The sequence below is a fragment of the Pseudomonas bubulae genome, from assembly GCF_900618535.1.
In the GTDB taxonomy this organism is placed as follows: domain Bacteria; phylum Pseudomonadota; class Gammaproteobacteria; order Pseudomonadales; family Pseudomonadaceae; genus Aquipseudomonas; species Aquipseudomonas bubulae.
On the sequence record NZ_UYJA01000002.1, the window covers coordinates 1 to 111,985 of the forward strand.

General features: G+C 57.4%; 112 protein-coding genes, 4 tRNA genes, 2 rRNA genes and 1 pseudogene. 76 read left to right on the forward strand and 43 right to left on the reverse strand.

Going from position 1 to position 111,985, the window contains the following annotated elements; genetic code table 11:
- The 51 genes from PPTH39_RS06560 to bfr all read left to right on the forward strand — a co-directional run.
- Positions 1-107, forward strand: a 23S ribosomal RNA gene (locus tag PPTH39_RS06560); the annotation flags it as partial.
- Positions 108-255: 148 nt separating this feature from the next.
- Positions 256-371, forward strand: a 5S ribosomal RNA gene (rrf, locus tag PPTH39_RS06565).
- Between the two features lie 190 nt (positions 372-561).
- Positions 562-1,509, forward strand: coding sequence for a bifunctional biotin--[acetyl-CoA-carboxylase] ligase/biotin operon repressor BirA (gene birA, locus PPTH39_RS06570; protein WP_095019088.1), 948 nt, complete (start codon positions 562-564; stop codon positions 1,507-1,509).
- Positions 1,499-2,242 carry a pantothenate kinase gene (locus PPTH39_RS06575; RefSeq protein WP_130871804.1) on the forward strand — a complete coding sequence of 248 codons (744 nt, stop codon included), beginning with the start codon at positions 1,499-1,501 and terminating at the stop codon, positions 2,240-2,242. Before birA ends, PPTH39_RS06575 begins: the two co-directional genes overlap by 11 nt.
- Positions 2,243-2,249: 7 nt before the next feature.
- The gene (locus tag PPTH39_RS06580) at positions 2,250-2,726 is read left to right on the forward strand and encodes a hypothetical protein (protein ID WP_130871805.1); all 477 of its coding nucleotides are present in this window, start codon (positions 2,250-2,252) and stop codon (positions 2,724-2,726) included.
- Positions 2,727-2,836: 110 nt separating this feature from the next.
- Positions 2,837-2,921: transfer RNA gene (locus PPTH39_RS06585), tRNA-Tyr, on the forward strand.
- Positions 2,922-2,946: 25 nt separating this feature from the next.
- A tRNA-Gly gene (locus PPTH39_RS06590) sits at positions 2,947-3,020 on the forward strand.
- A 26-nt stretch (positions 3,021-3,046) separates the two neighbouring features.
- Positions 3,047-3,122, forward strand: a tRNA-Thr gene (locus tag PPTH39_RS06595).
- Positions 3,123-3,367: 245 nt separating this feature from the next.
- Positions 3,368-3,443: transfer RNA gene (locus PPTH39_RS06600), tRNA-Trp, on the forward strand.
- A 45-nt stretch (positions 3,444-3,488) separates the two neighbouring features.
- Positions 3,489-3,857 (forward strand): preprotein translocase subunit SecE, encoded by a 369-nt coding sequence (gene secE / locus PPTH39_RS06605; protein ID WP_016779165.1) that lies wholly within the window; start codon positions 3,489-3,491, stop codon positions 3,855-3,857.
- 9 nt (positions 3,858-3,866) lie between these two features.
- A complete protein-coding gene (gene nusG, locus PPTH39_RS06610) occupies positions 3,867-4,400 on the forward strand; it encodes a transcription termination/antitermination protein NusG (RefSeq protein WP_026014126.1) in 534 nt (177 codons plus the stop codon).
- 116 nt (positions 4,401-4,516) lie between these two features.
- Positions 4,517-4,948 carry a 50S ribosomal protein L11 gene (gene rplK / locus PPTH39_RS06615; protein WP_008008888.1) on the forward strand — a complete coding sequence of 144 codons (432 nt, stop codon included), beginning with the start codon at positions 4,517-4,519 and terminating at the stop codon, positions 4,946-4,948.
- Positions 4,948-5,643 (forward strand): 50S ribosomal protein L1, encoded by a 696-nt coding sequence (gene rplA, locus PPTH39_RS06620; protein ID WP_016779167.1) that lies wholly within the window; start codon positions 4,948-4,950, stop codon positions 5,641-5,643. Before rplK ends, rplA begins: the two co-directional genes overlap by 1 nt.
- 197 nt (positions 5,644-5,840) lie before the next feature.
- Entirely contained in the window at positions 5,841-6,341 is a 501-nt protein-coding gene (rplJ, locus tag PPTH39_RS06625; protein ID WP_016779168.1) for a 50S ribosomal protein L10, read from the forward strand.
- Positions 6,342-6,421: 80 nt separating this feature from the next.
- Positions 6,422-6,787: a 50S ribosomal protein L7/L12 gene (rplL, locus tag PPTH39_RS06630; RefSeq protein WP_016779169.1), complete on the forward strand. Its 366-nt coding sequence runs from the start codon at positions 6,422-6,424 to the stop codon at positions 6,785-6,787.
- A gap of 219 nt (positions 6,788-7,006) precedes the next feature.
- Positions 7,007-11,080: a DNA-directed RNA polymerase subunit beta gene (gene rpoB, locus PPTH39_RS06635; protein WP_016779170.1), complete on the forward strand. Its 4,074-nt coding sequence runs from the start codon at positions 7,007-7,009 to the stop codon at positions 11,078-11,080.
- A 64-nt stretch (positions 11,081-11,144) separates the two neighbouring features.
- Positions 11,145-15,344, forward strand: a complete 4,200-nt coding sequence (gene rpoC, locus PPTH39_RS06640) for a DNA-directed RNA polymerase subunit beta' (RefSeq protein WP_094999501.1) — start codon at positions 11,145-11,147, stop codon at positions 15,342-15,344.
- Positions 15,345-15,560: 216 nt separating this feature from the next.
- Complete coding sequence (gene rpsL / locus PPTH39_RS06645; protein WP_002555494.1) at positions 15,561-15,932, forward strand: 30S ribosomal protein S12; 372 nt, start codon at positions 15,561-15,563, stop codon at positions 15,930-15,932.
- 123 nt (positions 15,933-16,055) lie between these two features.
- Positions 16,056-16,526: a 30S ribosomal protein S7 gene (rpsG, locus tag PPTH39_RS06650; RefSeq protein WP_016779172.1), complete on the forward strand. Its 471-nt coding sequence runs from the start codon at positions 16,056-16,058 to the stop codon at positions 16,524-16,526.
- Between the two features lie 30 nt (positions 16,527-16,556).
- Positions 16,557-18,662 carry an elongation factor G gene (gene fusA / locus PPTH39_RS06655; RefSeq protein WP_094999500.1) on the forward strand — a complete coding sequence of 702 codons (2,106 nt, stop codon included), beginning with the start codon at positions 16,557-16,559 and terminating at the stop codon, positions 18,660-18,662.
- A gap of 35 nt (positions 18,663-18,697) precedes the next feature.
- Complete coding sequence (tuf, locus tag PPTH39_RS06660) at positions 18,698-19,891, forward strand: elongation factor Tu (protein WP_016779174.1); 1,194 nt, start codon at positions 18,698-18,700, stop codon at positions 19,889-19,891.
- 144 nt (positions 19,892-20,035) lie between these two features.
- On the forward strand, positions 20,036-20,347 hold the full coding sequence (gene rpsJ / locus PPTH39_RS06665; RefSeq protein WP_003186070.1) for a 30S ribosomal protein S10: 312 nt from the start codon (positions 20,036-20,038) through the stop codon (positions 20,345-20,347).
- An 81-nt stretch (positions 20,348-20,428) separates the two neighbouring features.
- On the forward strand, positions 20,429-21,064 hold the full coding sequence (gene rplC / locus PPTH39_RS06670; RefSeq protein ID WP_016779175.1) for a 50S ribosomal protein L3: 636 nt from the start codon (positions 20,429-20,431) through the stop codon (positions 21,062-21,064).
- Between the two features lie 12 nt (positions 21,065-21,076).
- Positions 21,077-21,679, forward strand: coding sequence for a 50S ribosomal protein L4 (rplD, locus tag PPTH39_RS06675; RefSeq protein ID WP_130871806.1), 603 nt, complete (start codon positions 21,077-21,079; stop codon positions 21,677-21,679).
- A complete protein-coding gene (rplW, locus tag PPTH39_RS06680; RefSeq protein ID WP_003444375.1) occupies positions 21,676-21,975 on the forward strand; it encodes a 50S ribosomal protein L23 in 300 nt (99 codons plus the stop codon). Before rplD ends, rplW begins: the two co-directional genes overlap by 4 nt.
- Before the next feature lie 14 nt (positions 21,976-21,989).
- On the forward strand, positions 21,990-22,814 hold the full coding sequence (gene rplB / locus PPTH39_RS06685) for a 50S ribosomal protein L2 (RefSeq protein ID WP_016779177.1): 825 nt from the start codon (positions 21,990-21,992) through the stop codon (positions 22,812-22,814).
- Between the two features lie 16 nt (positions 22,815-22,830).
- On the forward strand, positions 22,831-23,106 hold the full coding sequence (rpsS, locus tag PPTH39_RS06690) for a 30S ribosomal protein S19 (RefSeq protein WP_003232420.1): 276 nt from the start codon (positions 22,831-22,833) through the stop codon (positions 23,104-23,106).
- A gap of 13 nt (positions 23,107-23,119) precedes the next feature.
- Positions 23,120-23,452, forward strand: coding sequence for a 50S ribosomal protein L22 (gene rplV / locus PPTH39_RS06695; protein WP_003444373.1), 333 nt, complete (start codon positions 23,120-23,122; stop codon positions 23,450-23,452).
- 13 nt (positions 23,453-23,465) lie between these two features.
- Positions 23,466-24,152, forward strand: coding sequence for a 30S ribosomal protein S3 (rpsC, locus tag PPTH39_RS06700; protein ID WP_003176422.1), 687 nt, complete (start codon positions 23,466-23,468; stop codon positions 24,150-24,152).
- A 12-nt stretch (positions 24,153-24,164) separates the two neighbouring features.
- On the forward strand, positions 24,165-24,578 hold the full coding sequence (gene rplP, locus PPTH39_RS06705) for a 50S ribosomal protein L16 (RefSeq protein WP_016779178.1): 414 nt from the start codon (positions 24,165-24,167) through the stop codon (positions 24,576-24,578).
- Positions 24,578-24,769, forward strand: coding sequence for a 50S ribosomal protein L29 (gene rpmC, locus PPTH39_RS06710; RefSeq protein WP_003444371.1), 192 nt, complete (start codon positions 24,578-24,580; stop codon positions 24,767-24,769). Before rplP ends, rpmC begins: the two co-directional genes overlap by 1 nt.
- A gap of 2 nt (positions 24,770-24,771) precedes the next feature.
- Positions 24,772-25,038 carry a 30S ribosomal protein S17 gene (gene rpsQ, locus PPTH39_RS06715; RefSeq protein ID WP_003194644.1) on the forward strand — a complete coding sequence of 89 codons (267 nt, stop codon included), beginning with the start codon at positions 24,772-24,774 and terminating at the stop codon, positions 25,036-25,038.
- Between the two features lie 23 nt (positions 25,039-25,061).
- Positions 25,062-25,430, forward strand: a complete 369-nt coding sequence (gene rplN, locus PPTH39_RS06720; RefSeq protein WP_002555479.1) for a 50S ribosomal protein L14 — start codon at positions 25,062-25,064, stop codon at positions 25,428-25,430.
- A gap of 11 nt (positions 25,431-25,441) precedes the next feature.
- Positions 25,442-25,756, forward strand: coding sequence for a 50S ribosomal protein L24 (rplX, locus tag PPTH39_RS06725; protein ID WP_016779179.1), 315 nt, complete (start codon positions 25,442-25,444; stop codon positions 25,754-25,756).
- 22 nt (positions 25,757-25,778) lie between these two features.
- Positions 25,779-26,318, forward strand: coding sequence for a 50S ribosomal protein L5 (gene rplE, locus PPTH39_RS06730; protein WP_003444368.1), 540 nt, complete (start codon positions 25,779-25,781; stop codon positions 26,316-26,318).
- A gap of 13 nt (positions 26,319-26,331) precedes the next feature.
- A complete protein-coding gene (gene rpsN / locus PPTH39_RS06735) occupies positions 26,332-26,637 on the forward strand; it encodes a 30S ribosomal protein S14 (protein ID WP_003444367.1) in 306 nt (101 codons plus the stop codon).
- Positions 26,638-26,848: 211 nt separating this feature from the next.
- Positions 26,849-27,241 (forward strand): 30S ribosomal protein S8, encoded by a 393-nt coding sequence (gene rpsH / locus PPTH39_RS06740; protein WP_003444366.1) that lies wholly within the window; start codon positions 26,849-26,851, stop codon positions 27,239-27,241.
- 12 nt (positions 27,242-27,253) lie between these two features.
- Positions 27,254-27,787, forward strand: a complete 534-nt coding sequence (rplF, locus tag PPTH39_RS06745) for a 50S ribosomal protein L6 (protein ID WP_016779180.1) — start codon at positions 27,254-27,256, stop codon at positions 27,785-27,787.
- A gap of 10 nt (positions 27,788-27,797) precedes the next feature.
- Complete coding sequence (gene rplR / locus PPTH39_RS06750; RefSeq protein WP_016779181.1) at positions 27,798-28,148, forward strand: 50S ribosomal protein L18; 351 nt, start codon at positions 27,798-27,800, stop codon at positions 28,146-28,148.
- Positions 28,149-28,151: 3 nt separating this feature from the next.
- Positions 28,152-28,652 (forward strand): 30S ribosomal protein S5, encoded by a 501-nt coding sequence (rpsE, locus tag PPTH39_RS06755; protein ID WP_003186035.1) that lies wholly within the window; start codon positions 28,152-28,154, stop codon positions 28,650-28,652.
- 2 nt (positions 28,653-28,654) lie between these two features.
- Positions 28,655-28,831 carry a 50S ribosomal protein L30 gene (rpmD, locus tag PPTH39_RS06760; RefSeq protein ID WP_003186033.1) on the forward strand — a complete coding sequence of 59 codons (177 nt, stop codon included), beginning with the start codon at positions 28,655-28,657 and terminating at the stop codon, positions 28,829-28,831.
- Positions 28,832-28,834: 3 nt separating this feature from the next.
- Positions 28,835-29,272, forward strand: a complete 438-nt coding sequence (rplO, locus tag PPTH39_RS06765) for a 50S ribosomal protein L15 (protein WP_016779182.1) — start codon at positions 28,835-28,837, stop codon at positions 29,270-29,272.
- Positions 29,273-30,601, forward strand: coding sequence for a preprotein translocase subunit SecY (gene secY, locus PPTH39_RS06770; RefSeq protein WP_003444361.1), 1,329 nt, complete (start codon positions 29,273-29,275; stop codon positions 30,599-30,601).
- Between the two features lie 32 nt (positions 30,602-30,633).
- A complete protein-coding gene (rpmJ, locus tag PPTH39_RS06775; protein ID WP_002555468.1) occupies positions 30,634-30,750 on the forward strand; it encodes a 50S ribosomal protein L36 in 117 nt (38 codons plus the stop codon).
- Positions 30,751-30,879: 129 nt separating this feature from the next.
- Positions 30,880-31,236 (forward strand): 30S ribosomal protein S13, encoded by a 357-nt coding sequence (gene rpsM / locus PPTH39_RS06780; protein WP_016779184.1) that lies wholly within the window; start codon positions 30,880-30,882, stop codon positions 31,234-31,236.
- Positions 31,237-31,266: 30 nt separating this feature from the next.
- On the forward strand, positions 31,267-31,656 hold the full coding sequence (gene rpsK / locus PPTH39_RS06785) for a 30S ribosomal protein S11 (RefSeq protein ID WP_007924177.1): 390 nt from the start codon (positions 31,267-31,269) through the stop codon (positions 31,654-31,656).
- A 17-nt stretch (positions 31,657-31,673) separates the two neighbouring features.
- On the forward strand, positions 31,674-32,294 hold the full coding sequence (rpsD, locus tag PPTH39_RS06790; RefSeq protein WP_003444359.1) for a 30S ribosomal protein S4: 621 nt from the start codon (positions 31,674-31,676) through the stop codon (positions 32,292-32,294).
- Between the two features lie 22 nt (positions 32,295-32,316).
- Positions 32,317-33,318, forward strand: coding sequence for a DNA-directed RNA polymerase subunit alpha (locus tag PPTH39_RS06795; protein WP_003176403.1), 1,002 nt, complete (start codon positions 32,317-32,319; stop codon positions 33,316-33,318).
- Between the two features lie 42 nt (positions 33,319-33,360).
- Positions 33,361-33,747, forward strand: coding sequence for a 50S ribosomal protein L17 (gene rplQ, locus PPTH39_RS06800; protein WP_016779185.1), 387 nt, complete (start codon positions 33,361-33,363; stop codon positions 33,745-33,747).
- 173 nt (positions 33,748-33,920) lie between these two features.
- Entirely contained in the window at positions 33,921-35,369 is a 1,449-nt protein-coding gene (locus PPTH39_RS06805) for a catalase (protein WP_130871807.1), read from the forward strand.
- A gap of 155 nt (positions 35,370-35,524) precedes the next feature.
- Positions 35,525-35,989, forward strand: coding sequence for a bacterioferritin (gene bfr, locus PPTH39_RS06810; protein ID WP_016779187.1), 465 nt, complete (start codon positions 35,525-35,527; stop codon positions 35,987-35,989).
- A 181-nt stretch (positions 35,990-36,170) separates the two neighbouring features.
- Here bfr and uvrA read toward each other — a convergent pair whose 3' ends face one another.
- Complete coding sequence (gene uvrA / locus PPTH39_RS06815) at positions 36,171-39,005, reverse strand: excinuclease ABC subunit UvrA (RefSeq protein WP_094999498.1); 2,835 nt, start codon at positions 39,003-39,005, stop codon at positions 36,171-36,173.
- 198 nt (positions 39,006-39,203) lie between these two features.
- Here uvrA and PPTH39_RS06820 point away from each other — a divergent pair, with 198 nt between their 5' ends.
- The gene (locus PPTH39_RS06820; protein ID WP_095019084.1) at positions 39,204-40,595 is read left to right on the forward strand and encodes an MFS transporter; all 1,392 of its coding nucleotides are present in this window, start codon (positions 39,204-39,206) and stop codon (positions 40,593-40,595) included.
- A gap of 9 nt (positions 40,596-40,604) precedes the next feature.
- A complete protein-coding gene (locus tag PPTH39_RS06825) occupies positions 40,605-41,129 on the forward strand; it encodes a single-stranded DNA-binding protein (protein ID WP_016779190.1) in 525 nt (174 codons plus the stop codon).
- 132 nt (positions 41,130-41,261) lie between these two features.
- Here PPTH39_RS06825 and PPTH39_RS06830 read toward each other — a convergent pair whose 3' ends face one another.
- Positions 41,262-43,700 (reverse strand): membrane-bound PQQ-dependent dehydrogenase, glucose/quinate/shikimate family, encoded by a 2,439-nt coding sequence (locus tag PPTH39_RS06830; protein WP_130871957.1) that lies wholly within the window; start codon positions 43,698-43,700, stop codon positions 41,262-41,264.
- A 689-nt stretch (positions 43,701-44,389) separates the two neighbouring features.
- On the opposite strand from PPTH39_RS06830, the gene PPTH39_RS06835 reads away from it, so the two are divergent.
- A complete protein-coding gene (locus PPTH39_RS06835) occupies positions 44,390-45,682 on the forward strand; it encodes a carbohydrate porin (RefSeq protein WP_094999496.1) in 1,293 nt (430 codons plus the stop codon).
- Positions 45,683-45,747: 65 nt separating this feature from the next.
- Here PPTH39_RS06835 and PPTH39_RS06840 read toward each other — a convergent pair whose 3' ends face one another.
- The 18 genes from PPTH39_RS06840 to PPTH39_RS06930 all read right to left on the reverse strand — a co-directional run bounded on the left by PPTH39_RS06840 (position 45,748) and on the right by PPTH39_RS06930 (position 66,764).
- The gene (locus PPTH39_RS06840) at positions 45,748-47,325 is read right to left on the reverse strand and encodes an aldehyde dehydrogenase (NADP(+)) (protein ID WP_130871808.1); all 1,578 of its coding nucleotides are present in this window, start codon (positions 47,323-47,325) and stop codon (positions 45,748-45,750) included.
- Positions 47,326-47,396: 71 nt separating this feature from the next.
- Positions 47,397-48,836 carry an FAD-binding oxidoreductase gene (locus tag PPTH39_RS06845; RefSeq protein ID WP_130871809.1) on the reverse strand — a complete coding sequence of 480 codons (1,440 nt, stop codon included), beginning with the start codon at positions 48,834-48,836 and terminating at the stop codon, positions 47,397-47,399.
- Positions 48,833-49,375, reverse strand: coding sequence for a permease (locus PPTH39_RS06850; protein ID WP_130871810.1), 543 nt, complete (start codon positions 49,373-49,375; stop codon positions 48,833-48,835). The genes PPTH39_RS06845 and PPTH39_RS06850 overlap by 4 nt, the downstream gene beginning before the upstream one ends.
- Positions 49,376-49,422: 47 nt before the next feature.
- The gene (locus PPTH39_RS06855) at positions 49,423-50,514 is read right to left on the reverse strand and encodes an ABC transporter permease (RefSeq protein ID WP_094999492.1); all 1,092 of its coding nucleotides are present in this window, start codon (positions 50,512-50,514) and stop codon (positions 49,423-49,425) included.
- Positions 50,507-51,511, reverse strand: coding sequence for an ATP-binding cassette domain-containing protein (locus PPTH39_RS06860; protein ID WP_130871811.1), 1,005 nt, complete (start codon positions 51,509-51,511; stop codon positions 50,507-50,509). Before PPTH39_RS06860 ends, PPTH39_RS06855 begins: the two co-directional genes overlap by 8 nt.
- A gap of 2 nt (positions 51,512-51,513) precedes the next feature.
- On the reverse strand, positions 51,514-52,575 hold the full coding sequence (locus PPTH39_RS06865) for a TauD/TfdA family dioxygenase (protein WP_095021270.1): 1,062 nt from the start codon (positions 52,573-52,575) through the stop codon (positions 51,514-51,516).
- A gap of 25 nt (positions 52,576-52,600) precedes the next feature.
- A complete protein-coding gene (locus PPTH39_RS06870) occupies positions 52,601-53,263 on the reverse strand; it encodes a class I SAM-dependent methyltransferase (RefSeq protein WP_094999489.1) in 663 nt (220 codons plus the stop codon).
- A 78-nt stretch (positions 53,264-53,341) separates the two neighbouring features.
- Positions 53,342-56,344: a citrate/2-methylcitrate synthase gene (locus PPTH39_RS23605; protein ID WP_198417403.1), complete on the reverse strand. Its 3,003-nt coding sequence runs from the start codon at positions 56,342-56,344 to the stop codon at positions 53,342-53,344.
- Between the two features lie 36 nt (positions 56,345-56,380).
- A complete protein-coding gene (locus tag PPTH39_RS06885; RefSeq protein WP_095019078.1) occupies positions 56,381-57,376 on the reverse strand; it encodes a beta-ketoacyl-[acyl-carrier-protein] synthase family protein in 996 nt (331 codons plus the stop codon).
- Between the two features lie 4 nt (positions 57,377-57,380).
- Positions 57,381-58,955 (reverse strand): acyl-CoA ligase (AMP-forming), exosortase A system-associated, encoded by a 1,575-nt coding sequence (locus tag PPTH39_RS06890; RefSeq protein WP_130871812.1) that lies wholly within the window; start codon positions 58,953-58,955, stop codon positions 57,381-57,383.
- A gap of 10 nt (positions 58,956-58,965) precedes the next feature.
- Entirely contained in the window at positions 58,966-60,141 is a 1,176-nt protein-coding gene (locus tag PPTH39_RS06895; protein WP_095023475.1) for a type III PLP-dependent enzyme domain-containing protein, read from the reverse strand.
- 1 nt (position 60,142) lies between these two features.
- Complete coding sequence (locus PPTH39_RS06900; RefSeq protein WP_165446499.1) at positions 60,143-61,120, reverse strand: beta-ketoacyl-[acyl-carrier-protein] synthase family protein; 978 nt, start codon at positions 61,118-61,120, stop codon at positions 60,143-60,145.
- A gap of 13 nt (positions 61,121-61,133) precedes the next feature.
- Positions 61,134-62,123: a ferritin-like domain-containing protein gene (locus PPTH39_RS06905; protein ID WP_094999484.1), complete on the reverse strand. Its 990-nt coding sequence runs from the start codon at positions 62,121-62,123 to the stop codon at positions 61,134-61,136.
- Between the two features lie 2 nt (positions 62,124-62,125).
- Positions 62,126-62,698, reverse strand: coding sequence for a hypothetical protein (locus PPTH39_RS06910; RefSeq protein ID WP_094999483.1), 573 nt, complete (start codon positions 62,696-62,698; stop codon positions 62,126-62,128).
- On the reverse strand, positions 62,695-63,573 hold the full coding sequence (locus tag PPTH39_RS06915; RefSeq protein ID WP_095019073.1) for a hypothetical protein: 879 nt from the start codon (positions 63,571-63,573) through the stop codon (positions 62,695-62,697). The genes PPTH39_RS06910 and PPTH39_RS06915 overlap by 4 nt, the downstream gene beginning before the upstream one ends.
- A gap of 31 nt (positions 63,574-63,604) precedes the next feature.
- Positions 63,605-63,850, reverse strand: a complete 246-nt coding sequence (locus PPTH39_RS06920) for an acyl carrier protein (protein WP_094999482.1) — start codon at positions 63,848-63,850, stop codon at positions 63,605-63,607.
- A gap of 27 nt (positions 63,851-63,877) precedes the next feature.
- Positions 63,878-64,807: a hypothetical protein gene (locus PPTH39_RS06925; protein WP_094999481.1), complete on the reverse strand. Its 930-nt coding sequence runs from the start codon at positions 64,805-64,807 to the stop codon at positions 63,878-63,880.
- Between the two features lie 229 nt (positions 64,808-65,036).
- A complete protein-coding gene (locus PPTH39_RS06930; protein ID WP_094999480.1) occupies positions 65,037-66,764 on the reverse strand; it encodes an AMP-binding protein in 1,728 nt (575 codons plus the stop codon).
- A gap of 671 nt (positions 66,765-67,435) precedes the next feature.
- Here PPTH39_RS06930 and PPTH39_RS06935 point away from each other — a divergent pair.
- The 3 genes from PPTH39_RS06935 (at position 67,436) to PPTH39_RS06945 (ending at position 71,501) form a co-directional block, all read left to right on the forward strand.
- Positions 67,436-69,550, forward strand: a complete 2,115-nt coding sequence (locus PPTH39_RS06935; RefSeq protein WP_130871813.1) for a mechanosensitive ion channel family protein — start codon at positions 67,436-67,438, stop codon at positions 69,548-69,550.
- Between the two features lie 144 nt (positions 69,551-69,694).
- Positions 69,695-70,579 (forward strand): sugar nucleotide-binding protein, encoded by an 885-nt coding sequence (locus tag PPTH39_RS06940; RefSeq protein WP_094999478.1) that lies wholly within the window; start codon positions 69,695-69,697, stop codon positions 70,577-70,579.
- The gene (locus PPTH39_RS06945; protein WP_094999477.1) at positions 70,572-71,501 is read left to right on the forward strand and encodes an NAD-dependent epimerase/dehydratase family protein; all 930 of its coding nucleotides are present in this window, start codon (positions 70,572-70,574) and stop codon (positions 71,499-71,501) included. Before PPTH39_RS06940 ends, PPTH39_RS06945 begins: the two co-directional genes overlap by 8 nt.
- Positions 71,502-71,560: 59 nt before the next feature.
- Here the strand turns inward: PPTH39_RS06945 and PPTH39_RS06950 are convergent, their stop codons facing one another.
- The 5 genes from PPTH39_RS06950 to PPTH39_RS06970 all read right to left on the reverse strand — a co-directional run bounded on the left by PPTH39_RS06950 (position 71,561) and on the right by PPTH39_RS06970 (position 75,627).
- Positions 71,561-72,259 (reverse strand): OmpW/AlkL family protein, encoded by a 699-nt coding sequence (locus tag PPTH39_RS06950; protein ID WP_094999476.1) that lies wholly within the window; start codon positions 72,257-72,259, stop codon positions 71,561-71,563.
- 240 nt (positions 72,260-72,499) lie between these two features.
- The gene (locus PPTH39_RS06955) at positions 72,500-73,009 is read right to left on the reverse strand and encodes a DUF3299 domain-containing protein (protein ID WP_371926176.1); all 510 of its coding nucleotides are present in this window, start codon (positions 73,007-73,009) and stop codon (positions 72,500-72,502) included.
- A 25-nt stretch (positions 73,010-73,034) separates the two neighbouring features.
- Complete coding sequence (locus tag PPTH39_RS06960) at positions 73,035-74,300, reverse strand: ABC transporter permease (RefSeq protein ID WP_095019069.1); 1,266 nt, start codon at positions 74,298-74,300, stop codon at positions 73,035-73,037.
- 1 nt (position 74,301) lies between these two features.
- The gene (locus PPTH39_RS06965; protein WP_094999473.1) at positions 74,302-75,012 is read right to left on the reverse strand and encodes an ABC transporter ATP-binding protein; all 711 of its coding nucleotides are present in this window, start codon (positions 75,010-75,012) and stop codon (positions 74,302-74,304) included.
- A 51-nt stretch (positions 75,013-75,063) separates the two neighbouring features.
- Positions 75,064-75,627: a DUF2796 domain-containing protein gene (locus PPTH39_RS06970; protein WP_095020966.1), complete on the reverse strand. Its 564-nt coding sequence runs from the start codon at positions 75,625-75,627 to the stop codon at positions 75,064-75,066.
- Positions 75,628-75,760: 133 nt separating this feature from the next.
- On the opposite strand from PPTH39_RS06970, the gene PPTH39_RS06975 reads away from it, so the two are divergent.
- On the forward strand, positions 75,761-76,108 hold the full coding sequence (locus PPTH39_RS06975) for a hypothetical protein (protein WP_094999471.1): 348 nt from the start codon (positions 75,761-75,763) through the stop codon (positions 76,106-76,108).
- Positions 76,109-76,272: 164 nt separating this feature from the next.
- Here PPTH39_RS06975 and trxA read toward each other — a convergent pair whose 3' ends face one another.
- Genes trxA through PPTH39_RS06990 form a run of 3 tightly spaced genes read right to left on the reverse strand, consistent with a single transcriptional unit; the run spans position 76,273 to position 78,315 of the window.
- Positions 76,273-77,148, reverse strand: coding sequence for a thioredoxin (gene trxA / locus PPTH39_RS06980; RefSeq protein ID WP_094999470.1), 876 nt, complete (start codon positions 77,146-77,148; stop codon positions 76,273-76,275).
- 31 nt (positions 77,149-77,179) lie between these two features.
- Positions 77,180-77,869, reverse strand: coding sequence for a class I SAM-dependent methyltransferase (locus tag PPTH39_RS06985; protein WP_094999469.1), 690 nt, complete (start codon positions 77,867-77,869; stop codon positions 77,180-77,182).
- On the reverse strand, positions 77,866-78,315 hold the full coding sequence (locus tag PPTH39_RS06990; protein ID WP_094999468.1) for a hypothetical protein: 450 nt from the start codon (positions 78,313-78,315) through the stop codon (positions 77,866-77,868). Before PPTH39_RS06990 ends, PPTH39_RS06985 begins: the two co-directional genes overlap by 4 nt.
- Before the next feature lie 139 nt (positions 78,316-78,454).
- On the opposite strand from PPTH39_RS06990, the gene nrdR reads away from it, so the two are divergent.
- The 10 genes from nrdR to PPTH39_RS07045 all read left to right on the forward strand — a co-directional run bounded on the left by nrdR (position 78,455) and on the right by PPTH39_RS07045 (position 85,953).
- Positions 78,455-78,919, forward strand: a complete 465-nt coding sequence (gene nrdR, locus PPTH39_RS06995) for a transcriptional regulator NrdR (protein WP_029611200.1) — start codon at positions 78,455-78,457, stop codon at positions 78,917-78,919.
- Positions 78,916-80,049 carry a bifunctional diaminohydroxyphosphoribosylaminopyrimidine deaminase/5-amino-6-(5-phosphoribosylamino)uracil reductase RibD gene (gene ribD, locus PPTH39_RS07000; protein ID WP_165446500.1) on the forward strand — a complete coding sequence of 378 codons (1,134 nt, stop codon included), beginning with the start codon at positions 78,916-78,918 and terminating at the stop codon, positions 80,047-80,049. Before nrdR ends, ribD begins: the two co-directional genes overlap by 4 nt.
- A 46-nt stretch (positions 80,050-80,095) precedes the next feature.
- Positions 80,096-80,758 carry a riboflavin synthase gene (locus tag PPTH39_RS07005; RefSeq protein ID WP_086795767.1) on the forward strand — a complete coding sequence of 221 codons (663 nt, stop codon included), beginning with the start codon at positions 80,096-80,098 and terminating at the stop codon, positions 80,756-80,758.
- A gap of 16 nt (positions 80,759-80,774) precedes the next feature.
- A complete protein-coding gene (gene ribBA, locus PPTH39_RS07010) occupies positions 80,775-81,866 on the forward strand; it encodes a bifunctional 3,4-dihydroxy-2-butanone-4-phosphate synthase/GTP cyclohydrolase II (RefSeq protein WP_094999467.1) in 1,092 nt (363 codons plus the stop codon).
- 90 nt (positions 81,867-81,956) lie between these two features.
- Positions 81,957-82,433 carry a 6,7-dimethyl-8-ribityllumazine synthase gene (gene ribH / locus PPTH39_RS07015; protein WP_003444275.1) on the forward strand — a complete coding sequence of 159 codons (477 nt, stop codon included), beginning with the start codon at positions 81,957-81,959 and terminating at the stop codon, positions 82,431-82,433.
- On the forward strand, positions 82,430-82,930 hold the full coding sequence (nusB, locus tag PPTH39_RS07020; protein ID WP_095019065.1) for a transcription antitermination factor NusB: 501 nt from the start codon (positions 82,430-82,432) through the stop codon (positions 82,928-82,930). Before ribH ends, nusB begins: the two co-directional genes overlap by 4 nt.
- 15 nt (positions 82,931-82,945) lie before the next feature.
- Complete coding sequence (thiL, locus tag PPTH39_RS07025; RefSeq protein ID WP_095019064.1) at positions 82,946-83,905, forward strand: thiamine-phosphate kinase; 960 nt, start codon at positions 82,946-82,948, stop codon at positions 83,903-83,905.
- Positions 83,906-84,128: 223 nt separating this feature from the next.
- Positions 84,129-84,746: a GTP cyclohydrolase II gene (ribA, locus tag PPTH39_RS07035; protein ID WP_165446501.1), complete on the forward strand. Its 618-nt coding sequence runs from the start codon at positions 84,129-84,131 to the stop codon at positions 84,744-84,746.
- The gene (locus tag PPTH39_RS07040; protein ID WP_094999463.1) at positions 84,743-85,162 is read left to right on the forward strand and encodes an MFS transporter; all 420 of its coding nucleotides are present in this window, start codon (positions 84,743-84,745) and stop codon (positions 85,160-85,162) included. The genes ribA and PPTH39_RS07040 overlap by 4 nt, the downstream gene beginning before the upstream one ends.
- Positions 85,162-85,953, forward strand: coding sequence for a cobalamin-binding protein (locus PPTH39_RS07045; RefSeq protein WP_095039123.1), 792 nt, complete (start codon positions 85,162-85,164; stop codon positions 85,951-85,953). The genes PPTH39_RS07040 and PPTH39_RS07045 overlap by 1 nt, the downstream gene beginning before the upstream one ends.
- Positions 85,954-86,051: 98 nt before the next feature.
- On the opposite strand, the gene PPTH39_RS07055 is transcribed toward PPTH39_RS07045, so the two are convergent.
- The 4 genes from PPTH39_RS07055 to PPTH39_RS07070 all read right to left on the reverse strand — a co-directional run bounded on the left by PPTH39_RS07055 (position 86,052) and on the right by PPTH39_RS07070 (position 91,280).
- Positions 86,052-87,935, reverse strand: a complete 1,884-nt coding sequence (locus PPTH39_RS07055) for a TonB-dependent receptor domain-containing protein (protein WP_095039124.1) — start codon at positions 87,933-87,935, stop codon at positions 86,052-86,054.
- 187 nt (positions 87,936-88,122) lie between these two features.
- A complete protein-coding gene (gene dxs, locus PPTH39_RS07060) occupies positions 88,123-90,021 on the reverse strand; it encodes a 1-deoxy-D-xylulose-5-phosphate synthase (RefSeq protein ID WP_094999460.1) in 1,899 nt (632 codons plus the stop codon).
- 132 nt (positions 90,022-90,153) lie between these two features.
- Positions 90,154-91,041: a (2E,6E)-farnesyl diphosphate synthase gene (gene ispA / locus PPTH39_RS07065; protein WP_095019061.1), complete on the reverse strand. Its 888-nt coding sequence runs from the start codon at positions 91,039-91,041 to the stop codon at positions 90,154-90,156.
- Positions 91,038-91,280 (reverse strand): exodeoxyribonuclease VII small subunit, encoded by a 243-nt coding sequence (locus PPTH39_RS07070; RefSeq protein ID WP_019824297.1) that lies wholly within the window; start codon positions 91,278-91,280, stop codon positions 91,038-91,040. Before PPTH39_RS07070 ends, ispA begins: the two co-directional genes overlap by 4 nt.
- A 379-nt stretch (positions 91,281-91,659) precedes the next feature.
- On the opposite strand from PPTH39_RS07070, the gene PPTH39_RS07075 reads away from it, so the two are divergent.
- Entirely contained in the window at positions 91,660-92,742 is a 1,083-nt protein-coding gene (locus tag PPTH39_RS07075) for a PDDEXK nuclease domain-containing protein (protein ID WP_094999458.1), read from the forward strand.
- Positions 92,743-92,952: 210 nt separating this feature from the next.
- On the opposite strand, the gene PPTH39_RS07080 is transcribed toward PPTH39_RS07075, so the two are convergent.
- The 8 genes and pseudogenes from PPTH39_RS07080 to exaC form a co-directional block, all read right to left on the reverse strand.
- Positions 92,953-93,693, reverse strand: a complete 741-nt coding sequence (locus PPTH39_RS07080; RefSeq protein ID WP_094999457.1) for a LexA family transcriptional regulator — start codon at positions 93,691-93,693, stop codon at positions 92,953-92,955.
- 207 nt (positions 93,694-93,900) lie between these two features.
- Entirely contained in the window at positions 93,901-94,428 is a 528-nt protein-coding gene (gene ppa, locus PPTH39_RS07085) for an inorganic diphosphatase (protein WP_016779241.1), read from the reverse strand.
- A gap of 101 nt (positions 94,429-94,529) precedes the next feature.
- Positions 94,530-95,342 carry a M90 family metallopeptidase gene (locus PPTH39_RS07090; protein WP_130871815.1) on the reverse strand — a complete coding sequence of 271 codons (813 nt, stop codon included), beginning with the start codon at positions 95,340-95,342 and terminating at the stop codon, positions 94,530-94,532.
- 15 nt (positions 95,343-95,357) lie between these two features.
- On the reverse strand, positions 95,358-96,011 hold the full coding sequence (locus tag PPTH39_RS07095) for a DedA family protein (protein ID WP_094999455.1): 654 nt from the start codon (positions 96,009-96,011) through the stop codon (positions 95,358-95,360).
- A gap of 212 nt (positions 96,012-96,223) precedes the next feature.
- Positions 96,224-97,021 carry an ethanolamine ammonia-lyase subunit EutC gene (gene eutC, locus PPTH39_RS07100; RefSeq protein ID WP_094999454.1) on the reverse strand — a complete coding sequence of 266 codons (798 nt, stop codon included), beginning with the start codon at positions 97,019-97,021 and terminating at the stop codon, positions 96,224-96,226.
- A 2-nt stretch (positions 97,022-97,023) separates the two neighbouring features.
- A complete protein-coding gene (locus PPTH39_RS07105) occupies positions 97,024-98,424 on the reverse strand; it encodes an ethanolamine ammonia-lyase subunit EutB (protein ID WP_095020960.1) in 1,401 nt (466 codons plus the stop codon).
- Between the two features lie 52 nt (positions 98,425-98,476).
- A pseudogene (eat, locus tag PPTH39_RS07110) lies at positions 98,477-99,922 on the reverse strand (ethanolamine permease).
- A gap of 193 nt (positions 99,923-100,115) precedes the next feature.
- A complete protein-coding gene (gene exaC / locus PPTH39_RS07115) occupies positions 100,116-101,636 on the reverse strand; it encodes an acetaldehyde dehydrogenase ExaC (protein ID WP_095020958.1) in 1,521 nt (506 codons plus the stop codon).
- A gap of 346 nt (positions 101,637-101,982) precedes the next feature.
- Here exaC and PPTH39_RS07120 point away from each other — a divergent pair, with 346 nt between their 5' ends.
- The 4 genes from PPTH39_RS07120 to PPTH39_RS07135 all read left to right on the forward strand — a co-directional run bounded on the left by PPTH39_RS07120 (position 101,983) and on the right by PPTH39_RS07135 (position 106,308).
- Complete coding sequence (locus tag PPTH39_RS07120) at positions 101,983-103,863, forward strand: sigma-54-dependent Fis family transcriptional regulator (RefSeq protein ID WP_130871816.1); 1,881 nt, start codon at positions 101,983-101,985, stop codon at positions 103,861-103,863.
- A 189-nt stretch (positions 103,864-104,052) separates the two neighbouring features.
- Positions 104,053-105,402, forward strand: coding sequence for a UDP-N-acetylmuramate:L-alanyl-gamma-D-glutamyl-meso-diaminopimelate ligase (gene mpl / locus PPTH39_RS07125; protein WP_094999449.1), 1,350 nt, complete (start codon positions 104,053-104,055; stop codon positions 105,400-105,402).
- Complete coding sequence (gene ubiX / locus PPTH39_RS07130) at positions 105,399-106,028, forward strand: flavin prenyltransferase UbiX (RefSeq protein ID WP_094999448.1); 630 nt, start codon at positions 105,399-105,401, stop codon at positions 106,026-106,028. The genes mpl and ubiX overlap by 4 nt, the downstream gene beginning before the upstream one ends.
- Entirely contained in the window at positions 106,021-106,308 is a 288-nt protein-coding gene (locus tag PPTH39_RS07135) for a YceK/YidQ family lipoprotein (RefSeq protein ID WP_094999447.1), read from the forward strand. The genes ubiX and PPTH39_RS07135 overlap by 8 nt, the downstream gene beginning before the upstream one ends.
- Before the next feature lie 16 nt (positions 106,309-106,324).
- Here the strand turns inward: PPTH39_RS07135 and PPTH39_RS07140 are convergent, their stop codons facing one another.
- Both PPTH39_RS07140 and PPTH39_RS07145 read right to left on the reverse strand, forming a co-directional pair.
- Positions 106,325-106,966 carry an oxidoreductase gene (locus PPTH39_RS07140; RefSeq protein ID WP_094999446.1) on the reverse strand — a complete coding sequence of 214 codons (642 nt, stop codon included), beginning with the start codon at positions 106,964-106,966 and terminating at the stop codon, positions 106,325-106,327.
- Positions 106,967-107,015: 49 nt separating this feature from the next.
- Positions 107,016-108,698, reverse strand: coding sequence for a C13 family peptidase (locus tag PPTH39_RS07145; RefSeq protein WP_094999445.1), 1,683 nt, complete (start codon positions 108,696-108,698; stop codon positions 107,016-107,018).
- Between the two features lie 166 nt (positions 108,699-108,864).
- On the opposite strand from PPTH39_RS07145, the gene PPTH39_RS07150 reads away from it, so the two are divergent.
- From PPTH39_RS07150 to PPTH39_RS07160, 3 genes are read left to right on the forward strand one after another with little or no spacing between them, the layout of a single operon-like run.
- Positions 108,865-109,227, forward strand: coding sequence for a CidA/LrgA family protein (locus PPTH39_RS07150; protein ID WP_094999444.1), 363 nt, complete (start codon positions 108,865-108,867; stop codon positions 109,225-109,227).
- The gene (locus PPTH39_RS07155; protein WP_094999443.1) at positions 109,224-109,940 is read left to right on the forward strand and encodes an LrgB family protein; all 717 of its coding nucleotides are present in this window, start codon (positions 109,224-109,226) and stop codon (positions 109,938-109,940) included. Before PPTH39_RS07150 ends, PPTH39_RS07155 begins: the two co-directional genes overlap by 4 nt.
- Before the next feature lie 10 nt (positions 109,941-109,950).
- Complete coding sequence (locus PPTH39_RS07160; RefSeq protein ID WP_094999442.1) at positions 109,951-110,541, forward strand: LON peptidase substrate-binding domain-containing protein; 591 nt, start codon at positions 109,951-109,953, stop codon at positions 110,539-110,541.
- Between the two features lie 2 nt (positions 110,542-110,543).
- On the opposite strand, the gene PPTH39_RS07165 is transcribed toward PPTH39_RS07160, so the two are convergent.
- Positions 110,544-111,860 (reverse strand): bifunctional DedA family/phosphatase PAP2 family protein, encoded by a 1,317-nt coding sequence (locus PPTH39_RS07165; RefSeq protein ID WP_094999441.1) that lies wholly within the window; start codon positions 111,858-111,860, stop codon positions 110,544-110,546.
- Between the last annotated feature and the right edge of the window lie 125 nt (positions 111,861-111,985).

Sequence of the window (111,985 nt, forward strand, 5' to 3'; positions counted from 1 at the left end):
TGAGTTCCCTAAAGGGCCGTCGAAGACTACGACGTTGATAGGTTGGGTGTGTAAGCGCTGTGAGGCGTTGAGCTAACCAATACTAATTGCCCGTGAGGCTTGACCATATAACACCCAAGCAATTTGCTTAGAAGCGAATTGCGGTGTGTGAAGACGATACAAACCGAAAGTTTGCGGTTCACAAAACACCACATCTATTACATACCCATTCGCTGGAGCGTAAACCGAAAGGTAAACGACCTGGCTACCGAATTTCTTGACGACCATAGAGCATTGGAACCACCTGATCCCATCCCGAACTCAGTAGTGAAACGATGCATCGCCGATGGTAGTGTGGGGTTTCCCCATGTGAGAGTAGGTCATCGTCAAGATTAAATTCCAAACCCCCTGTCTGCTCACGCAGACAGGGGGTTTGTTTTTGTGCGCGAAAAAGCGGTCGCAAGCTTCAAACTGTGTGCTCTCGGCTTGCCCCAAGCTGTTAGCTTGCTGTGTGCGCGGGGTTTCTATGCAATGGCGCCGCTCATGGCTATCATGCGTGCCTCATTGTGAGGCGATACATGCATGCTGACGTTGTTGAAACTCCTCAAAGATGGTCGATTCCACTCAGGGCAAGCGCTTGGTGCTGCACTTGGCGTTAGCCGCAGTGCAGTCTGGAAGCAGCTCCAGCTTTTGGAATCAAACCTGAACCTGTCGATTCATAAAGTTCGTGGTCGTGGCTATCAGTTAGCTGCACCGCTTGAGCTCCTTGAGCAGGACCAGTTGACTGCCAGCCCATGGCCTGTCTCTATTCATGATTCATTAGACTCCACTAATGCCGAGGCCTTGCGCGCGATCGACAGTGGCACTGCGGCGCCGTTTGTTGTTACGGCTGAGCGGCAAACTGCTGGTCGTGGACGAAGAGGCCGCAAATGGGTCAGTCCTTTCGCAGAAAATATCTACTACAGCCTTGTTCTTCGCATGGATGGCGGGATGCGCCAGCTTGAAGGGCTTAGCCTTGTGGTTGGTCTGGCAGTACTGAGTGCGCTTCGCGGGGTGGGGATATCTGACGCCGGCCTCAAATGGCCAAATGATGTGCTCGTAGGCAACAAGAAAATTGCCGGCATTTTGCTTGAGTTGGTCGGCGATCCGGCTGATGTGTGTCATGTGGTTCTGGGGATCGGCATTAACGTCAATATGCGGGTGGCCAGCGAGGTAGATCAGGCCTGGACCTCGGTATTTCTCGAGTCAGGTCATTCGGTAAACCGCAATGCGCTGATTTCGAAACTCAACGATAGCCTGCTTGTGTATCTGAATCGCCATGCTACCGAGGGCTTTTCGGCATTGCAGGCGCAGTGGGAGCAAAACCACTTGTGGCAGGGTCGTGAAGTCTCTCTGATAGCTGGAGTGCATCAGGTGGATGGCACTGTCATGGGTATTGATCAGCAGGGCGCGCTGCGCATGAGTGTCAATGGCGAAGAGAAAGTGTACAGCGGCGGTGAGCTTAGCTTGAGGTTGCGCCATGATTCTTGAGATGGACTGTGGCAACAGTTTTATAAAGTGGCGTGCCCTTGACGCGGGGGTGGCGGTGGGTGGGGGCGTAGTTGACTCTGATGCTGCGCTGCTGGCCGCGGTGTTGGCCGTTCCGGGGTTGAACATCACCCACTGCCGGTTGGTCAGTGTGCGCAGTGATGATGAGACATCGAGCCTAGTGGCCTCCATCGTGACGACCTTTGGTGTGGCTGCACAGTGCGCGCAGCCTGCAAGGAGTGCCGCAGGTGTCAGTAACGGTTATGAGGAGTTTGCCCGTTTGGGGCTCGATCGCTGGCTTGCCGTGGTTGGTGCTTTTGAGTTGGCGAAGAGCGCGTGCCTGGTACTGGATTTCGGTACGGCGGTAACGGCGGACTTCGTGGCTGCTGACGGTCAGCACCTGGGCGGGTTTATTTGTCCCGGGATGCCCTTGATGCGCGATCAGTTGCGCACTCATACACGCCGTATCCGGTATGACGACCTCTCTGCGGAGCAGGCCTTGCTCCAGCGTACGCCCGGGCGTACGACGGTTGAGGCTGTTGAGCGTGGGTGTTTGTTGATGCTGCGGGGCTTTGTGATGACCCAGCTGGAATTGGCGCGCGAGTACTGGGGAGAAGACTTTGAAGTTTTTCTTACCGGCGGTGACGCAAGCCTGGTAAAGGATATGGTTCCAGAAGCGCACTTGGTGCAAGACCTGGTATTTGTCGGTTTGGCGGTGGTTTGTCCCCTTCCTTGAGGTTTCTATGCGTTGGCTGTTTCTGCTGCTGGTTGTACTGAATGTCTTTTATTACATATGGCACCAGCAAGAGGCTCCGTTGAGGGCCAAAGAAGTTGTTTCCTTGTCTTTGTACAAGGGCAGTCATCAGGGCATACGCCTGCTTGGCGAGGTGCCGCCGGCAGGTGGGGGAGGTGCAGTCGCCATTGACCAGGCGCTGAGTGCGCAATGCATGTTTTTAGGCAATTTACCTGTGCAAGAACAGCTGCACGGCCTGCAGCGCAGGTTGTCTGAGATGGGGATAGCATCTACCCAAGTCGAAGGTGAGCAGGCTGAAATGCCTGGCTATGCCCTCAAGATCAGCCCGCAAGGCATTGCTGCGGCCAGTGAAATGGTTTTGCAGAACCTTGTTAATGAATTCAATGGGTTAAAATACAAAAAAATGCGCTGTGAGGGCTTGCAGGTACCCGATAGTTTGCATAGAATGGCGCCCGCTCCACAGTGAACGCCAAACAGGCTACTAGGTGTGAAGCGAGTCAAGTTGCTAACTTCCTGATTTAATTGAAGAAAGTGGTTGACATAAGGTTGGAATGATGTAGAATTCTAACCAGCTCAGGAGGGGTTCCCGAGCGGCCAAAGGGATCAGACTGTAAATCTGACGTCTACGACTTCGAAGGTTCGAATCCTTCCCCCTCCACCATATTTAAGCTAGAGCAGCAAGATTTGCGGGTGTAGTTTAGTGGTAGAACCTTAGCCTTCCAAGCTAATGATGCGGGTTCGATTCCCGCCACCCGCTCCAGTCTAGCTGTTTTCGCGACATGTTTTGCTCTTGTAGCTCAGTTGGTAGAGCACACCCTTGGTAAGGGTGAGGTCAGCGGTTCAAATCCGCTCAAGAGCTCCATATAACAAGGCAGATATGAAAATATCTGCCTTTGTTTTAACAGGTGCATAGCCTGTCTGGGGTGTTTGCTGGTGGCGCTGTTTTTAGGTGTCGCTGCCCTGGTTGGTTGTTACGGTTGTGAGTAGCTCGCATTCTGCTATTCGCTGGCAATTCTCTGCTTGGACAGGGTTGATTGCAAAAGTAATTGCGCTTGTTGTTGAAAAGTCTCTCTCGTGTCGGCATAATCCGCGGCTCGATAATGTTTTAGGTCAGTAGCTCAATTGGCAGAGCGACGGTCTCCAAAACCGTAGGTTGGGGGTTCGATTCCCTCCTGACCTGCCAGATTCGCTCATTGCGTCTGGCTTTCTTTTCACAGGATCCTCTTTGATGACTCCCAAGGCTGAAGTTCAAGGCTCTCGCTTCGATCTCCTCAAGTGGCTTGTAGTGGTAGCTCTTGTGGTGGTTGGCGTTGTTGGGAATCAGTATTATTCTGGTTCGCCGATCCTGTATCGCGTCATTGCACTTCTTGTGATTGCTGCTGTTGCTGCCTATGTGGGCTTGCAGACGGCAAAAGGCAAGTCGTTCGCTGTCCTGGTAAAGGAAGCTCGTACTGAGATTCGTAAAGTCGTATGGCCAACTCGCCAAGAAACTACGCAGACCACGTTGATCGTGGTGGCTGTTGTTCTTGTTATGGCGTTGCTGTTGTGGGGTTTGGATTCCCTGCTCGGCTGGCTCGTTTCCTTGATTGTTGGCTAAGGGTGTCCCGTGGCTAAGCGTTGGTACGTAGTGCATGCTTATTCGGGTTACGAAAAGCATGTTATGCGCTCTCTGATAGAGCGTATTAAGCTGGCAGGCATGGAAGATGGCTTCGGCGAAATTCTGGTTCCCACTGAAGAAGTGGTTGAAATGCGTAATGGCCAGAAGCGCAAAAGCGAACGCAAGTTCTTCCCTGGTTATGTGCTGGTTCAGATGGACATGAGCGAAGGGACTTGGCACTTGGTCAAGGACACTCCGCGTGTCATGGGCTTCATTGGTGGTACTGCTGATAAACCGGCACCTATCACTGATAAAGAAGCAGAAGCAATTCTGCGTCGCGTAGCTGATGGCAGCGACAAGCCCAAGCCGAAAACACTGTTCGAGCCGGGCGAAGTTGTCCGTGTTACCGACGGTCCGTTTGCCGATTTCAATGGCACGGTCGAAGAAGTTAACTACGAAAAGAGCCGCATTCAAGTGGCGGTGCTCATTTTCGGTCGCTCTACTCCGGTAGAGCTAGAGTTTAGCCAGGTCGAAAAGGTCTAGTTAAACACGAATCCCAACCCCATGGCCTAGGCTGTGGGGTTTTGTCGTCACTGGGATAAACGCGCAAGTAACCGGGGAGCCTCTTTAGGCGATTGAACCCGTAATTGGAGTGCCTCATGGCTAAGAAGATTACCGCTTACATCAAGCTGCAAGTGAAGGCCGCTCAGGCTAACCCAAGCCCACCTGTTGGTCCGGCTCTGGGTCAGCACGGCGTGAACATCATGGAATTCTGCAAGGCTTTCAACGCCCGTACTCAGGGTATTGAGCCAGGCCTGCCGACTCCAGTGATCATCACTGTATACAGCGACCGTAGCTTCACGTTCGAAACCAAGTCGACCCCTGCTTCGGTTCTGCTGAAGAAGGCTGCCGGTCTGACTAGCGGTTCCGCTCGTCCAAACACCGTTAAGGTTGGCACTGTAACTCGTGCTCAGCTGGAAGAAATCGCGAAAACCAAAAACGCGGATCTGACTGCAGCTGATATGGAAGCAGCCGTGCGTACTATCGCCGGTTCTGCTCGTAGCATGGGCCTTAACGTGGAGGGTGTGTAATGGCTAAGCTGACCAAGCGTCAAAAGGCAATCGCCGGTAAAATCGAAGCTGGCAAGTCTTACAATTTTGTAGACGCTGCTGCTTTGCTGGCTGAGCTGTCGACTGTAAAATTCAGCGAGTCTTTCGACATCGCCGTTAACCTGGGCGTAGACCCACGTAAATCTGACCAGGTTGTTCGTAGCGCTACTGTGCTGCCACACGGCACTGGCAAGACTGTACGTGTTGCTGTGTTCACTCAGGGTCCAGCTGCTGAAGCTGCTCTGGCTGCCGGCGCTGATCGCGTTGGTATGGACGACCTGGCTGCCGAAATGAAAGGCGGCGACCTGAACTACGACGTAGTTATTGCATCCCCGGACGCAATGCGTGTTGTTGGTCAGTTGGGTCAGATCCTGGGCCCACGTGGTCTGATGCCTAACCCTAAGGTTGGTACTGTAACTCCAGACGTAGCCACCGCTGTTAAGAACGCGAAGGCTGGTCAGGTTCGTTATCGCACCGACAAAAACGGTATCATTCACACTTCCGTTGGCAAGATCGGCTTCGACGCCGTTCAGCTGAAGGAAAACGTTGAAGCCCTGATCGCTGATCTGAAGCGTATCAAACCAGCTTCCTCGAAAGGTATTTATGTTAAGCGCGTAACCCTGAGCACCACTATGGGCCCGGGCCTGGTCATCGACCAGGGTTCCCTGGACGCGTAAGACAAAATTGGCGCAGTCAAATGCGCCAATTGAAAGATTGGGGTCCCTGCCTGGCGGGGGCTATCCAAGACCGTAGGCGGCGAAAGCCTTAAACCTCAAGCCTACGCAGATGGTGCTCCCGGTTCCTTACCGAATCAGACACCAAAACGACATCAGGCCTCGGCCAGATGAAACGGTAACAAGCAGGAGTTAAACCCGTGGCAATTAAACTCGAAGACAAGAAGGCCATCGTCGCTGAAGTCAACGAGGCTGCCAAAGTTGCCCTGTCCGCTGTTGTGGCTGATGCCCGCGGTGTGACAGTAGGCGCTATGACCGGACTCCGTAAAGAGGCTCGTGAAGCTGGCGTTTACGTACGTGTTGTACGTAACACCCTGCTCAAGCGCGCTGTTGCTGACACTGAATACAGTGTTCTCAACGACGTGTTCACTGGCCCGACCTTGATTGCATTCTCGCAAGAACATCCGGGCGCTGCTGCTCGTATCTTCAAAGAGTTCGCAAAAGGTCAGGATAAGTTCGAGATCAAGGCAGCTGCGTTCGAGGGCAAGTTCCTCGCAGCTAATCAGATCGACGTACTGGCAAGTCTGCCGACCCGTGACGAAGCAATTTCTCAGCTGATGAGCGTGATTCAAGGCGCTACCAGCAAATTGGCTCGTACTCTGGCGGCCCTTCGCGACCAGAAAGAAGCTGCTGCAGCCTAAGGCTGAGCGACTCCTTTCAGCGTTTATTGTTTATTTCGATGGCCGCGTAGGCTGTCACCCCAATACAGGAATTTATAGTCATGTCTCTGACTAACGACCAAATCATCGAAGCAATCGGCGAAAAATCCGTTCTGGAAATCGTTGAACTGATCAAAGCAATGGAAGAGAAGTTCGGCGTTTCCGCTGCTGCTGCTTCTGCTGGTCCTGCTGCTGCCGCTGCTGTTGTTGAAGAGCAAACTGAATTCAACGTTATGCTGCTGGAAGCTGGCGAGAAGAAAGTTAACGTGATCAAGGCTGTTCGTGAGCTGACTGGTCTGGGCTTGAAAGAAGCCAAGGCAGTAGTTGACGGCGCTCCAGCTATGGTACTGGAAGCTGTTGCTAAAGAAGCAGCTGACAAAGCCAAGGCTACCTTGGAAGAAGCAGGCGCTAAAGTCGAGCTGAAGTAAGCATCGACCTTGCGTTTCCAGCCCAGGCGTTAAGCTGAGGCTGATGGCTGGTGGCTCTTGCCACCGGCCTTTTTCCGTTATTGGCAGCCGACTAGGTTGGTGCCTTTAACGTGCTGTAACCACCCTGTGCGGTGGAGCAAACCAAGGGGTTTGCACGATTTTCTGGCTGCTCCCGTCGGGAGAGGCCAAACAAGCAGGTGACCAAGCTGGGGAACGCTGATGGCTTACTCATATACTGAGAAAAAACGTATCCGCAAGGACTTTAGCAAGTTGCCGGACGTCATGGATGTGCCGTATCTCTTGGCAATCCAGCTGGATTCGTATCGTGAATTCTTGCAGGCGGGAGCGACTAAAGATCAGTTCCGCGACGTGGGCCTGCATGCGGCCTTCAAATCCGTTTTCCCGATCATCAGCTACTCCGGCAATGCTGCGCTGGAGTACGTCGGTTATCGCTTGGGCGAACCGGCATTTGATGTCAAAGAATGCGTGTTGCGTGGCGTAACGTACGCCGTACCTTTGCGGGTAAAAGTTCGTTTGATCATTTTCGACAAAGAATCGTCGAACAAAGCGATCAAGGACATCAAAGAGCAAGAAGTCTACATGGGTGAAATCCCCCTGATGACTGAAAACGGTACCTTCGTAATCAACGGTACCGAGCGTGTAATTGTTTCCCAGCTGCACCGTTCCCCGGGCGTGTTCTTTGACCACGACCGCGGCAAGACGCACAGCTCCGGTAAGCTGCTTTATTCCGCGCGTATCATTCCTTACCGTGGTTCGTGGCTCGACTTCGAGTTCGACCCGAAAGACTGCGTGTTCGTGCGTATTGACCGTCGTCGCAAGCTGCCTGCATCGGTATTGCTGCGCGCGCTGGGTTATACCACTGAGCAAGTGCTGGACGCGTTCTACACCACCAACGTGTTCCACGTTCAGGGTGAGAGCATCAGCCTGGAGCTGGTTCCACAGCGTCTGCGCGGTGAAATCGCGGCCATCGACATTACCGATGACAAAGGCAAGGTGATTGTTGAGCAGGGTCGTCGTATCACTGCTCGTCATATCAACCAGCTGGAAAAAGCCGGTGTCAAAGAGCTCGTTATGCCTCTGGACTATGTCCTGGGTCGCACAACGGCCAAGGCTATCGTGCATCCGGCTACTGGCGAAATCATTGCTGAGTGCAACACCGAGCTGACCACTGAAATCCTGGCAAAAGTTGCCAAGGGCCAGGTTGTTCGCATCGAAACGTTGTACACCAACGATATCGACTGCGGTCCGTTCGTCTCCGACACGCTGAAGATCGACTCCACCAGCAACCAACTGGAAGCGCTGGTCGAAATCTATCGCATGATGCGTCCAGGCGAGCCGCCAACCAAAGACGCTGCCGAGACTCTGTTCAACAACCTGTTCTTCAGCCCTGAGCGCTATGACCTGTCTGCGGTCGGCCGGATGAAGTTCAACCGTCGTATCGGTCGTACCGAGATCGAAGGTTCGGGCGTGTTGTGCAAAGAAGACATCGTTGCCGTGCTGAAGACCCTGGTCGACATCCGTAACGGTAAAGGCATCGTCGATGACATCGACCACCTGGGTAACCGTCGTGTTCGCTGTGTAGGCGAAATGGCCGAGAACCAGTTCCGCGTTGGCCTGGTACGTGTTGAGCGTGCGGTCAAAGAGCGTCTGTCGATGGCTGAAAGCGAAGGCCTGATGCCGCAAGACCTGATCAACGCCAAGCCTGTGGCTGCGGCGGTGAAAGAGTTCTTCGGTTCCAGCCAGCTGTCCCAGTTCATGGACCAGAACAACCCTCTGTCCGAGATCACCCACAAGCGCCGTGTTTCTGCACTGGGCCCGGGCGGTCTGACGCGTGAGCGTGCGGGCTTTGAAGTTCGTGACGTACACCCGACTCACTACGGCCGTGTTTGCCCTATTGAGACGCCGGAAGGTCCGAACATCGGTCTGATCAACTCCCTGGCTGCCTATGCGCGCACCAACCAGTACGGCTTCCTCGAGAGCCCGTACCGTGTAGTGAAAGACGCACTGGTAACCGACGAGATCGTTTTCCTGTCCGCCATCGAAGAAGCTGATCACGTGATCGCTCAGGCCTCGGCCACGATGAACGACAAGAAAGTGCTGATCGACGAGCTGGTTGCTGTTCGTCACTTGAACGAATTCACCGTCAAGGCGCCGGAAGACGTCACCTTGATGGACGTTTCGCCGAAGCAGGTTGTTTCGGTTGCAGCGTCGCTGATCCCGTTCCTGGAACACGATGACGCCAACCGTGCGTTGATGGGTTCCAACATGCAGCGTCAAGCTGTACCAACCCTGCGCGCTGACAAGCCGCTGGTAGGTACCGGCATGGAGCGTAACGTAGCTCGTGACTCCGGCGTTTGCGTCGTGGCTCGTCGTGGCGGCGTGATCGACTCTGTTGATGCCAGCCGTATCGTGGTTCGTGTTGCTGATGACGAAGTTGAAACTGGCGAAGCCGGTGTCGACATCTACAACCTGACCAAATACACCCGTTCCAACCAGAACACTTGCATCAACCAGCGTCCGCTGGTGCGCAAGGGTGACCGTGTACAGCGTAGCGACATCATGGCTGACGGCCCGTCCACCGATATGGGTGAACTGGCGCTGGGTCAAAACATGCGCATCGCGTTCATGGCCTGGAACGGTTACAACTTCGAAGACTCCATCTGCTTGTCGGAACGAGTTGTTCAAGAAGATCGCTTTACCACGATCCATATTCAGGAACTGACCTGTGTGGCACGTGACACCAAGCTTGGGCCTGAAGAGATCACTGCAGACATCCCTAACGTGGGTGAAGCTGCACTGAACAAACTGGACGAAGCCGGTATCGTTTACGTAGGTGCTGAAGTTGGCGCCGGCGACATTCTGGTAGGTAAGGTCACTCCGAAAGGCGAGACCCAGCTGACTCCGGAAGAGAAGCTGTTGCGTGCCATCTTCGGTGAAAAAGCCAGCGACGTTAAAGACACCTCCCTGCGCGTACCTACCGGTACCAAAGGTACTGTTATCGACGTGCAGGTCTTCACCCGTGACGGCGTTGAGCGTGATGCTCGTGCACTGTCGATCGAGAAGACCCAGCTGGACGAGATCCGCAAGGATCTGAACGAAGAGTTCCGTATCGTTGAAGGCGCTACCTTCGAACGTCTGCGCTCTGCTCTGGTTGGCCGCATTGCCGAAGGTGGTGCCGGTCTGAAGAAAGGTCAGGAAATCACCAATGAAATCCTGGACGGTCTTGAGCATGGTCAGTGGTTCAAACTGCGCATGGCTGAAGATGCTCTGAACGAGCAGCTTGAAAAGGCTCAGGCTTACATCATCGATCGCCGTCGTCTGCTGGACGACAAGTTCGAAGACAAGAAGCGCAAACTGCAGCAGGGCGATGACCTGGCTCCAGGCGTGCTGAAAATCGTCAAGGTTTACCTGGCAATCCGCCGTCGCATCCAGCCGGGTGACAAGATGGCCGGTCGTCACGGTAACAAGGGTGTGGTCTCCGTGATCATGCCGGTTGAAGACATGCCGTACGATGCCAATGGCACCCCGGTTGATGTGGTCCTCAACCCGTTGGGCGTACCTTCGCGTATGAACGTTGGTCAGATTCTCGAAACTCACCTGGGCCTCGCGGCCAAAGGTCTGGGCGAGAAGATCAACCTCATGATTGAAGAACAACGCAAGGTCGCTGACCTGCGTAAGTTCCTGCATGAGATCTACAACGAAATTGGCGGTCGTCAAGAAAGCCTGGATGACTTCTCCGATCAGGAAATCCTGGATCTGGCGAAGAACCTTCGCGGCGGTGTGCCAATGGCTACCCCGGTGTTCGACGGTGCCAAGGAAAGCGAAATCAAGGCAATGCTTCGTTTGGCAGACCTGCCAGACAGCGGCCAGATGGTGCTGACTGATGGTCGTACCGGCAACAAGTTCGAGCGTCCGGTTACCGTTGGCTACATGTACATGCTGAAGCTGAACCACTTGGTAGACGACAAGATGCACGCTCGTTCTACCGGTTCTTACAGCCTGGTTACCCAGCAGCCGCTGGGTGGTAAGGCACAGTTCGGTGGTCAGCGTTTCGGGGAGATGGAGGTCTGGGCGCTGGAAGCCTACGGCGCGGCATACACTCTGCAAGAAATGCTCACAGTGAAGTCGGACGATGTGAACGGCCGTACCAAGATGTACAAAAACATCGTGGACGGCGATCACCGTATGGAGCCGGGCATGCCCGAGTCCTTCAACGTGTTGATCAAAGAAATTCGTTCCCTCGGCATCGATATCGATCTGGAAACCGAATAACACGTGACGCGAATCGAGAGCGGGGCTGTATGGCCCGCTCTCTGCTCCGCCAGGAGGAAAGGCCTTGAAAGACCTACTGAATTTGCTGAAAAACCAGGGTCAAGTCGAAGAGTTCGACGCCATCCGTATTGGATTGGCATCGCCTGAGATGATCCGTTCGTGGTCGTTCGGTGAAGTTAAAAAGCCGGAAACCATCAACTACCGTACGTTCAAGCCTGAGCGTGACGGCCTGTTCTGCGCCAAGATCTTTGGCCCGGTAAAGGATTACGAGTGCCTGTGCGGTAAGTACAAGCGCTTGAAGCACCGCGGTGTGATCTGTGAGAAGTGTGGCGTTGAAGTCGCACTGGCCAAGGTCCGTCGCGAGCGCATGGCTCACATCGAACTGGCTTCGCCGGTTGCTCACATCTGGTTCCTGAAATCGCTGCCGTCCCGTATCGGCTTGCTGATGGACATGACCCTGCGTGATATCGAACGCGTTCTCTACTTCGAGAGCTATGTCGTTATCGATCCGGGCATGACCACTCTGGAAAAAGGTCAGCTGCTGAACGATGAGCAGTACTTCGAAGCGCTGGAAGAGTTCGGCGACGACTTTGATGCCCGCATGGGTGCTGAAGCTGTCCGTGAACTGCTGCACGCTATCGACCTGGAGCACGAGATTGGCCGTCTGCGTGAAGAAATTCCGCAAACCAACTCTGAAACCAAAATCAAGAAGCTGTCCAAGCGCCTGAAGTTGATGGAAGCCTTCCTGGGCTCCGGCAACCTTCCGGAGTGGATGGTTCTGACCGTTCTGCCGGTTCTGCCGCCAGATCTGCGTCCTCTGGTACCGTTGGATGGCGGTCGTTTCGCGACTTCCGACCTCAACGACCTGTACCGTCGAGTGATCAACCGTAACAACCGCTTGAAGCGCCTGCTTGATCTGTCCGCTCCGGACATCATCGTGCGCAACGAAAAGCGTATGTTGCAAGAAGCGGTCGACGCACTGCTCGACAACGGCCGTCGTGGTCGCGCTATCACCGGTTCGAACAAGCGTCCTCTGAAATCCCTGGCTGACATGATCAAGGGTAAGCAAGGTCGTTTCCGTCAGAACTTGCTCGGTAAGCGTGTTGACTACTCGGGTCGTTCGGTAATTACCGTAGGTCCGACCCTGCGTCTGCACCAGTGCGGTCTGCCGAAGAAAATGGCTCTCGAGCTGTTCAAGCCGTTCATTTTCGGCAAGCTGGAAATGCGTGGTCTTGCTACCACCATCAAAGCCGCCAAGAAGATGGTTGAGCGCGAGTTGCCGGAAGTGTGGGACGTTCTCGCTGAAGTTATCCGCGAACACCCGGTTCTTCTCAACCGTGCACCGACCCTTCACCGTCTGGGTATCCAGGCGTTTGAACCGGTACTGATCGAAGGTAAAGCTATCCAGCTGCACCCTCTGGTCTGTGCTGCGTACAACGCCGACTTCGACGGCGACCAAATGGCCGTGCACGTACCGCTGACACTGGAAGCCCAGTTGGAAGCGCGCGCGTTGATGATGTCGACCAACAACATTCTGTCGCCAGCCAACGGTGAGCCAATCATCGTTCCGTCGCAGGACGTTGTATTGGGTCTGTACTACATGACGCGTGAAGCGATCAACGCCAAAGGCGAAGGTCGTGTATTCGCTGACTTGCAGGAAGTTGACCGTGTATTCCGTGCCGGCGAAGCCGCACTGCACGCCAAGGTCAAGGTTCGTATCAACGAAACCGTCAACGACCGTGATGGCGGCAGCGTGACCAACACCCGTATCGTCGACACCACTGTCGGCCGTGCGCTGTTGTTCCAGGTTGTGCCAAAAGGTTTGTCGTACGACGTCGTCAACCTGCCGATGAAGAAAAAAGCGATCTCCAAGCTGATCAACCAGTGCTACCGCGTGGTTGGTTTGAAAGAGACCGTGATCTTCGCTGACCAGTTGATGTACACCGGTTTTGCTTACTCGACCATCTCCGGCGTTTCCATCGGTGTTAACGACTTCGTTATCCCGGATGAAAAAGCTCGCATCATCGCTGCTGCAACCGATGAAGTGAAAGAGATCGAAAGTCAGTACGCCTCCGGCCTGGTAACCCAGGGCGAGAAGTACAACAAGGTAATCGACCTTTGGTCGAAAGCTAACGATGAAGTTTCCAAGGCGATGATGTCCAACCTCTCGAAAGAGAAGGTAATCGACCGCCACGGCAACGAAGTCGAGCAAGAATCGTTCAACTCGATGTACATGATGGCCGACTCTGGCGCACGGGGTTCTGCTGCGCAGATCCGTCAGCTGGCCGGTATGCGTGGTCTGATGGCCAAGCCGGACGGTTCCATCATCGAAACGCCGATTACTGCGAACTTCCGTGAAGGTTTGAGCGTACTTCAGTACTTCATCTCGACTCACGGTGCTCGTAAGGGTCTGGCGGATACCGCCTTGAAAACAGCTAACTCCGGTTACCTGACACGTCGTCTGGTAGACGTTGCACAAGATCTGGTTGTGACTGAAGTTGACTGCGGTACCGAACACGGTCTGCTGATGACTCCGCACATCGAAGGCGGCGACGTTGTTGAGCCATTGGGTGAGCGCGTACTGGGTCGAGTAATCGCCCGTGACGTATTCAAGCCGGGCACCGAGGAAGTTATCGTTCCTGCAGGCACCCTGGTTGACGAGAAGTGGGTTGAATTCATCGAGCTGAACAGCATCGACGAAGTGATCGTGCGCTCGCCAATCAGCTGCGAAACCCGTTTCGGTATCTGCGCCAAGTGCTACGGCCGTGATCTGGCTCGTGGTCACCAGGTGAACATCGGTGAAGCTGTCGGCGTTATCGCTGCCCAGTCGATCGGTGAGCCGGGTACACAGCTGACCATGCGTACGTTCCACATCGGTGGTGCGGCAAGCCGGACCTCCGCTGCTGACAGCGTTCAGGTGAAGAATGGCGGTACTGTCCGTCTGCACAACCTGAAGCACGTTGAGCGTGTAGATGGCTGCCTGGTTGCAGTATCCCGTTCCGGTGAGCTGGCCATTGCTGATGACTTCGGTCGTGAGCGTGAGCGTTACAAGCTGCCGTACGGCGCCGTGATTTCGGTTAAAGAAGGTGACAAGGTTGACGCTGGCTCTATCGTAGCCAAGTGGGATCCTCACACTCACCCAATCGTTACCGAAATGAAAGGTACCGTGACCTACGTGGGCATGGAAGAAGGCATCACGATCAAGCGTCAGACTGACGAATTGACCGGTATGACCAACATTGAAGTGCTTGATGCCAAAGACCGTCCAGCTGCCGGCAAGGACATTCGTCCAGCCGTCAAGATGGTGGGTGTTGATGGCAAGGATCTGCTGTTGCCAGGTACCGACGTACCGGCTCAGTACTTCCTGCCAGCGAACGCCTTGGTCGGTGTAGCGGATGGTGCGGAAATCGCGATCGGTGACGTTATCGCTCGTATTCCGCAAGAAACTTCGAAAACTCGAGACATCACCGGTGGTCTGCCACGGGTTGCTGACTTGTTCGAAGCCCGTCGTCCGAAAGAAGCCTCGATTCTGGCTGAAGTCAGCGGCACCATCGCGTTCGGTAAAGAAACCAAAGGCAAGCGCCGTCTGGTTATTACCCCGAACGACGGTACTGATCCGTACGAAGAGCTGATTCCAAAGTGGCGCCACCTGAACGTCTTCGAAGGCGAACAAGTGAACCGCGGCGAAGTTATCTCCGACGGTCCAAGCGATCCACACGACATCCTGCGTCTGCTGGGTGTGAGTGCGCTGGCCAAGTACATCGTTAACGAGATCCAGGACGTTTACCGTCTGCAAGGCGTAAAAATCAACGATAAGCACATCGAGACCATTCTGCGTCAGATGCTGCGTAAAGTTGAGATTGCCGAGTCTGGCGATTCCACCTTCATCAAGGGCGACCAGATGGAGTTGACGCAGGTATTGACCGAGAACGAGCGTCTGGGCAACGAAGACAAGTTCGTGTCCAAGTTCACTCGCGTCCTGCTGGGTATCACCAAGGCGTCGTTGTCGACTGAATCGTTCATCTCGGCGGCCTCTTTCCAGGAGACCACTCGAGTACTGACCGAAGCGGCGGTAACCGGCAAGCGCGATTACCTGCGCGGCCTGAAAGAAAACGTTGTCGTGGGTCGTCTGATCCCGGCAGGTACCGGTTTGGCATACCACAGCGAGCGTAAGCGCCGCCGTGAGGCTGACAAGCCGTTGCGCGTAAGCGCCAGTGAAGTGGAAGCTGCACTGACCGAAGCGCTGAACTCGAGCGGTAACTGAGTTCTGCGGTAAATGATGGGCGGGCCCCGGCAGTTCCGTTCATCGAATCGAGACAATTTGTCTGGGTTTGATGAGTGGAAGTGTCGGGGCCTTGCCTTGACTGGGGGCAAGATCCTCTTTAGACTCTTGTACCCCTAAATTTGGCGGGAATTCGTTCCTGCCATTTTGCTTTTCTTGCAAGACAATAGCGTCGCAAGACAACAGTGGAGCTAGTAGATGGCAACTATCAACCAGCTGGTACGTCAGCCGCGTAAGCGTATCGTCGAGAAATCCGACGTACCTGCGCTGCAAAACTGCCCGCAACGTCGTGGCGTATGCACCCGTGTGTATACAACTACGCCGAAAAAACCTAACTCGGCACTGCGTAAAGTATGCCGTGTGCGCCTGACCAACGGTTTCGAGGTTTCCTCGTACATCGGTGGTGAAGGTCACAACCTGCAAGAACACAGCGTGGTACTGATTCGTGGCGGTCGTGTAAAAGACTTGCCAGGTGTTCGTTACCACACCGTTCGCGGCTCTTTGGATACTTCCGGCGTTAAAGGTCGTAACCAAGGTCGTTCGAAGTACGGTACCAAGAAGCCGAAGTAGTCTTCGGTTTCCGGTAAATAATGCAGATTTCTTTTTTTCTGAGTCGATAAGAGTAAGGTCGGACCTGCATCCCTGGGGTGTAATGGTTCCGAGCTAACCTGAAGACCGTTTGAGGGCTTATCCATGCCAAGAAGACGCGTAGCAGCCAAGCGCGAAGTGCTTGACGATCCAAAATACGGAAGCCAAATTCTGGCCAAGTTCATGAACCACGTGATGGAAAGCGGCAAAAAAGCCGTTGCCGAGCGTATCGTTTATGGCGCGCTGGAAAAGGTTAAAGAACGCAAGAACAGCGATCCCCTGGAACTCTTCGAGAAAGCTCTCGACGCCATCGCTCCGCTGGTCGAAGTGAAGTCGCGCCGTGTAGGCGGTGCTACTTACCAGGTTCCGGTCGAAGTTCGCCCGTCCCGTCGTAACGCCCTGGCAATGCGCTGGTTGGTAGACTTCGCCCGCAAGCGCGGCGAGAAGTCTATGGCTCTGCGTTTGGCTGGCGAACTGTTGGACGCTGCCGAAGGTAAAGGTGCTGCTGTTAAGAAGCGTGAAGACGTGCACCGTATGGCCGAAGCTAACAAAGCTTTCTCGCACTACCGCTTCTAATTTCAGCTTCACTAATTTTGCGAGGGCTTTATGGCTCGTACTACTCCGATTAGTCGCTACCGTAACATCGGTATCGTCGCTCACGTGGATGCTGGTAAAACCACCACCACCGAGCGCGTACTGTTTTACACTGGCAAAAGTCACAAAATGGGCGAGGTGCATGATGGCGCCGCGACCACAGACTGGATGGTTCAGGAGCAGGAGCGTGGTATTACCATTACTTCTGCTGCCATTACCGCCTTCTGGAAAGGTTCTGCCAAGCAGTACAAGGACGAACACCGCTTCAACGTAATCGATACCCCGGGCCACGTTGACTTCACTATTGAAGTTGAGCGTTCCCTGCGTGTACTCGACGGCGCTGTCGTTGTGTTCTGTGGTACCTCGGGCGTTGAGCCTCAGTCGGAAACCGTATGGCGTCAAGCCAACAAATACGGCGTTCCACGTCTTGTTTACGTAAACAAGATGGACCGTGCTGGTGCCAACTTCCTGCGCGTTATCGAGCAGATCAAGAAGCGTCTGGGCCACACTCCAGTTCCAATCCAGTTGGCTATCGGTTCCGAAGACAACTTCCAGGGTCAGATCGATCTGATCAACATGGAAGCTGTGTACTGGAACGATGCTGACAAAGGTATGGTTCCTGTTCGCAAAGAAATTCCAGCTGAGCTGAAAGATCTTGCTGACGAGTGGCGCGACAACATGGTTCAGGCTGCGGCCGAAGCCAATGAAGAGCTGATGAACAAGTACCTCGAAGGTGAAGAATTCACCATCGCGGAAATCAAGGCGGCTCTGCGTCAGCGTACTATCGCTGGTGAGATCGTCCTGGCTGTTTGCGGTTCTTCCTTCAAGAACAAGGGTGTTCCCCTGGTTCTCGACGCCGTTATCGACTTCCTGCCTGCTCCGACTGATATTCCTGCCATCAAGGGTACTGACCCGGATGACGAGACTATCGAACTGGAGCGTCATGCAGACGACAACGAGCCGTTCTCGGCTCTGGCGTTCAAGATCGCTACCGACCCATTCGTGGGTACCTTGACCTTCGTCCGTGTTTACTCGGGCGTGTTGAACTCCGGCGACGGCGTAATCAACTCGGTTAAGGGCAAGAAAGAGCGCGTGGGTCGTATGGTGCAAATGCACGCAAACGCCCGTGAAGAAATCAAGGAAGTACGCGCTGGTGACATCGCGGCCTTGATCGGCATGAAGGACGTCACCACTGGTGAGACTTTGTGCAACGCTGACAAGCCAATCATTCTGGTTCGTATGGACTTCCCGGAGCCGGTTATTTCGGTTGCCGTAGAGCCTAAGACCAAGGATGACCAGGAAAAAATGGGTGTTGCACTGGGCAAGCTTGCTCAGGAAGATCCATCTTTCCGCGTTAAAACTGATGAAGAGACTGGTCAAACGATCATCTCTGGCATGGGCGAGCTGCACCTGGACATCCTGGTTGACCGGATGCGCCGTGAGTTCAACGTCGAAGCCAACATCGGTAAGCCTCAGGTTTCCTATCGTGAGCGCATCACGAAGAACTGTGAGATCGAAGGCAAGTTCGTTCGTCAGTCCGGCGGTCGTGGCCAGTTTGGTCACTGCTGGATTCGTTTTGCACCTGCTGACGAAGGTCAGGAAGGTCTGCAGTTCGTGAACGAAGTGGTAGGTGGTGTGGTTCCTAAGGAATACATCCCGGCTATCCAGAAGGGTATCGAAGAGCAGATGAAGAACGGTGTTGTTGCCGGCTATCCGCTGATCGGCCTGAAGGCTACCGTGTTTGATGGTTCTTACCACGACGTCGACTCGAACGAGATGGCGTTTAAGGTGGCTGCTTCCATGGCGACCAAGCAACTGGCTACCAAAGGTGGTGGTGAGCTGCTTGAGCCGATCATGGCGGTAGAGGTTGTTACACCTGAAGACTATATGGGTGACGTGATGGGCGACTTGAACCGTCGTCGCGGCATGATCCAGGGTATGGAAGATACGGTCTCCGGCAAAGTAATTCGTGCTGAAGTACCGTTGGGTGAAATGTTCGGTTATGCGACCGACGTTCGTTCCATGTCCCAGGGTCGCGCAAGCTACTCTATGGAATTCAAAAAATACGATACAGCTCCGGCGCACATCGTCGAAACTGTTACTAAAAAACAAGGCTGATTTAGTTCAGTCCTTTAGGCAAGGAGTTAATTGTCGTGGCTAAAGAAAAATTTGATCGTTCCCTACCGCACGTCAACGTTGGCACTATCGGTCACGTTGACCATGGTAAAACCACGCTGACTGCAGCTCTGACCCGTGTTTGCTCCGAAGTTTTCGGTTCGGCAATCGTTGACTTCGATAAAATCGACAGCGCGCCAGAAGAAAAAGCTCGTGGTATCACGATCAACACTGCGCACGTTGAATACAACTCGCATATTCGTCACTACGCTCACGTTGACTGCCCAGGTCACGCTGACTATGTGAAGAACATGATCACCGGTGCTGCTCAGATGGACGGCGCTATCCTGGTTTGTTCGGCCGCTGATGGTCCGATGCCACAAACCCGTGAGCACATCCTGCTGTCCCGTCAGGTTGGCGTTCCGTACATCGTGGTTTTCCTGAACAAGGCTGACCTGGTAGACGACGCTGAGCTGCTGGAACTGGTTGAGATGGAAGTTCGTGACCTGCTGTCGACTTACGACTTCCCAGGCGACGACACTCCGATCATCATCGGTTCGGCTCGTATGGCGCTGGAAGGCAAAGACGACAACGAAATGGGCACCACTGCCGTTCGTAAACTGGTTGAAACTCTGGATACCTACATTCCAGATCCAGTACGTGTTATCGACAAGCCGTTCCTGATGCCAATCGAAGACGTATTCTCGATCTCCGGTCGCGGTACTGTTGTAACTGGCCGTATCGAGCGCGGTATCGTTCGCGTTCAAGATCCGCTGGAAATCGTTGGTCTGCGTGACACTACTGTTACCACCTGCACCGGCGTTGAAATGTTCCGTAAGCTGCTCGACGAAGGTCGTGCGGGCGAGAACTGCGGCGTGCTGCTGCGCGGCACCAAGCGTGACGACGTTGAGCGTGGCCAGGTTCTGGTTAAGCCAGGCTCGGTTAAGCCACACACTACCTTCGAAGCTGAAGTGTACGTGTTGAGCAAAGAAGAAGGCGGCCGTCACACTCCGTTCTTCAAAGGCTACCGTCCTCAGTTCTACTTCCGTACAACTGACGTAACTGGTAACTGCGAACTGCCGGAAGGCGTTGAGATGGTAATGCCGGGCGACAACATCAAAATGGTTGTTACCCTGATCAAAACCATCGCAATGGAAGACGGTCTGCGTTTCGCAATCCGTGAAGGCGGTCGTACCGTTGGCGCTGGCGTTGTAGCCAAAATCATCGCGTAAGTGATGATTGCCTGAAAAAAGCCCCCGCTCAGCGGGGGCTTTTTTTATTGAGTTGACACCTACTGGGGTCGTCTATAGAATTGCGCCTCCTTTTAACGGGCGTATTGCGCTCGGTGGGAACAGCAATCTGGAGTCTGAAATCCAATGCAAAATCAGCAAATCCGTATCAGGTTGAAGGCTTTTGACCATCGCCTGATCGACCAATCAACCCAGGAAATCGTGGAAACCGCGAAACGTACTGGTGCTCAAGTGCGTGGTCCAATTCCACTGCCTACCCGTAAAGAGCGGTTCACCGTTCTGGTCTCCCCGCACGTCAACAAAGACGCGCGTGACCAGTACGAGATCCGTACTCATAAGCGCGTACTGGACATCGTCCAGCCAACGGATAAAACCGTTGATGCACTTATGAAGCTTGATCTTGCGGCCGGTGTGGAAGTGCAGATCAGCCTCGGCTAAGACTTGGGTCTTAGTCGTGTAACGCTCTGAAATGGGCGGCCATAGCGGGTGAAAGCCCCGTACACTCATGAGGTTTACAACATGACTATTGGTGTAGTCGGTCGTAAATGCGGTATGACCCGTATTTTCACCGAAGAAGGTGTCTCCATTCCGGTCACGGTCATTGAGATCGAGCCGAATCGCGTCACCCAGTTCAAAACTGAAGAAACCGATGGCTATCGTGCAGTGCAAGTCACTGTCGGCGAGCGTCGCGCTTCGCGTGTAACAGCTGCTCAAGCGGGTCACTTCGCTAAAGCAAACGTTGCCGCCGGTCGTACCGTAATGGAATTCCGTCTTGAAGAAGGCGAGTACCAGGCTGGCGATCTGATCAACACTGAAATCTTCACCGCTGGCCAACTGGTTGATGTAACCGGTCAGTCCAAGGGTAAAGGCTTCCAGGGTACGATCAAGCGTTGGAATTTCCGTGGCCAAGACAACACTCACGGTAACTCCGTTTCCCACCGCGTCCCGGGCTCTATTGGCCAGTGCCAGACTCCTGGTCGTGTATTCAAGGGCAAAAAAATGTCCGGTCATATGGGCGCTGAGCGCGTGACCGTGCAGTCCCTGGAAGTAGTGCGCGTCGACGCTGAACGCAATCTGTTGTTGGTCAAGGGTGCTGTTCCTGGCGCTACTGGCGGCAACCTGGTTGTACGTCCAGCGGCCAAGGCTCGCGGTTAAGGGGAAGCTGACATGCAATTAAATGTAAATGACGCTCAAGCGATCGAAGTTTCCGAACTGACTTTCGGCGGCGAATTCAACGAGACGCTGGTTCACCAAGCAGTCGTGGCCTACATGGCCGGCGGCCGTCAAGGTAGCAAGCAGCAAAAGACCCGTTCCGACGTTCGTGGTGGCGGTAAGCGCCCTTGGCGTCAGAAAGGTACTGGCCGTGCTCGTGCCGGTACTATCCGTAGCCCAATCTGGCGTGGCGGCGGTACCACTTTCGCAGCTCGTCCACAGGATCACTCCCAGAAGCTGAACAAGAAGATGTATCGCGCAGCAATGCGTTCCATCCTTGCTGAGCTGGTGCGTACTGATCGTCTGGTCGTGGTTCAGGACTTCGCTGTTGAAGCGCCGAAAACCAAAGATCTGCTCAGCAAGCTGAATGGCATGGGTCTGACTGATGTCCTGATCGTGTCTGAAGGTGTTGATCAGAACCTGTACCTGGCTGCTCGTAACCTGCCACACGTTGATGTACGTGACGTGCAAGGTTCCGATCCAGTTAGTCTGATCGCATACGACAAGGTGTTGATCACCGTGTCGGCCGTGAAGAAATTCGAGGAGCTGCTGGGATGAACCAGGAACGCGTATTTAAAGTTCTGCTTGGCCCGCACGTTTCCGAGAAGGCTACGGTTCTGGCAGACAAGAAAGGCCAGTTCGTTTTCAAGGTTGCTACCGATGCAACCAAGCTGGAAATCAAGAAGGCCGTCGAAAGCCTGTTCAGCGTGAAAGTTGAGCGTGTTACTACCCTGAACGTTCTGGGTAAGAGCAAGCGCACCGCTCGCGGCGTGGGCAAGCGTAATGACTGGAAGAAGGCAGTAATCTCCCTTCAGCCAGGCCAAGATCTCGATTTCAGCAGCAGTGCTGAGTAAGGAAGGGGTGCATCATGGCAATCGTTAAATGCAAACCGACTTCCCCTGGCCGCCGTCATGTGGTCAAGGTGGTCAACCAGGAGCTGCATAAAGGCGCTCCTCACGCACCGCTGCTCGAGAAGAAATCGAAGTCTGGTGGTCGTAACAACAATGGCCGTATTACCACTCGTCACATCGGTGGTGGTCATAAGCAGCATTACCGTATGGTCGACTTCCGTCGCAACGACAAAGATGGCATTCCAGCCACTGTTGAGCGTATCGAATACGATCCAAACCGTACTGCTCACATCGCTCTGATGCTGTACGCAGACGGCGAGCGCCGCTACATCATTGCCCCTAAAGGCGTGAGTGCTGGCGACCAGCTGATTTCGGGTGCTTTGGCCCCAATCAAGCCGGGTAACTCGTTGCAACTGCGCAGCATTCCAGTTGGTAGCACCGTACACGGCATCGAATTGAAGCCGGGTAAAGGCGCGCAAATCGCACGTTCCGCTGGTGCTTCGGCTCAGCTGGTCGCTCGTGATGGTGTCTATGTGACCCTGCGTCTGCGCTCTGGTGAAATGCGTAAAGTACTGGCTGAATGCCGTGCGACCCTGGGTGAAGTCTCGAACTCCGAGCACAGCCTGCGTTCGCTGGGTAAAGCTGGTGCCAAACGCTGGCGTGGCGTTCGCCCAACCGTTCGTGGTGTTGCCATGAACCCGGTTGACCACCCACATGGTGGTGGTGAAGGTCGTACCTCTGGTGGTCGTCATCCGGTATCGCCATGGGGCTTCCCGACTAAGGGCGCGAAGACTCGTGGTAATAAGCGTACCGACAAAATGATCGTCCGTCGTCGCAAGTAAATAGAGGGATACGACAGTGCCACGTTCTCTGAAAAAAGGTCCTTTTATTGATCTTCACCTACTGAAGAAGATCGAAGTGGCGGCGGAAAAGAACGATCGCAAACCGGTGAAAACCTGGTCGCGTCGTTCGATGATCCTGCCACAAATGGTCGGTCTGACCATCGCTGTGCATAACGGTCGTCTTCATGTCCCAGTTCTCGTGAACGAAGACATGGTTGGCCATAAACTAGGCGAGTTTGCCGGTACCCGCACTTATCGTGGGCACGTGGCAGACAAGAAAGCCAAGCGTTAAGGGGTAAGGAACGATGGAAGTAGCCGCTAAGTTGTCGGGCGCTCGAATCTCCGCCCAGAAAGCCCGCTTGGTCGCCGACCAGATCCGCGGGAAGAAGGTGGGCGAAGCGCTCAACCTGTTGGCTTTCAGCAACAAGAAAGCCGCCGAGATCATCAAGAAAGTGCTGGAGTCGGCCGTAGCCAACGCCGAGCATAACGAAGGCGCAGACGTTGACGACTTGAAAGTCGCCACCGTTTTCGTCAACGAAGGGCGTTCGCTGAAGCGCATCATGCCGCGTGCCAAAGGCCGCGCTGATCGCATCGTCAAGCGGTCTTGCCATATCACTGTCAAGGTTGCTGACAAGTAACGGAGTCGAAGAGATGGGTCAGAAAGTACATCCCATTGGCATTCGCCTGGGAATCGTCAAGGAGCACACCTCCGTCTGGTACGCAGACGGCCGGACTTATGCGGACTACTTGTTCGCTGATCTGAAGGTGCGTGAATACCTCCAAGACAAACTAAAAAGCGCGTCCGTAAGCCGTATCGATATCCATCGTCCGGCCCAAACTGCACGTATCACCATCCACACCGCTCGTCCAGGTATCGTTATCGGGAAGAAAGGTGAAGATGTTGAGAAACTGCGTCAGGACCTGACCAAGCAAATGGGTGTGCCTGTGCACATCAATATCGAAGAGATCCGCAAGCCGGAACTCGACGGTATGCTGGTTGCGCAGAGCGTAGCTCAGCAGCTGGAGCGTCGTGTAATGTTCCGTCGCGCGATGAAACGCGCTGTACAGAACGCTATGCGCATTGGTGCCAAAGGCATCAAAATCCAAGTGAGCGGTCGTCTCGGCGGTGCTGAAATCGCACGTACTGAATGGTATCGCGAAGGTCGTGTGCCATTGCACACCCTGCGTGCCGACATCGACTATGCCAACTACGAAGCTCACACCACTTACGGTGTGATCGGTGTAAAGGTTTGGATCTTCAAAGGCGAAGTAATTGGTGGTCGCCAAGAAGAACTGAAGCCACAAGCACCAGCGCCTCGTAAAAAAGCTGCTAAGTAAGGGGTACGCCAAATGTTACAACCTAAGCGTACGAAGTTCCGCAAGCAAATGACTGGCCACAACCGTGGCTTGGCATTGCGCGGTAGCAAAGTCAGCTTCGGCGAATACGCGCTGAAGTCTGTTGCTCGTGGTCGTCTCACCGCTCGTCAGATCGAATCAGCGCGTCGTGCACTGACCCGTCACGTTAAGCGTGGCGGCAAGATCTGGATCCGTGTATTCCCGGACAAGCCTATTTCCAAAAAGCCCCTAGAAGTTCGTATGGGTAAAGGTAAGGGTAACGTGGAATATTGGGTTGCCCAGATTCAGCCAGGCAAAGTCCTGTATGAAATCGAGGGTGTTACTGAAGAGCTGGCGCGTGAGGCTTTCGCCCTGGCTGCTGCAAAGCTGCCGCTCGCCACCTCCTTTGTTAAACGGACGGTGATGTGATGAAAGCGAATGAACTTCGTGAAAAATCCGCACAGCAGCTGAACGAGCAACTGCTCGGCTTGCTGCGCGACCAGTTCAATCTGCGTATGCAGAAAGCAACTGGCCAGTTGGGGCAGTCGCATCTGCTCTCGCAAGTTAAGCGTGACATCGCTCGCGTGAAGACTGTGCTCAAACAGCAGGCAGGTAAGTAATCATGGCTGAAGCCGAAAAGACTGTCCGTACGCTGACTGGCCGTGTTGTCAGCGACAAGATGGACAAAACCATCACCGTTCTGATCGAGCGTCGCGTTAAGCACCCGATCTACGGTAAATACGTTAAGCGTTCGACTAAGCTGCACGCGCACGACGAAACCAATCAGTGCCACATCGGCGACAAAGTCACTATTCGTGAAACTCGTCCGATGGCCAAGACCAAGTCTTGGGCACTGGTTGATGTTCTCGAACGCGCTGTGGAAGTCTAAGGACTAGGGGTCGGAGAAATTATATGATTCAGACTCAATCCATGCTCGATGTGGCCGATAACAGCGGCGCACGCCGCGTTATGTGCATCAAGGTGCTGGGTGGCTCCCATCGTCGTTACGCTGGTATCGGTGACATCATCAAAGTTACCGTGAAGGAAGCAATTCCTCGCGGTAAAGTGAAAAAAGGCCAAGTGATGACTGCTGTTGTAGTCCGCACTCGTCACGGCGTACGTCGTGCTGATGGCTCCATTATCCGCTTTGATGGCAACGCTGCTGTTCTTCTGAACAACAAGCAAGAGCCGATCGGCACCCGTATCTTTGGGCCAGTGACCCGTGAACTTCGTACTGAGAAGTTCATGAAGATCGTCTCGCTCGCCCCAGAAGTGCTGTAAGGAGATCCGACATGCAAAAGATTCGTCGTGACGACGAGATCATCGTGATCGCCGGCAAAGACAAAGGTAAGCGCGGTAAGGTGCTTAAGGTTCTCGCTAACAACCGTTTGGTTATTGGCGGTCTGAACCTGGTTAAGCGTCATACCAAGCCTAACCCGATGTCGGGCGTACAAGGCGGTATCGTCGAGAAAGAAGCTCCACTGGACGCTTCTAACGTGGCCATCTTCAACAGCGAAACCAGCAAAGCAGATCGCGTTGGTTTCAAAGTAGAAGAAGGCAAAAAAATTCGTGTCTTCAAGTCGACCCAAAAAGCGGTTGATGCTTGAACACTGCTAGGTAGATGAGACCATGGCACGACTAAAAGAGATTTACCGGAAGGAAATCGCTCCGAAACTTAAGGAAGAACTTAAGCTTTCGAACGTGATGGAAGTTCCGCGCGTTACCAAAATCACCCTGAACATGGGTTTGGGCGAAGCGATCGGTGATAAGAAAATCATCGAGCACGCTGTAGCTGATTTGGAAAAAATCACGGGTCAAAAATGTGTAGTGACCTACGCTCGCAAGTCCATCGCAGGCTTCAAAGTTCGCGAAGGCTGGCCGATCGGCGTTAAGGTTACTCTGCGCCGTGAGCGTATGTACGAATTCCTGGATCGTCTGCTGTCGATCTCCCTGCCTCGGGTACGCGACTTCCGCGGCCTGAATGCCAAGTCCTTCGATGGTCGTGGTAACTACAGCATGGGCGTAAAAGAGCAGATCATCTTCCCGGAAATCGACTACGACAAAATCGATGCTCTCCGCGGTCTGGACATTACCCTGACCACCACTGCTCGGACAGATGATGAAGGTCGCGCCTTGCTGCGTGCTTTCAAATTCCCGTTCCGCAACTGATTGGAGTAGGACCATGGCTAAGATGAGCATGAAAAACCGCGAGCTGAAACGTCAGCTCACGGTTGCCAAGTTCGCCAAGAAGCGTGCAGCACTGAAAGCTATCATCGTGGATCTGAACGCAAGTCCAGAAGCACGTTGGGAAGCTCAAGTTGCTCTGCAGAAGCAGCCACGTGACGCAAGCGCTGCGCGCATGCGTAACCGCTGCCGCCTGACTGGCCGTCCGCATGGTGTTTACCGCAAGTTCGGCCTTGGCCGTAACAAATTGCGTGAAGCAGCAATGCGTGGCGACGTACCAGGTCTGGTTAAAGCCAGCTGGTAAGGCGCACAGGCAAAGTTACCCCTGTCAGGGTTGCAAGATCCTGACAGCCGGTGACCTTGAATATGAATCAAGCCCCTATTGGGGCTTGATTCATTTCTGGCGTGTGTCTAGAATGACCGGCTCGCCTGAGCCCGTGCTTTTTAAGCATTGAGTACTCGGCGACAGTTGTAGCCGCAAGGCTAATTCTTTTTGTATCAGGAGCGTCTAGCCCATGAGTATGCAGGACCCGTTAGCGGACATGCTAACTCGAATCCGTAATGCCCAGATGGCTGAAAAGTCCGTCGTAAGCATGCCATCTTCCACGTTGAAGGTAGCTGTAGCCAAAGTTCTCAAAGACGAAGGTTACATCGCGGATTATCAGATCAGCAGCGAAATCAAGCCACTGCTGTCTATCGAGCTGAAGTACTTCGAAGGCCGTTCGGTTATCGAAGAAGTTAAGCGCGTTAGCCGTCCAGGCCTGCGTCAGTACAAGTCCTCCGAAGATCTGCCGAAAGTTCGTGGCGGTCTGGGTGTGTCTATCGTCTCCACCAGCAAAGGTGTGATGACGGATCGTGCTGCGCGCGCTGCCGGTGTCGGCGGCGAAGTTCTTTGCACTGTGTTCTAAGGGGGGATAAGCATGTCACGCGTCGCTAAGAACCCCGTTAAGCTGCCAGCTGGTGTCGAAGTAAAATTCGCCGGCCAACAGCTTTCGGTGAAGGGTGCCAAGGGTACTCTAGAACTGAACATCCATTCGTCCGTTGAGATTGTTGAAGAAGCTGGTGAGCTGCGTTTCGCTGCTCGCAATGGCGATCAACAAACTCGCGCAATGGCTGGTACCACTCGTGCGTTGGTAAACAACATGGTCCAAGGCGTAAGCCAAGGCTTCGAGCGCAAGCTCCAGCTGGTCGGTGTTGGTTACAAAGCGCAAGCAAAAGGCACAGTGCTGAACCTGGCTCTTGGCTTCTCGCACCCAGTGGATTACGAGTTGCCGGAAGGCATCACCGCTGAGACTCCTAGCCAAACCGATATCCTGATCAAGGGTATTGATAAGCAGCTGGTAGGTCAGGTGGCCGCTGAGATCCGCGGTTTCCGTCCGCCAGAGCCTTATAAAGGCAAGGGTGTACGTTACGCGGACGAAGTCGTCCGTCGTAAAGAAGCCAAGAAGAAGTAGGGCATAGCAAATGACCGACAAAAAAGTTACTCGCCTGCGCCGCGCTCGCAAAGCACGTCTGAAAATGCACGAACTCGAAGTCGTGCGTCTCTGCGTGTTCCGCTCGGCACAGCACATATACGCCCAGGTCATCTCGGCCGACGGCAGCAAAGTCCTGGCAAGCGCCTCGACTTTGGACAAAGAACTGCGTGATGGTGCCACTGGCAACATCGACGCGGCCACAAAGGTTGGCCAGCTGGTCGCTACGCGTGCAAAAGCCGCTGGCGTCTCGCAGGTGGCTTTCGACCGCTCTGGCTTCAAGTACCACGGCCGCGTGAAAGCGCTGGCTGAGGCTGCTCGTGAAGCTGGGCTGGAGTTCTAAGTTATGTCAAATAACGACCAAAAGCGCGACGAAGGCTACATTGAGAAGCTGGTTCAAGTTAACCGCGTAGCCAAAACCGTTAAAGGCGGCCGTATCTTCACTTTCACCGCGTTGACCGTGGTTGGTGATGGTAAAGGGCGCGTTGGCTTCGGCCGTGGCAAGTCACGTGAAGTGCCTGCTGCGATCCAGAAGGCAATGGAAGCTGCTCGCCGCAACATGATTCAAGTGGACCTTAACGGCACCACTCTGCAGTACGCCATGAAATCCGCCCACGGCGCTTCCAAGGTTTACATGCAGCCTGCTTCTGAAGGTACCGGTATCATCGCTGGCGGCGCTATGCGTGCTGTCCTCGAAGTTGCTGGCGTTCAGAACGTACTGGCCAAGTGCTACGGCTCGACTAACCCGGTAAACGTGGTTCACGCCACTTTCAAAGGTTTGAAAGCTATGCAATCTCCTGAATCTATTGCCGCCAAGCGTGGCAAAAGCGTCAAGGAGATCTTCTGATCATGGCTACCGTTAAAGTAACGCTGATCAAAAGCATGACCGGCCGTATCCCTAACCACAAACTGTGCGTTAAGGGTCTGGGTCTGCGTCGCATCGGTCACACTGTAGAAGTACTTGATACTCCCGAGAATCGCGGGATGATCAACAAGGCTTACTACATGCTGCGTGTAGAGGGTTAATCGATGAAACTCAATGATCTGAGTCCAGCGCCGGGTTCCCGTCGCGAAAAGCATCGTCCGGGCCGTGGTATCGGTAGTGGTTTGGGTAAGACTGGTGGCCGTGGTCACAAAGGTCAGACCTCCCGCTCCGGTGGCACCATTGCTCCAGGCTTTGAAGGCGGTCAACAGCCGCTGCATCGCCGTCTGCCTAAGTTCGGTTTCGTATCCCTGAAAGCCATGGATCGCGCAGAAGTGCGTTTGTCCGAGCTGGCTAAAGTGGAAGGCGACATCGTAACTGTGCAGACCCTGAAAGATGCCAACGTGATCAACGTCAACGTACTGCGTGTGAAAATCATGCTGTCCGGTGAAGTGACTCGCGCTGTCACAATCGGCAAGGGAATCGGCGCCACCAAAGGTGCGCGTTCGGCTATCGAAGCAGCTGGCGGCAAGTTCGAGGAATAAATGGCTAAGCAAGGTGCTCTCTCAGCGCTCAGCAAAGGCGGGTTATCCGAGCTCTGGGCTCGACTGCGTTTTCTATTCCTGGCGATTATCGTCTACCGGATAGGCGCACACATCCCAGTTCCAGGTATCAACCCGGACCGGCTGGCGGACCTGTTTCGACAGAATGAGGGGACCATACTTAGCTTGTTCAACATGTTTTCCGGCGGCGCGCTGGAGCGGATGAGTATTTTTGCGCTGGGGATCATGCCGTACATTTCGGCATCGATCATCATGCAGCTTATGTCCGCTGTCAGCCCGCAACTGGAGCAGTTGAAGAAGGAAGGTGAAGCTGGCCGTCGCAAGATTAGCCAGTACACCCGCTACCTCACTGTCGCTCTTGCTCTTGTCCAGGCTATTGGCATGTCCATTGGTCTGGCAGGGCAAGGCGTAGCGTTCACTGGTGACCTGGGCTTCCATTTCGTTGCAGTAACCACGTTTGTGGCGGGTGCAATGTTCATGATGTGGCTGGGTGAGCAGATTACTGAGCGTGGTGTTGGCAACGGTATCTCGATGTTGATTTTTTCGGGTATCGTCGCCGGTCTTCCGAGAGCAATCGGGCAGTCTTTCGAGTCTGCACGTCAGGGCGATATCAATATCTTCGCTCTGGTTGCTATCGGTTTGCTGGCAGTAGCGATTATCGGTTTTGTGGTGTTCATTGAGCGTGGCCAGCGTCGTATTGCTGTTCACTACGCCAAGCGTCAGCAGGGCCGCAAGGTGTTTGCTGCGCAGACTAGCCACCTACCGCTGAAAGTGAATATGGCCGGTGTTATCCCGGCTATTTTTGCGAGCAGCATTTTGCTGTTCCCGGCTTCGCTGGGTGCCTGGTTCGGTCAGTCTGAAGGTATGGGCTGGTTGCAGGACATCTCGCAGTCGATCGCTCCTGGTCAGCCGTTGAATATTCTGCTGTTTAGTGCAGGGATTATTTTCTTCTGCTTCTTCTATACGGCGTTGATGTTCAATCCGAAAGACGTAGCGGAAAACCTGAAGAAGTCCGGTGCCTTTATTCCGGGTATCCGTCCAGGTGAGCAGTCGGCACGCTATATTGATGGCGTTTTGACTCGTTTGACTCTGTTCGGTGCTCTTTATATGACGGCCGTGTGCCTGTTGCCCCAGTTCCTGGTGGTTGCGGCAAACGTTCCGTTCTACCTTGGCGGGACCTCGTTGCTGATCGTTGTTGTGGTTGTTATGGACTTCATGTCCCAAGTACAATCGCACCTCGTTTCGCACCAGTACGAATCCCTGATGAAGAAAGCCAACCTGAAGGGCTACGGCAGCGGCATGCTCCGCTGAAGTACTACCCCGTAAGGTGAGAGGAGTTGGTGATGAAAGTTCGTGCATCGGTGAAAAAGCTGTGCCGTAACTGCAAGATTATTCGCCGCGAAGGTGTTGTTCGGGTAATTTGCAGCGCGGAACCACGTCACAAACAGCGCCAAGGCTGAGTGTGATCTGTTTGAAGCCCAGCAGCTAGTGCGCTGCTGGGTTGATTATTTGTTATTACAGCGATATTATCTCGCGCCCTATTTCTTGGCTTCCGGGGCGTAGGTAGCTGTCAATTGGAGTCCCACTGAATGGCCCGTATTGCAGGCGTTAACATTCCAGATAACAAGCACACTGTTATCTCGCTGACCTACATCTATGGTGTTGGTCGCACTACCTCACAGAAAATCTGTGCGGATGCTGGTGTAAACCCAGCCGCTAAGATCAAGGATCTGAGCGACGAGCAGATTGAGTTGCTGCGTGGCGAAGTGGCGAAGTTCACCACTGAAGGTGACCTGCGTCGTGAAGTCAACATGAAAATCAAACGCTTGATGGACCTGGGCTGCTACCGCGGTCTGCGCCATCGTCGTGGTCTTCCAGTGCGCGGTCAGCGTACCAAGACCAACGCGCGTACTCGCAAAGGTCCGCGTAAGCCGATCCGCAAGTAATCGCACCAGCGAATCGACAGGAATTTAGTCATGGCAAAACCTGCTGCTCGTCCTCGTAAAAAAATTAAAAAGACAGTGGTTGATGGCATCGCCCACATCCACGCGTCTTTCAACAACACCATCGTGACCATCACGGATCGTCAGGGTAACGCGCTTTCTTGGGCTACCTCTGGTGGTTCGGGTTTCCGCGGTTCACGCAAGTCCACGCCGTTCGCTGCTCAAGTAGCTGCTGAACGTGCTGGTCAAGCTGCGCTGGAATATGGCCTGAAAAACCTTGACGTTAACGTCAAGGGCCCAGGTCCAGGTCGTGAGTCCGCTGTCCGTGCTTTGAACGGCTGTGGCTATAAGATCGCCAGCATCACCGACGTGACGCCAATCCCGCACAACGGGTGCCGTCCGCCGAAGAAGCGCCGCGTGTAATCAGGAGACTGTAAAGAATGGCTCGTTACATTGGTCCAAAATGCAAACTGGCACGTCGTGAAGGCACTGATCTCTTCCTGAAGAGTGGTGTGCGCGCTATCGAATCGAAGTGCAATATTGAAGCTGCTCCAGGCATCCACGGCCAACGCCGCGGTCGCCAATCCGACTACGGTACCCAACTGCGTGAAAAGCAGAAGGTCCGTCGTATCTACGGCGTTCTCGAGCGTCAGTTCAGCGGCTACTACAAACAAGCTGCTGGCAAAAAAGGTGCAACCGGTGAAAACCTGCTGCAACTGCTCGAATGCCGCCTGGATAACGTCGTATACCGTATGGGTTTCGGTTCTACTCGTGCCGAATCTCGTCAGTTGGTATCGCACAAGTCGATCAGCGTTAACGGTCAGACCGTAAACGTTCCGTCCTACCAGGTTCGTGCTGGTGACGTGGTCGCTATCCGCGAGAAAGCAAAGAACCAGCTTCGCATTGTCCAAGCTCTCGATCTGTGTGCCCAACGTGGCCGCGTAGAATGGGTAGAAGTAGACACTGAGAAGAAGTCGGGCGTTTTCAAGAACGTTCCTGCTCGCAGTGATCTGTCCGCCGACATCAACGAAAGCCTGATTGTCGAGCTCTACTCCAAGTAAGGGCTAGAAAATAGGTGCATCCATGCAGATTTCGGTAAATGAGTTCCTGACACCTCGCCATATTGATGTGCAAGTTGTCAGTCCAACCCGCGCTAAAATCACTCTCGAGCCTCTCGAGCGTGGTTTTGGCCACACCCTGGGCAACGCGCTGCGCCGCATCCTGTTGTCCTCAATGCCAGGCTGTGCAGTAGTCGAGGCCGAGATTGACGGTGTGCTCCACGAGTACAGCGCCATCGAAGGTGTACAGGAAGACGTAATTGAAATCCTGTTGAACCTTAAAGGTCTGGCTATCAAGCTGCACGGCCGTGACGAAGTTACGCTGACCTTGTCGAAGAAGGGTTCGGGGGTGGTTACCGCTGCCGATATTCAGCTGGATCATGATGTCGAGATCGTTAATCCCGATCACGTAATCGCCAACCTGGCGTCTAACGGCGCCTTGAACATGAAGCTCACCGTAGCTCGTGGTCGTGGTTATGAACCAGCAGACTCGCGTCAGAGCGATGAAGACGAAAGCCGCAGCATTGGTCGCTTGCAGCTGGATTCTTCGTTCAGCCCGGTTCGCCGTATCGCATACGTGGTGGAAAACGCCCGTGTCGAGCAGCGCACCAACCTGGACAAGCTGGTTATTGATCTGGAAACCAACGGTACACTGGATCCTGAAGAGGCCATTCGTCGTGCTGCAACCATCCTGCAACAGCAGTTGGCTGCATTCGTCGACCTCAAAGGTGACAGCGAGCCAGTGGTAATCGAGCAGGAAGACGAGATCGATCCGATCCTGCTTCGTCCTGTTGACGATCTGGAACTGACCGTGCGTTCGGCCAACTGCCTTAAGGCGGAGAACATTTACTACATCGGTGACCTGATTCAGCGCACCGAAGTAGAACTGTTGAAGACTCCGAACCTGGGCAAGAAATCCTTGACTGAAATCAAGGACGTTCTGGCCTCCCGTGGTCTGTCCCTCGGCATGCGCCTCGACAACTGGCCGCCTGCAAGTCTTAAGAAGGACGACAAGGCGACTGCCTGATCGTCGTAATCACCGAACGTTGTGTTTGGTAAGGAATGAACCATGCGTCATCGTAAAAGTGGTCGTCACCTGAGCCGCACTAGCTCGCACCGCAAGGCTATGTTTCAAAACATGGCAGTGTCGTTGTTCGAGCACGAGCTGATCAAAACGACTCTGCCGAAAGCCAAAGAATTGCGTCGCGTTGCTGAGCCGCTGATTACTCTGGCCAAGATTGATTCTGTTGCTAACCGCCGTCTGGCCTTCGACCGTACTCGTTCGAAAGCCATGGTTGGTAAGCTGTTCAACGATCTGGGCAAGCGTTATGCAACTCGTGAGGGTGGCTACCTGCGCATCCTCAAGTGCGGTTTCCGCGCTGGCGACAACGCGCCTATGGCGTACGTCGAGTTGGTTGATCGTCCAGTTGGCGGTGAAGCTGTATCCGCTGAGTAAGACGTCAGTCTCTACAAAGAACCGGGCCTAGTGCCCGGTTTTTTGTGCGCGTTCGATTATGATTATCTATTGATTCTCATCATTTAATGCATTTGCCCATGTGTAATTCATGGTCAATACTCCTCGTCAGCCGATTAGCCGGCAGTACAAAGACTGACTGAGGAAGCAAACATATGAGCCAGACCAAAACGCTTACAACCGCCAGCGGCGCTCCAGTTGCGGATAACCAGAATTCTCGTTCTGCCGGTCCTCGTGGCCCATTGCTGCTTGACGATTTTCATCTGATCGAAAAGCTCGCGCACTTCAACCGTGAAAACATTCCTGAGCGTCGCGTACACGCCAAGGGTTCAGGCGCCCATGGCACTTTCACCCTGACCCGTGACATGGCTCAGTACAGCAGTGCCAAGCTGTTTGACACCATCGGCAAGCAAACCCCCACTTTTCTGCGCTTCTCAACGGTAGGTGGCGAGCGCGGCTCGGCAGATACCGAGCGTGATCCACGTGGCTTTGCCCTCAAGTTCTACACCGAGGAAGGTAACTGGGACATCGTCGGTAATAACACCCCTGTATTCTTCATTCGCGACCCGTTGAAGTTTCCCGACTTTATCCACACCCAAAAACGCCTCCCGCAAAGCAACCTGAAAAGCGCACAGATGATGTGGGACTTCTGGTCGCACTCCCCTGAGTCGCTGCACCAGGTCACCATCCTGTTTTCCGATCGCGGCATTCCAGATGGTTACCGCCATATGCATGGCTTTGGCAGCCACACGTACAGCCTGATCAATGCTGCGGGTGAGCGTCACTGGGTCAAGTGGCATTACAAAACCAAGCAGGGCATCAAGAACCTGCCGCCTGAAGAGGCTGCGCGCCTTGCCGGTACCGACCCGGATTACGCACAGCGTGACTTGTTTGGCGCCATCGAACGCGGTGACTTTCCGAAATGGCGCGTATGCATGCAGGTCATGACTGAAGCTCAGGCTGCAGCCCACTATGAGAACCCGTTTGACGTGACCAAGACCTGGTCGCAGAAAGAGTTCCCGCTGATTGAAATCGGTGAGCTGGAGCTGAACCGCAACCCGCTGAACTACTTTGCCGAAGTGGAGCAGGCTGCGTTCGGGCCAAGCAATATGATCCCGGGTGTGGGCCTGTCGCCTGACCGCATGCTGCAAGGCCGTGTGTTCGCGTATGCCGATGCCCATCGCTACCGTGTAGGCACCAACCACCAGCACCTGCCGATCAACTCACCACGGGTACCTGTGCATAACTATCAGCGTGATGGCTCTATGGCCTTCGGCAACAATGGTGGTGCTGCACCGAACTATGAGCCGAACAGCTATGGCGACGCGCCAAAACAAGCACCGCAATATGCTGAGCCGCCATTGGCCCTCAGTGGTGCAGCTGATCGTTACGATCATCGTGTAGACAGCGATTACTACAGCCACGCCGGTGCCCTGTTCCGACTGATGAACGACGAGCAGAAAGCCCTGCTGATCAACAATATTGCAGGGGCTATGGAGGGTGTGACGGGGGATGTCGTCGAGCGTCAGCTGCAGCATTTCTACAATGCTGATCAGGCTTATGGTGATGGTGTTGCCAAGGCGTTGGGTGTACAGCGTAACTAACTCTAAGTGAGAAGCAGAACCGCCCTCAATTGGGCGGTTTTTGCGTTATTTAACCTTGTTTTCTCTGAAAAACAGGGTTTTTATTGCGATTTAGCCGTGACCTCTCAGTCGGCTTGGTTCAAACTACAGCCTTTCAAGCAGGGAGATGTAAGGCAATGCAAGGCCACCCGGATGTAATCGATTATCTCAATACGTTGCTGACCGGCGAGTTGGCTGCGCGTGACCAATATTTCGTCCATTCCCGTATGTACGAGGATTGGGGTTTCACCAAGCTTTACGAGCGTATCAACCACGAGATGGAGGAAGAGGCACAACACGCTGATGCGTTGATGCGCCGGATTCTGATGCTCGAGGGTACGCCGCGCATGCGCCCTGACGACCTGGATGTGGGTACTACGGTGCCTGAGATGTTCGCTGCCGACCTGCGCCTGGAATATAAAGTCCGTGCCGCGCTGTGCAAAGGCATCGCCCTGTGCGAACTGCACAAGGACTACGTGAGCCGTGACATGTTGCGTGTTCAGCTGGCAGACACCGAAGAAGACCACACCTACTGGCTGGAAAAACAGCTGGGCCTGATCAAGTCGATCGGCTTGCAGAACTACCTGCAATCGCAGTTCTGATCCAGGGAAGCTGAGATGCTTTTGGTGGGAGCGTGGCTTGCCCGCGATGCAGGCAACACGGTCTGGCTTGTGTGTCGCGGCGTTACCTTCGCGAGCAAGCCCGCTCCCACAAGAGCTTGATTTGCGCTCAGTAAAAAGCCCCTGCCATCTCACGATGGCAGGGGCTTTTTCGTACCGCGATTTAAGCCTTGTCGCGAATCAACAGTGGCTTCAGGTAGAAGCCCGTGTGTGATTGCTTCATCTCGGCTACTTCTTCCGGTGTACCGGTAGCAATGATCTGCCCGCCCTTGGAACCCCCCTCAGGGCCGAGATCCACCAGCCAGTCAGCGGTCTTGATCACGTCCAGGTTGTGTTCGATCACTACCACGGTGTTGCCATGGTCGCGAAGACGATGCAGCACATCCAGCAACTGCTGGATGTCAGCAAAGTGCAAACCGGTAGTAGGCTCATCGAGGATATACAAGGTCTTGCCTGTATCGCGCTTGGACAGCTCACGGGACAACTTGACCCGTTGCGCCTCACCGCCTGACAGCGTGGTGGCGGATTGTCCTAGCTTGATATAGGACAAGCCTACATCCATCAGCGTTTGCAGCTTACGCGCCAGTGCAGGCACGGCATCGAAGAACACTCGCGCTTCTTCGATGGTCATTTCCAGCACTTCGTGGATGCTCTTGCCCTTGTATTTGATCTCAAGGGTTTCACGGTTGTAACGCTTGCTTTTGCACACATCGCAAGGCACATAGATGTCCGGCAGAAAGTGCATTTCTACCTTGATCAGGCCATCACCCTGACAGGCCTCGCAGCGTCCGCCCTTTACGTTGAAAGAGAAACGCCCCGGGCCGTAACCGCGCGAGCGCGACTCGGGCACACCCGAGAACAACTCGCGGATTGGCGTAAACAACCCGGTGTAGGTCGCAGGGTTGGAGCGCGGCGTACGGCCAATCGGGCTTTGGTCGATATCGACGACCTTGTCCAGATGCTCAAGCCCCTTGATGCTGTCGTGCGCCGCCGCTTCCAGCGTGGTCGCGCCATTCAGTGCCGTGGCGCTGAGCGGGTAGAGTGTGTTGTTGATCAGGGTCGACTTGCCCGAACCGGAAACTCCGGTCACACAGGTCAAAAGACCGATCGGTATCTCCAGGTCAACGTTGCGCAAGTTATTGCCGCGAGCACCCTTGAGCGACAGTGTCAGCTTCTTGTTGCGCGGTGTGCGCTTGGCGGGTACGGCAATCTTCACACGCCCCGACAGGTATTTGCCTGTCAGTGAATCAGGGTGAGCCATCACCTCGGCCGGTGTACCTTCAGCAACAATATGACCGCCATGCACGCCAGCACCAGGGCCGATATCCACCACATAGTCCGCCAGGCGTATGGCGTCTTCGTCGTGCTCCACCACAATCACGGTGTTACCGATATCACGCAGATGCTTGAGGGTGCCCAGCAGGCGATCGTTATCGCGCTGATGCAGGCCGATGGAGGGCTCGTCGAGGATATACAGCACGCCAACCAGGCCTGCACCAATCTGACTGGCCAGACGAATACGCTGGGCTTCACCGCCTGACAGGGTATCGGCACTACGGTCCAGCGACAGATAGTCCAGCCCCACATTCACCAGGAACTGCAGGCGCTCGCGAATTTCCTTAAGGATTTTGTCAGCGATTTCGCCACGGCGTCCGCTCAGGCTCAGCGTGCTGAAGTATTCGGTTGCATCACCGATAGGCATGCTGGTGACCGCGGGCAGGGTTTTTTCGCCGACCCATACATGACGGGCTTCGCGACGCAGTCGGGTACCCCGGCAATCCGGGCAGGACTGGGTGCTGAGGAACTTGGCCAGTTCTTCGCGCACGGTGGCCGACTCGGTTTCGCGATAACGGCGTTCCAGGTTTGGCACGATGCCTTCGAACGGGTGAGCACGCTTGACGATATCGCCACGATCATTCAGATAGCGGAAATCCACGTTTTGCGTGCCGCTGCCATAGAGGATCACCTTTTGCTTGTCGGCCGGCAGCTCGCTGAACGGCACTTCAAGGCTGAAGTCGTAATGCTTGGCCAACGCCCCGAGCATCTGGAAGTAATAAACGTTGCGCCTGTCCCAACCGCGGATCGCGCCTTCGGCCAGCGTCAGCTCGCCATTGACCAGGCGCTTGATATCGAAGAACTGCTTGACCCCCAGACCATCGCAGGTCGGGCATGCACCTGCCGGGTTGTTGAAGGAAAACAGCTTGGGTTCCAGCTCGCTGATCGCATGGCCGCAAATCGGGCAGGCGAAGCGCGCGGAAAAGATTATTTCTTCGCCCGGCTCATCGTCCATCGGCGCAACCAGGGCAATGCCATCAGCCAGTTTCAGCGCTGTCTCGAAAGACTCGGCCAGGCGCTGCTGCAGATCGGCACGCACTTTAAAGCGGTCAACCACCACATCAATGCTGTGCTTTTTCTGTTTGTCGAGCTTGGGCAGTTCGTCCAGCTCGCAAAGCTTGCCGTTGACCCGGGCGCGAACAAAACCCTGGGCGCGCAGTTCTTCAAATACTGAAAGGTGTTCGCCCTTACGCTCGCGGATCACCGGCGCCAGCAGCATCAGCTTGCTGCCTTCGGGCTGGGCCAGTACCAGGTCGACCATTTGGCTGACGGTCTGGGCTTCCAGAGGAATGTCGTGATCCGGGCAGCGCGGGATACCTACGCGGGCATACAGCAGGCGCAGGTAGTCGTAGATTTCGGTGATGGTGCCGACCGTGGAGCGCGGGTTGTGCGAGGTCGATTTTTGCTCGATGGAAATCGCCGGCGACAGACCCTCGATGGTATCGACGTCAGGCTTTTCCATCATCGACAGGAACTGCCGCGCATAGGCTGACAACGACTCGACATAACGGCGCTGGCCTTCGGCATACAGCGTGTCAAACGCGAGGGATGATTTGCCGGAGCCAGACAGTCCGGTGATAACGATCAGTTTGTCCCTTGGCAGGGTCAGGTCGATGTTCTTCAGGTTGTGGGTTCGTGCCCCACGTATCAGGATCTTGTCCACTGCGGCCTCGCTTGGCGGGCATAACGTAAACGAATGAGTATACGGATCTGTGCGAAAGCTGTGCAGGCCCTTGATGGCACACTGTCATTCAAGCAGCCTTTATAACTTTTGCGTGACAAAGCGTCGCGTCTCTCTCGTGTATGTGCTGTTAGACGATGGGACTGATAGAATCGCCGCCGGTTCACATGAGGTTTTTCCATGCACGATCCCCACAGCGAACGCATGAGTAGCGGCGAGACCCGGGCAGCAAGCGGTCTGGCCCTTGTGTTCGCCTTCCGTATGCTGGGCATGTTTATGGTGTTGCCGGTTCTGGCAACCTATGGAATGGACCTTGCCGGTGCAACGCCCGCCCTGATTGGTCTGGCGATTGGCGCTTATGGCCTGACCCAGGCCATTTTCCAGATCCCCTTTGGTGTTATTTCCGATCGTATTGGACGGCGCCCGGTCATTTACCTGGGCTTGATTGTCTTCGCGCTGGGCAGTGTGCTGGCGGCCAATTCCGATTCGATCTGGGGCGTCATTGCGGGACGCATCCTGCAAGGTGCGGGGGCGATTTCTGCAGCGGTCATGGCGCTGTTGTCAGACCTTACCCGTGAACAGCATCGCACCAAGGCCATGGCCATGATCGGCATGACCATCGGCTTGTCATTTGCCGTGGCCATGGTGGTGGGCCCGCTCCTGACTCGCGCTTTCGGGTTGTCCGGGCTGTTTCTGGCGACGGGGGCAATGGCGCTGTGCGGGATCGTGATTGTGATGTTTATGGTGCCGCGTTCCACCGGTACCTTGCAGCATCGTGAGTCCGGAGTGGCGAAGCAGGCCTTGCTGCCGACCTTGCGCCATCCCGACCTGTTGCGCCTGGACCTTGGCATTTTTGTGCTGCACGCCATGTTGATGTCGAGCTTTATCGCACTGCCGCTGGCGCTGGTCGAGAAGGCCGGCCTGCCCAAGGAACAACATTGGTGGGTGTATCTGACGGCCTTGCTGATTTCATTCTTCGCCATGATCCCGTTCATCATCTACGGCGAAAAGAAACGCAAAATGAAACGAGTTTTGCTCGGCGCCGTCGTGACGTTGATGCTCACTGAGCTATTCTTCTGGAAGTTCGGCGACAGTTTACGAACGCTGGTGATTGGCACTGTGGTGTTTTTCACTGCGTTTAACCTGTTGGAGGCTTCATTGCCTTCGCTGATCAGCAAAGTTTCACCCGCAGGCGGCAAGGGCACGGCGATGGGGGTTTACTCCACCAGCCAGTTCCTCGGGTCGGCACTGGGCGGCATACTCGGCGGCTGGCTGTTTCAGCATGGCGGTCTGTCGGTTGTGTTCCTGGGAGGCGCAGGTCTGGCTGCACTCTGGTTGGCCTTTGCTGTTACCATGCGTGAACCACCGTATGTAACAAGCCTGCGCCTGCCGTTATCGCCCGAGGCGTTGCGCGAAGCAGGTCTGGCTGAGCGTCTAAAGGCAGTCAATGGCGTTACAGATGCAGTGATCGTGGCTGAAGAGGCTGCGATTTATATCAAATTGGACACCGAACTATTGGATCGCGCGACACTCGAGCAGTTGGTTAACCCAGCGCCGACGTGCGAAGCCTAGGAGAACGTTATGGCCCGTGGGGTTAACAAAGTTATATTGGTCGGCACATGCGGCCAGGATCCCGAAGTTCGCTACTTGCCTAACGGTAATGCCGTGACCAACCTGAGTCTGGCAACCAGCGAACAATGGACTGACAAGCAAACCGGTCAGAAAGTCGAGAAGACTGAATGGCACCGTGTATCGATGTTCGGCAAAGTGGCCGAAATCGCCGGCGAATACCTGCGCAAGGGTTCGCAGGTGTACATCGAAGGCAAGCTGCAAACCCGTGAGTGGGAAAAAGACGGTATCAAGCGTTACACCACCGAAATCGTGGTCGACATGCAAGGCACCATGCAACTGCTGGGTGGCCGTCCACAGGGCGACCAGCAAAACCAGGGTGGTGGCAACAACTACCAGCAACAACAGTCGGCTCCGCGTCAGCAGGCTCAACGCCCTGCACCGCAGCAACAGCAACAGTCGCGCCCTGCGCCGCAACAGCAGGCCCCGCAGCCAGCTCCGGATTTCGACAGCTTTGATGACGATATTCCGTTCTAGGTCTTGCCTTGGGCTTAACAGCTTCAGCGTTACCTAAAAAGCCCCGAGAGTTCTGCTCTCGGGGCTTTTTGTTTGCCTCAAAAATAATCCCCGTAAACGGGGATTATTTTTTACATAAACGCAACCAGCCGTTTATTTTTCAGCGCTGTCCGGTAATGCATACGCAATGATGTAATCACCTACGTCAGGGGAGTGGCTCATGCCCCCTGCAGAGATCACCACGTATTGTTTCCCGGTAACCGGTGATTTGTAGATCAGCGGTGCGGCCACTGCGCCGACAGGCAAGCGTGCTTTCCACACTTCTTTACCGGTTGCCGAGTCGAGCGCACGCAGGTAGTAGTCTTGAGTCCCTGCAAAGAACACCAGGCCCGAGGCTGTTGAGGTTGGACCACCCAGTGTTGGCATGCCCAGCGGTATCGGCATGTGGGTTTTAATTCCCATAGGGCCGGTATCCTGGACGGTGCCCATAGGCACTTGCCACACCAGTTTCTGAGTATTGAGATCAATCGCACTCATGCTGCCGAACGGGGGTGTATTGCACGGCACGCCCAGTGGCGATTGCAGAATGTCGATTCTCACGCCGCCATAGATACCGGCGACTTGTGGGCGAATGGTTCCCATGAAACCGGGCACTTCGTCAGTCGATACTTTGAACTTGCTGGTGTCTTCCTTCGTCACCAGCGACATCCGCAGGGGCACACGCATGTCGTTAACAAACATCATGCCTGTATTTTCGTCGATGGAGATGCCCCCCCAGTTCATACCGCCCAACAAGCCTGGCCATTCGATGTACGGTTTCTCGGACGGAGGTGTAAACGGGCCCACGTAAACGGAGTCCTTGAACATGATCCGGCAGTACAGTTGATCGAAAGTCGTCACGCCCCACATGGACTTCTCAGTCAGTGGCTCAACACCAATAGTTGGCATTCCGACCGAAAACGGTTGAGTCGGTGACAGGTGCTCGCCTTCAGCAGCAGGTGAGGTTGGAACCGGACGTTCTTCAACTTCGGTAACAGGTTTGCCTGTACGACGGTCCAGAACAAAAATATTGCCTGTTTTGCTGGTCTGGATCAAAACCGGCGTTTTCTCGCCGTCAGCGCTCTTCCAGTCATACATGACTGGCTGAGAAGGCAGGTCGTAATCCCACACATCGTGGTGAACGATCTGGTAAACCCACTTGGCTTTACCGGTCGATGCATCCACAGCTACAACCGCCGAGCCATATTTTTCCTTGGCCGCGTTGCGATCACCGCCCCAGTAGTCCGGTGGGCCATTGCCTGTTGGCAGGTAGACCAGGTTCAACTCTTTATCGTAAGTAGGAATAGTCCATACGTTAGGCGTTTCCAGCGTGAACTGGTGATCGTCGGCAGTAGCGTCCTTACCCTCAGGTGCGCCTATGTCCCATGCCCAGACCAAATCACCGGTCAGCACGTCAAATGCACGCACGGCCCCTGAAGGCTCGCCGGCTACAATGTCACGCACCCAGCCGCCGACTACGGTCAGATGACCCATCACAACCGGCAGAGAGGTTGGGTGATAGCGTTTGCTCTTCTCGGTCGGGCCCATGCCTTTCTTGAGATCGACGTAACCGTTCTCACCAAAGCTCGAACACAGGGCGCCGGTGTGCGCGTCAAGCGCAAACAGACGGGCATCTACCGACGACACCAGAATGCGCTGACGGCATTGTTGGTCGTTGTCGTGCGAAGCCTTGACCTCAGCACTCAGGCTGTCGTCTTTATCGATGTCGTAATAACCCACGCCGCGGCAGGTGACGTGTTCTTCGGTTTTGGCTTTAGGGTCGAACTTCCAGAGAGGAGCCCCAGTATCACCATCCAGTGCGGTGATCAGATTCTCTGGTGTGCATGAATACAGCACGTTGCCAATCTGCAACGGCGTGTTTTCGTCTACGCCTGCACCAGCCCCGGTCGTTCTGCGCCCTGTTCTGTATGTCCAGGCGACCTGTAGGTCCTTGACGTTTTCTGGGGTGATCTGCGTGTAAGGCGCAAACCGGGTACCCGATGCGCTGCGACCATAGTATTCCCAATTTTCAGGCGTATCGGCAGTAGGTTCCTTCGGCTCGGATGCCTTCGACGCGACCACAGGATTTGAGATCGCACCGTGAGGGTAAAACGCAGCAATAAAGGTAGCGATCAACGCGGCAAATACCGCAAAGCCAAACCGGTTAGCCATGCGCCGAGTCGTCAGGGATGTACCCGGGAACGTCGCGCCCACCCACAAACTAAGTGTCAGGATAATGGCTGGAACGACAAGGCGTGGCAGCAGTTCCCAATAACTGAACTGACCTACCTCATAAAATGCCCAGACGCATGTAGCAAGGAAAATAAGTGCCGAAAATATAATGCTGAAACGTTTACGCCATAACAATAACGGGGCGAGTAGCAAATAAGCCAACCCGGCTATTAGATAATAACTTGATCCGTCCAGGGCCAATAACATGACCCCGCCGTATATCAATGTCACTGCAACAGCAAAAACGAAGAGGGAAAATATTATTCTCGCGAGCGAGCTGATTGCCCGTCTTTTAGTGGGTGATTGATGGTCATCCGTCATTTTCATGAATGCTCTATGGGTGAATACAAAACTGTTCGTCGTCGGTGCGAACAGCCCGGCCGAATGATCGATTCGGACGTAATTGGTTGGGCGTAAATCCTCTGGCACCTCGTCAATCAAGCGTTAAAGCGCTGAAAAACCAGGTCGTTACCCGGTGAGTCGGATGCTGAACGCGCAGTTGCACACAAAGGACTGAAGGTTCTACGAAACCTGGAGCGGAGCATCAGTGCTCTATAGGGTTGGATTTTGTGACTTTGTTTGCGCTAGCAGGCTAATTTTAATCGGATGATGCCTCGGATAAATCCAGCGCATTGGAAAACAATATTGATGAAACAGTAACAATCAAGTAGTCGTGAGCGACTCAATAGGTGCAGAACGTCATCGGTGCTGGGTGGCCAACGAGCAATGAGTCATAGGCACGATGAGCAGATCTGTTGAGTCATCGCTTCAGGTTCGTGCCTGTTAGTTCAAGAGCTGGCATTCAGGCGAATTGTTACGAACGCACCAACAATGTTTCTTGCAGAGTTGGATGTATTCCAAAAAAGCTAATGCTTACACTTAAGCGTTGTTACTAACGTCAAGCGACGTTATCCAATCCAATCCAGTCCTTACACCCTGACGCAAGCAGCATAAGGCGACTTGCTAAACAGCCTTGATCATCTGCGTTTTTTCAACGGAGCACCTTTCGAATGTTTTTTTCTTTCCGCGCGCTGCTGAGTACCAGCCTGTGCAGCGGTTTGTCGTTCTGTATGTTGGCCCCTGCTTCAGCGTTGGCAGATTCTACGGACTTGATGAGTCGCTCAACACTCACCGGCGATTGGGGAGGGGAGCGACAGAAGCTGGTCGACAAGGGGATTAAGCTGACGGGTGAATACAGCTCCGAGACGATTTCGAACCTGCACGGCGGGATAAAACGCGGCACTCGCTATGCGCAACAAATACGCATTGGCGCGCAGTTTGATCTGAGCAAGTTACTCGACACTCCGGATGCTGGCGTGGTGCAGATCATTATCAATGACCGTCGTGGCCACAGCGCCACGGAAGATTTGCTCGGTAACCGCTTATCAGCTCAGGAAAACTATGGGGGTGAATACACCCGGCTGACCGAGTTCAGCTATCAACGCAATCTGTTTTCCAAAGACCTGTCGGCCAAGGTTGGATATATGGTCATGGGCACCGAATTTGGGGGGATGCCCATCCTGACCAACTTTGTGAGCGCCGGTTTTTGTGCACACCCGTTAACCATGTCCAGCGGCAGTGGATGGGGTAACTATCCGACGGCACACTGGGGGGGAGAACTGCGTTACGACGTTAACCCGTCTCTAACGCTGCAAACCGCTGTGTTCCAAGTCAACCCGGAGCACAACGCACGCCCTTCTGAAGCGTTTTCCATGCCCAGCAACGGCACCACCGGGGCTATTTTGCCACTGGAGGCGATTTTCAATAATCATGCCTTTCTGGATGGTCAGTACAAAGTCGGTTGGTATTACGACACGTCCAATTACCAGAAAATTGGCAGCACAGAAAAGAGCAGTAACCGTACCGGGGCTTACGTGTTGTTTGATCAGGCCATCTGGAAGGACGAGCAAGACCCTGAAAGCGTATTGCGCCTTTTCGGGCAAGCGGCCACCAGTAACGCTGCGACTTCACCGATGCGTCGTTGGTATTCGGTGGGTCTGGTCAAGCAGAAGCCCTTTGCAAACCGCCCCAAAGATACTATCGCCTTTGGTTATGGCCGCGCCGTGATCAATTCGCGCACGCGCGATGAGCAAGAAGCGGCTGCAATCAATTTTGGGGAGTCAGACATGATCGCCAGCCTCGACAACGGCGAGCAGATGCTTGAACTCAACTATGGCGCGCAAGTCACGCCCTGGCTGCTGGTGCGACCGGACATGCAGTACTACATCGAACCGGGCGCGTTCTTCGGTAAAAAAAGAGGAAACGCATTGGCTGTAGGACTACAGATCAAAGCGACTTTTTAACAGACGGGCTGGCGCTTTGTGCGTTACGAACCTGAAAGCGCAGGCTATTAAGCGATCTCCGCGACTCAGGCAAGCACACGTTGGCCATTGACCGTGCGCCACAGCTCGAGCGGATTACCCTCCTGTAGCGCTTCAGGCATCAAAGCCGCCGGCAGGTCCTGATAACACACCGGCCGCAAGAACCTGTCGATGGCACTGGCGCCGACGGCGCTACTTCGACTGTCCGAACTGGCCGGGAACGGGCCGCCATGTACCATCGCGTGAGAGACCTCGACGTTGTTCGGATAACCGTTCACCAGGATGCGGCCCGCCTTGCGCTCAAGAATGGGCAGCAGCTTTCTGGCCAGCGAATGATCAGCATCATCCAATTGCATTGTCGCCGTCAGCTGTCCTGACAGGTGCTCGGCCACCGCCAGCATTTCATCTTCGTTCTTGCAGGCGACGATCAGCGAGCTGGGGCCGAATGTTTCGTCGCCAAGCCGTTCTGTTGTGAGAAAGGTGGCTGCATCGGTTACGAACACTGTGGCCTGCGCGGCACTTGGCTTTTCTGCAGGGCACCCTTGGCCCAGCGTTGTAATACCGCTGATGTTGCCTGTCTCCTCGATCCCAGCGAGGTAGGCATGATGAATCCCCGGCGTCAGCATGGTTGCTGCCGCCTTTTTGTGCAGGGCGTCCAGGGCCGTGCTGCAAAACTGGGTCAGCGGCTGACCTTCCAGGGCAATCACCAAACCTGGATTTGTACACAATTGGCCGGCACTCATCGTCAGAGCCTCAACGAATCCACGGCCGATTTCGCTGGCGCGCATCGACAGCGCATGCGGCAACAGGAACACGGGATTGATGCAGCTCATTTCGGCGTACACCGGAATCGGTTCGCTGCGTTGCGCCGCGGTACGCATCAGCGCCAGACCGCCTTGTCGCGAACCCGTGAAGGCGACTGCCTTGATCGCGGGATGGCTGACCAGGGACTGGCCGAACGGATGACTGTCGCCAATGAGCAGGGAAAACACGCCCTCTGGCAAGTTGTGGGCAGCGGCTGCCTGTTGAATCACCTGGCCTACCAGTTCAGACGTACCCAGGTGAGCTTCGTGTGCCTTGACCACTATCGGGCAGCCAGCGGCCAGGGCAGCGGCGCTGTCGCCGCCGGCAACCGAAAACGCCAGGGGAAAATTGCTTGCACCAAATACAGCCACTGGGCCGAGCGCGATTTTGTGCAGCCTCAGGTCGGGGCGAGCAGGGATGCGTGTCGGCAATGCGCAGTCGAGGGTGGCGCCGAGGTAGTGGCCGTCGCGCACCACCTGGGCAAAGAGTCGCAACTGGCTCACGGTGCGACCCCGTTCGATGATCAGGCGCGCTGCCGGCAATCCGGTTTCGAGAGACGCGCGCCCGATCAGCGTGACCCCCAACGCCAGGATGCCCGTGGCGATCGCTTCCAGAAACTGGGCACGCTGTTCTGCCGTGGTCGCGCGGTAGCGATCGCAGGCCTGCTGCGCCAACGTGCAGGCCTGTTCAATGTCAGCGATACCGCCGACGCCGAAGTCAGGCCCCAGCGTTTCATGGGTGGCAGGGTTGATTGCAGACAGCAATCCTTTGTCGCCACGCACTGCCGACTGGCCGATGAGCATTTTGCCGGTAATCATCATGTGTCCTATTGTTTGCTGTGCCATCGTCAGGCCCGATTTTTCCTGGAAATGAAATGCGCAGGAGGTTGGTTCTATGTGTAGCGGTAGCGGCCCAACACAGCTTGGGGATCCATTAAAAGCTGCATAGCCCTGCTGATTTCCTGCACCTCTGGGGGCGTGTACTTGCCGTAATAAGCTGCATTCACAGGCCCGACGCCATGCTCTGCACTGAAGCAGCCGCCGTTTTCGGTCACCAGCTTATAGATGCCGCTACGCACAGCGACGACCTTGGCGATGCCGTACTGGCTGATGTGGGCGTGCGGCACCAGCACAATCAAATGGCAGCCGCCGTCGGCAAAATGGCCGAAATCGTAAAGCTGTAGCAGCGGATGTTCGCGCTGTAACCACTGTGCAGCCTGATCACGGAAAGCGACCAAGCGTGAGCGCGAAAACGCTACGTCGAACGACAGTGGGATACCTTCCTTGGCGATGGCCAGCGGCAGGTTGTCTCGCAGTGGCCAAAAGCTGCTGGTATTTCCAAAGGCGGCGTCGAGAATTCGGCCGCTTTCATACAGCGCTTCCAGCACCTGTTCGGTTCGTTGCGCAAAAAGGCTGTGCAAGCCAGGCATGCTGCTGGCGATCTCAATCAGGGCGTAGCAGCTTGCCGACGATTGGCCGAACGGGTGGCGCAGCGTGGGGAAGTTGCGCAACGTAATGGCGAGCGCCGCCTCGGAGATCACTTCGAACGCGCACAGCAGATCGCCAAATTGAAGTTCGAAAGCCTGCAACACCTCAAGCGCTGTCCCATGGTCAGGCAAGGCCACAAACACGCTTTGCGTCGACTGGTCGATGCGTTTGAGCTCAAGCGTCGCCGCCGTAATGATGCCGAAGGCGCCACCGGTGCCGACAAACAACTGCTTGAGGTCAAGCCCGGTATTGTTCTTGCGCAGCGGTGCGAGGAGTTGCACCACGGTGCCGTCGCCATCGGGCAGCACCACTTCGATACCGAGCAGGTTATGGCGCACGTCGCCATGCTTGAGCAAGCGGCTGCCGCCGGCATTGGCGCCAATTAATCCGCCTATGGCCGGGTCGCTGCCGATATCAATAGGGAAATACAGCGAATGGGTTTCCAGTGTGCGATTCAGTGCTGACAAGAGCGTGCCGGCTTCGACAATCACCGTGCGGTTCAAGGGATCAATCTCGCGCACTTGGCGCATGCGCGAAAGTGAGACGATCACTTGCTTGCCGGAGTTGTCGGTGACGGCACCGCCCACCAATCCGCTGCGGTTGCCTTGGGCGACCAGCCGTATGCGATGGCGCACCGCGATGCGCATAAGCGCGCTGACAGCGTGGGTATCGCACGGGATGACGACCGCCGCCGCTTTGCCGCGGCAATGAGCAACGTCGATTTCATAGGGGGCACAGTCCGCCCCGGTCAGCAGCGACGCCTGCCCCAGAACTTCGGCGACTTCGGCCAGAAACGCGTGGAGTCCCGAGGCTTGTCGGTCCACGGTATGTTCCAGTTCGCTCATTGCGCCGCCACCATGCGTTTGAGCAACTGGCTGCGTACCAGCACCAATGCGACGACCGGCAATACGCCTCCCAGCAGCGTGTTATGGCGAAAAGCCAGTGACACCGCGACGGCGATGGCAGCGCCAATCAGCAACATCACAGAGAGTTTTCGGACCAAAGCCTGGTCGCTGCTGGTTTCGCCGATAAAGCCGAGTGGAGAAAACCGGGTGGCACCCATGCCAATCACCAATACGCACGCCAGCACGGGAGCAGCACCCAGCTCCTGCCCCCACACTTGCAACGCAGCGGTAGAGACCGAAGCCAACAGGGCGCCAATCATCAGGTACAGGTCGACGCCCATTGCGATCCAATGGCCAGGGCGGTAATTGAACAGCCAGAACAGGTGCGCAATGCTGAGAATACCGCTGAGCACATACGCGGTATCCCAGCGTACGCCTGCCTCACCCGGGCCGAAACGGCCATACAACAGGAACACGATGACCGGAATGAATGCGCTGGCATTCGACAAATAGGCACGGCCTAGCTTGCTGATAGACATGCGGGTTTCCTTGGATAGAGATGCAATGAAATGCCTGAGTCCCGGGCTTAACTCTTGTGCCAGCGGAACATTAAGGTGGCTGCGGTGAGAAACAACGTGGTCCAGCCTGCCATGGCCAACAAGGGCAGCCACAGCGAAGGCAAGGGCGCTCCTTCGAGCATCACTTGGCGCAGTACCGAGACAAACTGGTTGATCGGAATCACCGAGAGAATGCTTTTGATCCAGGCTGGCGCATCGTTCAACGGGATGGTCAGGTTGCCGAAGAACAGGGCCGGGTAATGGATCAGATGGCACAGCAATTCGGTTTCCTTGACCGAGGAGGTGCGACTGGCCAGCAGGGTGCCGAGGCTCAGCAACATGGCGCCGCCCAGCAGAATGACCGGCAACGCACGCATGGACTGCACGCTCCACAGCGAGATATCAATGCCGTACCCGTACCGCGCCACCAGCAGCAAGGTGCCGACAGAAATCAGCATCATGAGCACCCGCGACACGAGAATAGAGGCCAGAAAGACCAGCTTCGGCACTGGAAAGCAGGCGTAGATCTTGAGTGCATTATGTTCACGCAAGCTTGCAATCGATAAGGCGGTGGACATGATGCCGAGTGACATCAAACAGATGACCAGAATGCCGGTTGTAAAGAACTGGCCGTAGTCGAAGGGCTTGGCACCGGAGGCCGTATCCTCGAAACGCACCAGGTCTGTTGAGACGATGCCGCGTCTGGCCGCTGAACACCTGACCGCGGCGATCTCGATCACGCGCGCTGCGGCGCGTACCGCCAGCTGACCCTTGAAGTCATAGTGCACCTGCAACGGTTCGTCGCCGGCCGCAAAGACGATGCGTACCGTGTCTGCTGCGATGGGGGCAGTGCTGCTGACGGTTGAAAAATTGGCCTTTACCGGATCTCCGCCAGCAAATGCCTGCTGGATTGCTAGCTGGCAACTGGTGTCCGAACTGGCCTGGGCGTCAGCCTCCAGAAACTGGATATTTACCGTGCCGAGTGAACCAGGATGACCGAAAGCCATCAGCATCACGGTCAACAGCAGGATGGGAAAGGCCAGCGCCCAGAACAGCGCCGACTTGCTGCGAAAAAACCCCAGCAGCTCGTTGCGCGTCAATATCGCCAGTATGCTAAACATCCTGTTCTCCCTGGGCGCAGAGGTGCAACATGTCGCGGTAATGGGTGGGGCCGAACTCAAAGTGCTGGAACGCAACATTGCCGATCAGGCGGCGTATCGACTGATCCAGTTCCTGCGTGCCATAGACGCTGATTTCAGTGTTTGATGGCCTCGACAACCGCAACGTGGTGCTTTCGCGTTCCAGCTGGTGATAGATGGCGTTGATATGATCACTGTCGTCCAGCTGCAGATAGGCATGGAAGGCGCCGACCAGGCGGTTCTTCAATGCTTCTTTATCGCCTCGATACTTAACGCCGCCGTTGCACACCCACACCACATCGCTTGAGGCATCCAGCTCCTCCTCCGAGTGGCAAATCATGATGATGGTCAGGTCGGCCAGGTCGTAGCGCAGCAGGTGTGCGACGCGCTCGATATACGCTCGGTCGAGCCCGGTAAACGGTTCGTCAAGGATTGCGATTTCCGGGTGGTGTGCCAGCGCCACGAACAAATCGAGCCGCTGTTTCTGGCCGCGTGACAGTGCCCGATAGGGCAGTTTGCGCAGCGCTTCGATATCCAGTGCCTGCGCCACCTGCGGGTCTTGCTTGCCGTACAGGGCCTGATGCAAATCGAGGATTTCCCTGACATTCGACGAGTCTTCATATTCGACCCGCTGCAATTGCACCCCCAACCGCTTGCGGTGCCGGGTGCTTTGCAGAAAACGCGACGCCGCAACCCCCAGAATCTGCGCTTCTTCCAGATGCGCCTGACGGAAGCCGAGCAAGGCTTCGATCAGGGTGGTTTTGCCAGCACCATTGGGGCCAATGATGGCGGTATGTCGACCGCGCCGGAACTGCAGATCGCGGACCTCGAAGTGGAAACTGCCAGCGCTGACCCGGATCAGTTTGGCCGCCGCCGCATAGGGTTCATCAGTGCGCGTGGGTGCCAACTGCACCTCACGGTGCAGGGCAGGTTCGGACAGCCCGTGTGTTTCGTCCGTCAGCAGGATTTGACTGTTCATGTTCAATCGAACAACGCGACTTGGACATCGCGTTTGCCTTTGTAGGGATTGCGGCCATGGGCGACGGCAATGTTATCGATCAACAACATGTCACCGCTGTGCCAGGGAAACGCAATCTCCTGCGCCTCCAAGGCGTCGTATATCGGCGCGATTTCATCCTCCGAGATCGGCGAGCCGTCGCCCAGCCGCACATCGTAAGGGCGTGCCGGTTTGTCCTGATAGGCGTGCTGAATGTAGGCGTAGCCCGGCTTGCCGAGGGAGCGGGCGTTGTTGTGTTGGGTCGACAGTTGATTGAACCAGATCGCTTCGCCGGTCAGCGGATGTTTCAACATGGCATCACCGGTATGCGAGACCGTGATGCTGCCATCGTCGAGCCACTGGTAATCGAGGTGGGTATCGCGGCACAGCTGTTCCACCTGCTGCGGATCATCGGTCAGGAACGCTTCATCCCAGGGGCGGTGGTATTCGCGCATATGGGTGTTACGCGGTTCATTCTCGGGTGTGCTGGGGGCACGGAAGTTGCGCAAGTACTGGATGCGCGCGGCGCTGAGGCGTTCGATCAATGACGGTGACAGGCGACGGGTGACGGCTCGCATATCACACAGTATGGTTTCGCCGCCTTGGTCAGAGGGCTGTTTGCAAAAGAAAGCCAGTTTCTGTGGATAGTGCGCCATGTAGGCCTTTTCCTGATGCAGACCGATTTTCAGGGTGGCCGGGATGCGTGTCGATTCGTAGACTCTGCCTTCGATGTTCTTGCGTGGCGTGGCGCCGCCGATATAACCGAACGCATGCTCAGGATAGTGTTGCGCAATGGCCTGGAAGTCCGCGTTTTCGCGCAATGGAAAACCACGGAACAACAGGCAACCGAACTCCAGCAGCATGCTGTCAAAGATTGCCTGGTGCTGGCGATACCACGTCGTAAAAGCCTCGCGGTCATCGCTTAGCGTACTGTCGACAGGCGTTATGACGAGCGGCATGTGCTCCGGCGACAGAAAGCCACACTGTACCCGTGAGCCGCCCAGCATTTCGTTAAAGTGCTCAACCCTATCTAAACGATGATCCATAGCCTTTTCCCCGACGAGTTGCGTATCAAGCCAGCAAAGGCTTTTTGATAAGGATTTCGAAACCCAGTGCGCCCATGCCGGAACTTGGGCTGGTCACTACCGTGCAATGGTCCAGACCCGCTTCGATGACCAGCGCGCGCGCTTCTTCCAGGGTGACTTTTTCTTCAACATGGGTCGGTGGATAACCCACTGAAGCGCGCATTTGAGTGAACTTCTCCAGCAAGTCGGGGGCGACGTCGCGGCGCATGTCGTGCACCAGGCCAACCCCGCCCGGCTGCAGTACGCGATACATCTCCGTCAGGCTTTTCAGCTTGTCCGGCAAGTGATGCAACGTGGCACGGCTGACCGCCATGGTCAGGCTGTTGTCCGCGAAGGGCAGGTCCAGGGCGTCGCCGACCTTGAGTTCGATGGTATCGCTCAGGCCTAGCGCTTCGATGCGCGGTCGGCCTCCTTCGAGCATGGTTTCGTCCAGATCCAGGCCGATGAAATGCCAGCCTTTCAAAACCGGGTCGGCCGCCAGACGCACCGGGACCACGACGGTGGCGGTGCCGATATCGACCAGGGCGCCCGGCGGCAAGTCGCGGGCAATCTGGCGGATGCGGGTGACGAACAACACATCCCAGGGTTCCAGTGCTTGCGAGGCAAAGCGGTCGTACTCGTCAGCAGGGCGTAGATTTTTCAATAACATGGATACGTTCTCGTCTTGGTTAGCGTTAGAAGAAGATTCAGCGTTGAACTAGCCAGTGCGTGTGGCTCATTTCTTGTCTTACAGCCACCCCACTGGAACGGTGGCCAACAACTTGCGCGCGGCTTTGCTGTTGACACCGAAAGCAGGGCGATCGCGCCGCTCGATGGCATGCGCGACCATGGCCGCCACCCGGCCACAGAGCCCCAGGCCGACACCCCAACGGGCTTGGGTCACGCCGAGATCGAGCAGGGCTGCGGCGGTGATGAAGTCAATATTCGGACGTAGGCCTTTGCGCTCCAGAACGTGGGCACAAACAACGTCGTAAATCTCCAGATAGCGCCCCCCGAAACCCCACTGGGAAAACAGGGCCCTGATGTGCGGCGGTCGTGGGTCCTGCACAAACAGCGGATGGCCAAAGCCAAACAACAGGTTGCCCGGCTGATCCAGCGCGAGGTCGACCGCTTGCCGTATGTCAGCAGGGCTGGCTTGCGCACTGATGGTCTTGAGCCAGGTCATCGCTTCTTCTGCTGCGCCGACATGGTTCGGTCCGCTGGCCATGAAACCGGCCGCCACGGCCTGGGCAAGGGTGACACCGGTGCCGATGGCGGTACGGGGTACCAGCACCGTCGGCGTGATGTAGCCGAAACCGGCGTGCCAGGCCACCAGCAGGGCATCAACGACACTAATGGCTAATGGGTCGATATCGGTCGCGCCCATTGCGGTCAACACGACCTCGGCGTGATGCGTCGATGCTGCGCCGGGGGCGCTATAACCGAGCGCCGTTTGCAGAAAGTGCGGCGTTGAAGCAACGCTGACCAGGCCCTCGATAAAATCCTGATGCGTAGGCAAGTCGCGAACGGTGGCTTCGATCAGGACAATATGTTCCAGCGCTGCCAGATCACCGAGAAGGCCGCAGGCGGCGGCCTGAACGATGCCGGCACCGCTGTCGGCCACGGCTTCGATGCCACGTCGATAGGCAGGCTCCGCCGACAGGTGGCTGGCAATGCGTACCAGAAGGGCGTCAACGGCCTGGCTCTCAGCAGGGGTCGGCAGGCTGCCAAACCACGCCAGCCATAGCGCTGTGGGGAAGTCGACAATGCCGATCAGGTCATTGAGGTTGCGACCCCTGACCCACAGCCCTTCATTAGGCTCAATCGTGGCGCCGTCGATATTGGTACCGCGATACAGGGTGCGTGGTCCGCCAAACAGGCTCTGCGGCGGTGTGGGTATCAGCGTGTCGGCCTGTGCCAACTCATCAAGCGCAATGCCGCAGTGGGCGACCAGCAGGTTTTCTATTGTGTGTGCGTGTTGCGTGACCGTCGGCAGGATGTTGGCGAAAAAATAATGGGCGGTCTTGACCTTGCCACGGTAAAAAGCGGCTTCTTCGGCACTCAGTGGCTCGCGCAACTGACGCTCGGCCAGGCAGGCCGATTCAAGCAAGACCCAGGCGCTGGCGGTGAGACCGAGCATTTCCAGGAAGCGGGTATAGAACTGGCTGGTTTCGTGTGTGCGGCCTTCACGCACGTGCTCATTGATACGGGTTAGCGCCTGCTCCACGGCAACCATGGCGTTTTCCAGTGCCGGGAATTGGTCGTGCAGCTCAGAACCGACACCCGTTGTGTTGTTCAAGAAGGCATCCAGCTCTTCGCGCAGAAACTTGATCAGGCGTGAGTTCCTGCCAAAACCGAGCTTGTCGCGCACCAGGTCCTGGGACTGGATGTAGTTGGTCCCTTCCCAGATCGACAGGATTTTCACGTCGCGCGCATTTTGCTCGACAGGGTAAGCATCGGTGTAGCCGATACCGCCATGCACTTGTATCGCCAGTTCGCAGATTTTCCAGGCCTGGTCCGAGACGAACGCCTTGCACACCGGCGTGAACAGCAGCACCAGCTTGCGGTATTTTTCGACCTGGGCTTCGTCCAGTACCGGCTCGGCTTCCAGGGCAAATGCCTGGGTCGATGCGCCGGTCAACTTACCGAGCAGGCCACGGCAACCTTCTACCCGGGCCTTCATTTCCAGCAGCATGCGCTGCACGTCGGCGTGTTCGATGATAGCCACAGGCGGGGCGCTGGCATCGGAGGTGCGACTGATTGCACGGCCCTGGAACCGTTTGCCGGCGAAATCGACTGAATGCAGATAAGCGCTGGAAGCCAGGCCCAAGCCGATAATTGCCGTGCTCATACGGGCCTGGTTCATCAAGGGCACCAGTTGCAGCAATCCGGCATTCTTGCGGTCGCCCAGCAGTACGGCGCGGGTGGTGCCGGTTCGACCAAACACCAGTTGGGTATTGGCGCAGCCCTTCAATCCCATCTTGCGCAGCAATGAAGTGCACTCGACATGGTTGTCTTCCAGCTCGCCCGTTTCGGGATTAGGCCAGAAGCGCGGCACCAGCAGGCAGGACAGCGAGTAGGAGGTCGAGGTGGTGGTATTGATGCGGCCCAGGACAAAGTAAACGGTGTTTTCGGTCAGCGTATGCATGCCCGCCGAGATGTAGACCTTTTCGCCGCTGACGGCGTATTCGCCGTTTTCAAGGGGTTTTGCGACAGTGGTGACCGCTGTCAGGTCGCTGCCGGCCTGCTGCTCGGTGGCGCAGAAACACGCGTCCCAGTCGTAGCGCTGAAGCTTGCGCAGGTACGTTGCCTTTTGCGCTGCGGTAGCGTGCAGCTTCAACAGCTTGATGGCCGGAAAATTGAAGCCGCCGTAGGTCATGAACGCCGGATTGGCGCCCATGAACATTTCCTGGATGGTTTGCCGGATCAGGGGTGGCAAGGCCGGTTGCTGGGATTCGCTGTCGATGCCCAGCACCTGAATCCACTCTTCCTTATAGCGCTGCCAAAGTCCGTGGAACTCTTTGGGGATTTCGACCTTGCCGTTTTCCAGCAAGTGGCATTCCTGTCGGTCGGAGGCTTGATAGGCCTTGCCTAACTCATAAGCGAACGCCCTGGCGCGCTCCAGCAAGGCATCGAAGTAAGTACGATTTTTGTCGTTGAACGGCGCCCGTGTGAGAAAATTCTGGTCGGTTTTATGCAGTTCCCACAAAAAAAAGCGAAGCTCACGCAGGCTGACTTTATAAGCAGACATAGGTTTTCCTGATTAATAAGCGGTGTGTATCTGGGTTCAGGCGCCAGCCTGGATCTCGGCCACAATGGCGCCAGCGGTGCCACACAGCGCCGCATCCCAAAGCAGGGCGGTGGCTGTTTTACCCTGAGGCAGGGTGGCGCGCAGGCGCATAAGCGACAGCAAGGGGGCCGCGCTCGAGTGGTGCGCGCGGGCACCGAGTTCGAAATGTCGCTCTTGTGCAATGCCCAGTTCGCGACTGACGCCCAAGGAGAAGCTGTCGCTGAATCCGGCCGGTAATACCCAATCGATATCACTGGCTTTCAGGCCGGAACGTTCGATTGCCGTTTGCGCTGCGCTCACCGCCATCGGATGCAGGCGCTCAGCCAGAGCGGCAGGGGTCAGCCCCCAGGGGTTGTCAATGGCCGCGCCATAGTGCACCGCCGAGGCGCGTATCGCCCCCCAGCCAGGCGTCGTCTGAGCGTCGCCATCGAGCAAGATGGCGGCTGCGCCGTCGCCGTACACCACCAGATCCCCCCAGGCGCGAAAGAAGGGGTAGAGCCACTTATCGGACGCCACCAGCAGCACCTTGCCGCCGAGACTGACCAGCGCTTCGATCATGGTCAGTGCGTTGAACACGCCGGCAGTGCCCGATTGGCCGATGGCGAACGGCAACGCGTTGGGCAAGCCCAGTGCATGCTGGATACGGCCTGCGACCGACTCATTAATGCGTTGGTTAAGGGCGCTATTGGTCACCACAATGTGGGTCACCTGTGCCAGCGTTTCTGCCGGAACCTGTTGACGCAATCGCGTGACCGCTTCCAGTGCCAGGTCGGCGCAGCTTTGCAAGGGTGGCGCTACCGGCAGGGCGATGCTCGCCGTGGGAAGCAGTCGACGCTCTTCTTCGGCGTCGATCCTGCCTTTGCCACGAGGCATGGAAAAGACCGCCGACTTGTACAACAGATGGCCATAGCCGATGTTTTTTTCCTGAGCTTGTACCGCCCGGAAAGGGGTCGTATCGGGGACGTGAGAAGCGATAGCGCGGATTCGAAGCATGAGGCTATTCCGTGACCGTAAGTGAGGTGGAGAAAAACTCGGAAAACTGCTGCTTCAGCTGCTTTCGGTCGATCTTGCCGTTCGGATTGCGCGGTAAAGGCAAGTCATGGAAGGACACATGCAACGGCACCATATAGGTCGGCAGTTTGTCCCGGCACAGCTTGATCAGTGCCTGGGCGCTGGTTTGTATCTGCGGATGGGCGAACAGGCTGATGATGATGGCTTCGCCCTGTTGCGGATGCGGTACACCAAACGCTGCCGCCTCGGTCACGTCATCCACGGCAAAGAGGATTTCTTCGACTTCGGTGGGGCTGACGCGATAACCGGAGGTCTTGATCATGTCGTCGCTACGGGCAACGAAATACAGATAATCGTCGCTGTCGCGGTAGACGATATCGCCCGACCAGACCGCTGTTTCGGTACGCGAAATCTGCTGGTCCGGGTGTAACCAGGGACGAAAGCGTTGAGCGGTCAGTTCTGGATCATTCCAGTACCCGAGCGTGACGAACGCCCCGCGGTGCACCAATTCACCGTGCTCTCCAGCGGCACATTCGCTGCCGTCCTGGCGCATCACGCGAATATCAGCATTGGGGACCGCCTTGCCGATGGAGTCGGGTCGTGTGACGGCCGCTTCCGGCGCCAGGTAGGTGGAGCGGAAAGCCTCGGTCAAGCCGTACATCAGGTACGGCAGCGCATTGGGAAATGCGGTTTTGAGTTTTTCCAGCAAAGGCGGTGGCATATGCCCGCCGGTATTGGCGAAGCAGCGAATGCGAGCGCCGGCAGGCTGCGGCCATTGCACTGACGCCAGTTGCATCCACAGTGGCGGCACGCCGGTAATCACGGTGACGCCATGGGCTTCACAGAACGTCGGGACTTCGCCCGCTTGCAGGAAATCCAGCGGGGCGTAGCAAGCACCGCTGACCAGCGCCGTGGTCAGCTGACTGAACCCGGCATCGAAGCTCAGCGGCAATACGCCCAGGATGACGTCATCGGCCCGCAAGCGCAGATAGTGAGCGACGCTATAGGCGCCAGACACCAGGTTACGTTGCGACAGCACCACGCCTTTGGGCCGTCCCGTAGAGCCGGAGGTGTACAAAATGGCCGCAGGATCACTGTCTGTGACGGCGGCGTATGCGTTGAAAAACGCCGCATCGGTCAGTGTGTTCAGGGTCTCGGACTGTAGTTTTTCCAGTTGCCAGGTATCGAGTTCGATGTCATTCAACGCCGCCTCGATGCGTCTTAGGCGTGGCCCCGTACTGATGAGCAAGCGAGCACCGCTGTCCAGCAGGATATGGCGTACCTGTTGCTCTTTGAGCTGAGGATTGATGGGCACCAGGATCGCACCCCGGGCATTGATTGCCAGGAACATGACGACGGTTTCGTACTGCTTGCCCGTATAGACAGCGACGCGTTCGCCCGCTTGCACGCCGCTATCGGCCAGCCTCTTTGCCGCCAGGCGCACGTCCTCCAGCAATTGGGAATAAGTCGCCATCTTTGCGCCTTGCGCGAACGCACGGCGGTCGCCATGGTGTTGGGCGCTGTCTTTCAACAGGTCGTACAAACTGATGTGGGCGGTCATGGTGACGTCCCTAGGATTGGTGGATATAGGTGTGTGCCGGGCTCTGCGAGAGGAAAGCGCTGACGCTGTACGTCTGGTTGTAGGCGCCGCAGTTGTCGAAGATCACCAGATCGCCCACGCTCGGCGGGGCCGACAGTTCATGACTCCAGCCGATCACGTCGGCGCGGCTGCAGGTGCTGCCCACGAACTGGATCGGCAACGGGGGCGCGTCCCCCGGTGCCTGTTGACGCCGCAGCAGGCGCGGCTGCGCGTAGTTCTTCAACATGGCCTCAGTTTTGGCCAGCAGGAAGTTGTGGCTCAGGCCACCGTCGCAGACGGCAACGTAGCGCTCACCCAAGGCTTTGACTGAACGTACGCGGGTCACGAAAGTGCCTGCGCCAGCGAAGACCCCGCGCCCGGACTCGTGGACGACCTTGAAGTCTTTTTGCAGCGGCGCAATGCGCTGGCGATAAGCGTCAAACGTCTGCGCCTGGTTGTTGAAGTGCTCGGAGAAACCGCCACCGACGTTAAGAAATTCAACCGGCATGCCGGTGAGGCGTGCTACTTGTGGCGCGAATGCAGCGAGCGCATGGGCAAGGGCGGCGGCATCGGCACCCTTGTCATCGATGTGAAAGCTATTGGAGCCCGCAAACGTATGGAGGCCGATGATTGGCACGTTGGCCTGGGCCAATGTAACCGTCGTCAGCAAGGCGTCTTGGCGACTCATGCCGAAGTGGTCCGCCGGGTGTTTGCCCGAGCTGACCAGTTGGCCCGCGTTCAAGCGCAAAATCGTTTGCGGCGCGGTCTGTTTGCCGATGACGCGAATCAGTCTCTGCGCCTGCTCCAGGCTGTCGATGATGAACGTGCAGCGTGAGGCCAGGGCCGCGCGCATGAAATCTTCATCCATTGACGGATTGTTCACGTATTTGGGGGTGTTGATGCGACCCGCCACAATATCGAGTTCGCCCAGGCTGGCCAGCTCCACACCGTCGACGAAGGCATGGCCGCAGCGGATCAACAAATCCAGGTTTGGATTGGCCTTGAGCGACACAATCAACGGTGTACCCAGACGCTCGCGTAAATCAGCGTAACGCGCCTGTACGACAGTGGGGTCCAGTACGTAGCAAGGCGTTTTCAGATTCAGCAGCCATTGGTCGGTCGTTGCGTCGTCGCTTCTGACAGGCGCGCAGGCGGTGGTCATGGTCATGTCAATTCACCGGATGAAGGGTCAATGCCGAAAATGAACCGTTGTCCGATTCCGTTATGTTCATCAGGTGCGCCCCGGCATCGACCTTGCTCAAGCCAATATCGGCAAGGTTGATCGCCAGGTCCGAGCCAAAGGAGTGGCCTTTGTTCAGAATGTTGTCGGAGTAGAGCGTGGAGGAGGGAATGGCCATGGCGCCACAGAAGGCTTTCCAGCCAGAGTGGTTGGAGTTGTAAGGCAAAATGCATGAGAAATCGCTAAGCGCCATGCCACAGTCGGCCACGGCTTCCTTCATGACTTTGCGGGTGTAGTGCCACTCCAGATTGAACATTTCCTTTTTCACCGCGTTGTTGGTCACGGAGCCCAGATACCAGCTGCCGTAATTGCGCACGGCCGTTGCACCGACCCGGTTACGCCGGCTGTTACGGGTCACCAGCAAGCACCCTGCGCCATCACTTAAGATGCTTGCCTGCAACACCCGGTAACGCTCGATAAAGACGCGGTCGGACGACACGATCAGCACCGAGTGCAATTGGCTATGGACATTCATCAAGGCCTTGGCCATCTGAATGGCGACGCTGATCGACGAGCAATTGAGCTGTGCGATCGAGCCGGCCCAGACAGGCTTTATGCCGAATGCCGTGGCCACTTCCATGGGCAGGCTGCGTGGCGCCGGCGGTACGCTGAATAGCCCGGTATGAACATGGATGACCGCACCGATGTCGCTGCCCTTGAAGCCTTGCTCCTCTTGCAGGCGAGCGACAGCGCGCTTGGCCAGCTCGACCTCGTCGATGTCCGGTGATACATGGAAATAACGGCAACCCGCATTGCGGATCATGTCAAAGCGCTCGGCGGGCAACTTATGGTGCTGAGCCCAGTCATTGAGGTCCTGGCGTTCGCCGGGTAACTCGTAAGCGGCGGCTTCAATACCGATCGTGAAGGGGGCGGGGCTGTTTGTTGCCGCAGTAGTTGGGGGCGTCATGACTGTATTCCTGTTAAGCCGGCATTGGCATGGCGGCGTAGTCCAGCACTCTGAGCTTTTCAAAGGCATCGCTTACACGGGGCGTCAGCAAACCCATTTCGCGGATGGTCGGCACCAGCCGCCGGAAAATGGAACGGCGCATGGAGTTGGCCACTTCAGAACTCCTGACCAGGTGGCTGCACTCTTTTTTGGATAAGCCCATCGGCTCCCATATGTCGTCGGCGCACAGGTGCTCGTACAAGGTGTAAGCACCTTCAACCACAAACTCTTCGCGCTCCTTGCGTTCAGTTCCGCTCATTTCCTTGTACACACTGCCCAGCGTGATGCGGCCAATGGCGAAATGGCGCGCCTCATCGCGCTGAATGCGCGTCATCAGGTCTTTGATAAAAGGGTCTTTGGTGTAGGCGACCATGCTTTGAAACAGTGACAGCGCAATGCCCTCCACCAGCACTTGCATGCCGAGGTTGGTCATATCGAGTTTGCTGGTGGTAATGGTGTCTTCCAGCAGGCCTTTGAGCGCCTTGCTCATGGGGTAGCTGATGGGCAGCTTGTTATTCACCAGGCGCCCGAATGCTTCAATATGACGGGCTTCATCGATGATTTGCCCGGCAGCACAGAGGCGAGCCGAGAGGCTTTCTTCTGCCACCGCCAGTTTCGATGCGCAAATCAGGGCAGCCTGTTCACCGTGCAGTACCTGTGACAGGGTCCAGCCTTGCGAGTGATGGCGAATTTCGGCGCGGTTTTTTTCATTCATTTTGTTCCAGACATCGGTGCCGTAGATCAGCAGTGTGCCGTCCGGCATGCCCAGAGGATTGTCCGGGTTGAGCTCGTAGCTCCAATCGATGTCGGTATTGACATCCCACTGGTTGGCCTTGGTTTTCTGATACAGCGCATTCAAGCTGTCATTGCTGAAATCGTAGGTCTGAGACATGTAAGCCTCGACCGAGAAATTCCACTTGATCGGCTCGCCATCATCCAATGTCGGTTTGTGCTCTGTTTGCATGATCACACCTGTACGTGCGTGCATTTCGGTTGAGAGGTGGTGAACGGCTCATGCACAGGAGATGTGTGCACCTGTGCCGCGAAGTAGTCCAGGTCGGGTAAGAACCACTCGGTGATGGCTGGCGTTTGCGCGGTATTCCAGGCTGCGATGTGCAGGAGGTTATCGCCGCCGTCCCACAGGTCGCGGCGAATCTGTTCGGCGCTGATCCAGACCACCGGCGTCTGTAGCTGGCGCGCCCAGAACAAGGCTTCGTTCCATAAATGGGCGCCCATCGTCACGCGTGGATCGAGCAGGTTTTTTGGCAACGCAAGGTCGATGGAAGGCATGCGTACCTGCGCCAGGAGAAGCGTCTGCTCACCGCAGCTGTCCCAAATGTACTGGGCCAGCGTGGACAGCAGGGTGTAGTACTGCTGGTTGTTGACCAGCACAGGCGCGGGATTGTCGTGTGCGTACACACTTCGGCGTGCATAGTCTTGCGTTTCGAGCAGTGGCAGGTTGCGAGCCGAACAAGGGATCGCCAGGTTGTAATCGGGGTTACGCTGCAACAGCAGGGAACAGGTTTGCGCGCTCTTCACATTTCACCTTCCAATGCATAGTGCAGATCAGGCGCGAGGGTTATCTGGGCAATCGAAAAATAGCCGTTCATTGCCAGCGAAGAAACGATGCAATCGCTACCCGTGTGCGCGGAACCCGCGCCCAGCTCCCCCAATAGCGAAAGCCAGGGGTCGCTGCCGAATGAATGGCCAAATCGTTGATAATGGTCGGCGTGCACAGACGAAGTGTCGAAGCACTTGAACAGCGCGCGGCGCGACATCTCTGGAAAAAACGGTACTGCAATGCCTAGACCTGGCCGGCTTTCGGTGAAACTGCGCAGGTTTCGTCCTAATTGCAGTAGCGCATTAGCCTGGCTTGAAGTGCCGATGACCAGCATGTTTTTGGCCTCTGGAATCACGTCAATCACTAACGTGCAGATGCCAAAACCGGAATTCCCCCAGCGGTTGTTGCCTAACCAGTAAGTAAAATTGTGGATATCGGTATCGACAATCTGCAGTAACAGCCTGCGACGACCGCTGAACTGAGCCTTCCCCTGGATATATCGCAGGATGAAACCCCAGCCCGTGCATTCATAGGCGTTGGTGACCCAGTCAGGACGGCGCCCATACTGGGTGGCTATCGCCTCCTGGAAATAGCCTGCATGTGGCGAACCGTCTGCCAAAAACTGTGACAGCACAGTAGAGCTCACCACGTAATCGTCGATAGGGCCTGCGTCGCTTGCATAGCGGCAAGCCTCATCGCCTACCCGCTGCCCCAATGCCAACGCTGCATCCTCCAGGCTGACCTGGTGCGATACAAAGGGCGTTTCTGTGCGTCGGTAAGCTAGCGTATGGACCCTGAAAGCCGGAGCGGTGCCAAGCGACTGCGTTGATGCAAAGGGCTGCGAGTTCGACATGTTGAGCTTCTGGTATGAGGGTGGCTGGCGATCAGGCGACTTGTTGCTGCTGCAACTGCGAGTCGATTTGCTCCAGAGTGGTGTACTGCGTGATGTTCAGTTGCTCAGGATCAATCGATCCGTAGAGCTGTTCGCAATAGACGATCAGCTCAACCACGTTGAGTGAATCGATACCCAGTTCGCCCAAACCGACATGGGTATCGACGGATTCGATATTGAGAATCTTGGCGGCTTCTTTCTTCAGAAGTTCCAGCGTGTTGAGGGTTTCAGTCGTCATTGGTGCATCTCCTGGGGTTAAAGCGGATTAAAGTGAGTCGGATACGGGCTTGGCTACGCGCATGCTTGCGCGCAATTCGTGATAACAGCGGTAAGAGCTGCCTTCCATTTTGGTAAACGCCAACAGATCACGCTGGTCGAGAAAACTCGGTACGGCAGAGCGGCTGACCAGATGCAAAAGCAGTTCATTGGAGGCGAATTTCAGTGCCAGCACGCGGTGCACGTCTTCGCTCTCATAGCGGTCGGACAGCGTCTTGGTACGGGCGGCGGCAGCGATGAAGTCGCGTGACGCGCGTTCGTCGGGTGTCAGTTCGAGGCGGCCCTGACTTGCCAGCCAGTCAACATGGGCCATCAGTGCGCGCACCAGGAAAGGCCGTACCGTCGTCAGGTATTTATTGAGTACCGCAGGGCCGCCCACTTTCAGACGATCTTCTTGGGAAACCTGCACCGTGCCCTTGACGTTCCCCAACTGCACGACATCGCCGAGAAAGGGCTCGCCGCAGAGGGTTCGCTTGAGGGTCTTGTATTGCTCGGGCCAGACCAGGAAGGCCGAGGGGAAAAACGAGCCCGGCGTGCGGGCGGCAACGATTGCCATGCCATCAAGGTTGGCGTACATGCCCCATACCTTGTCGATATGCAGCTTGAAACCATCCCCTTCAGGCTGGGCGACAGTGCGCCAGCTAGTGAGGGTAGGGCCGCCGGCATCACTCATCAGAAAACGCAGGGCACTGCCCGCATCAATGCTGGCGCGCGCCCGTTCGTATTGATCCGGCGTCAGGAACAGCGAAAACAAATGGGCGAAGTTCTGCATGAACGATCGGTAGTGCAACGCCAGACCGTCTTGCTGAATGCGCTCCAGAATATGTTCCAAGTCATGGCTCGGCTGCGACAGGGCCACCGAGGGGCGGTTTAATTGCTCGGCAGGCTCATAGTCTTGCGGTGTCTGCGAAATCAACATATCTGAATCCATCAGTCGCACTGAAGCGCGCGAAATAATATGGATCAAGTGAGCGGGCAGTTCGCCGTATGTCGATAAGCGATGAAGAACCGGTTGTGCACACACATTCAATAATGAATGGCGTGACGAAGCCGTATCCCCACCTTGCGTCAAAGTGTGCATAGTGTGTGATCCAGTATTTGAAAGTTGCAGTGCTTCAGTGTGTCGATGTTATTGGCGTGGTTGTAGATTAACTAACAAGCTGTTCGCGATCGGCCTTGTCTTTGTTGTCCAGTACGGTTTGCAGATAAATAGTTCGGCATTCCAGGCGCTTGAGTTTGTTGCTGGTCGTACGTGGCAAACTTCCGGGTAGCACGAATGTAATGGCGTGGGCACCAAATCCGAACTTCTCACGCAATTGGTTTTGAAGTTGGGTGCGCAGTTCGATAGGGTTATGCTTCGTTTCAAGCTCGATCAGAATCGCCAGGCTCTCGGTTCTCTGTGTCTCGTCGTAGATACCGAAGGCCGCTATTGCATTACCCCCGCTGGCCAATAAAGGGTGTGAGGCAATGACGTCTTCAATTTCATGGGGGAAATAATTACTGCCACGGATAATGATGAGTTCTTTCTTGCGGCCGAGTACAAACAAGTGCTCATCCACGCGATAACCTATATCCCCGGTCGCAAACCAGTCGCCGCTCTGGTAGTGCTCGGTCTGGCCTTCGGCGGGTAAATAGCCGGACATGACCGAAGAACCACGTATGAAAATTTCGCCCACTTCGCGGTCCTTGGCGTCGGAACTGTCCAAAGCCCTTACCGCCACTTGCATCCCGTCAATCGGCCGGCCCATCGACAGTACGGTTTCTACCCGCCGACTGTTATCGTCGGCGCGGCGTGCCTGCCAATGATCGATTACCGCGCCGGAGTCGATACGGTCAGGAATCACGTAGGAGAGCGCCTGCTTGTCGTAATCAAAGGTCGTGTTATGCATGGTCACTGCCAGCGTCGATTCCGCCATGCCGTAGCAGGGTTGCAGCGCAGAACGTGAAAGGCCGTGGGGCGAGAATGTCTGTGCAAACTCCCTCAGGCAGGCTTCATCGACCCTTTCGGCGCCGACAAAGATATTGCGCAACTTGCTCAGATCCACCTCTTTCATTGACGCTTCGCGGTAACGGCGAATGCAATACTGCAGGGCGAAAGTCGGCGCCGCCGTGGTGGTTGCGCCAAAGCTGGACATGCGCTTGAGCCAGCCAAGCGGGTTGCGAATAAAACTGGCCGGCTGCATCAATAGCAGCGGTGCCTGGTAATACAGGTTCGACAGTAGCGTCACCAGGCCCATGTCGTGATGCAGCGGCAGCCAGGACGCAGAGGCGTCGCCGCGTTCGACACTGTAGCCAACAACACCGCCGATACCGCGCACATTGGCGATGACATTGCGATGGCTCAGGATGGCGGCCTTGGGGCGACCGGTCGAGCCCGAGGTCAGTTGCACATGATGGCCGCTGTCAGCCTGGCAGCGTTCCACGCGCACTGGAAACCCTGCGCTGGCAGCGAGGCTCACCTCTGCGCTCGTGACCACGCGTACAGGCAGGTTGGAAAGCAAGCGCTGGAGTGCCGGTGTATTGCTTTCGGATGCGATCAGCAGGCGCGGTGCAAACAACTGACAGGCCACATATATCTGATTGCGCGGTGAGTCTGCCATCAATCTTCCAGGCAGCGCGACGGTGCAAGGCAAGGCGCCAATCAACACGCATCCAGTCAGCAGTAACAAGTGATCGATCGATGCCGGCAGGGCAAGAATAACCAGGTCATTACGAACAACCCCCAGTTCGGTCAGGGCTGAAGAGACCGCCAATGCTTGTTGTGCCAACGCTGCATAGGAAATGCTTTTTTCTTCCCCGTTCTCTTCTATAACAGTAATTTGCCGCAGTGCACTTTGCTGTGGATTATCCAAGGCAGACAAAATAGCATCGATCATTGTTTCCAATTTCCGATCTCCGGGAAGTCAATCAAACAAGTCTGTCAAATATTACAAATTCAATACAACGCTCTAGTGAGCATACAAACCTGTAGTGCCCGGTCTGGCGGACTTTATGGGATGGAACAGTGTTTGTAAATCGGTCGGGTGAAAGTTTCATAATCTTTCATGTTCGTTTGTAGTCGGCGCTATTGCCCGGTTCTAAAGCAAGTTTATAGTTGTTTAAGTGTCTAAACACTTGTTACTCGGCGTTGGATGTTTTGTATTTAAGTCGTGCGCGCAGTCGTTTGCTTTTGTAGTACGTGTCGACTCTTTAGTTGTGGGAGTGTCTCGAATAAGTCGTTGGTAGTGCGGGGTAAGCGTGCTCTTCAAGATCACGTATTTCGGCGCTTCCGGCGTATTCTTATAACGGGCGTACTCGTCGTCCAATGAGTACTTTCTCTCCCGGTTTGGTGTTTGCTGCAGTTACGATGCCTGATCTTCGGGTTACACATTTTGTCTAGTGGTGTATTGAATGGCGGCAGTTTCAGGCAAGCCTCAACCGATTATTTCCCGCGCCTGACGTGTCATTGACTACGCTGTACCTGATCTAAATTACAGACGCGCCCTGTCTCGAACCTAATCCCTTCGATACGGTTGGCCTATCAAGGATGTGCAGGAGGCCCCCGGGTTTGTACAAATTCAAAACAGTGTTTCTGCTTCTTGTCCTGTTGTGCTCGGGCAATGGCATGCTTTTGGCCGCCCCTACGCTGGCCTCTGTGATCAAGGCCGAGGAATCCGATGGCAAGCCTCCCGTGCTGGTGGATGGCGGGCTGCTGGGTGCCTTGGGTGCGGGGATGGACGAGGTTCAAGGTCAGCTCGGCCTGAGTATGCAGTTGCTGGACGCCTGGCGTTTACGCACCGAGCGGGCGGCAGGTGAAGTAGGGCAACTGGTCGAGCAGGCATCCACACATCCTTCCTGGAGTGGTGTAGGCGACTTTTTCTTGCTGACGGTTATCTGGTCCGGCGTTTTTTTCGGGTTGATGCTCGCAGGAAGATTGCTGGCGCGTTATTTGTGTACCACGCGTTCGATGGTTGACCGGCCACGCATCCAGACGCTGGTGGGTTATGTGGTGCCCTACATGTTGCCTGCGCTGGTCTCGTTGATGCTGGCCCTGTACGCCAGCCGCATGCTGCAAGACACCTTGGGTCGCTCGTTCGGCCTGACCCTGACCTATGCCGGCAGCGCCGGGGTGTTCTGTGTGGCGCTGGTGCTGTCACTGAGTACCTTGTTTGAAACGGGCCACAAGCGCCGCGCGGTGCAGATTATTCGTCAGTACTCGAAACGGGCGCTGTTCTTGATCGGCTTTTTTTCGGCACTGAGCGACGCAATGAGCAGCCCGCAAATTGCGCGGCAAATCGGCGGCAATATCGCCAGTTGTCTGTCGGTATTCGCCGGCCTGCTGGCGTGCGCCATTCTGGGCTGGCTGGTGGTACGGCTGCGGCGGCCCGTGGCTCACCTGATCCGCAATCGGGCCCTGGCACAACGGCTCGGGCAGCCAGCCTTGCAAGAGTCGTTGCGCATTTTTTCGGTACTCTGGTACTGGCCCGTGCTGCTGATGTTGCTGGTGAGCGCGCGCAATTTACTGGGCGTGGGTGAGGGCAGTGAACGTGCCTTGCGCAGTGCATTGCTGACATCGGGCCTGCTGATCGGCACGGTATTTCTGAGCACGATTCTGCATCATTCATTTCGGGCGCGAACCCAGCATACAGGGGCCTATAAAGAGCGTTTTATCGGTGTGGTTTACGCATTGCTGCGCATTGCCCTGGCCGTGACCTTTATTGAGTTGCTGGCGAAGATCTGGGGTTTCTCGCTGTTGGCCTTCGCTTCCGACAGCAATACCGGCAAGGTCATCAGTGACTCCCTGGGCCATATCCTGTTGATCCTTCTGGTGACCTGGTTGACCTGGGTGGTGCTCGACACGGCCATTCAACAAGCGCTGGAACCGGCCACCAACCGGCGCGGGAGCCATGAGCCCAGTACGCGAATCAAGACCATCCTGCCGCTGGCGCGCAATGCTATCAAAGTGATTCTGGTGGTGATCTGTACCATCACCACCATGGCCAATCTGGGGGTGAACGTCGCGCCCTTCCTTGCTGGCGCCGGGGTGATAGGCCTGGCCATCGGCTTTGGCTCCCAGCAGTTGGTGCAGGACGTGATTACCGGACTGTTTATCATTATTGAAGACACCATCTCGGTGGGTGACTGGGTGGTGATCGACTCCGCCCATGCCGGCACCGTCGAGGGGTTGACCATACGAACCCTGCGCCTTCGCGATTCGAGAGGTTTTGTCCATTCGGTGCCTTTCGGTCAGATCAAGGCCGTCATCAACCATTCCCGGCAGTTTGCCTATGCCTTTTTTTCCGTGCAGTTCACCTATGACACCGATATGGACAAAGCGACGGCCCTGATTCGGGAAGCGGGGAGCCAGATCAGCAGCGATCCTCTGCTCAGCCTGAGCCTGCAGGGTTCGCTGACGATCTTTGGCGTCGACAGCATGAACCTCGATGGCGTGACCATAACCGCGCAGTTCCGAACCATGTCCGGGGCGCAGAACACTGTGAGCCGGGCATTCAATGACCGGCTTAAAAAGCTTGTGGATAAGTCGCCGGATGTTCACTTCGCACAGCATTATCCACAGGGGTTTCTGCTGCCCGTGCGGGAGCCGGAACAAACGCTGCCAGCGGACTCCTTGGCGCAACGGTCTACGGTATTACTGACTGATATTCCGCCCAGATCCCAATGAAGGCCTTTTAGCATGAGGCAGTTTGTCAGTGACGGGTGGGCAAGAAACCCGCAAAATGCGGCTATCTTGATTAGGGTCAGCAGCTTTCACGGCTGGTTTTCTGGTATACATCACCGTTCTAAATAGACTGAGCCTGCATACTTTATGCGAATGCGCCTTATGTTATTGGGCGGCGGAAATGCCCTCGGGCAGGCGCTGATTCGTCTGGGTGCCGAGGAAGACATCAATTTCCTAGCCCCGCGCCCGCCGCAAGACGGTTGGGACGCCGCGAGCCTCACGCAACTGCTCGATGACACCCGCCCGGATGCTGTCATCAACCTTGCGTACTACTTCGACTGGTTTCAGGCGCAGACAGTAAGCGAGTCGCGTCTTGCCGCCCAGGAGCGCGCTGTCGAGCGTCTGGCCGAGCTGTGCCAGCACCACAGCATCACCTTGTTGCAACCTTCCAGCTATCGGGTTTTCGATGGCTCGCGTGCGACGGCCTACAGCGAAAAAGACGAGCCCGTCCCGCTCGGGTTGCGCGGTCAGGCACTGTGGCGTATAGAACAAAGTGTGCGGGCCATTTGCCCGCAACATGTGCTGCTGCGTTTTGGCTGGTTGCTCGATGACAGCCCGGATGGCACCCTCGGGCGGTTTCTGGCCCAGGCCGAAAAACCGGGTGAGTTGTTGATGGCCGATGATCGACGGGGCAACCCGACGCCGGTGGATGATGCTGCGCGGGTGATTATCTCGGTACTCAAGCAGCTCGATTGCGCGGCGCCGCTGTGGGGCACTTACCACTACGCCGGGCACGAAGCGACAACGCCGCTGGCGCTGGGGCAGGCAATCCTGGCCGAGGCCCGTAACCTGCACGAACTGGCAATCGAAGCGCCGACACCCCAGGCGCACGCCGCGCGGCCCGACGCGGCAGAAGAACCCCAGCACGCGGTGCTGGCGTGCAAAAAAATTCTACACACCTTCGGGATCAAGCCTCGCGCCTGGCGTGCGGCGCTCCCCACTTTACTGGACAGGTTTTATCGTCATGGTTGATGCTCCCGTTTTAATCACCGGTGGTGCCGGTTTTATTGGCTCCAACCTGGTAGACGCCTTGTTGGCCAAGGGCTACTCCGTAAGAATTCTCGATGACATGTCCACAGGCAAACGCAGCAACTTGCCAATGGCCAACTCGCGGGTCGAGCTGATTGAAGGTGACGTGGCCGATGCCGCACTGGTTGCCAAAGTCATGGCCGGTTGCAGCGCAGTGGTTCACCTGGCGGCGGTTGCTTCGGTACAAGCCTCGGTAGACGACCCGGTGCGTACTCACCAAAGCAACTTCATCGGCACCCTGAATGTGTGCGAAGCCATGCGCGAAACAGGGATCAAGCGCGTTGTTTTCGCCTCCAGTGCTGCGGTCTACGGCAATAACGGCGAAGGCGAGTCGATTGTCGAAGACACGCCTAAAGCGCCATTGACACCTTATGCCGCCGACAAGTTGTCCAGCGAGTACTACCTGGATTTCTATCGTCGCCAGCACGGTCTGGAGCCGGTGATCTTTCGCTTCTTCAATATCTTTGGCCCGCGCCAGGACCCATCCTCGCCTTATTCGGGCGTGATCAGCATTTTCAGTGAGCGTGCTGAAAAGGGCCTGCCGATCACCATCTTTGGCGATGGCGAACAAACGCGCGACTTCGTGTATGTGGGTGATCTGGTCAAGATTCTGGTGCAAGCCGTCGAAACCGAGAACGCTGAAGCGGGTGCCGTGAACGTAGGCTTGAACAAGGCCACTACACTCAATCAAATGCTGGCAGCGTTGAGCGAAGTGGTCGGCGAGTTGCCACCGATCAGCCACGGTCCGGCCCGCTCGGGTGATATCCGCCATTCCCGTGCTGACAATAGCCGTTTGTTGCAACGCTTCACCCTCGGTGAAACCACACCAATGAGTGTCGGGCTGGCACGCCTGCTAGGCCGCTAAGAACCACCCGCCCACAAAAAAGGCGCCTTTCGAAGGCGCCTTTTTTATGATTGCCGGACTTAGAATTTGTAGCCCAGGCCAACCATGTATACCCATGGGTCCACGTCTACGTTGACCTTGGCACGAGTGCCTGGTGCCACGGCGTTGTTTTCCACAGTGGCGCGGGTGTCGATATCGATATAACGCGCCTGGGCGTTGATCATGATGTTGTCGGTCAGCATGTAGTCAGCACCCAGCTGCCAGGCCATGCCCCAGGAGTTTTTTGCCTTGAAGTTGTCGAACCCTTCGGCGCTGGCACGGCTGCCGACGTGTTCGTCGTAGATCCAGGTGTAGTTGATGCCGGCACCAACGTAAGGCTGGAATGCCGATTTGGTATCCAGTGGGTAGTACACAACGCTCAGGGTTGGCGGCAAGTGTTTGAGGCTACCCAGTTTGCCGTTGGCGGCTGCCAGGCCAGTACCCTTGAGTTTCACGTCATGCTCAAACGGTGTGGCTGCCAGCAATTCGATACCCACATGGTCGGTGATCATGTAAGCGAAGTTCAGACCCAGTTGCGTGTCGCTGCTCATGGTCGCCTTGCCACCCAGATCAGCACCTGCCAACGGGCCTTGATCAACCTTGACGCTGGAGCTGTCGGCTTTCGGGTTTACCGTGATAGCACCGGCACGCACGATGATGTCGCCTTCCGTGTGCGCGTGGGCAAGAGGGGCGACGACGGCGAGCGCAAGGGCGGCTGCGCTGAGCAAAGACTTGTGCATGGGAGCTCCATTTGGATATTTAAAATTTATATAACCAATGGTAATGAGCGCCCAGGCCTGTTCAGTTGACCCAGCTCAATGAAAGCGTGAAGTTGTGAAAAATTCGTTAATTGCCCAGAGCTCCTCACCCCAACCCTCTCGCGGAGGGAGAGGGAGCTGATGGGTGGCGTTGCGCAAACCTGCTTTTGCTTTCAGTCCCTTCTCCCACTGGAAGAGGGCTAGGGTGAGGGGCCTTTGGGGTTACTCCGGCAATTCATACACCACGATCCGCTGAGCATCCATCTGATACCCCGCATCCGCCAGTTCGCTAGTGCTGGCCTTGACCTGCAGCGCGCCCACGATCCAGTACGGCTGGTACAACTCGTCGAGTTTGACCCCTTCCTTGCTGGTCACGTGCACGATCTGGTTCGACGGCGGTGGCGGTACATGGATGCAGGCACCGAAGTACGGCACCAGCAAAAAGTCCGTGGTGCGCCCGTCTTCGCTGACTTCAAGGGGCACGATATACCCCGGCAGGCGAATCAACTGGCCATCCAGCGCCGGGACCACCGGCGCATTGGGCAAGTCCTGCCTGGCTGCCGGGGCGGCTTCCATATTGCCCATCTGCGAGAGGTCATGCAGGGGCGTCATGTCCGGTGCTTCAGGCGGCGCATCCGCCGGGATCATTTCCGACCAGGTCAGCTCTTTCGGTTCGGCCGCCAACAGCGGCGTCGCAACCAGCAGTAACAGTGCCAGCAGCACGCGAGACATTGCAGACCTTTTCATAAATGTAAGCTCATAAACGAATGGACAGACCATCTGCCAGCGATTGTCGGTAGGCGCGCCAGGCAGGCACGCAGCCCATCAACAGGGCCGCTGCCAGAATACCGCCGAGCAGCGTCCATTCATATTCACTTGGCCACGCCAGTGGCAAATACAACCCGTAGTTCGATTGCACATAGCCTTGCGCGACGGCAATGCACACATACAACAGACCGACACCGGCGATCACTCCGGCGAGTGCCAGAGCCAGTGCTTCGAACACCAGTAACGTGGCGATATGCCAAGGGCGGGCGCCCACGGAGCGCAAGATCGCCATCTCGCGGCGCCGCTCATTGAGGCTGGTCAAGATTGCGGTGAGCATGCCGATCAGTCCGGTCAGTACCACAAACAGCGACACCACAAACAACGCTTTTTCAGCAGTGCTCATCAAGCTCCAGAGTTCCTGCAGGGCTACGCCGGGCAAAATCGCCATCATCGGCTCACCGCGAAAATCGTTGATCTCCCGTTGCAGGGCAAAAGTCGAAATTTTGCTGTTCAGGCCCAGCATGAACGCAGTGATGGCCTGGGGGGTTAGGTCCATATTGCGGGCCTGGTCAGCGCTGATACGCCCGGCACCGTGGGCGGGCACGCCGTTATGCCAGTCGATATGGATTGCTTCCATACCGCCCAGGCTGATATGCAGCGTGCGGTCCACCGGGGTACCGGTGCGCGCGAGAATGCCAACCACGGTGAACGGTTTGTCGTCGTGCTTGACCAGGCTGATCGCCGCCACGCCATGAGCCAGCACCAGTTTGTCGCCCAGTTTGTAATGCAGGGCATCGGCGACTTCGGCACCCAGTACCACTTCGAACGGATCGCTGGCAAAAGGACGGCCGCTGGCCAGTTTCAGGTTTTGCTTGTGGCCGTACTGGTAGTGCTCGAAGTACGCCTCGCTGGTGCCCATCACCCGATAGCCGCGGTGCGAGTCGCCCAGGGACATGGGGATGGCCCATTTCACTTTCGGGTTGTTGGCGAAATGTTCAAAGCTGTCCCAACGAATATTGTTGGTGGCATTGCCGATGCGGAACACCGAATACAGCAGCAGATTGACCGAGCCCGAGCGGGCACCCACGATCAGGTCGGTGCCGCTGATGGTACTGGCGAAGCTGGCGCGGGCTTCGGTGCGGACCCGTTCCACGGCCAGCAGGAGGCACACCGACAGGGCAATGGCGAAGGCGGTCAGCAGTGCGGTAAAGCGGCGGTTGGCCAGGCTGGCCAACGCTAGACGAAACAGATACATCTCAGACCTCTACCGACAGGGCGGCGCGATTGAGTTCAGACAACGACAGGTTACGGTCGAACAGAGGGGCCAGGCTTTGATCGTGGCTGACAAACAACAGGCTGGCACCCGCTTCACGGCATTCGGCAAACAGCAGCTGGATAAAGGCTTCGCGAGCGTCCGCGTCCAGCGCTGATGTGGGCTCGTCGGCAATCACCAGTTCGGGCTGACCGATCAGTGCGCGGGCGGCGGCAACACGCTGCTGCTGGCCGATGGATAACGAGTCTGCACGTCGCTCCAGCAGGGCCGGGTCTTTAAGACCCAGATGGGCCAGCAGGGTTTGCGCGGCGTTATCCACACTGCCGTGGCGTTGCACGGCGCGGCTGGCACGCAGTTTGGAAAAGTGGCAAGGCAGTTCGACGTTCTCGCGAACCGACAAAAATGGCAGCAAATTGAATTGCTGGAAGATATAGCCCGTGTGGTCAACCCGGAAACGGTCACGGGCCCCGGAACCCAGCTCTCCCAGCTCCTGGCCGAGCAAGCGGATGCTGCCGCTGTTGGCTTTTTGCACGCCGCCAAGCAACCCCAGCAAAGTGGTTTTGCCACTGCCACTGGGGCCTTTGAGGAACAGGGTTTCACCTGCTTGCAGGCGAAACGCCGGAATATCCAGTAGCACGGGGTGCCCCGGCCAACTGAAACTCAGGTCGCTCAGTTCAATAAGTGCTTGGGTCATTGGGGGAGGAGATCGCCTGGGAGTTGGTGGAAGTCTTTCTGTGGGAGCTGTTTAAAACTTCAGCACAGGTGCCTTGGCTGTCACTTCCACGGCTTGCTGACCGCTCGGGCCGATCAGTTGTACCTTGAATTTATGGGTGCCGGGGAATGTCTTGAAAAACTGCGCCAGATCCAGCGCTTTCAAAGCGTCCGGCGTGCTGCAGGTAAACGCATAGTGGGCTTCGATATCGCTGTGGTGGTGCTCGCCCTTGGCGCGGCCTTCTTCCGGCGCCGGGTCGAACAGCGGGCTTTTCAGTTCCTGCGCTTCAGCTGTGCAACCGGCGGCCTTGGGGATGCTGAACAGCACCAGTGGGTCTTCCAGTTGTTTGCGTACCGAGCTGACTTTGGCCTTGTCAGCGTCAGTGGTAGCAACGTGTTCAAAGCCCACCAGGTTCATCGACGGGCCATCCAGGTCCAGTTCCAGGGTCTGGCCGTCGAGCGCGACATTCAAGCTGCCTACGCCATGTTCATGGGGCGCCAGGCTGCTGTGTTCATGGTCGTGATCATGATCGTCGGCGGCGTGAGCCATCGCCAGCGGCAACAAGGCAAACGGCAAAGCAAGAAGCAAACGGCGCATGGGAGCACTCCAGCAGAAATGTGAAAATATTGTTATGTGATCTTATAACAACTGTTGCGAGAGTTTGCCCGTGTGCTTGGCGTTACGCAAGGCGCGTGGGAGCATGGCTGCAAGAAAATTGAGGAGCACGACGATGGTGCGCATTCGCGGAACGATAGGCGACTGGCCGGTGGATTTGACCGTGGAGCTGGATGAGAGCGACTGGATAAAGCTGGGCGCGCAACTGCACGTCAGTGAAGCACCGATCAGCCAGCCGCCCGCAAAACCTGCGAATCAGGATGATGCCGTGTGGGAAGCCACCAAGGATTTGCTGCGCAAGGCTGGACAGATCAGCGGGCCTGAATTGCTGGGGCAGCTTGAAGCGCTGACCGGCAGCACGGGAGCAGGCAAACGCTTGTTGGTGCGCCTGCGCCATTGTGCCGAGGTGAAAGTGGTTAGCGGTGCTGATTCGCCGATTTACAGCTGGGTTGACGTGGCGTAACAAAAACTCCCGTAGCAGCTGCCGAGGGACGAGGCTGCGTTTGGCAGCTACAGGAACACTGCAACTGTGGGAGCGAGCCTGCTCGCGAAGGTCGTTCGCGAGCAGGCTCGCTCCCACAATAGGGCTTGACCTGCAACAGAGTATCTACAGATATGTATCGGGGTTTAGTACAGCGCAGCAAACAGCTTGCGGCGGTAGGTGGTGACCAGCGGGTGATCATTGCCCAGCAGGTCGAACACCTGCAGCAGGGTCTTGTGGGTGATGCCTTCGTTGTAGCTGCGGTTGCGGGTGAACAGTTTCAGTAGCCCGTCCAGTGCGCCTTCATATTGCTGGCGTGCCAGTTGCTGGATTGCCAGTTGATACGCCGCTTCGTCGTCCTGCGGGTTTTGTGCCACGCGGGTCTTCAGGTCAGCCACATCCGGCAAGTCCGCCGCCTGGCGCAAGAACGTCAGTTGCGCCTTGGCGCCCGCCAGCTCGGCCTTGTGCTCGTCGCTCTTGACCGCATCCAGCACCGCTTGTGCTTCAGTCAGCTCGCCACGTTCAGCCAGGCAGCGGCCATACAGGATCAGCGCTTTGGCGTTGCTGTTGTCTTCAGTCAGGATGCTTTTGAGCAAGGCTTCAGCATCGGCAAAACGGCTTTCGGCAAACAGCGCCTGGGCTTGAACCAGCGGGTCTTCAACCGCAGCTTCGGGCATCACCACATGGGGCGCGAGCATGGCACGGATCGCTGATTCCGGCTGGGCTTCCTGGAAACCGTCGACCACCTTGCCGTCCTTGAACAGCACCACGGTGGGCAAGGTCTGAATGCCAATGCGGCCAACAATATCCTGCTCGACATCACAGTTGACCTTGGCCAGCAGCAGTTCGCCCTGATAGTCCTCGGCAATTTGCTCCAGGATCGGCAGCATCACCTTGCAGGGAGCGCACCACTCGGCCCAGAAATCCACCAGTACGGGTTGGTCGAATGAGGCCTGGACCACCAGCCTGTCGAAGTCAGTGGAGGTCACGTCGAAGCTGTAAGAAGGCGTAGGCTGATTCATTTCGTGTCTCGAAGCAGGTAAATAAGAGCAACTATAAAGGCTGGGCGCAGTGGCTGAAAGGCACAGGCTCGCGTTGTGCGTGATACAGGCTGACGTTGCGAAATTCGTGGGGCTCGGCCAGGTCGGGCAGGGTCAGGGCCTTGAGCATGGCCAGTTGCCGATAAAGCGGGTGCTTGAAGTCGCGTACGCGGGAATCGGCTACCAGGGTCTGCTGGCCGCGGCTAGGGAACTGATCCAGCAGCGGCAGGTTTTCGCGGTCGTAGAGCACATCAGCCACCAGGATCAGATCGAACCGGTCCGCCTCGGCAAAAAAATCGCTGGAGTAGCCCAGCGCGACATCGTTGAGCTGGGCATTGGCCCTGCAGGCCGCCAGTGCCAGCGGGTCAAGGTCACAGGCCACCACTTCCAGCGCCCCGGCCCTGGCTGCTGCAATCGCTGCAACGCCCGAACCGGCACCAAAATCCAGAACGCGCTTGCCCTTGACCCACTGCGGTTGCTCGGCCAGAAAGCGTGCGAGCGCCAGCCCGCTGGCCCAGCAAAAGGCCCAGTAGGGAGGTTCGTAGAGAATGCGCCGGGTTTCGTCGGGGGTGAAGGCGCGATCCATATTGTGGGCATCGATCAACCAGAGTTTGAGCGCGGTGCCGGGCAAGTCGGTCGCCACCAGCCGCGCATCACCCAGCAACTCGCTCAACGACTGCTGCAGGCCAAACGGTATATTCATGGTGCTTTGACGAAGGCCAGGGTACCCAGCGCCTGCGTGGTGGGCTGGTTGATGATCCGCGAAGGCAGATGCAGGATCAATTGCCCGGACTGGCTGGCGCGGCCGCGCAGCTCGACCCGCATCCCGGTCGGGAAGGCTTGCGGGTTGAAGCGCAGCTTGAAGGGCAGCGCCTGGCTGTTGCCGAGGATCTTGCTGCTGGCCATCAAGCCTTGGGGGCGGCCACGATCGTCAACGATCAGCATGGCCAGCTCGACCTCGGCGCCTGCCGGCACACCGGTCAGCACTCCGCTCAACTCGCGCTGATATGACGGCAGCGGGCCAAGGTCAGCCGGGGCATCGGTTTTTGGCTGCGTCAGCACTTGGGGCTGTGCCGATTTTGGCGGCTCACTGCTACAAGCGACCAGCAAACTGGCAAGGCACAGCAAAACAAGCGTTCGTAGCGGCATACACGGCTCCAGCGGCAGGTCAGTCGGTGTATCAGATTGTGTAAAAGATAGTAGCCCGTCTGTATACCGTAAAGCCTATGGCTTGTCTTGCCAGTGGGATGCGCTAACATGGCGCTCCCCATTTTTGTTGGCTGCCACCATGCACTGTCCCTTCTGCGGTGCCAACGACACTAAAGTCATCGACTCGCGTCTGGTTGCCGAGGGCGACCAGGTGCGCCGCCGGCGTGAATGCCTGGCCTGTGGTGAACGTTTCACCACCTTTGAAACAGCTGAGTTGGTATTACCCCGCCTTATCAAGCAGGACGGCAGCCGCCAGCCGTTCGATGAAGAAAAGCTGCGCGCCGGCATGCAGCGTGCGCTGGAAAAGCGCCCGGTGAGTGTCGAGCGTCTTGAAGCCGCGCTGGCCCGGATCAAGCACAAGCTGCGCGCCACTGGCGAACGCGAAGTCAAATCGCTGGTTGTTGGTGAACTGGTCATGGGCGAGCTGCAAAAGCTCGACGAAGTGGCCTATATCCGCTTTGCCTCGGTCTATCGACGTTTCCAGGACTTGAACGAGTTCCGCGAAGAGATCGACCGTCTTGCCCGTGAGCCTTCCAAAGAATGATCCAGTCCACAGAACAATCGATTTTAGACACCCATTACATGGCGCGGGCCATCGAGCTGGCGCGCAACGGCTTGTACACCACCCACCCCAACCCCCGTGTCGGTTGCGTCATCGTACGTGACGGGCAGATCGTCGGCGAAGGCTGGCATGTGCGCACCGGCGAGCCCCATGCCGAAGTCCACGCCTTGCGCGCGGCCGGTGAGCTGGCGCGGGGCGCCACGGCCTATGTCACCCTTGAGCCGTGCAGCCATCATGGGCACACCCCACCGTGCGCCGAAGGGCTGATTAGCGCAGGTGTGGCGCGTGTGGTTGCAGCCATGCAGGACCCCAACCCGGAAGTTGCCGGGCGTGGCCTCAAGCGTTTGGCCGATGCCGGTATTGAAGTGCGCAGTGGTGTGCTGGAAGCCGATGCCCGGGCGTTGAACCCTGGTTTTCTCAAGCGCATGGAGCACGGTCTGCCGTTCGTACGGGTCAAAATGGCCATGAGCCTTGATGGCCGCACCGCGATGGCCAACGGCGAAAGCCAGTGGATCACCGGGCCAGAAGCGCGCTCGGCGGTGCAGCGTTTGCGGGCCCAGGCCAGTGTGGTGCTGACGGGTGCGGATACCGTGCTGGCCGATGGCGCCCGCCTGACCGTGCGCGGCCCTGAACTGGGCCTGAGCCCCGAGCTGACCGCGCTGGCGCTCAGTCGTCCGCCGTTGCGGGTGTTGATCGACGGGCGTTTGCGGGTGCCGCTGGATGCACCGTTCTTCAAGGCCGGGCCAGCGCTGGTTGCCACCTGCGTGCCGCCTGCCGAGCAATACCGTACCGGGCCCGAGTGCCTGGTGATCCACGGCGCCAATGGCCAGGTCGACCTGCGCAAGTTGTTGCAGGCGCTGGCCGCCCGCGGCGTCAACGAAGTGCTGGTGGAGGCCGGGCCGCGTCTGGCGGGGGCTTTTGCCGAGCAGGGGTTGGTGGATGAATACCAGATATTTGTCGCGGCCAAGTTTTTGGGCTCTACGGCGCGGCCATTACTGGAGCTGCCGCTGACCCATATGAGCGAAGCGCCATTGCTCAAAATTACCGACATGCGCGCGGTAGGCGATGACTGGCGAGTCACTGCCATACCTGTGCCGTCAGCGAGCGTATAATTCTCAGCCTTCGTGTTACGCAGGCTTTGTTCTCAAGGGGAACGCCATGTTTACCGGCATCATTGAATCCATCGGCAGCATCCGTGCATTGACCCCCAAGGGCGGTGATGTGCGAGTTTCCATCGACACCGGCAAGCTCGACCTGAGCGACGTCAAACTCGGCGACAGTATCGCCATCAATGGCGTGTGCCTGACCGCCGTTGAGCTGTCGGGCAACGGCTTTGCCGCTGACGTCAGCCGCGAGACCCTCGATTGCACCGCGTTCAACGACTTGAAAAGCGGCAGCCGGGTCAACCTGGAAAAGGCCCTGACCCCGACCACGCGCCTGGGCGGTCATCTGGTCAGCGGCCACGTTGATGGCGTGGGCGAGGTGATCTCCCGTGAGGAGAACGCCCGTGCCATCGAGTTCCGCATCCGTGCACCCAAAGAACTGGCCAAGTACATTGCCCATAAAGGCTCGATCACGGTCGACGGCACCAGCCTGACGGTGAACGCGGTCAATGGCGCCGAGTTCTCGCTGACCATCATTCCGCACACCCTGAGCGAAACCATCATGGGTGACTACCGTCCGGGTCGCCGGGTCAACCTCGAGGTCGATTTGCTGGCGCGCTACCTTGAGCGTTTGCTGCTGGGTGACAAAGCTGCCGAGCCGACCTCGGGTGGCATCAGCGAAAGTTTTCTGGCCGCCAACGGCTTTCTCAAATCCTGACGTAAGGGGGTGCCGCGTGGCGCTCAACAGCATCGAAGAACTGGTTGAAGATATCCGCCAAGGCAAGATGGTCATCCTCATGGATGACGAAGACCGCGAGAACGAAGGCGACCTGATCATGGCCGCCGAGTGTTGTCAGGCCGAGCACATCAACTTTATGGCGCGCTTTGCCCGTGGCCTGATCTGCATGCCGATGAGCCGCGAGCGTTGCGAACTGCTCAAGCTGCCGTTGATGGCACCGCGCAACGGTTCCGGTTTTGGCACCAAGTTCACGGTCTCGATCGAAGCGGCCACCGGCGTCACTACCGGCATCTCTGCCGCTGACCGCGCGCGCACCGTGCAAGCGGCGGCCGCCAAGGACGCCAAAGCCGAAGACATCGTCAGCCCGGGCCATATCTTCCCGTTGATGGCTCAAGCCGGTGGCACCCTGGCCCGCGCCGGCCACACTGAAGCCGCCTGTGATCTGGCGCGCATGGCCGGGTTCGAGCCAAGCGGAGTGATCTGCGAAGTGATGAACGACGATGGCACCATGGCCCGTCGCCCTGAACTGGAAGCTTTCGCGGCCGAGCACGGCATCAAGATCGGCACCATTGCCGACCTGATCCACTACCGCATGATTCACGAACGTACCGTTCAGCGGATTGCCGAGCAGCCACTGGACAGCGAACTGGGCCAATTCAATTTGGTGACCTATCGTGATTCAGTCGAAGGCGATGTGCATATGGCACTGACCCTGGGCAAGATCTGCGCCGAAGAACCGACCCTGGTGCGCGTGCATAACATGGACCCGCTGCGCGACCTGCTGATGGTCAAACAGCCCGGCCGCTGGAGCCTGCGCGCCGCCATGAGCGCGGTGGCTGAGGCCGGCAGCGGTGTGGTGCTGTTGCTCGGTCACCCCCTGGATGGCGATGTATTGCTGGCCAATATCCGCGAAACGGCAGACCACGCGCCGGTGAAAAAACCGACCACCTACAGCATCGTCGGTGCCGGTTCGCAGATCCTGCGTGACCTCGGTGTACGCAAAATGCGCCTGATGAGTTCACCAATGAAGTTCAATGCCATATCCGGTTTCGATCTGGAAGTTGTAGAATACGTGCCCTCCGAATAAAGACCGGTCGTGTCCAGTCCGAATTCGTGGCCCAATATCCTAAAGAGCGCATGCAAATGCGCTCTGGCTCTTTAATACGAGACATACCGAATGACCCTGAAGACCATCGAAGGTACCTTCATCGCCCCCAAAGGTCGCTACGCACTCGTAGTTGGCCGTTTCAACAGCTTCGTCGTCGAAAGCCTGGTGAGTGGTGCCGTTGATGCCCTGGTTCGCCACGGTGTGAACGAAAGCGACATCACCATCATCCGCGCACCTGGCGCGTTTGAAATCCCGCTGGTCGCGCAAAAAGTTGCCCAGCGCAACGAATTCGCCGCCATCATCGCCCTGGGCGCCGTGATTCGTGGCGGTACTCCGCATTTCGAATACGTTGCTGGCGAGTGCACCAAGGGCTTGTCCCAAGTGTCCATGCAGTTCGGCGTACCGGTTGCCTTCGGCGTGCTGACCGTTGACTCGATTGAACAAGCCATCGAGCGCTCGGGCACCAAAGCTGGCAACAAAGGCGCAGAAGCTGCCTTGTCCGCCCTTGAAATGGTTAGCCTGTTGGCACAGTTGGAGGCCAAGTGATTTCCGACGAAAGCGATCGTTTCAACCCGCGCGACCCGAAACCTGCGGACGCTGGCAAGCCTTCCAAGAGCGCCAAGCGCCGTGAAGCGCGTCAACTCGCAACTCAGGCCCTGTACCAATGGCACATGGCCAAGCAGTCGCTGAACGAAATCGAAGCGCAATTCCGCGTCGATAACGACTTCTCCGACGTTGATGCTGCCTACTTCCGTGAAATCCTGCACGGCGTGCCTGCGCACAAAGGCGAGATCGATGCTGCCCTGGTTCCGTGCCTGGACATCACCATCGAAGAACTCGATCCGGTTGAGCTGTCTGTTCTGCGCCTGTCCACCTGGGAGCTGATCAAGCGTGTTGACGTGCCTTACCGCGTTGTAATCAACGAAGGCATCGAGCTGGCGAAAGTGTTCGGCTCCACCGACGGCCACAAGTTCGTCAACGGTGTGCTCGACAAATTGGCGCCACGCCTGCGTGAAGCTGAAGTAAAGGCTTACAAGCGCTAAACCGCGCTGTCGGCCATGGGCGAGTTTGAGCTGATCCGCAACTTCTTCGCTGCCGCGCCCTGTGCGCAGGGCGGCGAGGGTGTTGCCCTGGGTATTGGCGACGACTGCGCCCTGCTGGATGTTCCCTTCGGGGAACAGCTGGCGATTTCCACCGACACCCTGGTAGCCGGGGTGCACTTCGCAGATCCCTGCGACCCTTTCCTGCTCGGTCAGCGTTCGCTGGCAGTGGCGGCCAGTGATTTGGCGGCCATGGGCGCAACTCCTGTCGCATTTACCCTTGCCCTGACCCTGCCGACGTTTGACGCCGAGTGGCTGCAAACCTATGCCCGTGGTTTGAACCTGATGGCCCAGACCTGTGGCCTGCGCCTTATCGGTGGCGACACCACGCGCGGGCCATTGTGTCTGACCCTTACAGTTTTCGGGCGAGTGCCCACGGGCCATGCCCTGACCCGCAGCGGCGCGCGCCCCGGTGACCTGCTGTGTGTGGGTGGCGAGCTGGGCAATGCGGCCGGGGCGTTGCCGTTGGTGCTGGGGCAGCGCACCGCGGCATCGATGATCGGCGAACCGTTGCTGGCCCATTACTGGTCGCCACAACCGCAGTTGGCGCTGGGCCAGGCCCTGCGTGGTAAAGCCACCTCGGCGCTGGATATTTCCGATGGCCTGCTGGCCGATTGCGGGCATATCGCGGCGGCGTCGAAGGTGGGGCTGGCGATTGAACTCGACCGGGTGCCGGTCTCGCTGGCGCTGGAAGAGTTCCTGGGCGAGGCGGGAGCGCAACAGGCAGCGTTGAGCGGCGGGGATGACTATGTACTGGCGTTTACCTTGCCTGAGGTTGAGGTGCCGACCCTGCTGGCCGATGGCTGGCCTATCCATGTGATTGGTCGCGTGGTTGAAGGGCAGGGCGTCACGCTGCTGGATGACGAAGGCCTGGACATTACTCCGGCAGTCCACGGCTATCAGCATTTTCGTGCGTGACCCTGTGGGAGCGGGCTTGCTCGCGATGGCAGCGCCACGTTCAGCCTGATACACCGCATCGCCTGTTTCGCGAGCAAGCCCGCTCCCACGGGGCCTGTGTAGCGTAAGTCATCAAACTTTTAGATATTTATCCTCGGTAATTCAGCCTAAGCGTCTGTAGGAACCTCCTGTTACAATGTCGCCTCTGCGAATTTCCAGTACTCAAACTGATCAGGAGCACACGGTGCCTGTCGTTTTCGTTGCCGCTTGCAAATTACCCACCCCCTTTGCCGAGTTCACTATGCATGGCTTCCTTGAGAAGGCCACGGGTCGTGAACACGTTGTGCTCAGTTTGGGCGACGTTACAGACGGTGCGCCGGTTCTGGGGCGTGTGCATTCCGAATGCCTGACCGGTGACGCCCTGTTCAGCCAGCGCTGCGACTGCGGCTCGCAGCTTGAAGCCGCCTTGCAGGCCATTGCCCGCGAAGGTCGTGGCGTATTGCTGTACCTGCGTCAGGAAGGCCGTGGCATCGGCTTGCTCAACAAAATCCGTGCCTACGAGTTGCAAGATGGCGGCGCCGATACCGTTGAAGCCAACGAGCGCCTCGGCTTTGCCGCCGACCAGCGCGATTACGCCATTTGCCTGCCGATGCTGGAGCACGTAGGCGTGCATTCGCTGCGCCTGATGACCAACAATCCGCGCAAGGTCAAAGCCCTGACTGACATGGGCATCACCGTGGCCGAGCGTGTGCCGCTGCACACCGGGCACAACCCGCACAACAAGCTGTACCTGGCGACCAAAGCCAACAAGCTAGGGCACATGATGGGTAACCAGCATCAGAGCGAGGCTGACCCGGCATGACCCGTGGCCAGCGTCGTCGGCGCCTGAGTTTCAGTTGGTGGCAACAGCTGCTGCTGACCCTGCTGCCTCTGGTGCTGGTCTGCTGGTTTTTCGGCAGCGCCGAGCCGTTGCTGCCTGAGTTGGCAATGCCGTTATTTATTGCGGGCGTGGCTTCGATGTTCGTCACCCTGCGCACGTTCGGGCCTTACAAACATGGCCTGATCAATCTGCAGAAAGCCCTCGACACCCCACAGGAACCTGCAGCCTGGGATGAGTTGGCGCGTGCACGTCAGCGGTCCCTGCTGGCGGCGGGGCTGCCCACCTGGATTGCCACGCTGGCGGTGTTTGTCGGGCTTGAAGGCGTACCGCTATTGCTGCTGGTACTGTCAACGCTGGTGCTGTTTTACCTCTATCGCGTCCCCCGCCAGGTAGGCTGATGCGCGTCTGGCTGGCAGCTCTGTTGCTGACTGTCAGCTTTTCTGCCCAGGCTGTCAGCCGCGTGGTGAGCCTGTCACCGTCCCTTTCTGAAATGGTTGTCGAACTCGGCGCCGCCGATTTGCTGGTAGGGCGTCTGGAAGCAGGGGAGCCGTTACCTGAGCTTGCCGGCGTGCCTTCTGTGGGCCGCTACGGGCAACTGGACATGGAGCGTCTGCTCAGCCTGCAACCCGACCTGCTTTTGCTTTGGCCAGGCAGTGTGGGTGTTGCCCAGCGCGAGCAATTGCGTAACCTGAATATCCCCACCTTCACCGCCGAACCGGCAAGCCTCGATCAACTGGCCGATCAGGTTGAAGCCCTGGCCATCGCCCTGGGTCGCCCGCAGCGTGGAAGGGAGCAGGCAACGCAACTGCGCCAACGTCTGGCACAACTGCGTGAACAGTACCGGACTGACGTGCCTGTGCGGGTGTTTTATCAGGTGTGGGATCAGCCGCTGTACACCATCGGCGGCGGGCAAATCATCAGTGATGCGCTGGCAGTGTGCGGGGCAAGCAATGTGTTTGACCACCTCAAACTGCCGGCGCCGCAGGTTGGTATAGAGTCTGTGTTACAGCGTAATCCTGAGGTGATTATCGCCGGCACCCAGGCGCAGCTGGATGCCTGGAAAGCCTGGCCGCAGATCGATGCGGTCAAGCATGGGCGTTTGCTGCTATTGGCCGACAAGGGCCTGGAGCGTCCGAGCGGGCAGATGCTGGAAGCGACGGCCAGATTGTGTGAGCAATTACAGAGATAAAAATTATCTGTGGGAGCGGGCTTGCTCGCGATGCAGGTGATGCGCAGTGTCAGGTAAGTCGCGGTGATGCTATCGCGAGCCATCCCGCGCCCACAGGTTTAGAACGTCGGCGTCCAGGTAATTGCCAGCTGCAGCGAGCGCCGTTCTTCGCGGTAGCCATAGTAGTTGCCGTCATAGCTGTACAGCGCGCGGGTGAAGCTTTTGTCCAGCAGGTTATCGACCTTCAGGTCGAGCCGCACTTCTGAGCTGGCCTGCCAGTTGCCGCGTAATCCCAGCAAGCCATAACCGCCAACGGGCTGCTTGTTGTCTTCATCATTGAAGCTGCTGCTCACCGCTTGCCAGCTGGCGCCGACACCTACCTTGTCAAATTGCCGATCCAGATCCAGGCTCAAGGTACGGCGTGCGCGGCGGCTCAGGGTATGGCCGGTATCACGATCGCGCGGGTCAATAATCGCGATACCCAGGCTGCTCTGCCAGCCGAACCATTCTTGCTGCAACGCGCTTTCGAAACCGGTGATCCGTGCTGCGCCGATGTTCTGCTGAATAAAGTCGGCATCGGCCACAATCGCGTCGCGAATATCGGTGCGATACAGCGAGGTTTCCAGGCGACTGGTCTCACTTAGCTGACTGCGCCATTGCAGCTCGTAGCTTTTTGAGTATTCCGGCTTGAGATCGGGATTGCCGAACTGCGGGTAGTACAAGTCATTGAACGTCGGTGCGCGAAACCCTTCACTGTAAGTCAGCATAACGTCGTTGTCGGCGTTCAGCGGCACCGTCAGGCTGGCGCTCCAGGTGTTGTGGCTGCCAAATTGCTGGTTCTGGTCGTGACGCAGGCCCAGCTCGGTCGAGAAGTACTCGCCGTGGAAGCGGTGCTGAACAAACGCGGCGCGGTTCCAGCGGCTGTCTTCCTCGAAAACGGTGCTGCTGCGTACCCGGTCTTGATAGGCGTCGGCGCCGAGGATCAGGCTGTTTTGATCGTCCAGCGTCAGGTTGTTCTGCCAGTTCAGCGAGTCGCGATAGGTGTTGAAGCTGTAGATCTCGGCGCTGAGTTTGTCCCGGGTTTTTTCACGGTTTTCGCTGTGGCCCAGCTCCAGGCGCGAGTTCCAGCGTTCGTTCAGTTGCGCGTCGATAAAACTGCCGACGCTGCTGATATCAAAATCGCTGTAGAGCTGTTGGCCACTGACAGTCTGGGTCTGCGGGTCCCAGCGCCCGAACGAATTGTCGAGTTCGGTCTTGCCGACGTTTTTCATGGCCGTCAGGCCAATTTCAAGCTCTTGGTTCAGGTAGTGGCTCAGGTTCAGGCTCAGTGACTTGTTGCGATAGGCGTCGTGGTCGCTGTCGCTGGGGAAGGATTCGTGGGTGCGGTTGATCCCGGCGGTTTGTTCCAGGCTGCCACTGAGGTTGTAGCGCGTTTGCCCGTCGCCACCGGAGATGCCCAGGCTGTTTTGCGAGCTGCCATAACTGCCCACTGCACTATGCAGGCGAAGCTGCGGGGCTTGATCGGCACCGCGTCGGGTGAAAATCTGGATCACACCGCCAATCGCATCGCTGCCGTAGATCACCGAGCGCGAGCCGCGCAGCACTTCAACCCGCTCGATCTGATCGATATTGAGGTACTGCAGATTGCTGTCGGCCGAAGTGGCATTGGCCATGCGCTGGCCGTCGACCAGCACCAGGCTTTGCGCCGACTTGGTGCCGCGAATGTAAATCCCCGGCAAACCGCCGCGTCCACCGCTGCGGGCCACTTGTACACCGGGTACCCGGCCGAGCAAGTCGGTCAGGCTGGTGGGTTGCAGGCGGTCGATATCGTCACGGGTGAACACGCTGTTGGCGCTTGTGCTGTCCGAGCGAGCCTCGACCTGGCGATTGCCGGTGATCAGGGTCTGCGGGAGTTTGAGCGCATCTTCGCGCTCCAGCGGCTCTGCATGCAAAGGGCAGGCGGGGATAAAACCGAGGATCAGGGCAAGACGAAGGCGTTTCATGGTGTCTCAACAGGGTGTTGGGCGGATCGTAGCAGCTGCCGTAGGAACTAGGCTGCGTCCGGTGGCGTAGCCACCGTAAACCATGCCTCGCGGTGTATCAGTATCACCGAGGGGGGCGGATTTACGATCGCTTCGCAATCGAACGCAGCCTGCGGCAGCTGCTACGAAATCGCGCAGACCAAGTGGCTCAGAGCCCCAGGAGTTCCATGCGCTGACGCACCGAGGCTTCGATACCTGCCGCATCCAGGCCGCATTCGGCCAGCATCTGGCTCGGTTTGGCATGTTCGACGTAAATATCCGGCAAGCCCAGGTGCAGCACAGACTTGAGCACGTTTTCACGGGCCAGGAACTCGCTGACGCCGGCGCCTGCGCCGCCCATGACAGCGTTCTCTTCGATGGTCACCAGCAGCTCATGGCTGGCAGCCATTTCGCGAACCAGCTCTTCATCCATCGGCTTGACGAAGCGCATGTCGACCACGGTGGCGTCGATTTTTTCTGCCACTTGCAGGGCTTCTGCCAGTTGCACGCCGAATACCAGCATGGCGACTTTCGAACCCTGGCGACGAATCACGCCCTTGCCGATTTCCAGCGGCTCGAGGTTTTTTTCGATCACTGCGTTCGGGCCTGTGCCGCGAGGGTAACGCACTGCCGCCGGGCCGTTGTACAGGTGGCCGGTGGTGAGCATTTTGCGCAGTTCGTTCTCATCGCTCGGGGTCATGATAAGCATGCCCGGGATGCAGCGCAGGAACGACAGATCGAAGCTGCCTGCGTGGGTCGGGCCGTCTTCGCCCACCAGGCCGGCACGGTCGATGGCGAACAGCACGTCAAGATTCTGCACCGCGACGTCATGCACCAGCTGGTCGTAACCGCGCTGCAGGAACGTCGAGTAAATTGCCACTACCGGCTTGGAGCCTTCGCAGGCCATGCCGGCAGCAAAGGTCACGGCATGTTGCTCTGCAATCGCCACGTCGAAATAGCGCTTTGGATACCGCTCGCTGAACGCAATCAGATCCGAGCCTTCTTTCATGGCCGGGGTGATGCCCACCAGGCGCTCATCGGCAGCGGCCATGTCGCACAGCCACTCGCCAAACACGGCGGAGTACTTGGGCCCGCTGGGTGCCTTCGGTGCAGCTTTCGGAGCATTGAGCGGTTCGAGCTTGGTGATGGCGTGATAGCCGATCGGGTCCGCTTCGGCCGGAGCGAAGCCCTTGCCTTTTTTGGTGACGATATGCAGAAACTGCGGCCCTTTGAGGTCGCGCATATTGCGCAGCGTCGCGATCAAGGTCGGCAGGTCGTGGCCATCGATCGGGCCGATATAGTTCCAGCCCAACTCTTCGAACAGGGTGCCGGGTACCAGCATGCCCTTGGCATATTCTTCTGTGCGCCGCGCAATTTCCCACGCACCAGGCAGACGCGAGAGCACCTTTTTGCTGCCTTCGCGCATGCTTGCATAGGTGCGGCTCGACAGGATCTTGGCCAGGTAGTTGGACAAACCACCAACATTGCGCGAGATCGACATGTCGTTGTCGTTGAGGATCACCAGCATGTTGGCGTCGACTTCGGGCGCGTGGTTCAACGCCTCAAACGCCATGCCCGCAGTCAATGCGCCGTCACCGATCACGGCAATCGCCTTGCGCTCGCTTTTTTGCAGGCGGGCGGCAATGGCCATGCCCAGCGCTGCGCTGATCGAGGTGCTGGAGTGGCCGACACCAAAGGTGTCGTACTCGCTCTCGGCACGACGCGGGAAAGCGGCAATGCCGTCTTTCTGACGTAATGTTGCCATCTGCTCGCGACGGCCCGTGAGGATTTTATGCGGATACGCCTGATGGCCCACGTCCCACACCAGCCGGTCGTCCGGGGTGTCGAACACGTAGTGCAACGCGATGGTCAGCTCAATGACACCCAGGCCGGCACCGAAATGCCCGCCCGTCTGGCCGACGGTATAGAGCAATTCCAGGCGCAACTCATCGGCCAGGGTTTCCAGCTCGGCTTCTGCCAGGCGGCGCAGGCCCGCAGGCGTGCCTGCCCGGTCAAGCAGGGGCGTAGTCGGACGGTTGCGGGGAATCTCTTGAAACGTCGTTGGCATCAGGCGAATCGTTATAGGTATAAGAAGAGGCGGCAGTTTACCTTATGGAACGTAAGCTGCCCACGCAGTCTGGCATTCGTTCGTAAGACCTTGGCATTAGAGCTGTCAGAAAACGTTACTGAGCAGCGCCCTTTAGTGGCGTCGCTCAACGATATAACGTGCCAGTTCACGCAGCGGTTCGGCGGCTGCATCAAAATGTCGCAGGGCGTTGAGCGCCTGGTCGCGCAGCTCAAGCGCATAGCCTTTGGCCTGCTCCAGCCCCATCAGGGCGGGGTAGGTCGGTTTGTCCCGTGCTATGTCGGCCCCCTGGCGTTTACCCAGAGTTGCGGTATCGCTTTCAACATCCAGAATGTCGTCCTGAACCTGAAACGCCAGGCCAATGGCCCGTGCATAAAGGCTCAGTGCGTGCAGGTTGTCTTCGTTTGCATGACCGCTGGCCAGGGCGCCCAGTTGCACGCTGGCTTCGATCAGGGCGCCGGTCTTGTGCCGGTGCATGTATTCCAGCGCGGCCTGGTCGAGCTTGAGCCCCACCGAACCGAGGTCGATCGCTTGCCCGCCGACCATGCCCGCCGGGCCTGCAGCAAAAGCCAGGGCCGTGACCATGCGCAAACGGGTGTCGGCGTCCAGGTTGCTCAGGCGCGGGTCGAGCAAAGCGCTGAACGCCAGGCTTTGCAGGCCGTCGCCCGCCAGAATGGCGCAGGCTTCGTCGAACGCTTTGTGGGTGGTTGGCTGGCCGCGACGCAGATCGTCATCGTCCATTGCGGGCAAGTCGTCGTGCACCAGCGAATAGGCGTGGATCAATTCCACGGCACAGGCCGCGCCATTGGCTTGCTCAGGTGTACTGCCGAGGGCTTCGCAGGCGGCATAGGCCAGCAGCGGGCGAACCCGTTTGCCGCCATTCATGACGCTGTAGCGCATGGCCTCATAAAGACGGGCCAGCTCGGGAGCCGGAGCGACAAACAGGCTTTCAAGCGCCGCATTGACACGGGCCTGGCTGCTGATCTGGTAAGCATCAATCATTCGGACTGTTCCGCATCAAAAGGCTCTTGTGCCAGCTCACCGTCACGCTCAAGCAGGATCTGTACTTTCTGCTCGGCCTGGGCCAGTGCGCCCTGGCAATCACGGGTCAGGCGGATGCCTTGTTCGAAGGCGGTCAGGGAATCTTCCAGCGACAGCTCGCCATTTTCCAGACGCTCGACCAGTGTTTGCAGGTCAGCGAGTGACTGTTCGAAATCCGGGGAAGCTTTTTTGCGGGCCATGGCGGCATTCTCGGTAGGCGTTAAAACCGGCTGACACTAGCAGACGGCGGGTTTTGGGGCAAATCGACAGGGCGCCCTGCGCACGGCCACCATAAAACACAGGCCGTAAAAAGCACCTTGCGGAAGTGTTGCCTTGCGCCGGATTACAGATCGGGCGACTAAACCCGACCGCTGATTTTGCAGCGATGGCCCGAGACTATTTCCCGAGTTTGGCAGGCGTAAGCGAACGGGATTTTTCTCGGAAGTTTCACGAGAATGAAAGCGAAGTGTCGTACGAAAAGACCGAATTTAAAGGCTTATGTTGTGTGCCCTGCCAGCGATTGGATCTGTGCACTGCAGATGTTTCGAGCACGCTGGCGTGGTCACGAGAGAAAAAGCCATGAGTGAAACTCCTGTTGGTTTGAGTGCGCAGCCCGAGGGCTACAGTGACTGGTTGAGCGATCTTAAAGGCCGCATTCATGGCGCCCAGCAGCGCGCCACGTTGGCGGTGAACCGCGAGCTGGTGCTGCTGTACTGGCAAATCGGTCACGACATTTTGACCCGCCAGACACAGCAAGGTTGGGGCACGAAAGTGATTGAGCGTCTGGCGCTGGATCTGCGCGCAGCCTTCCCGCACATGAAAGGTTTCTCGCCACGCAACCTCAAATATATGCGTGCCTTTGCCCAGGCATGGCCTGACACAGCAATTGTGCAAGAGGTGCTTGCACAATTGCCCTGGTATCACCAATTGGCGTTGCTGGACAAACTCCCCGGCCCAGAAACCCGCCGCTGGTATGCGGCCAAGGCCATCGAACACAACTGGTCGCGAAATACGCTGGTCATGCAGATCGAGGGTCGTTTACTGGAGCGCAGTGGCAAGGCCGTGAGCAATTTTGAAAACTTCTTGCCCAAACCCCAGTCCGATTTGGCCCGTGAGTCGTTGAAAGATCCCTACCGTTTCGACTTTCTTGGCCTCGGCGCTGATGCGCACGAGCGAGAGATAGAAACTGCTCTAGTCAGGCATGTCACCGACTTTTTGCTGGAGCTGGGCGCAGGTTTTGCCTTCGTCGGCAAACAAGTGCTTTTGAATGTGGGAGGTGACGAGTTTTTCATCGATCTGCTGTTCTACCACCTCAAGCTGCGCTGCTATGTAGTGGTTGAACTCAAGGCCGGTAAATTCAAACCGGAGCACCTTGGGCAGTTGGGTTTTTATCTGGCCGCCGTGGATGGGCAGGTCAAGGATCCCCAGGACAGCCCCACCATCGGCCTGTTGCTGTGCTCCAGCAAGAACAAGGTGGTGGCCGAGTACGCCTTGCGCGATAACACCCGGCCCATCGGCGTGGCCGAGTACCAGTTGGTAGAGTCACTGCCAGCAGAGTTGCAGACCAGTTTGCCCAGCATCGAACAGATCGAACGCGAACTGGCGGGTGATGGCGTCGCTATCGAGGAGTGTCGAGTGAACGAGGATTATTTCAGGCATTAAAAAGCCGGCTTGTGGCCGGCTTCTCGGGGGCGGGTTTGGCTTATTTTTGGTAAGCCGTACTCGCCTTCAATCGGGACATCCAGCGCGTTGTGGCTGGGTGTGGGGCGTAGCGGCTTTTTGCTGCCTGGCCCTGCATTCCGGCTCGCGTGCCGCGAGGGGGAGTGCACAAGTGCGACGAATCATACTGGGGTTTGAGTACTTTTCCCAGACCTAAGGTTGTTCGTCCAGTTTGTAAGGCACTGGCGGGCGTCGCTGGCTAAGCGTGGACCACCAGAATACCCAGCCCAGTATCCGTATCTGCTGCGCATGGACTTCTGTTGCGTCAAAGACTTCGTCCGGATACTCCAGGCAGTTGTGGCTGCGGATGCGCAGGCCGTTGTTGGGCAGGCGGTAGAGGTATTTGATGCGCAGCATGCCATCCTGCTCGAGCGCGTAGATTTCACCGTCGACGATTTGGGTCAGGCTGCGGTCGATGGCGACTGTGGAACCATCCTGGATCCTGTGCGCCATGCTGTTGCCAATCATGGGTGCGCAAATGGCCTGGTCGGGGCTGACATCCAGGGCCTGCAGGGTCGAGCAACTGAGCCGCACGGTGCAATCAGGAATTTTCACCACATGGGTTTTGCCTGATCCGTCGGGGTGCAAGGTTTCGTTGTAGAAGGGCGCGTCAATATCGCAGGCATTAGCCGGTTTGGGCTGTCCGGTCTGGGCAGGCGATTTTTCATCGTTGCTGCTGACAAGGCCCGGATGCTTGACGCCCTCGCCGGTACGTAGCCAGCGGCTGTTGACGCACAGCAGTTCGGCGATTTCGTCCAGGCGAGCCATCGGAATGCCCCGTTTGAACCAGTTGTTGACGTGCTGCGGCGTAACGCGGCGATTGGCTGCGAAGTCCGAAGCGGTTAAATGGCACTCCCGCAGGAGGGCTTTCAGGCGATCACCGGATGTATTCATGAACACAGAGTCTACGGGCAAGCCAAGCCTGTTTAAATAAACTAAGCGTTCAAAAAAAAACGGTAAAACCAGAAAATTCCTAGGCTTGCAGCGATATTTCCTACTGGCATTGACTGGGCATTTTGCGCGCCGTAAACAGGCTGTTTTATTGCGTTTATGCAGGCATAAAAAAACCCCGGCGAGCCGAGGTTTTTTTTAACCGCTTGCTTAGCCTTTGTAGGCCGCAACCGATTTGGTGATTTCGGCACGGGCAGCTTCAGCATCGCCCCAACCTTCGATCTTCACCCATTTGCCTTTTTCGAGATCTTTGTAGTTCTCGAAGAAGTGCTGGATCTGCTGGATCAGCAGGGGTGGCAGGTCGGTGTACTCTTTCACGTCAACGTACAGCTGGGACAGCTTGTCGTGAGGCACTGCAACCACTTTGGCATCGCCGCCGCCGTCGTCAGTCATGTGCAGGATGCCAACCGGGCGAGCACGGATAACCGAGCCTGGAGCTACCGGGTAAGGGGTAACCACCAGCACGTCCAGCGGATCACCGTCGTCAGCCAGGGTGTTAGGGATAAAACCGTAGTTGGCCGGGTAGAACATCGGGGTGGCCATGAAGCGGTCAACGAACAGGCAATCGCTGTCTTTGTCGATTTCATATTTGATCGGCGCGTGGTTAGCCGGAATCTCGATAGCGACGTAGATGTCATTCGGCAGGTCTTTGCCAGCCGGAATCTTGCTGTAGCTCATTGGGCGGTGCCCCCGTTAGTAGGCCAGTTTGTTTGGCCGATTTGGCCAAAAAGTGGCGGCGATTATAGGCGTATTCCTATAAGGACGTCACCCTTGGGCGATCAGTGCTGCGCGCGGTATTCGGGGTGTTCGCTTTGCAGCTGCTTGAGGCGTGCCAGCGTGTCCTGACGATAAAACAGGCTCAGTTGTTGATAGACCAGCGGGTAGGCATGGTTCAACAGGTCGGGTACGCTGAAAAAGTACTCGCTGGTGACCGCAAAAAACTCCGCCGGGTTTTCGGCGGCATAGGGGTCGATAGGCGCGTGGTCGGGGTTGTGGTGGTCGAGGTAGTGATTGAGATGGTCGTAGGCCTGTTGCATGGCCTGGGTCCAGTCACTGACATGCATGCTGCTGTGCAAGGGCGGCATGCCATTCGCGGCACCATTGAGCATGTCCAGCTTGTGCGCCAGTTCGTGGATGACCAGGTTGTAGCCTTCCCAGCCACCGCTGGCCAGAACGCCCGGCCATGCCAGAACGACCGGCCCATGCTGCCAGGCTTCACCGCTGTGATGGCCTTCCCATTCATGCTCTACACCGCTGGAATCGCGATGGCGCTGGGGGCTGACGAAGTCGTCGGGATAGAGCACGATTTCGTGAAAGCCCTGGTACCAGTCCAGGTCACCCAGGTTGAGCAGCGGCAATTGCGCCTGAGCGGCCAGCAACAGCCGGCCCTCTTCGGTCAGCTCAACCCCGGGCATGGGGGTGAGGTGCTTGGCTTGCAGAAACAATACGCTGCTGTCGCGCAGCCATTTGTCCTGCTCGTCATTCAGCCCGTCGAGAATGCTCAGATGCTGGCGCACGTTGTGCCATACGTCAGGCGTTACCGGGTGCTGCGCAAGGATTCGCTGGCGCCGCCATTCACTTAGAGACCACATGGTGGTGTCTCCCGATCAGGCTTTGGCTTTGGCTGGAGTACGGCCCAGACGACTGCGGATCACGCCAATAATCATCGGTACCAGCGACAGCAGAATGATGCCCACCACCAGCAGCGACAGGTTCTTCTTGATAAATGGCACATTGCCGAAGAAATAACCCAGAGTGACCAGGCCGCCAACCCACAGGATGGTGCCGAATACGCTGAACATAAAGAAGCGCGGGTAGAACATGCGCGCCACACCGGCAACAAACGGAGCGAAGGTGCGGAAAATCGGCAGGAAACGGGCCATGGTTACGGTTTTACCGCCATGACGCTCATAGAAGTCGTGGGTTTTTTCCAGGTAGTCGCGACGGAAGATTTTCGAATTCGGGTTGCTGAACAAGCGCTCGCCTGCCGTTCGTCCGATAACGTAGTTGGTGCTGTCGCCCATGATCGCAGCCAGCATCAGCAAGCCTGCGAGCAGTACCGGGTCCATGCCGCCGCCGGCAGCTACGGCGCCCGCGATAAAGAGCAGCGAATCACCCGGCAAAAACGGCATGACCACCAGACCGGTTTCGCAAAAAATCACCAGAAACAGGATGGCGTAGATCCATGGCCCGTAATTGTTTACCAGCATGTCGAGGTACACATCGAGGTGCAGGATAATGTCGATCGGGTTGAAATCCATGTGAAGCACCTGTGTTGATGACCCGGCTCTGCAGGTCTGTGCGGGTAGGGATGCGTAGTTAACTACAACAATTGTAGTTTTTTCGTACTTTTTTGAAGAACCGGATTATACGGATTGAGACGAATTCTGCAGTGTGAGTTTGTAGCGAAGCGTGTATTGGTAGTCAAAAGCCGTAGCAGCAGCCTCGTTCCTTCGGCAGCTGCTACGCAGAGTTAATCGCCCTTGAGCAGAAAGTTTTCGCTGGGCGCTTCGACATCCAGGGTCTGCACCTGGGCTTCATCCTTCAGATTCACTCCCGATAATTGCCGCCGGCAGGCTTCGCGCATCAGGTACGCCAGCCGATGAGCGGCCATGCCGTAGCTCAGGCCTTCAAGCCGTACATTGGAAATACAGTTGCGATACGCATCGGTCAGGCCGATTTTCGGCGCGTAGGTGAAGTACAGCCCCAGGCTGTCGGGGGAGCTGAGCCCGGGGCGTTCGCCGATCAACATCACCACCATGCGTGCGCCCAGCAGTTCGCCAATTTCATCGGCCACGGCAACTCGCCCCTGCTCTACCAGAATCACCGGCGACAGCGACCAGCCTTCAGTCGCCGTGTGCTCTTCCATGCGCGCCAGGAAGGGCAAGGTGTGGCGATGCACGGCCAGTGCCGACAAGCCATCCGCTACCACCACGGCGACATCGATGCCGCCGGGGTTGGCCGCTGCGTAGTCGCGCAATTGCTGCGCAGAGTCGTCGTTGAGCTTGCGTCCCAGATCCGGGCGTTGCAGGTAGCTGTGGCGGTCAGCCGCGGCACTGTGCAGCAGCAGGCTCTCGCGCCCGCGCTCGGTTAACTGTGCACTCAGGCCGGGGTGATCAAACGGCAAATGCACCGCATCCCGGGCCTGGGCATGGGCGAATTGAAAGTCGAGTTGGGCCTGGGTCGGCATGCTGGTGCCGGTGCGTCCCAGGGCAATACGTGCGGGGGTCAGGCGGCGCAGCTCCAGCCACGGGTTAAGGTTGTCGGCCATGCCTAGCGTCCTCCCAAATGAGCCAGCGCCTGGCGAAATGCAGGTGGCAGTTGATGGCCGAACTCGATGCGGCCATCGTTCTGAGTAAAAATGCCCACCTTGCTGAGCCACTGTTCAAACTCTGGGGCGGGTTTTAACCCCAGGGTTTTGCGGGCATACAGGGCGTCATGGAACGACGTGGTCTGATAGTTGAGCATGATGTCGTCCGACCCCGGGATGCCCATGATGAAGTTGATCCCGGCCACCCCCAGCAATGTCAGCAGGGTGTCCATGTCGTCCTGGTCCGCTTCGGCATGGTTGGTGTAGCAGATATCACAGCCCATGGGCACACCCAGCAGCTTGCCGCAGAAGTGGTCCTCAAGGCCGGCGCGGATGATCTGCTTGCCGTTGTACAGGTACTCGGGGCCGATAAAACCGACCACGGTATTGACCAGAAACGGCTTGAAATGCCGTGCCACGGCGTAGGCGCGGGTTTCACAGGTTTGTTGATCCACGCCGAAATGGGCGTTGGCCGACAGCGCGCTGCCCTGACCTGTTTCGAAATACATCAGGTTATTGCCCAGAGTCCCGCGATTGAGGCTTAAACCTGCCTCGTAGCCTTCCTGCAGCACATTCAGGTTGATGCCAAAACTGGCGTTGGCTGCCTCGGTGCCGGCAATGGACTGAAATACCAGATCCAGCGGCACGCCGCGATTGATGGCTTCGATCGAGGTGGTGACGTGGGTCAGTACGCAGGACTGGGTGGGGATTTCATAGCGCTGGATGATGGCGTCGAGCATGTTCAGCAGGTCGCAGATCGAGGCAATGCTGTCAGTGGCCGGGTTGATGCCGATCATGGCATCGCCGTTGCCGTAGAGCAGCCCGTCGAGAATGCTGGCGGCAATGCCGGCCGGGTCATCGGTGGGGTGGTTGGGTTGCAGGCGTGTCGAAAGTCGGCCGCGCAGGCCCATGGTGCCGCGAAACCGGGTAACCACACGGATCTTTTGCGCGACCAGAATCAGGTCCTGTACGCGCATGATCTTCGACACGGCGGCGGCCATTTCCGGGGTCAGGCCCGGCGCCAGGGCCCGCAGGCTGTCCTCGCTGGCTGCGTCGCTGAGCAGCCAGTCGCGAAAGCCACCGACGGTCAGGTGGCTGACCGGAGCGAAGGCTTGAAGATCATGGCTGTCGATAATCAGCCGGGTGACCTCATCGGTCTCGTAGGGGATCAGAACTTCTTGCAGAAAATAGGCGAGCGGGATGTCAGCCAGCGCCATTTGCGCGGCCACCCGTTCGCCGTCGTTTTGCGCAGCCACGCCGGCCAGAAAATCCCCGGAACGGGCCGGGCCAGCCTTGGCCATTACATCTTTAAGGCTATCGAAACGGTAGGTCTGAGTGCCAACCGCATGTGAGAACGTTGCCATACAGGGTGCTCCATGACGCCAGACGCAAGGCGTCTGGCGGGATTCTCAGCGGTCAGTGCAAGGCTTTTTCGGCCTGTTGAATAGCCGCAAATTCCTCTTCCGGCGTACCGGCCACCAAATGGTGCCGACTGTAAAAAGCGAAGTAGGCAATTAATACTCCATAGATCACCGCAGCGCCAATCACCACCCGCGGGTCAACCAGGAAGCCGGCCACCACCGCGACACAGGCAAGCACCAAAGCAGTGCCCGAAGTGAAAATGCCGCCCGGCGTGCGATACGGGCGCTCCATTTTAGGGCGGCGAATACGCAGGGTGATATGCGCGGCCATCATCAGCACATAGGAAATGGTCGCGCCAAATACCGCCACCAGAATCAGCAAGTCGCCCTGGCCGGTCAGTGACAGACCAAAACCGATAATGCCGGGAATGATCAAGGCCAGCACCGGCGCCTTGCTCTTGTTGGTTTCGGACAGTTTGCGCGGCAAATAGCCGGCGCGGGACAAGGCGAAGATCTGACGTGAATAGGCGTAAATGATCGAGAAGAAGCTGGCAATCAAACCGGCCAGGCCCACCAGGTTCACAAAGCCGCCCATCCAGGTCGAGCCGCCATACGCCTTGCTCAGGGCTTAGACCAGCGGATTACCCGATGCCATCAAGTGGTGCGCGCCGGCGCCGCCCGGGCCGATCACCAGAATCAGCAGGGCAAAGGTGGCCAGAACCAGCATGGCGCCGATCAGCCCGCGAGGCAGGTCACGCTTGGGGTTCTTGGTTTCTTCAGCAGCCAGCGGCACGCCTTCGACAGCGAGGAAAAACCAGATCGCATAAGGGATGGCTGCCCAGACACCGACATAACCGAAGGGCAGAAATGCGCTGGCGCCCTTGGCCTCGGTGACCGGGATATCCAGCAGGTTGGCGACGCTGAAGTGCGGCACCATCGCGACCAGAAACACCCCCAGGGCAATGGCCGCCACGGCGGTGATGATGAACATCAGCTTGAGCGCTTCCCCGACCCCGAAAATATGGATGCCGATAAAGATGATGTAGAACGCCAGGTAGATCATCCAGCCGCCAATACCGAACAGCGACTCGCAATAGGCGCCGATAAAACAGGCAATCGCGGCAGGGGCGATGGCATATTCAATCAGGATCGCCGTACCGGTGAGGAACCCGCCCCACGGCCCGAAAGCACTGCGGGCAAAGCCGTAGCCGCCACCGGCAGTGGGGATCATCGAGGACAGTTCGGCCAGTGAAAAGCACATGCACAAGTACATGGTGGCCATCAGCAATGTGGCGATAAACATTCCGCCCCAGCCGCCCTGGGCCAGGCCGAAGTTCCAGCCGGCGTAGTCGCCGGAAATCACATAGGCCACGCCCAGGCCCACCAGCAGGACCCAGCCGGCAGCGCCTTTTTTCAGTTCACGTTGTTGGAAATAATCGGAGCCGACTTTTTCAAAATCGACAGAGGACGCCGCCGCAGCGGCAGTAGGTTCGCTAGGCATGGGAATTCACCTGTTCTTTTATAGTTTGAGAAAATATGACAGGGAGATAAGCAAGAGCTAGGCCAGAAGGCCCGGTGTAGAGCTATTGATGCCAGTTTGTGGGAGCGGGCTTGCTCGCGATGCAGGCGCTGCGGTCGTTCAGTACAGCGCAGCGATCCTTTCGCGAACAAGCCCGCTCCTACAGGGTTCTGGGTTAGAAGAAACCCAGCGGGTTGATGTCGTAGCTCACCAGCAGGTTTTTGGTCTGTTGGTAGTGGTCGAGCATCATTTTGTGGGTTTCACGGCCGACGCCGGATTTTTTGTACCCGCCGAACGCGGCGTGTGCCGGGTAGAGGTGGTAACAGTTGGTCCACACGCGACCCGCCTTGATGGCACGGCCCATGCGATAGGCGCGGTTGATGTCGCGGGTCCACAGGCCGGCGCCGAGGCCAAACTCGGTGTCGTTGGCAATCGCCAGCGCTTCGGCTTCGTCCTTGAAGGTGGTGATGCTGACCACCGGGCCAAAGATTTCTTCCTGGAAGACGCGCATTTTGTTGGTGCCCTTGAGCAGGGTCGGCTGGATGTAATAGCCGGTTGCCAGATCGCCTTCGAGCTTGGCTACGGCACCGCCGGTCAGCAGTTCAGCGCCTTCGTTCCTGGCAATTTCAAGGTAGGACAGGATCTTGTCGAATTGCTGTTCGGAGGCCTGGGCGCCGACCATGGTGTCGGTGTCCAGCGGGTCTCCACGCTTGATTGCCTCGACCTTGCGCATCACCACTTTCATAAAGTCGTCGTAGATCGACTCCTGCACCAGCGCCCGCGACGGGCAGGTGCACACTTCGCCCTGGTTGAAGAATGCCAGCACCAGACCTTCAGCGGCTTTTTCAATAAAGGCCGGCTCGGCCTGCATGATGTCTTCGAAGAAGATGTTTGGCGACTTGCCACCCAGTTCCACGGTCGACGGGATGATGTTCTCGGCGGCACATTTCATGATGTGAGCGCCTACAGGTGTGGAGCCAGTAAAGGCGATCTTGGCAATGCGTTTGCTGGTAGCCAGCGCTTCGCCTGCTTCTTTACCGAACCCCTGCACGACGTTGAGGACGCCCGGTGGCAGCAGGTCGCCGATCAGTTCCATAAAAACGGTGATGCTCAGCGGCGTTTGTTCAGCCGGTTTGAGCACGATGCAGTTGCCCGCCGCCAGTGCAGGGGCAAGTTTCCAGGCGGCCATCAGCAGCGGGAAGTTCCACGGAATGATCTGCCCGACCACGCCCAGCGGTTCGTGGATGTGATACGCCACGGTATTGCCGTCAATTTCGGCGGCGCTGCCTTCTTGAGCGCGGATGCAGCCGGCGTAGTAACGGAAATGATCCGCGGCCAGCGGCACGTCGGCGTTCAGGGTTTCGCGTACGGCTTTGCCGTTGTCCCAGGTTTCGGTAATGGCCAGCAGTTCGAGGTTTTGCTCAATGCGGTCAGCAATCTTCAGCAACACCAGCGAACGTGCCTGCACTGAGGTCGCGCCCCAGGCATCAGCAGCGGCGTGGGCAGCGTCGAGGGCTTTTTCGATGTCTTCGGCAGTAGAACGCGGGAATTCGGCAATGGCTTTGCCGTTGACCGGCGAGGTGTTGGTGAAGTACTGGCCTTTGACCGGTGCCACGAATTCGCCGCCGATGTAGTTACCGTAACGGCTCTTGAACGAAACAATCGAGCCTTCAGTACCGGGTTGTGCGTAACGCATGGTGAGTGTCTCCTGGCTTTATTGTGCTTATGGGAAGACGCGCTGTGGCGCTGGCAAAAGTATGAGCAAGGGCTGGGCCATCTTTGTGCAGGCCTTGTCTTCCAAGGCTTTGCGGGTTTTACCCGGTCGTTGGGGAGAGGGGCTTGTGGCACACCTGATACAGCTGTGGTGACAATTTGTACCAGTCTTGGCACAACCGATGACCGGCCGGTCAGTTCGCGATTGCAAAGGCCGGTGAGCAAGAGGATGCTGGGCGTTCGGTTTGGACTGGATCTTTGTTGCCGCTGAGGGCGAGTTGCCTCTGTTGAGCACGGGACCACCGAGACAGAGCGGAGAACAATAAGAAATGCACAGCACCGATTTGCGCCGTCACGCACGGCAAGTCATTGATGTCACCCGCGGTCGCCCGCAAGGGTGTGACCCGTCCATCGTCCGTTCCTGGCAGCGTTGCCTGGAGGACTATCACCTCGATCCTGCGCAAACCATCGCCCCGACCGTACTTGAGCAAGGCCGTATCCTTGAAGGCCGCGAGCGTTTGCAGCAGGTGCTGAAAATTGCCGGTCACGAAATGAACAGCCTGCATCAGCAACTCTCCGGTGCCGGGCACGCGGTGCTATTGACTGATGCCCGTGGCGTGATCCTCAACTGTGTCACTGCCCCCTCCGAACGCAAGGTGTTCGAGCAGGCGGGGCTGTGGCTGGGGGCCGACTGGAGCGAAGCCAGGGAGGGTACCAACGGCATCGGTACCTGCCTGGTCGAGCGTCAGGCACTGACCATCCATCAGGATGAACACTTTCGTGGCCGGCACACCGGGCTGACCTGCTCGGCCAGCCCGGTGTTCGATCCGCAGGGCGAATTGCTGGCGGTGCTCGACGTGTCTTCGGCCCGCCATGAGGCTTCCCGTCAGAGCCAGTTTCATACGATGGCGCTGGTTAATCTGTCAGCGAAAATCATCGAAAACAGCTACTTCCTCGGGCACTTTCAGAATCAGTGGCTGCTGCGTTTTCATCTGCACGCCGAGTCTGTCGGATTGTTCAGCGAAGGCATGCTGGCGTTTGATGGCGACGGAGTTATAGGCGCGGTTAACCAGAGTGCCCTGAACCTGCTAGGGCATGTGCGTGGCAGTTTGCTCGGGCAATCGGTCGACAGTGTTTTCGATTGCCCGCGGGATGAGCTTTTCAGTCGGGCCACCCTCCAGGCGAATGCCAGTTGGCCGCTGCATACCCGCGACGGGCGTCGATTATTTGCGGCACTGCGCGGCCAACCACGGAACGGGCCTGCCCCGGTCATGGTGCAAGCCGAGCCACCGCGCCCGAGCAGCATCTGCCTGGGTGATGAGGCCCTGCAGACGGATTTTCGCCGGGCATTACGGGTGTTTGAGCGCGATGTGCCGCTGTTGGTCAATGGTGAAACCGGCTCCGGCAAAGAAGCCTTTGCCAAGGCTGTGCATCAAGCCAGCTTGCGCAGCAGCAAGCCGTTTGTGGCGCTCAACTGCGCGTCGATCCCCGAAAGCCTGATCGAGAGTGAACTGTTCGGCTATCGCGGTGGTAGTTTTACCGGGGCACGCAAGGAAGGCATGCAGGGCAAGTTGCAGCAGGCCGATGGCGGCACCCTGTTTTTGGATGAAATTGGCGATATGCCGCTGGGGTTGCAAACCCGGTTGTTAAGAGTGCTGGAGGACCGTGTGGTGGTGCCCATTGGTGGCGAGCCGATGGCGGTCAACGTGCGCATTATCAGCGCCACCCACCGTAACTTGCAGGAGCGGGTGGCGGACGGCAGTTTTCGTGAAGACCTGTATTACCGCCTTAATGGACTGGAAATCGGTTTGCCAGCGTTGCGCGAGCGCACGGACAAATCGCAGTTGCTGGACTTCTTGCTGGCCGAAGAGGCGGGAGGGCAGCGCCTGTTTATCAGCCCGGCGGCACGTGAGGCGTTGCTGGATTTTGCCTGGCCAGGCAACGTGCGTCAGCTGCGCAATGTGCTGCGAACCCTGGCTGCACTCTGCGAAAACGACGTGATCCAGTACGAAGATCTGCCGGCCACTATTCGCCTGGCTCCGCCCAAAGCCCCTGAAGCATGTGAATACCCGCTTGAGGATGCCGAAAAGCAGGCCTTGTTGCTGGCGCTCGAACTGCACCGCTGGCATATGACCCATACCGCGCTGCAACTGGGGGTGAGCCGCAACACCCTGTATAGAAAGCTGCGCAAGCATGGGATTGAGCGGTAATGCTTAAAAGCCCCTCACCCCAACCGTCTCCCGGAGGGTGAGGGGGCTGACCTGAGGCGTTGCGCAAATCCGCTTTTGCTTTTAGTCGCCTCTCCCTCAGGGAGAGGGCTAGGGTGAGGGTTTCAGAATCATCAGGTGCGAAAAGAACCTTGCTACGCTACCCTTCGCCGATGGTTTACGAGGTCAACTATGCACATTCATATTTTGGGTATTTGCGGCACTTTCATGGGGTCGCTGGCGGTTCTGGCCAAAGAACTGGGCCATCACGTTACTGGCTCAGACGCCAACGTCTATCCGCCGATGAGCACCCAGCTGCAGGCTCAAGGTATTGAACTAACCCAGGGCTATGACCCGGTTCAGCTCGATCCGGCGCCAGATGTAGTGGTGATCGGCAATGCGCTGTCCCGTGGCAACCCCGCAGTTGAGTACGTGCTCAACAAGGGCCTGCCTTACGTGTCCGGCCCACAATGGCTGGCTGACCATGTGCTGCAAGGCCGCTGGGTACTGGCCGTGGCAGGTACCCACGGTAAAACCACGACCAGCAGCATGCTGGCCTGGGTGCTGGAGTACGCGGGCATGGCCCCGGGTTTCCTGATTGGCGGTGTGCCGCAGAACTTTGCCGTGTCGGCCCGTCTGGGTGATACGCCGTTCTTTGTGGTAGAAGCCGATGAATATGACAGCGCCTTTTTCGACAAGCGCTCGAAGTTTGTCCACTACCGTCCGCGCACGGCAATCCTCAACAATCTCGAGTTCGATCACGCTGACATCTTCCCGGACTTGCCGGCCATTGAGCGGCAATTCCACCATTTGGTGCGCACTATCCCGAGTGAAGGGCTGGTTATCCACCCGACCACCGAGCCTGCATTGCAGCGTGTAATCGAAATGGGCTGCTGGACGCCGGTACAAACCACGGGCGTCGATGGTCAATGGCAAGCCAGGCTGCTCAGTGATGACGGCTCTCGCTTTGAGGTGCTGTTTGACGGCGCGCTGCAAGGTACCGTCGATTGGAACATGACCGGCCAGCATAACGTGGCCAACGCCCTGGCGACCCTGGCCGCAGCGCGCCATGTCGGCGTGGTGCCGAGCATGGCGATAGATGGGTTGAGCGCTTTCAAAAGCGTGAAACGACGTATGGAGAAAGTCGCCGAAGTCCACGGCATTACCCTCTACGACGACTTTGCCCACCATCCGACTGCGATCGCGACCACCCTCGATGGCCTGCGCAAGCACATTGGTGACGCGCCCTTGATCGCGGTGATTGAGCCGCGCTCCAACTCCATGAAGCTCGGAGCCCACCGTGATGGCCTGCCGCAAAGCGTGGTGCAGGCGGATCATGTGGTCTGGTATGCCCCGGCCAATCTGGGTTGGGATCTGGCCGCGACGGTGGCATCGAGCCCGGTGCCGACCAAGGTGTGCGATTCGCTGGACGCCATCATTGCCGAGGTCAAGGCCCAGGTTAAGCCCGGTACCCATGTGGTGATCATGAGCAATGGCGGCTTCGGCGGGCTGCATGGCAAGCTGGCGGAAGCGCTGCAATGAGTGGCCCGGAACGCATAACCCTGGCGGTCACCGGTGCTTCCGGCATGCCGTACGCCTTGCGCCTGCTCGATTGCCTGGTGCGCGAAGACCGCGAAGTCCACTTCCTGATCTCCAAGGCCGCACAATTGGTCATGGCAACCGAAACGGATGTCAGCCTGCCGCCAAAGCCACAAGCAATGCAGGCTTTTCTGACTGAATACACGGGCGCTGCCGCAGGGCAGATTCGCGTATACGGCAAGGAGGACTGGATGTCGCCCGTGGCTTCGGGGTCGGGAGCACCCGCTGCGATGGTGGTGGTGCCGTGTTCCACCGGCACCCTGTCGGGGATTGCCACCGGCGCTTGCAACAACCTGATCGAGCGGGCCGCAGACGTGACGCTCAAGGAGCGTCGCCAGCTGATTCTGGTGCCGCGTGAGGCGCCGTATTCCAGTATCCATCTGGAGAACATGCTCAAGCTGTCCAATATGGGCGCGGTAATAGTGCCTGCATCGCCCGGCTTTTATCATCAACCGCAGACTATCGATGACCTGGTGGATTTTGTGGTGGCGCGCATTCTCAACCTGCTCAATATCCCCCAAGACATGCTCCCGCGCTGGGGCGAGTACCATGTGGGCGGCGATGAGTAAGGCGCTATTGGCCCTGCTGGTGGCGGCTCTGGTTTGTGGTTGCGCCAGCGTGCGAACGCTGGATGCGGCCAAACCGGGCGCTCCCGTTGTGTACTCGGGTACGCGGCTGGACGTGTATGCCCTTGAGGGCGGGTGCTGTGCCAAGGATCGCTTTGGCGCCGAGGCTCCGCGCTATCCGGGCCTGGACCTGCCCGCCAGCGCGTTGCTCGATACCGTGCTATTGCCGTTGTCCGTGCTGACGGTGCTGGGTGTCGGGTTTCAGGCCAGCGGTGGTTTGTAGCCAGCAGGGCGGGTGACTATTTACCCAGCTTGCGCAACTCATCGGATTCGATCACCCGCACGCCGTCCTGTTCTTCCAGTGCCAGGCGCCACAGCGCACGGGCCAGCTGGCAGGCTTCGATACCGTGGTACTTGCCCGGAATCAGTTTGGACAGTGGCCCGGCGATCTGTTCGGCCAGACGTGGCTCGACGCGATCGCCCAGTAGCAGGGAAGGACGGGCAATGGTCAGTTGCGGCCAGTTTTGCGCGCGCAGCGACTGCTCCATTTCACCCTTGACCCGGTTATAGAACACCGAGGACTTGGGGTCGGCGCCGATGGCACTGACCACCACCAGATGGCGTGCGCCCATTTCCCGCGCGCGTTTGGCGAAAGCCACCACCATGTCGTGATCCACCGCGCGGAAGGCTGCCTCGGAACCTGCCTGCTTGATCGTGGTGCCCAGGCAGCAGAAGGCGACATCGACCCGGCCACTGAGTTGAGGCAGGAACACGGCGGGGTCACCTACCGGGTTTTCCAGGTGCGGATGCGCCGCCAGAGGCTTGCGTGAAGGGGCGAGCACGCGGGTGATGGTGGGCTCGTTGAGCAGGCGGTCAAGTAGCAGTTCGCCGGTAAGGCCGGTAGCGCCTGCGAGCAAAATATGTGAAGGCGTCAAGTGCATAATGTTTCTCCCTTGATACAACCAGCTTAGCCATTCCAGGGTTATTTGCTTACTGCAAAGCCTGTTTCGCTTGTTGTTGACGCAAGCGTTGCCAGTGGTTCAGAACGCCTTTTGGCGCCCAGATTTGCGGTTCGGATGGCTCGTAGCCATCCGCTTGTTCGCGTTCGGCCACGTACTGCCTGGCCAGTTTGAAGGCTTTTTGCAGGTCGTCGGTCTGGTTCAGCGCCTGAGCAAACAAGGCATTGCCGAAGTAGGTAAAGTCGGCTTCTTCAGAGCAGCCAAAAGACACGCGGTCAGCCTGGGATGCGGTCATGATCAGGGTTTTTTCATCCTTGAGCGCGGGGATAAAACCGCCTGAATAGCAGGATGAAATCACGATGATCTTGTCGCGGTTTTTCAGGGGGGCCAAGGCTGCAGCCAGTTCGTCGGCGGGCAGGTCTGCCAGCTCCATGCGCGGTTGATCGAGTACCAGCTCGTGTTCCTGGGTGCCGTGGCTGGTCAGATAAATGAAAATCAGGTCTTCAGGGCCGGTGCGCCCGGCCAGGGTTTTTGCCGCGCGGTACAGGTTTTCGCGGGTGGCCATGGGGCGATCGAGCAGATGGTCGCGGTGGTTCACCAGGGTGATCCGGCCACGGCTGCCAAAACGGCTGGCCAGCATGTCGCTGACGTAATCGGCTTCGCGCTTGAACACGCTCTGCTTGCCGTCCCCCGCCAGCACCAGGCTGTACAGCTCGATTGCCGGGGTGGATGGGGCAACGCCGTCCAGCGCCTTGTTGAGCAATGTGCCCTGGTTGAGCAGCCCCAGCTCCAGCGGGTCGGGCAAGACTGTCCCTTTGGCATCGCGCACTCGCTGGCCGTTGAGCCAGTAGCCGCTTTGTACGGTACCGTCGCTCAGGGTCAGGGTGCCCTGGCCCTGATAGGTGTCTGCGGCGAACTCGCCAACATAGGTGCTGCCGTCGGGCAGGCTCAAATGGCCGGGACCATTGAAGCGCCACTCGTTGAACATGCCGCTGTAGTGGCTGCCGTCGATGCCTGTCAGTTCGCCCTTGCCGGTTAAAGCGCCGTCTTTGAAGTCGCCGCTCCACACATCGCCGTCGGCATTCTCATAGCGGCCCTTGCCGTTGAGCTGGTTGTGCTTGAACGCGCCCTCGTACTGGTCGCCGTCGGCGCTGTTGAAGATACCGTTGCCTTCAAGTTCGCCATTGACGAACTCGCCGACGAACTCATTGCCGCTGGCATCGCTGCGCCTGCCGGTGCCGTGGGGTTTGCCGTGGGCAAACTGGCCCTGGTACTGGCTGCCGTCTTCCAGCTCCAGATGGCCATCGCCCGAGAACTGGTCATCCTTGAAGTCGCCGCGATAGCTCAGGGTGCCTTGCTTGAGCGTGCCCTCGCCCTCGCGGTTGCCCAGCTTGAACCCGCCCTCGTAGGTGCTGTCGTGGGTGGTCAGGCGGCCATGGCCGCTGTACAGGCCTTGCGCGAAACCGCCGCGATAGCTATCGCCATTGCTGGCGTGCCACTCGCCCTGGCCGTGCCACTGGCCATTTTTGAACTCCCCTGCGTACCAATTGCCATTCGGATAGTCGATACGGCCCTGGCCCTGCAGCAACCCGTTGACCACTTCGCCTCGATAGCGCCCGCCATCGGGCAGGCGTGCGTCGGGCGGTAACAGTGATTCACCGTCTCCACAGGCCGTCAGCAGCAGGGTCAAAGCAAGGGGGGCAAATGGGCGCATAACGGGATCCGGATAATTAAGCCACCGAGTATGCCGCAGCAATGGAAGCTGTCTATAGGCCCGGATGAAACATCGGCAGTTATTGTATGCCAAGGTGCAAGCCTGGGCCGTTGGTCGGTAGGACGTGCTTATAATGCGGCACAAAAATATTCGCTGGAGAGGTGAAATGTTGCTACGCGGCTTGACTTGGCTGGTGCTGTTTCAATTGCTCGGTACCGCCCTCAATCACTTGTTCGTCCCCGTATTGCCCGGGCCCATTATCGGATTGCTGCTGTTGTTGGGCTTCTTGATGGTGCGCGGTCAAGTCAGCGAGCCATTGAGTCAGGCTGCCGGCGGGTTGTTGCGTTATTTACCCTTGCTGTTGGTGCCGCCCGCGGTGGGCGTGATGGTGTACGCCGCCGATATTGCCGCTGACTTCTGGGCGATTGTCGGGGCGCTGGTGCTGTCGCTATTGATCTCGATGGCATTCGTCGGCGTACTGATGCAGCGTCTGCTCAAGAATCACAGCCATCCCGAGGAGCGGCCATGAATCTGCAATGGCAGGGCGCCTGGGAGTCAGTCATCCATCATCCGTTGTTTGGTATCGGTATCACCCTGGGCGCCTATCAACTGGTGCTCGCCGCTTACGAGAAAACCCGCTGGCTCTTCCTGCAGCCGGTGCTGGCCTCGATGCTGCTGGTGATCGGTGTGCTGCTCAGTTGCGGCCTGAGCTACGCGGAGTACCGCAAGAGCACCGATATCCTGAGTATTTTGCTGGGCCCCGCAACGGTGGCGCTGGCGGTGCCGCTGTACCTGAACCTGCGGCGGATCCGGCAGTTGTTCTGGCCCATTTTTACTACGCTGGTAATTGGCGGCGTCTTCGCCACTGCGTTGGTGGTGGGCCTGGCCTGGTGGTTCGGGGCCGAGCACATGATGCTGATGACCCTGGCGCCCAAGTCGGTGACCTCACCGATTGCCATGCTGGTGGCCGAGCAGATTGGTGGTGTGGCGGCGCTGGCAGCAGTGTTTGTGCTGATTACCGGGGTGATCGGCGCAATTTGCGGGCCGGGCCTGTTGCGCCTGCTCGGGGTTCACAGCCCGGAGGCCCGAGGTATGGCCCTGGGCATGACGGCGCACGCGGTTGGCACTTCGGTGGCCCTGCAGGAAAGTGAAGAGTGTGGCGCCTTCGCGGCGCTGGCGATGAGTCTGATGGGTCTGGGTACGGCGGTGTTCCTGCCGTTGGCCGTGACCCTCATGGTGTAAGGGTGAAGCTATGACATTGCCGCTGTTTCCTTTGAATACTGTGCTGTTTCCAGGTTGTGTGCTGGATTTGCAGATATTTGAGGCGCGCTACCTGGACATGGTTGCCCGCTGCATGAAGCAGGGCACAGGCTTTGGTGTGGTGTGCATCCTGGATGGCCGTGAGGTCGGCAATGCACCCCAGGGTATCGCCGGGATTGGCTGTGAAGCCTTGATTCGCGATTTTCAGCAGCAGGACAACGGCCTGCTGGGCATTCGCGTCGAGGGCGGGCGGCGCTTTGAAGTGCTGGGCACTGAGTTGCAGCGCGATCAGCTACTGCTGGCGCAAGTCGAGTGGCTGGATGACGCCCCCGAGCAGCCCCTGCAGGAAGAAGACCAGGACCTGCTGGCCTTGCTCAAGGCGCTGGCCGAGCACCCGATGGTGGCGGCCCTGAACATGAACACCGAGGTGGCGGGGCAGCAGTCGCTGTCCAATCAACTGGCGTACCTGTTGCCCTTTGCCGAGGCAGACAAGATCGAACTGCTGCAGGTCAATGACCCGCAGCAGCGTCTGGACGGGATACAAGTGCTGCTCGATGAGATCCAGGGCGAAGCCCTCAACTGATCTCAGTAGGCGTAGCGCAGCAGTTCCCTGGACAAGTGCCCGAGCATGAAAAACCCGTAGAGCGCAGTGACTGACGGCAAGATCAGCCACCAGATTTTCTGCGGGACCGGCTCAAGGGGCATGTATCGCTGGCTTAACGCCAGAGCGAATGCGTTGACAGTGATGGCGAGCAGGGCCCCAGCGGTGATGTCCGTTGGCCAGTGAGCGCCCAGGTACACCCGCGACATCGCCACGGTGATCGCCAGCAGGCAACCCAGCAATACCCAGGTGACGCGCATGCGTTGTGGCTGGTTGCGCCCGGCCAGAATGGCCAGGGCGACAAAAAACGCAAACGCCCCCGAACTGTGGCCGCTGGGCATGCTGTAGCTGGTCAGCGGGTCCACCAGCACTTCTGGGCGCACCCGGGCGAAGAAGTGCTTGGTCGCGGTATTGGCCAGCGCGGTAAACAGCGTGACCCCGCCAAAGAACCACATTGCCCGCCATTGCCGGGTAAACAGCAGAATGACGCACACCAGGGCTGCCGCCAGAAACTGGGTACGGAAGTTGCCGATTTGCGTCACCAGCACGGCGGCGCTGTCCATGGCACTGCTGCGATGCTCTTGTACCAGGGCCGTGATGCCCTGGTCGAAGGCGGTCATGTGTGGATAACCGATAAAGACGGCCAGTAGCAGGGCGAAGCTGAGTGTGCCGATCAGCAGCGTGGCCCGGGGTTGGCGACGGATACTGGCATTGATGCTCAGGCCCAGCAGGGCGGCGAGGCCTGCGGCAACAATGGCGGCCTGTAGCCAGAAGCCTTCGGGCAGTGGCAGGCGAATGGCAGCACCGGTGGCCCAGCCCGGTAGCAGGTACGCCACCGACCAGCCTGCTCCGGCCAGCAGGCTGACGCCGATAAAGCGCGGGATCGGCATGTCGCACATCCCGGCCACCATCGGCAGCATGGGCCGCAGCGGGCCGATAAAGCGCCCGACCAACAGGCTGACAATACCGTAGCGATGGAAGTAGCTCTCGGCCCCGTTCATCCATTCGGGATGAGTGCGCAAGAGGGGTAAGCGGCGAATGTTCTGGTGGAAGCGCCTGCCCAGGGCGTAGGACACCGCGTCGCCGAGCAACCCGCCGAGAAAGCCCAGCAGCAGGGTTTGGCCCAGGGACAGGGCGCCGCTGCCGGCCATGACGGCAATGGCGAACAACAATACGGTGCCGGGAACAATGATGCCGGCAATTGCCAGACACTCCACGCAAGCCACAATAAACACCGCGAGGCCCAGCCACTGCGGGTTGGCTGTCAGCCAGCCGGTGATGCTATCGAGCCATGGGCCCATGTTCCGATTTCCTTGTCTGCTTATTAGGTTGTTTGTAGGCGCTACAGTCTTGAAGCTGGCCCGGCTCTAGTTGTGGGAGTGGGTTTGCACGCGATGCAGGCCCCGCGGTCTGTCAGGACAATTGC

Coding starts and splice junctions, on each gene's coding strand:
- birA (WP_095019088.1), top strand. CDS start 562: ATGCTGACGTTGTTGAAACTCCTCAAAGATGGTCGATTCCACTCAGGG.
- PPTH39_RS06575 (WP_130871804.1), top strand. CDS start 1,499: ATGATTCTTGAGATGGACTGTGGCAACAGTTTTATAAAGTGGCGTGCC.
- PPTH39_RS06580 (WP_130871805.1), top strand. CDS start 2,250: ATGCGTTGGCTGTTTCTGCTGCTGGTTGTACTGAATGTCTTTTATTAC.
- secE (WP_016779165.1), top strand. CDS start 3,489: ATGACTCCCAAGGCTGAAGTTCAAGGCTCTCGCTTCGATCTCCTCAAG.
- rplK (WP_008008888.1), top strand. CDS start 4,517: ATGGCTAAGAAGATTACCGCTTACATCAAGCTGCAAGTGAAGGCCGCT.
- rplA (WP_016779167.1), top strand. CDS start 4,948: ATGGCTAAGCTGACCAAGCGTCAAAAGGCAATCGCCGGTAAAATCGAA.
- rplL (WP_016779169.1), top strand. CDS start 6,422: ATGTCTCTGACTAACGACCAAATCATCGAAGCAATCGGCGAAAAATCC.
- rpoB (WP_016779170.1), top strand. CDS start 7,007: ATGGCTTACTCATATACTGAGAAAAAACGTATCCGCAAGGACTTTAGC.
- rpsL (WP_002555494.1), top strand. CDS start 15,561: ATGGCAACTATCAACCAGCTGGTACGTCAGCCGCGTAAGCGTATCGTC.
- rpsG (WP_016779172.1), top strand. CDS start 16,056: ATGCCAAGAAGACGCGTAGCAGCCAAGCGCGAAGTGCTTGACGATCCA.
- fusA (WP_094999500.1), top strand. CDS start 16,557: ATGGCTCGTACTACTCCGATTAGTCGCTACCGTAACATCGGTATCGTC.
- rpsJ (WP_003186070.1), top strand. CDS start 20,036: ATGCAAAATCAGCAAATCCGTATCAGGTTGAAGGCTTTTGACCATCGC.
- rplC (WP_016779175.1), top strand. CDS start 20,429: ATGACTATTGGTGTAGTCGGTCGTAAATGCGGTATGACCCGTATTTTC.
- rplD (WP_130871806.1), top strand. CDS start 21,077: ATGCAATTAAATGTAAATGACGCTCAAGCGATCGAAGTTTCCGAACTG.
- rplW (WP_003444375.1), top strand. CDS start 21,676: ATGAACCAGGAACGCGTATTTAAAGTTCTGCTTGGCCCGCACGTTTCC.
- rplB (WP_016779177.1), top strand. CDS start 21,990: ATGGCAATCGTTAAATGCAAACCGACTTCCCCTGGCCGCCGTCATGTG.
- rplV (WP_003444373.1), top strand. CDS start 23,120: ATGGAAGTAGCCGCTAAGTTGTCGGGCGCTCGAATCTCCGCCCAGAAA.
- rpsC (WP_003176422.1), top strand. CDS start 23,466: ATGGGTCAGAAAGTACATCCCATTGGCATTCGCCTGGGAATCGTCAAG.
- rplP (WP_016779178.1), top strand. CDS start 24,165: ATGTTACAACCTAAGCGTACGAAGTTCCGCAAGCAAATGACTGGCCAC.
- rpmC (WP_003444371.1), top strand. CDS start 24,578: ATGAAAGCGAATGAACTTCGTGAAAAATCCGCACAGCAGCTGAACGAG.
- rpsQ (WP_003194644.1), top strand. CDS start 24,772: ATGGCTGAAGCCGAAAAGACTGTCCGTACGCTGACTGGCCGTGTTGTC.
- rplN (WP_002555479.1), top strand. CDS start 25,062: ATGATTCAGACTCAATCCATGCTCGATGTGGCCGATAACAGCGGCGCA.
- rplX (WP_016779179.1), top strand. CDS start 25,442: ATGCAAAAGATTCGTCGTGACGACGAGATCATCGTGATCGCCGGCAAA.
- rplE (WP_003444368.1), top strand. CDS start 25,779: ATGGCACGACTAAAAGAGATTTACCGGAAGGAAATCGCTCCGAAACTT.
- rpsN (WP_003444367.1), top strand. CDS start 26,332: ATGGCTAAGATGAGCATGAAAAACCGCGAGCTGAAACGTCAGCTCACG.
- rpsH (WP_003444366.1), top strand. CDS start 26,849: ATGAGTATGCAGGACCCGTTAGCGGACATGCTAACTCGAATCCGTAAT.
- rplF (WP_016779180.1), top strand. CDS start 27,254: ATGTCACGCGTCGCTAAGAACCCCGTTAAGCTGCCAGCTGGTGTCGAA.
- rplR (WP_016779181.1), top strand. CDS start 27,798: ATGACCGACAAAAAAGTTACTCGCCTGCGCCGCGCTCGCAAAGCACGT.
- rpsE (WP_003186035.1), top strand. CDS start 28,152: ATGTCAAATAACGACCAAAAGCGCGACGAAGGCTACATTGAGAAGCTG.
- rpmD (WP_003186033.1), top strand. CDS start 28,655: ATGGCTACCGTTAAAGTAACGCTGATCAAAAGCATGACCGGCCGTATC.
- rplO (WP_016779182.1), top strand. CDS start 28,835: ATGAAACTCAATGATCTGAGTCCAGCGCCGGGTTCCCGTCGCGAAAAG.
- secY (WP_003444361.1), top strand. CDS start 29,273: ATGGCTAAGCAAGGTGCTCTCTCAGCGCTCAGCAAAGGCGGGTTATCC.
- rpmJ (WP_002555468.1), top strand. CDS start 30,634: ATGAAAGTTCGTGCATCGGTGAAAAAGCTGTGCCGTAACTGCAAGATT.
- rpsM (WP_016779184.1), top strand. CDS start 30,880: ATGGCCCGTATTGCAGGCGTTAACATTCCAGATAACAAGCACACTGTT.
- rpsK (WP_007924177.1), top strand. CDS start 31,267: ATGGCAAAACCTGCTGCTCGTCCTCGTAAAAAAATTAAAAAGACAGTG.
- rpsD (WP_003444359.1), top strand. CDS start 31,674: ATGGCTCGTTACATTGGTCCAAAATGCAAACTGGCACGTCGTGAAGGC.
- PPTH39_RS06795 (WP_003176403.1), top strand. CDS start 32,317: ATGCAGATTTCGGTAAATGAGTTCCTGACACCTCGCCATATTGATGTG.
- rplQ (WP_016779185.1), top strand. CDS start 33,361: ATGCGTCATCGTAAAAGTGGTCGTCACCTGAGCCGCACTAGCTCGCAC.
- PPTH39_RS06805 (WP_130871807.1), top strand. CDS start 33,921: ATGAGCCAGACCAAAACGCTTACAACCGCCAGCGGCGCTCCAGTTGCG.
- bfr (WP_016779187.1), top strand. CDS start 35,525: ATGCAAGGCCACCCGGATGTAATCGATTATCTCAATACGTTGCTGACC.
- PPTH39_RS06820 (WP_095019084.1), top strand. CDS start 39,204: ATGCACGATCCCCACAGCGAACGCATGAGTAGCGGCGAGACCCGGGCA.
- PPTH39_RS06825 (WP_016779190.1), top strand. CDS start 40,605: ATGGCCCGTGGGGTTAACAAAGTTATATTGGTCGGCACATGCGGCCAG.
- PPTH39_RS06830 (WP_130871957.1), bottom strand. CDS start 43,700: ATGACGGATGACCATCAATCACCCACTAAAAGACGGGCAATCAGCTCG.
- PPTH39_RS06835 (WP_094999496.1), top strand. CDS start 44,390: ATGTTTTTTTCTTTCCGCGCGCTGCTGAGTACCAGCCTGTGCAGCGGT.
- PPTH39_RS06840 (WP_130871808.1), bottom strand. CDS start 47,325: ATGATGATTACCGGCAAAATGCTCATCGGCCAGTCGGCAGTGCGTGGC.
- PPTH39_RS06845 (WP_130871809.1), bottom strand. CDS start 48,836: ATGAGCGAACTGGAACATACCGTGGACCGACAAGCCTCGGGACTCCAC.
- PPTH39_RS06850 (WP_130871810.1), bottom strand. CDS start 49,375: ATGTCTATCAGCAAGCTAGGCCGTGCCTATTTGTCGAATGCCAGCGCA.
- PPTH39_RS06855 (WP_094999492.1), bottom strand. CDS start 50,514: ATGTTTAGCATACTGGCGATATTGACGCGCAACGAGCTGCTGGGGTTT.
- PPTH39_RS06860 (WP_130871811.1), bottom strand. CDS start 51,511: ATGAACAGTCAAATCCTGCTGACGGACGAAACACACGGGCTGTCCGAA.
- PPTH39_RS06865 (WP_095021270.1), bottom strand. CDS start 52,575: ATGGATCATCGTTTAGATAGGGTTGAGCACTTTAACGAAATGCTGGGC.
- PPTH39_RS06870 (WP_094999489.1), bottom strand. CDS start 53,263: ATGTTATTGAAAAATCTACGCCCTGCTGACGAGTACGACCGCTTTGCC.
- PPTH39_RS23605 (WP_198417403.1), bottom strand. CDS start 56,344: ATGTCTGCTTATAAAGTCAGCCTGCGTGAGCTTCGCTTTTTTTTGTGG.
- PPTH39_RS06885 (WP_095019078.1), bottom strand. CDS start 57,376: ATGCTTCGAATCCGCGCTATCGCTTCTCACGTCCCCGATACGACCCCT.
- PPTH39_RS06890 (WP_130871812.1), bottom strand. CDS start 58,955: ATGACCGCCCACATCAGTTTGTACGACCTGTTGAAAGACAGCGCCCAA.
- PPTH39_RS06895 (WP_095023475.1), bottom strand. CDS start 60,141: ATGACCATGACCACCGCCTGCGCGCCTGTCAGAAGCGACGACGCAACG.
- PPTH39_RS06900 (WP_165446499.1), bottom strand. CDS start 61,120: ATGACGCCCCCAACTACTGCGGCAACAAACAGCCCCGCCCCCTTCACG.
- PPTH39_RS06905 (WP_094999484.1), bottom strand. CDS start 62,123: ATGCAAACAGAGCACAAACCGACATTGGATGATGGCGAGCCGATCAAG.
- PPTH39_RS06915 (WP_095019073.1), bottom strand. CDS start 63,573: ATGTCGAACTCGCAGCCCTTTGCATCAACGCAGTCGCTTGGCACCGCT.
- PPTH39_RS06920 (WP_094999482.1), bottom strand. CDS start 63,850: ATGACGACTGAAACCCTCAACACGCTGGAACTTCTGAAGAAAGAAGCC.
- PPTH39_RS06925 (WP_094999481.1), bottom strand. CDS start 64,807: ATGTTGATTTCGCAGACACCGCAAGACTATGAGCCTGCCGAGCAATTA.
- PPTH39_RS06930 (WP_094999480.1), bottom strand. CDS start 66,764: ATGATCGATGCTATTTTGTCTGCCTTGGATAATCCACAGCAAAGTGCA.
- PPTH39_RS06940 (WP_094999478.1), top strand. CDS start 69,695: ATGCGAATGCGCCTTATGTTATTGGGCGGCGGAAATGCCCTCGGGCAG.
- PPTH39_RS06945 (WP_094999477.1), top strand. CDS start 70,572: ATGGTTGATGCTCCCGTTTTAATCACCGGTGGTGCCGGTTTTATTGGC.
- PPTH39_RS06950 (WP_094999476.1), bottom strand. CDS start 72,259: ATGCACAAGTCTTTGCTCAGCGCAGCCGCCCTTGCGCTCGCCGTCGTC.
- PPTH39_RS06955 (WP_371926176.1), bottom strand. CDS start 73,009: ATGTCTCGCGTGCTGCTGGCACTGTTACTGCTGGTTGCGACGCCGCTG.
- PPTH39_RS06960 (WP_095019069.1), bottom strand. CDS start 74,300: ATGTATCTGTTTCGTCTAGCGTTGGCCAGCCTGGCCAACCGCCGCTTT.
- PPTH39_RS06965 (WP_094999473.1), bottom strand. CDS start 75,012: ATGACCCAAGCACTTATTGAACTGAGCGACCTGAGTTTCAGTTGGCCG.
- PPTH39_RS06970 (WP_095020966.1), bottom strand. CDS start 75,627: ATGCGCCGTTTGCTTCTTGCTTTGCCGTTTGCCTTGTTGCCGCTGGCG.
- PPTH39_RS06975 (WP_094999471.1), top strand. CDS start 75,761: ATGGTGCGCATTCGCGGAACGATAGGCGACTGGCCGGTGGATTTGACC.
- trxA (WP_094999470.1), bottom strand. CDS start 77,148: ATGAATCAGCCTACGCCTTCTTACAGCTTCGACGTGACCTCCACTGAC.
- PPTH39_RS06985 (WP_094999469.1), bottom strand. CDS start 77,869: ATGAATATACCGTTTGGCCTGCAGCAGTCGTTGAGCGAGTTGCTGGGT.
- PPTH39_RS06990 (WP_094999468.1), bottom strand. CDS start 78,315: ATGCCGCTACGAACGCTTGTTTTGCTGTGCCTTGCCAGTTTGCTGGTC.
- nrdR (WP_029611200.1), top strand. CDS start 78,455: ATGCACTGTCCCTTCTGCGGTGCCAACGACACTAAAGTCATCGACTCG.
- ribD (WP_165446500.1), top strand. CDS start 78,916: ATGATCCAGTCCACAGAACAATCGATTTTAGACACCCATTACATGGCG.
- PPTH39_RS07005 (WP_086795767.1), top strand. CDS start 80,096: ATGTTTACCGGCATCATTGAATCCATCGGCAGCATCCGTGCATTGACC.
- ribH (WP_003444275.1), top strand. CDS start 81,957: ATGACCCTGAAGACCATCGAAGGTACCTTCATCGCCCCCAAAGGTCGC.
- thiL (WP_095019064.1), top strand. CDS start 82,946: ATGGGCGAGTTTGAGCTGATCCGCAACTTCTTCGCTGCCGCGCCCTGT.
- PPTH39_RS07040 (WP_094999463.1), top strand. CDS start 84,743: ATGACCCGTGGCCAGCGTCGTCGGCGCCTGAGTTTCAGTTGGTGGCAA.
- PPTH39_RS07045 (WP_095039123.1), top strand. CDS start 85,162: ATGCGCGTCTGGCTGGCAGCTCTGTTGCTGACTGTCAGCTTTTCTGCC.
- PPTH39_RS07055 (WP_095039124.1), bottom strand. CDS start 87,935: ATGAAACGCCTTCGTCTTGCCCTGATCCTCGGTTTTATCCCCGCCTGC.
- dxs (WP_094999460.1), bottom strand. CDS start 90,021: ATGCCAACGACGTTTCAAGAGATTCCCCGCAACCGTCCGACTACGCCC.
- ispA (WP_095019061.1), bottom strand. CDS start 91,041: ATGATTGATGCTTACCAGATCAGCAGCCAGGCCCGTGTCAATGCGGCG.
- PPTH39_RS07070 (WP_019824297.1), bottom strand. CDS start 91,280: ATGGCCCGCAAAAAAGCTTCCCCGGATTTCGAACAGTCACTCGCTGAC.
- PPTH39_RS07075 (WP_094999458.1), top strand. CDS start 91,660: ATGAGTGAAACTCCTGTTGGTTTGAGTGCGCAGCCCGAGGGCTACAGT.
- PPTH39_RS07080 (WP_094999457.1), bottom strand. CDS start 93,693: ATGAATACATCCGGTGATCGCCTGAAAGCCCTCCTGCGGGAGTGCCAT.
- ppa (WP_016779241.1), bottom strand. CDS start 94,428: ATGAGCTACAGCAAGATTCCGGCTGGCAAAGACCTGCCGAATGACATC.
- PPTH39_RS07090 (WP_130871815.1), bottom strand. CDS start 95,342: ATGTGGTCTCTAAGTGAATGGCGGCGCCAGCGAATCCTTGCGCAGCAC.
- PPTH39_RS07095 (WP_094999455.1), bottom strand. CDS start 96,011: ATGGATTTCAACCCGATCGACATTATCCTGCACCTCGATGTGTACCTC.
- eutC (WP_094999454.1), bottom strand. CDS start 97,021: ATGGCCGACAACCTTAACCCGTGGCTGGAGCTGCGCCGCCTGACCCCC.
- PPTH39_RS07105 (WP_095020960.1), bottom strand. CDS start 98,424: ATGGCAACGTTCTCACATGCGGTTGGCACTCAGACCTACCGTTTCGAT.
- exaC (WP_095020958.1), bottom strand. CDS start 101,636: ATGCGTTACGCACAACCCGGTACTGAAGGCTCGATTGTTTCGTTCAAG.
- PPTH39_RS07120 (WP_130871816.1), top strand. CDS start 101,983: ATGCACAGCACCGATTTGCGCCGTCACGCACGGCAAGTCATTGATGTC.
- mpl (WP_094999449.1), top strand. CDS start 104,053: ATGCACATTCATATTTTGGGTATTTGCGGCACTTTCATGGGGTCGCTG.
- ubiX (WP_094999448.1), top strand. CDS start 105,399: ATGAGTGGCCCGGAACGCATAACCCTGGCGGTCACCGGTGCTTCCGGC.
- PPTH39_RS07135 (WP_094999447.1), top strand. CDS start 106,021: ATGAGTAAGGCGCTATTGGCCCTGCTGGTGGCGGCTCTGGTTTGTGGT.
- PPTH39_RS07140 (WP_094999446.1), bottom strand. CDS start 106,966: ATGCACTTGACGCCTTCACATATTTTGCTCGCAGGCGCTACCGGCCTT.
- PPTH39_RS07145 (WP_094999445.1), bottom strand. CDS start 108,698: ATGCGCCCATTTGCCCCCCTTGCTTTGACCCTGCTGCTGACGGCCTGT.
- PPTH39_RS07150 (WP_094999444.1), top strand. CDS start 108,865: ATGTTGCTACGCGGCTTGACTTGGCTGGTGCTGTTTCAATTGCTCGGT.
- PPTH39_RS07155 (WP_094999443.1), top strand. CDS start 109,224: ATGAATCTGCAATGGCAGGGCGCCTGGGAGTCAGTCATCCATCATCCG.
- PPTH39_RS07160 (WP_094999442.1), top strand. CDS start 109,951: ATGACATTGCCGCTGTTTCCTTTGAATACTGTGCTGTTTCCAGGTTGT.
- PPTH39_RS07165 (WP_094999441.1), bottom strand. CDS start 111,860: ATGGGCCCATGGCTCGATAGCATCACCGGCTGGCTGACAGCCAACCCG.